The organism is Microscilla marina ATCC 23134 (assembly GCF_000169175.1).
GTDB lineage: Bacteria > Bacteroidota > Bacteroidia > Cytophagales > Microscillaceae > Microscilla > Microscilla marina.
In genome coordinates, this window is sequence record NZ_AAWS01000004.1 from 115344 (window position 1) to 230686 (window position 115343).

Here is a 115343-nt window from a genome sequence, read left to right on the forward strand (position 1 = left end):
AAAAAGCGTGTGAAATGATGCACCCAAAAAGAGGGATGTGGGTGCGGTTTATCAGGGCCTTGCGACTGGCAGAGTATAGCAAACGTGAGGGGTTTGACAACCTACGTACTTTGTTAGATGTGTTTTATAACCAACGCTATGAAGTATGGCAGGCAAAAGTAGACCGTTACCGATTGGCATCGGATGCTGAAAATACTTTAGGCTTACTAAAGCAACGCCCCGGCTTATTTGCCCGTTCGTTGTTTGCCAATATGTTGTGGTTTGGCAAAGACAAGGTAATAGAGGCGTTTGGTGAGGTAGTAGATCAAGTACCTGCCCGATTGGTATTCACTTTGAACATGTATGCCGACAATTACTTTGACAGTAAAATGCAACGTACTGTAAAACCATTGGGAGGTATAAGTAAAGCAGTACCGCCTAACAAATTGTTGAGGTTGTATAAACCTAAGCAAATCAGGGCAATGCAAGACAGCATTCAGGACTTGTGCCTGTTGGCAATGAAAAAACGTTTTGCAGCTATAGAAAACAACCACGAGTCTATGTATATAGATCCTATGTTGTTTAAGATGCCAGTGTCTATTGGCGATCGTAGCGAAAGTGTGCAAGATTTGCCGTCAGCATTGATGGGAACCCGCTTTGCCTTAGAAGGCAATACTGTGCGTTTGTTTATGCAATGGGGAGAGGGTTTACCTGCCCAACACCTCGACATGGACCTGAGCTGCTACGTGAGCTATAGCAATAAAGCCGACATTTGCTCTTATAGTCGTTTGCATACTACGGGTTGCAAGCATAGTGGTGATATTAGAAGCATTCCCGAAAAAGTGGGAACTGCCGAATACATCGACATCAATGTGCCTGAGTTGAAAAAAGCAGGGGCAAAGTATGTAACATTTACTTGCAATGCTTATAGCAATGGTTCTATCACGCCTAACCTGGTGGTTGGTTGGATGGATAGCAAAAAACCAATGAAGATTTCGGCAAAAACCGGAGTAGCTTACGATCCTTCTTGCGTGCAGCACCAAGTACGGGTAACCAGTAGTGTGACTAAAGGGTTGGTGTTTGGGGTATTAGACATAGCCGCCAACGAGATTGTATGGCTTGAAATGCCGTTTGCTGGACAAGTAGTACAGAACATGAACGAAGATGCCGTAAAAGGTATTTTGGCAAAACTAGATGCTAAATTGAGTGTGGGTAATTTGCTAAAAGTAAAAGCCGAGGCTCAAGGTTTGGTAATGGTAGAAACTGCTGAAGCCGACGAAGCATATACCTCAGAGTGGGCAATGGACGTGGCAGCGGTTACTCAGTTGTTGGTAGATTAGTAGTAATTGAGCGGTAAGCTATTAGCTACAAGCAACAAGTTGTCCATGCCTATTTCATATAAAGAGTTCTTCTTGAATAAGGAGGGCTCTTTTTTTATGGGCACAAGAGCAAATTGTATTTGGTGAATTATTCGTCGCTAAAAAATATTACATTTGCTTTTCTGTATGCCAGCATTTTTTGTATCTATACTCATTAATTAGTTTATAAACCTGGAATGGCTAGTGTGTTTAGGGAGCAACCAGTAAATAAAATGCGTATACTATTTGTTGGTTGCTCCCTTAAATCGCAAGTGAAAGCCAACAGCTTGTAGAAGCTATCAACTATGGTCTTCCATCTACCGATTTTATAAGTGTTTAAAAATCAATATATTATAAAATAGATAGTATGCCTGCAAACCAGCCTAAAGCCCTTAGCTTTAGGCTGTAGAAGCTATCGACTATTAACTAAATCATTGTGAAAAATAAATTTGAAGATTTGGGAGGTGAGTTTGTGCTACCTGCCGAAAAAATTGCCGAAAAACTAAATAACATCAAAGCCTTTGTTTTTGACTGGGATGGGGTGTTTAGCTTGGGGGCAAAAGGCGTGGGCGTGTCCAGCTCGTTTACTGAAGCCGACTCTATGGGTACCAACATGCTACGCTATAGCCACTGGCGCAAACATGAGCATACCCCTTTGGCAATGGCGATCATCACGGGCGCCAGCAACCCTACTGCAATACAGTTTGCCCAGCGCGAACATTTTTACGCAGTTTATTCCAGCATTCATGACAAAAGCAAGGCCATTGAGCACTTTTGCCTGCTCAATCACATTGCCCCTGAACAAGTAGCTTGTTGTTTCGACGATGTCAACGATTTCCCGATGGCACGTATTTGTGGGTTGCGTTTTATGGTGCGTCGTGCCGCCAGCCCTTTGTTGCTTGACTTTGCCCGCGAACACCAACTTTGCGACTACATTACAGGCAGCCAGAGCGGTCAGTTTGCTGTACGCGAAATTACCGACTTGGTCATGGGCATGCACAATGTGTACAAAGACGTGATTTCTTCGCGCATTGCCTACGATGAGGACTATCAGGCATATTTTAAAAACCGGCAAACCCGCGAAACAGTGTTTTTTACCAATGACGAACAGCGTGAAATTGTACCTATGACATATCCATAGCACTGATGAGTTGCTTGACCTGATCGAGCAACCAATCCTTCTTTGCCAGTCCGTTGAGCCATCTTTGCGGAATATTTTCATACCCAAAACGGGCGCCCAGCACTGCCCCAGCTATTGCTGCATTGGTGTCAGCATCGCCTCCCTCATGAATAATTTTAGAGATGCCTTTTTCAAAAGAAGAAGAGTACTGAAGCGCCCACCAGGCACAACCCAGTGCTTTGAGAGTGTAGCCAATGCTGGCTTTATCTTCCAGTGCAAGCACGGCAATATCGGGGCGTACATGGGCAGTGAGGTATTCGCGAATACGGGCATCGTAGCGGTCACCTTCCTGTAGCATTTCTTCCATAAAATCATCATTTATTATTTGCCCCTGCAGCAAACGGCTAATCATGAGGCACAACATCACACAAGAGCCCACGCAGCGTGGGTCATAGTGGGTGATCTTGCACACCTTTTCGGCGTTAAGTCTTATTTTTTCGGGATTGTTGTACTCCCATATCCCCAGCACCGAAGTACGCATAAGAGCGCCATTGGCAGCAGCATATTTTTTTGACTTAAGCCAGTATTCTTCAGCGGCTTTGTGGGGATTGTTCATAAACAGGGGTGAACCTATGACAGTATATATGGTGCGTCCAGTGCCTCGCCCGTCGTTGTGTGCCCAATCTACAATAGTAAGCCCAATGTCTTTAATATCAATTCTTTTATTGGCAAGCAAACTGTCTAAAATGCACAACATCTGATGGGTGTCATCTGTCCACTCGCCCAGCTGCCAACGGCTACGGTGCTTATCCTGTACAATTTGCTTGTAATCGGTGAGCCCATTAGGGTAATGATGTTGCACCATTGCCTTAGACATAAACTCAGTACCCAAGCCTATAGCATCGCCTACGGCGTTGCCAAAAATAACTCCTTTGATTTTATCTTCCATAGTTCTAAAATAAGAGATTTTATAGATACTTGGAGCTAAACTGCAAAATATTTGATCCCTTGATCAGTTTTTTCAGCTTTGATTAAATCCTCACTTGCCAGCAAGTCTAAATAGCCCACCAGCATAGGCAAAGCTGGGATGTTAAAATTGGTACCATAGAGTTTTTCTAACAATGCCATAAAATCATGTGTACCTGCCTTGATGTGCTTCAGGCACTCAGTTTTGCGTTGGGTTATTCGGTTCAGTTGTTTGGTAATTACCTCTCGGTGGTTGTCAAAAGGGGTATAGTGCCCAGGGTATACTGTGCTTACTTCCAGTTGGGCAAACTTTTGGTAAGAAGCAATCATTTGGTGCAGGCTCTTTTCTCTTTGGTAAGGAGGTTCAAGGGTAACATCAATCACCGGGGTGGGTGTAACTGCCAGTAGCATGTCTGCTGAGAGCAACTGTTGGGTGTTGGGTTGGTAAAAGCAGGTTTGGTGGTTGCAATGTCCGGGAGCATAGATTACTTGCCATTCATGTTGGCCAAAATGCAGTGTTTCGTCTTTTGTGAATTTTCGTATTTTCTCTGGAGGAATGTCACCCCAGGCAGCAGCCATCAACTTATAAGCACTATTGAACATTTGCTGTAAAGGCGACCCTTCCAGTTGAGGGAAAAGCTTTAGGTATTCCTGAATTACCCCTTGCCTTATTTCGTTCATGCCTTGTGGGTTGGTTGCCCAGTTGTAGGCATACTCCGATACCCATATTTCAGTTTTGTTACTTTCTTTAGCTATTTTGCCTGCCATGCCTATATGGTCTACGTGGGCATGGGTAACAATCACTTTGGCAAGATCGTTTATGTGAAGGTGATGTGCAGCTAAAGCCTTATTGAGTGTTTTCCACGATTGTTCGGTTTGTTCTCCACAGTCAATCAACACAGGTTCGGGTTTCAGAAACAAGTAAGCGTTTACTGTGTTCATTCCAAACAAAGTGGGCAGTTCTATACGTATAGGTGTGTGCATTTTTTATAGTTTTAATTCTTGCGCAAGGCGTGAAATATAGTTTACCCTGAGTTAATAAACAAAAACCTGTAGTGAGGAACCCTAACCTGGGCTTGTTGCTTAAAGCAATGATCTAAGGACTGAATACTTGTCTCTGTAAAGGTTTTCATCTACGGATTTTATAAATTGTTAAAAATCAATGTGTTGTAAAGCCCATAGTTGCTTGTAAACCGAATCTGTAGCTTGCTATGATAAGCTCAATGCAGTTAAATAGGGGTGTACTTGTGGCTTGTCGCTTAAAGCATAGGTATGCATTGGCATCTAAAGACTTGCCTCTATAGAGGCTTTTGACTCCAGACCAATGTTGTTTCCTTAAGGATTGAGCATTAAAAAAACAGACGCGTGAGCCATCTGCGACAGGCTAATAATGAGAGCTTTGCTCCACTCCGCCGCACGGAGAAGCTAAAAGCGTTGTTAAGGAAGCAGTATTGGACTCCAGACTATTAACTTTTAAAGTGTTAGTGTATATGAAAAAAAACTTTTTATTCAGCGTTTTGGCGTTGTTAATGACAGTGCAGGTGTATGCACTCGACTATGGTATATGTGCCCAAAGCGTAGTAGCAGTGCGCAAAACTACCTCCGCTAAAAGCGAGCAGGTAACCCAGTTGGTATTTGGCGATGCTTATAAAGTATTGAAGTGGTCGCCCAATAAAAAATGGGCATATATTGAAAACTCTTACGACAATTACCACGGTTGGATTGAGGTAGCATCGGTGTTTAGGGTATCTAAAGATTACTTTACCGACTATCATAAAAATGCTCACCCAGTAGTAGCCGAAAAACTGGGGGTGGTAAAGTTTAAAGGTGAAAAAATCCCTGTATCTTTGGGTTCTACCTTGCCTTTTTACAAAAAAGGAGAAATAAAGCTAGGCAACGAAATAGCCCGTTATGTGGGCAAAGCCAGCGATATTACCAACAAACAAAGCAAAGAGAAAATAATCAAGACTGCCGAAAAACTCTTGAAGATTCCTTACTTGTGGGGAGGCAAAGGTAAACAAGGCTACGATTGCTCTGGCTTTGCGCAAATGGTGTTTAAAACCAATGGCTATATTTTACCCCGCGACTCGTACCAACAAGCCGAAAAAGGTAAAACAGTATCTTTGGCAGAAGCTCAACCGGGCGATTTGGTGTTTTTTCAGCGCAAGCCCCAATACATAGAAAAAAACGGCCGGGTAGTGCATGTAGGTATTGTCTACGAAAACAAAAACAAACAATTAAAAGTCATTCATTCGGCAGGCATGGTGCGAATCAACAAGCTTGATAAAACAGGTTTGTACCGCGACGACTTGGGCAAGTATTCTCACTACTTTAAGTTTATTAAACGCCTAGAGTAGTTGGAAGCCCCAACAGGGTTTTAGGGACTAGGTGCTCTAGGTACACCTTCTTCCATAAGTAGCTAACAAATTCATAGTGTGCTTATTTTCAGTTGATTATGAGTCTATTAGTTAAAAGAAATGGCAGGGGCAAGCCTTAGGCGACAAGTCCTTAGATACCGATACATATCGGTGCTAAGCCTTGTCTATCAGCAACTAACAAACGTATAAGTTGCTGGTAGTTTTGTCATTGCTTGCATAAAGTTAAAAGCCTTGATTTGTGTTAGGGCTTTTAGTACTTTAGGAGGCACCTTGTTTTGCTGCAATACCTTAAGTACTTCATCATTATGCAGCAAAATTGTGGCAACTCAAAAATAGAAGCCTGTAAATGATTTTTGACTGGTTCTGCAGGCTTTGTAGATGCTCTAATGGAGTTGTTGGCATTGAATATATACGCTGCTAAATGAACTCGTAAGCTCTTGGTAAAAAAGTGAATAAACTCAGGCACATTTGCCTCTTGTGCCTCCAGATTTAATTCTTTAACTTGCATTTAGGTTAAATGGTTAATATGATCTCTCTCTTAAGGGAGTTGTCGAAAACTCAACCTCTTGGGCTGCTTTTCAGCTTGAAAAGCTCAATAAACACAAAGAGCAATAAAACCAAAATCAAGTATTTTGCTTGATAGTCAATAATTTAAACTTGTGCCGTGTCTTATGATTGTCTCCCTTACTCGTCATCACGCTACCCAATCTATTCCTTATGAGTTGTTACTTTTGGCAGATCCCTACCAAAGCAAAATAGACGAGTACCTGTCTTATAGCAAACTATACATTGCCTATACCTCAGCAGGCGATAGGGTAGGAGCCTGTGTAGTAACCGATTTGTCCAAAAATGCTTGGGAGATACTTAACCTTGCGGTAGAAGAAGCCTGCCAGCGCCAAGGGGTTGGCAAGCAAATTATTACACAAATAGTGCATTTGGCACAAACCCAACATATACAAAAGTTATGGGTGGCTACAGGCAACTCCAGCATAGGGCAGTTGGTTTTTTATCAGAAGAGTGGCTTTGAGATGCACACCATTGTTCCCAATTATTTCATTGATCATTACCCCGAAGAAATTGTAGAAAACGGCATTGTATGTAAACATCAAGTAAGGTTGGTGTATTGTTTAAGCAAAAACCAGTGAGCAGGCAGTTTTGAGTACTTACCTTCTTCTCATTTTTACCCATCAAAAAAAGCTGCTTTATAGCATTCCTGTGGGTTGGCTCTATTACTTGGTCATCTTCTCGTTTTACCAATATTAAAAAGTGCCGTTTTGTAAACAATCAGGTAATAAAACTATAGTGCCATTTTGTAAATTGAGGGTTATTTATTTGTTTTACAGGCGTATACAACACTTCAATAAAACACACCAATTATGATGCAATCACTCATAGAAGGTTTTCGTGCCCAATTGCAAAAGGCACAAGAAATAGGCAAAAGCCTTACCTTCACTGCTCCTAACCAACCTATCCAAAATGTAGTAATTGCGGGATTGGGGGGCTCAGGCATTGGCGGCAATTTGGTAGAGTCGTTTATGGCATCAGGGCTCAAAGTGCCAGTTACTGTGTCAAAGACCTACACCGTGCCTAACTTTGTAAGCGCTCATACCTTGTTTATTGCTTGTTCTTTTTCAGGAAATACTGAAGAAACCTTACAGGCTTTAGAGCTGGTAGAGCAGCGTGGAGCCAAAATATTTTGTGTAACTTCGGGAGGGCAATTACTGGAAAAAGCAAAAAGCGCAGGCTATGACTTTGCCCAAATTCCTAACGAAGCACCTTGTCCCAGGGCATTTTTAGGTTATTCGCTTACCCAATTGTTGTATGCCTTCAAAGGCTACAAATTATCTGACACTGAGTTTGAGACAGCTTACACCGAAACTCTGGCTTTGCTTGAGAACGATGCTGCTGACATTCAGGCAAAAGCCCGTGAGCTGGCCGATGCATTTTACAATCACTTGCCAGTAGTATATGCAGACACCCACTTTGGCGGCGTAATTACTCGTTTTCAGCAACAGATCAACGAAAACTCAAAGCAGCTTTGCCATGCCCACGTATTTCCGGAAATGAACCACAACGAATTGGTAGGTTGGGAGTCTGGCGATAGTGTACGTAACAAAACTGCAGTATTGATGATTCGTTCGGGGCTTGACCATGAGCGAGTAAAGATACGTATGGATATTTGCAAGAACATATTTGAAGAAAAAGCGGCTAAAGTAATCGAACTTGAGCCCAAGGGAGCTTCATTGATCACTCAGTCGTTTTACCTCATTCACTTGCTAGACTGGGTATCGTTTTATCTTGCTGAAAAAAATGGAGTAGATCCGTTTCAGGTCAACATTATTATGCACCTCAAGGGTGAGTTAGCCAAGGTGTAAGTTGGGTAAAGCCATCGAAAACAGAATGGCAGTTTTTCCGTTTTTAGAGTATGTTTAAATCTTATCTAGTGGGTAGTTTTTAGACATACTCTTGTTATTTTACTGCATTATACACAGCAGTAAATGTAGACTTAAATAGATGTGATATGAAGAAAGACATTGAGATACCTAAAGTAGAAGGAGTAGAAGTGGCGGTTGCCCGAAAGAAGACCGAAACAGGTGAGTACGATTGGCACGTGTACCTGATTAACCGTAATGACTTTGTGTTAGACAATATCCTGATTACTTCTACTGGTTATGGGCAAAAAAATGGAGAAGCCCAAAAAACATCTACTTTGCGCCAAATGATAGAAAAAATGGATAAAGAGAGTTTTGCCATTATAGAACGTATTGACCCACAGGTGTTTCATCTATCAAACGAGTATTGGGTGAGCTATTATGTAAATGGGAAAATACACGACAAAAAGTTCATCTTTATGCCAGGCAGTATTGTAGAACAAAACCTAAGCAACATAGACGTGCTCAATCTGGAAGGCGTACGCCATATATAAAATTATTGCCCGTACGTGTGGGCACTTGTCACCACCTAATCAAAAACTCACCCAATCACCAACAACCCTAAACGATCAAAACAAGTAAATGTCAGACATACAAGAGACTCACATTCACCCCAGAATAAAACATATACTCTTTGTAGATATCAAGACCGTCTCGCAAAGCGACAGTTACCATACCCTGCCGCAAAATCTGCAAAAGTTTTGGGATAAAAGATTTGCTTACCGCCGCGACGAAGATCTCAACATCGAGGAGCATTATTTTCAGCAGGCAAGCCTGCAGGCCGAGTTTGGGAAAATCGTGACCATTGGGGTAGGGTATTTTTATTTAGACGAACATAAGGAAACGGCTTTGAGGGTAAAAGCTTTTGCTGGGGCAGACGAAAAAGGACTTCTGGAAGACTTTAAGGCGTTGATAGATACCAAGTTTACCGATAATTTGGTAATGTGTGCCCACAACGGAAAAGAGTTTGATTATCCTTATTTATGCCGTCGTATGGTTATTCATGGCGTAGAGTTGCCACTTACGCTCAATTTGCTTCACAAAAAACCCTGGGAAATCCCTCACCTTGATACCTTGGAAATGTGGAAGTTTGGCGATCGCAAACACAAAACATCATTATCTTTGCTTGCCACACTGATGGATATTCCTGAGGTAGAAAATCGGTTAGAAGGGCAAGACATTAACAAGGTTTACCACGAAACCCAGGATATGAAGCAAATTACTCAGGGGTGTATGCGGGATATTGAAATTTTAGCCAAACTTTTCTTGAAGTTAAACCAAATACCCATAAATTTAGAAAATCGTGTCTATAAAATAGATTAAAGGATAGCTATTAACTAATTTAACACTTTATATGGTTTAAGTGCATTGGTAGCTTTTGCACTACACAAACACACCAAAACATCACGTGAGGGAGGCAAGTGGGGCAGGTGAAGAAATCAATAACCAGGCACCTTGTATGTGCTATAGACTAATAGAGGGAATATGTCATCATTTAGCAACGAAGAAGAAAACGAAGTAATTTTAGATGTTCGAAACCTTGAGGTGAGTTTCTCAACTGATAATGGTATTATCAAAGCAGTAGACAACATCTCTTTTCAAATACCTCGTGGCAAAACACTAGGTATTGTGGGCGAGTCGGGATCGGGCAAGTCAGTAACCTCGTTGGCTATTATGCGGCTTATTCAAGAGCCTGTAGGTAAAATTACTTCTGGTGAGATATGGTTTGATTCTCCTACCCTAAAGCGCAAAATTAATTTGGCAAAAGCCACCCCACAAGAAATGCGTGAGATCAGAGGCAAAGACATTGCAATGGTGTTTCAAGAACCTATGTCCTCGCTCAATCCAGTATATACTTGTGGCAACCAGGTGATGGAAGCCATTTTGTTGCATGAAAATGTCACCAAGAAAGAAGCGTATGATAAAACCATTGAGCTTTTTAAGAAAGTACGCTTGCCCCGACCGAAGAAGATGTTCAACTCTTACCCTCATGAAATATCGGGAGGGCAAAAACAAAGGGTAATGATTTCAATGGCACTGTCGTGCAACCCCCGATTGCTCATTGCTGATGAACCCACCACTGCATTGGATGTAACGGTACAGGCTGCTATTTTAGACCTGCTGCAGATTTTGCACGAAGACAAAGACGTATCTATCATTTTTATTACCCACGACTTAGGCGTAATTGCCGAAATCGCCGATGATGTAATGGTGATGTACCACGGGCGAATGATGGAGAAAGACGATGTATGGAATATTTTTGACAATCCTCAACACCCTTACACTAAAGGTTTGTTGGCTTGTCGCCCTCGTTTGGATGTGCAAATGCGGGTATTGCCAGTGATTGATGACTTTATGGAAGTAACAGAGGATGATTCTATCATAGAAAAGGCCAACCATAAGTATGCATCAGTAGGAGAGGCGTTGTTGCTTAACTTTGTTACCGAAGATGAGGTAGAAGAGCGCAACCGTGAACTCGCCCAAAAGCCGCCCATTCTGGAAGTAAAAAAGCTCAAAAAATACTTCCCTGTTCGTAAAGGTCTTTTTCAGAAACGTCCTGCTCCTATCAAGGCAGTAGACGATGTGAGTTTTCAGGTGTACCCTGGTGAAACTATAGGGTTGGTAGGGGAGTCAGGCTCAGGAAAAACTACCTTGGGACGTACCATTATGCGTTTGATAGAGCCTACTGGCGGGTCAATTATTTTCGAAAATGAGCGCATCAATGATTTTAAAGGAAAAAGCATACGCAAACTGCGTCGCGACATGCAAATTATTTTTCAAGACCCTTATTCATCGCTCAATCCACGCATTCCTATAGGAGATGCCATTTTGGAGCCTATGCGTTTGCATGGCATACTGGCCAACAATCGCCAACGTAAAGACCGGGTGATAGAATTGCTGGAAACAGTGAGCCTCAAACCAGAGCATTACAACCGATACCCTCACGAGTTTTCGGGTGGGCAACGCCAACGAGTAGTCATTGCCCGCACGCTAAGCCTTAACCCTAAGTTTATTATTTGCGATGAGTCAGTGTCAGCGTTAGATGTATCGGTACAGGCACAAGTACTTAATTTATTGAACGAACTCAAAGACAAGTTTAACCTTACTTATGTCTTTATTTCGCATGATTTGTCAGTAGTAAAGTTTATGTCTGATCGCCTCATTGTGATGAACCAAGGGAAGATTGTAGAAAGCGACTATGCAGACAATATTTATGACAACCCTAAAGAGGAATATACCAAAAAACTAATTGAAGCGATTCCTAAGGGCACCCTCGAAGACATTAGAAAAGCACAATTAAGAAGACGCCTGGGTAAGGAGAAGAAAAATAACAATTCGGCAACTTAGCAGTTGAATTTATAGTAAGGTTATTGCTATTACTTAGCAGTATGAATAAATATGATGATACCACTGTTTTAACTATAAAAAGTGATAATCAGTCGTGGCTTTTGCAAATAAAAAACAATAATTATCAACTCTTTACCCAACTTTTATAAAAAAAAATACGTTACTTTGAAGCATAAAGCCCCCGCCTTGATAAAAGACAAGTTATATGCTGGTCTTTAGTTAAACTCAATAATCATTTTCCCATCTAACTTAATTATCAATCAACCGATTTTAACACAAACAAGAAGAAAGAATGAAAACGAAAAAAAAGAACCCCAAGAAAAAACCAACAAAAAAACTACTAAGCAAACGAAGATTTAAAAGAAGTAAAAAGAATACCCTCACCATTGAACATTTCCAATCTAAGATTTATACAATACTCAATCAAAAGCCAGAGCGCATGCTGGCCATTGAGGACTTGATTGATATGCTGAATGTTACCACCGAAAAAAACAAAGTAAAGGTCATTGATGCGCTCGAAAAGCTTGCTGACAGCGACCAGATTTTGGTAGACCAGGAAGGCAATGTTCAAGTCTTGCTAAATATAGTAGAAGGCATTGTTGACTTTGTAAACCCACGGTTTGCGTTTATAGTAAGCGACGAAACCGAAGAAGATACCTGGGTAGACGCAGACAACCTACAGTTTGCTTTACACGGCGATCGAGTAAAAGCTCGCCTGTACCCCAATAGCAAGGGCAAACGCACCGAGGGTGAAGTAATGGAAGTGCTGGAGCGCAAAACCAATGAATTTGTAGGTAAGATCGAGATCAAAGAAAAATATGCTTTTGTGATTGCCGACAACCGTCGCATGCACATGGATATTTTTGTACCACTCAAAAATACCAACGGCGCCAATAACGGTGACAAGGTGATAGTAGAAGTGCTGGAATGGCACAACGAAAAAAACAGTCCAGTGGCTAAGGTAAAAGAGGTGTTGGGTGCCCCTGGAGTAAACGAAACCGAAATGCATGCCATTATGGCTGAGTTTGGTCTGGCGCGACACTTTCCGGCGGAGGTGCTCAAAGATGCTGAGAAAATCAGAGGACGAATTACCAAAGTAGAAATAAAGAAACGACGTGACATAAGAGAAACGTTGACCTTTACTATTGACCCTGAAAACGCCAAAGATTTTGATGACGCCCTGTCTATAAAAAAACTGGATAATGGCAATTGGGAAATAGGAATTCATATTGCAGATGTAACCCATTATGTAAAACCTGACTCAAAGGTAGATAAAGAAGGGGCGGAGCGAGCTACTTCGGTATATTTGGTAGACCGTGTGGTACCTATGTTGCCAGAGCGTTTGTCTAACGAATTATGTTCTTTGCGCCCTCACGAAGACAAACTCACTTTTTCGGCAATGTTTGAGCTGGACGAAAATGCCCACGTAATCAAAGAATGGTTTGGTCGTACTGTAATCCACTCCGATCGTCGCTTTAGCTATGAAGAAGCTCAGGAAGTAATGGATTCGGGCAATGGCGATCATGTAGACGAGTTGCGTACATTGAATGCATTGGCTAAGAAATTGACCGCACAACGTTTTGAAAAAGGAGCCATGAGTTTTGAAACCGTAGAGGTGAAATTTAAACTTGATGAAAACGGTACTCCCATAGGTTTGTATACTAAAGAACGCAAAGATGCCCATAAATTGATTGAAGAGTTTATGTTGCTTGCCAACCGTAAGGTGGCTGAGTTTGTGTTTAAACTACCAGTAAAGGGTACCAAAGCCGAAAGCAATACAATGGTGTATCGTACCCACGATGATCCAAATGTAGAAAAATTGAAAAACTTCTCTGGATTTGCCAAAAAGTTGGGGCACGAAGTAAAGTTGAATGGCAAGGCAATGACTCGTTCGTTGAACAAGCTAATGACAGACATAGAAGACACACCACAGCAAAATGTGTTGCAAGGGTTGGCTATTCGTACAATGGCCAAGGCTATTTATACTACCGAAGCTACTGGACACTTTGGGCTGGCTTTTGACCACTATACCCACTTTACCTCACCTATTCGTCGTTATCCTGATATGATGGTGCACCGTTTGTTGCAACATTATTTAGACCATGGCAAATCGGTAGATAAAAAGGTGTATGAGAAACTATGTAAACACTCTACCGATATGGAGAAGCGTGCTGCCGAAGCTGAACGTGCTTCTATCAAATACAAGCAGGTAGAATACATGCAATTACTCAATGACTCTGACAAAGCGTATGATGGTGTAGTAACCGGAGTAACCGATTGGGGCATTTATGTAGAAATAGAAGAAACCAAATGCGAAGGCATGATAAGAATGAGCGACTTGGTAGACGATTTTTATCAACTAGATGAAGAGAATTACCGAGTGGTAGGCAAACGTACCAAAAACGTGATTATGTTTGGTGACACGATCAAAGTAAGGATTAAAGCTACCGACCTCGAAAAACGCACCATGGACTTACTGAAAGTATATGACGATGAAAGCTAAGAGTTGACCTTTAAGGTCAGCTTTTTGTTTTTATACTGTACCTTGTTTTCTTTGTGTAGCATACAAACCAATCCCATGCTATATTATACCCCAATAAGCCTCTTTTTTGCCTCTTATACTGAATCAGAGGGTAAACCCCCTGTTTTAGATGTATCCATTCACCTACCTTTGTTATATAAAATCAAATTATTCACCTAAGAACTTGTTTAAAACTAATCAAAGGCACAACCCTCCAAAATCAAACTTGGAGGGTTTGAAAACTTACCGAAGATCAGGTTCATTATTTAGTAATATTGTGCAATCTTAATAGCCAGTAAGGAATTAAGTGATCAACTGAAATTAAGTTTAACTCACTCATAGTATGATAGTTATATTTGTTGTTGCTTGGTCAAGTCAAGTAGTTCTACTGTGATACTGTATGGAGTTAATACAAGTTTACTGGTATTGAGTTGAGCACAAGCTCTCTAAAGATGGATGTATTAAACAAGTGCTAATAACCAAATTATAACAATGAAAAACCTTAAAAAATTTGAAATGACAAAAGGCGATTTAAAAGCTGTAAAAGGTGGTAGAAGGTCGTATTGATGAGTCTACTTGCGAGTCACTAGATGGATTTATCATGGTCATTGGCGGAGAAGATCACTGCGTATTTCATTAAGCGCCTCAAATTACAAATCCTCAGAAACCATGTTTTTCTGAGGATTTGCTTTTTTATAAAGACCTACCTATTGTCAGGCAGCGTGTGTAACAGTGATCGTAGGGTCAAACATAATCATAAACTCATTTAAATCCTGATCAGAGGCAATTTCCAGCTTTTTGCGTAAACGGTATCTTTGCATTTTTACACTATCAGGTGCAATTCCCATCAAATCTGAAATGTCTTTAGTATTAAGATTGAGTCGTAGCAAAGCACATACTTGTAAATCGTTCTTGGTAAGCGATGGATATTGATACTTTAGTTTTTGGTAAAAGTCAGGGTGCAGTTGGTCAAACACTTGATGAAAACTTTCCCAATCTTTGTCCATATTGAGGCCTTGATCTATCAAATTTACCAGCTTCTGGCACATCTTTTTTGCTTTGCTGAAGTTCTTTTGCTGCCGCATTTCATTAATCAAGGTTCTGAGCTGCTTTAATGTCTGGTTTTTTTGCAGCATGTGCAGTGTATGTGTGGTTACTTGTTGGTTTCTATAATTAATCTCGTTTTGTAAATTTTTTGTTTCGGCATTTGCCCTTGCTTGTGCTTCTTGCAAACGTGCCCTGGTTTGTTTTTTTAGATGTTCATGGGCGGTATTCAGTGCTTGATTGAGCGCATTGAGTTGCTGATTATTCTTCTGTTTGCTTCTGTAAAACCTAATCACCACCAATAATAATAACAACAATAAAACCAATAGGGCATACGTACTGTTTTGCACTGTTCTACGGTGATTTGTAAGCTCTACAAACAAACTTTTCTCTTGAGCATGTGCCCAATGTAGCGAGTCTTGCTTTTTTTCGTAGGCATACTTTGTTTTCAGGTGGGCTATTTTTTGTGCATTGCCAATATTCAATAAACTATCCGTCATTTGCTTAAACAAGTGATAGTCTTGGTATGCACCTTGATAGTTACCCATCGTTTTGTGAATTTTTGCGCGTATTTCGGCTCCTGCCTTTAGCAACTGAGGTTGTTTGGTTTGCCGGGCAAGGGTTACCCCTTTGTTGGCTTGTGCCAATGCTTGGGAGTATTTTTGCTGGTGATGCAACGCTTTGGCTAAATGCAAAAAAACTTCTGCTATCAATGGTTGCTCCCCTAGTTTTTGGTACAACTCCAGGGCTTGCCTGAGGTAATTAAATGCTTGCGTATACTTTTTCTGGGTGATCATCAGGTTACCCAACAAGAGTTTACTGTGGGCTATAGTGCTTTTATCTCCAATTTGAGTGCTCAGTTTCAACGATTTTTGGTAATAAACCAACGCTGTATCATACTGTTGCTGTTTGTCATAAATACCTCCAATGGCGCTATAACTCTGGGCTACCCCACGCCGATCGTTGAGTTGTTGGTCTACTTTGAGCGACCTGTGAAAGTAAGCAATAGCCTCGGTATAGTTGAGTTGGTTTTCATATAAAATGCCTATGTTATGGAGCGTTTTTGCAATACCTGGTAAGTGTTTAAGCTTCTCTTTGATACGCAATGATTTTTGGTAATAAGCTAAAGCTTGGGGGTAGTCACCCAGCGTTTGGAAAGTCAGCGCCAGGTTATTATAGTTAGCTGACATCCCTTTTTGATTGCCGCTTGCCTGAGCAAAATTCAGGGCTTTTTGGTGGTAGTGCAAAGCTTGTTGAATATTACCCAGGCTTTCGTATACATTGCCAATGTTGCCACAGTATACCCCTATTCCTTTGGTATCTTTTATCTGCTGAGCTATTTGCAAGGCTTGCTTGTAAGCTTCTAAAGCTGGGTTGTAATTGCCCTGATGTTCTTCAATTGCTCCTAACAGGTTATAAACATTGCTGTGGTTTTTGAAGTGAGGGTGTTTTTGAACAATCGTTAACATGTGGTGAGCGCGAGCCTTGGCTTTAGCATAATATCCTGTGAAAAGTAATAACCAACCTATTTGGCTATGTGCTTTGAGTGCTGCTTGTGGGTTATTGGTTTGTTTTGCCAAGTTTAACGCAAGGTTGGCGTACAGTAAAGTTTGGGTAGAATCGAGCTGATTGCTGTATTCTCTGGCAAGTGTATTATACACCAGTAGCTTTTCTTTATTGTCAGATACATCGTGAAGCTTACGCTTTAACGAGTCTGTTTTTGTGTGGTTTTGGGCAAAAGTATAGGTCGACAGCAGGAGTAGCCATAAAACCAGCCCAGGCAGTTTATGAAGTAAGTAATACATGAGTAATATAATTAATCGGCGTTGTGGTAGTTAGTAATAGTTTTTGCAAGCAGTTGATTTTTTAGTAAAACAGAAAAAGGTAAAGTGTTCCAAAAGGCGATGTGCTATGGAGCAGACGAATTTTATAGTTTTACTTAGGAACATGTTCAAAATACGTGTCGAGATTGAGGGCGTATACTCGAGGCTGGCTGAGGCACTTTTTGCAGTCGTAGCCATAGCTACGGCGAAAACCGATGGCTGCAGCCCTGCTGCGCCGAGCTCTGCCAAAGGCTAAAAGTAACGAAAATCAGTAAAGAGGATATGTTCTAAACCGGACAGTTATTGCGATCACGTTCCTTAATAATAAGACCAAAGGTAGGTAATTGTACTAATTATTATAAGGCATTGTTTTGCTAAACAAGTGTTGTGTAAGGAATATAGGGGAAATGCTGCTGTTTATTGGCCGAAAAATGCTCAAGTATAGAATAATCTCTTGTATTGATAATGGTAAAACAAACACCTTCTCTGGTAATCCCCTGTATCTGTTCATAGCAAATAGATGATTGACTTTAACCTATTCTCTTGTAAAGTCATCAAGACCTGTTTTACCATCAAGCATTGAACAGTTCAGGTGATGCTGAAGAAGAAACAGATGAACCTTATTTTGAGCAGAGTAAATAGAAGGGTTATGATTGCTTGGATTTGAGTAAGTGGTTTAAAAACAGGTTGTTATAAAATATTGTATACCTTAAATAACCGAGTTTATCTGAGTGAGAATTGCTTGCCCGATTGATAAACGCTAACATTGCATTGTAAGTAATACAAATAGTCTGAAAAATAATTAAGAGTTAAAATTGGTTAGAAAGCTTTGGCAAATAGCTCATAAATATTAACCATAACTTTGGATAGGTAATGTGATAATTATTAGAATATAGGTAAACTGAGCAAAAACTACATGCCTTATTCAAAGTTTATTAAAAAGCGTAGTCTGTTATAACTACGCTTTTTTTTTGTCCAAAAGTATTCCTTTTATGAATTGATACCGTCCATTGGTGAACAAAAACCACCCTTTAGTAAATTCATCAACTTTATTTTACTTGAAACGTTATACCTTTGTAACGTAATAAAAAAACGTATTTTTTACATTTACTAATAAGGATTGTAATATTATGAAAACACTAAAAATTTTTACTCTTATTGCTTGTGTTGCTGCTTTGGCATCGTTTACTATGGCCGATAAAACTCCAGCCAAAGTAGAAAAAAAGGTAGAAACGAATTTTGCTAGCTTTAAGATTGTCAATGATACCGGCATAAAAGTGCGCATTCATACAGGATATGGCGTTGTTTCTTTGAACAAACGCGGAGGATCTACTTCTGTGACTTGTCGCCCAGGCAAGAAAGTATATACTGCTCCTCGTGGTAGTAAAGATAAATTCCTTTTCAAAGTAACTAAAGACATGTGTGGCAAGAGAGTAAAGCTGTCAAAGTATTTATAAGCCAGCAAATCAAAATTTTACACAAAGGAGAATCTTTACGAAGGTTCTCCTTTTTTATTGGGTTTAGCCAAGTTTTTGCTATCTTTTGCCCATTCATTTACTTGTATAAATTAGTGTATGGCTTTATCTGATACTGAAATTGAAAAACGAAAGGCAGTGATTGCAACAACCCAGGATGAAAATCAAAAAGTAACCCGGATAATAGACCTTGCTTTTGATATTTTGTATCAGAATAAAGTACCGCAAGCCAATGCTTTGTTAGAAGAAGCAGCATTATTGGCCACACAAATAAAATTTAAAGATGGGTTGGGCAGGGTAAGACTAGGGAAGGCGGCTATTGCTTATTTTACTGCCAACTACGATGACTCAGCCTTGTACTCTGACCAAGCCATTGAGATATTTCAGCAAACCAACAACAAAGAGTTACTAGCCGAAACTTATACCAACTTGGGGATGTCACACTGGAGCCAGGGTAGCTATAGCAAAGCCTTGGATTATGTTTTTAAAGGCATACATTTATACCAGGAGTCAGGCAAAAGTGGTCGCTTGGCCTATGCGCTGTATATGCTGGGGAGTTTTTACTTAGACTTGAACGACCCTGATAACGCAGAAAAAAACTTTTTAGCCTCGCAAAAAGCCCTTGAAATAGGTGACCCTTATTCTGTGTCAAACGCCCGTAGTTGGATTGGTCTGGCAAACGTAGCTTTTCAGCGCGATCAATACACTCAAGCTTTAGAATGCCTGGACAAAGCCCTTAAATTACAAGAAGAGTCAAACGACCAGTTTGGCATGTCACGTACTTTCAACGATTTTGGTAAAATATATCGCAAACTCAACGATATAGACCAAGCCTACCTTTTTTATGGCAAAAGCCTGAATATTCGCCTACAGGCCACCGACAAACAAGCATTGATTACGACCTACCTCGATTTGGGAGAGTTTAATTTTGAGCAGCAAGAATATGCGCTTGCGGTTAATTACTTGCAAAATGGACTTAAATGGGCGGAAAAACTGCGGGCCAAGGTGAAAATGTACCGAGCGCACCTCTTATTGAGCCAAATTTATGATGTGTTGGAGGAGTATGACAAAGCTTATCACCACCTAAAACAACACAATGAAATCAAGGATAGTGTAATGGGTAAGGATGCCAATCTGAAAATAAGGAACCTGGAAAGCCAGTTTGCCAAGGAACGCTCAGAAAAAGAAGCAGAAATTTATCGCCTGAAAAATGTAGAGCTTAAACAGTTGTATGATGAGATCGAGCATAAAAACCAAGCAATTACTGATAGCATTGAATATGCCCGGCGTATTCAGAATGCGATGTTACCTTTGCACTCCGATTTTTTGACTTACCAGGAATACGCTTTTATTTTCTACAAACCACGCGACATAGTATCAGGCGACTTTTATTGGTTTACCAGCATACCTCACCCTGATAATGCCAGTCTGGAATTGATATTTATTGCGGCGGTAGATTGTACCGGACACGGGGTTCCAGGAGCGTTTATGAGCATGATTGGTCATAACTTGCTCAACAACGTGGTAAAGCAACGTAAAATATATGCTCCTGAAAACATATTGACTAGTTTGCATTTAGGGGTAAAAAAGGCGCTTAAACAAGACCAAAACGATAACCAGGATGGAATGGACCTGGCTTTGGTAGTCATAGATGAGCTGGAAGAGTGTATTCATTTTGCGGGTGCCAACAATCCTTTGGTATATGTGCAAAACGGGGAGTTGCATCGGATTAAAGGCAACAAGCAAGGCATAGGTGGCGGAAAACATAGACCTACCAAAAAGTTTGATCGCCATACAGTTAGTTTTAAAGATACACCAGGCATGTTCTATATTTTTTCAGATGGTTACCAAGACCAGTTTGGCGGAGCAGACAATAAAAAGTTTATGAAACCCCGCTTTCGCCAATTGTTGTTCGATATTCACCATTTACCTCTGATAGAGCAACGCCAACAGTTAGTTGATACTTTAGAAGACTGGATGGGCAACGAGCCACAGATAGACGATATACTCGTAATGGGGCTAAAACTCGGCTATTGAATATGCTGAACCACCAAGTCTAGGTTTGTATTGTGTAGTTGATCTACCATAAATTTGCCTGATACAGTGGCATATATCTACCTTTTACCTACCCATGGAATACTCTTTCCTGTTATTTTTCCTGCATTATATAGTTCAAGACTCCGCAGTGATTTTAGTCAAAGTTGTTTGCTGGTTATCAGTTATTGATGAATTTAAAAACTGTTTAATTGGGTGTTTAGGCGTAAAACCGAAACACTTTTAAAAATAAAGTGTGTACGCAATCTTAATATAAAATACTGGTTTACAGTATTTAACAAGGTGAACATTTACTCGAATCAGCTATGGACTTCCATCTACCGATTTTATAAACCCTTAAAAATCAATGTATTATAAAACAAGTAGCAGGCTTGCAAACCAGCCTAAAGCTAATAGCTAAAGGCTAATAGCTTTAGGCTGTAGAAGCTATGGACTATTGATAGTTGGTAAGAACATCTATTGATTTGAGGAGGTCTATCACCAAGCAAGCATTTCTGTTAAAATACTGTTAAGACCTTAAAATCTCCTGATTCTTCAGAATCTCTACAGATTTGCTGCTTATTTTTGAGTATAAAAAATCATCGCGGCTTCTAAGGAATGGTGAGAAATTAAATTGCTATTCTTGAGGTAGAGGTTTTGTTTTGAGACGAGGCTGTTTTTTGCACCCATAGCAACGCTACGGGCAAAAACCGATGGCTACAGCTACGCTGTGCCGAGCTCTGCCAAAGGCTAAAAATAACGAAGTATCAAGGCGAAAAATCACCTCTCAGAGTGTAAATTTATTTTTGAACAATTCCTAAGATTAAAACCATACTATGATACTAAAAATGACAAAACTCACTTTTATCTTTAATACCTTCTTTCTCATTTTGTTTGCTACTATGTGTCTAAAAGCACAAGTTATCCGAGGAACTTTGACAGATTCCAAAACCAAACAACCTGTAGAGTTTGCAGTATTGGGTTTGTTTCAGGCAGGTGATACCACACAAACTATAGCGGTGGCAACTACTACCTCAGGCATAGGTGGCAAGTTTGCCTTGAACAACCTCAAGTATGGCAAGTATGACCTGGTAATAAGTATGGTAGGGTATGACAAAAAAACATTGACAAACCTGGTCGTTAGCGCGGCAGCCCCCAACTTGAACTTAAAGGAGGTAGACATGTCTTCGTCGGTGCTCAACCTCGACGAAATAGTGGTAAAAGCCAAGCGAGAGTTTATTCAGGCGGATGAAGAAGGCATTACAGTGAAAGCTGATAATAATATTTCACAGCAAGGAGGTTCTGCACTTGATATATTAAGAAATATACCTGGGGTAACTGTAGACAACGATGGTAACATTAGCCTAAGAGGAACCAGCGCCAATATTTTGATCAATGGGCGAAACTCTGCTTTGACAGGAACCTCGCGTGGTGGTGGGTTAGAGTCGCTACCAGCAAGTGCTATCAAAGATATAAACATTAGTACCAACCCCTCTGCCAAATACGATGCAGCAGGAGTAGGCGGGGTAATCAATATCCAACTCAAGAAAGGGGTAAAAACCGGACTAAATGCACTAATTACCCTGGGAGCCAGCAATCGTGATCGTTACAATGGTTCGCTTCGTCTCAATCGTCGCACCAGCAAGTTTAACTGGTTTGTATCGTATGATGCCCGCCGCAATGCTCGCCGGGTATGGTTTGACAATGAAACTGATGACTTTACCCGTTCTGACAGACAGAGTGTGATTATACAAGACCGTGATGGTGATCGGGTAGACATTAATCATTCAATAAAGTTTGGCACTGACTGGTTTATCAATGATAAAACTACCTTGAGCGTAGAAGGATTGCTAGGTACACAAACCCAGGATGAACCAGAGTTTTTAGTCAGTCGGTTTGGTACTGACCGTGCTACGCTCGACAGTACAACCCATACATACAATACCGAAAAAGAAGATAATAAAGTGTTTGAGGGGGCTTTAATCTTTACTAGGAAGTTTGACAAAAAAGGGCAAAAATTAAGTTTCTCGCTGAGCTCAAACTTTGGTACAGAACTGGAAACCCAAGATGTTACTACCAATATATTGCAGCTCAATTCTACCAGTGTAGATTCTACTGCGTTGCAGCGGTCTGCCAATAACAACGCAAATAATATTACCAACATCCAGTTAGACTATATACACCCTATAGGCAAAAAATGAAGATTGAGACTGGCTACAAAGCCATTATTCGTGATATGAACCTTGACTTTGACCAAGAGATATACGACGAAACAATTCAAACGTACGTTTTTTCCGATGAACTGAGTAATGAGTTTAAATACGACGAACAAGTGCATGCGGCGTATGTATTATTTAAAGGAAAACTTAAAAAGAAAATAGGATTTAATTTTGGTTTACGAGCCGAGCAAGTATACCTCACGGCAAAGTCTGACAATACACAAAACATTGAAAACAACTATTTTAACCTGTTTCCAAGTGCACGTATTACTTATAGGGTACGCAAAGGAGAGTTTTTCAAGGTAAGCTATAGCAAGCGTATTCGTCGCCCACGTTTTCGCCTGCTTAACCCATTTCGCGATATCTCAAACCCTACTCGTATTCGGGTGGGTAACCCCGAACTAGGACCAGAATTGACTCACTCTGCCGAAATAGGGTACAATAAGGTGTGGAGTAAAATAAGCTTGATTCCCAGCTTGTTTTATCGACATACAACGAACGTGATACAACGTTTTGCCTCGTTTGATGCCAACTCTGCCTTGGTGTTTCGTCCGGTAAACCTGGGGACTGCCACCGACTATGGTATAGAGTTGATTGTTATTGGTAACTTGGTGAAATGGTGGGATTTTAACGCAAGTTATGCTTTTTTTAATCGGGAGATTGACGCTAGAAACAGTGAAACAGACCTCATTACCAGTAATACAAGCTGGAATGCAAAATTGCAATCAAACTGGAAGTTGAGCAAAAACACTACCCTACAGCTTACTGGAAACTATAGAGCCCCTATTATACGAGCGCAAGGAACACGTCAGGCGTTTCACTCTATTGACTTGGGTTTCCGTCACCGTTTTCTTAAAGGCAGAGCTACTTTCGGCTTAGTTTTGACCGACATTTTCGATACCCGTCAGTTTGGCTTCGCAACCACCACCACTGAATTTACTTCGTCTGGAATATATAAGCGTGAAAGCCAGATTTTGAGGGCAAGTTTGACCTACCAGATAGGGAAGAGATTTAAAACCAGTATTAAAAAGGGGCGTGGCAATCGTCGTCGCCGTAGGTAGCCTGTTTCGCCAGCTGTGATATGTTCTTAAACCCAACATAGGGTAGGTGATCATTTACTAAAATATAAGACGTTGTGACTTCGAGTGGCAACGTTTTTTCTTTTACCATAGGATGAGTGTCCTATATTTTTTATTTTACTACGATCAAACCCTTAACTCAAGCAAAAAATTTCGTAGTAGTTATTTTAGCCCTGTTCTTAATTATAATGGTTCGCTTTTGACTAACCGAGCTCAACAAAGTGATATGCTTTTGATTGGGGATTTATAACTAACATAAAATAAGTGTGTTGTATATCTGTGAATCGAGTCTATTTCTAAATCCGATTCATCGAGGTGGCTTGCTGTGATGAGCTCAGCATAGTTAAACAGGAGGTAGCACCCGGTATTTAAGGACTTGCGCCTGTCGTTGTTCAAGGTATTACCGTTGAGCGTATTACTATCAAACTAATTTTTGTGTATGCAATCCAACTCTTTTTCAGTAGACTCACCTCAAAACTGGCTTGTCCAGATGGCAGAAATTTTTGAAACCAAAGTAGTGGATAATCAAATTAATATTCCTGAGCACCTGGGGCATGGGTCTATACAAATGCATTGTTTTTCGGCAGAGCTAAATTTGTCAGTGCAACAAATCTATTTAGACAAACCTCTCCGTATTTCGCGCAAGGCAGCGCCCAGAAAGGATATTTTACCCATTGTATTTCATTACTCCAAGGCTGGGGTAGACCATATACATCTTGCCGCCGAAGAAAAGAAAACCTTGGGAAGGTTCAGCCCACAAGGGATAATGATTCCTGCCCACGAGCAAGACAGTATTGTAGAATTTCCTTCTAATGAAGAAATTATAACTATTGCTGTGGTAGTGAGCCGTCGTTGGATCATTGAATATATGCAAAACATACCGGGCAAAGAAGCCGAAAATCTGGTAAGCCTGTTTGCTTGTCAAAAACAGTTTTGTATTTATGAAACGCTTAACCAGGCAATGGAGAAAGCTATAGAAGAAATTATTCAATGTGACTATGCCGAACCAGTCACGGGTTTGTTCTTGCAAGCAAAAACAATTGAGCTATTGGCGTTATTTTTTGATAAACTGGCACAACGTGAAACAACTGATGGGTTTTATAACCTGAATCAAACCGATGTCGCGTCCTTGTTTGCAGTAAAGAAAATATTGATGGATAACCTTGAAAACCCGCCAACTATTTTGTGGTTATCGCGAGAGGTAGGTATGAGTGAAAGTAAACTCAAAAAAACTTTTAAGCAAGTGTTTGGTCATAGCATATACCAGTATGCTTTGTATAATAGAATGGAAAAAGCCAAGGAGTTATTAGAGTCACGTCAATATAACGTATCAGAAGTAGGAGGATTGGTGGGGTATTCTAATCTGGCGCACTTTGCCAGGGCATTCAAAAAACAATATTCTGTAGCCCCAAAACAATATTTGCAAAAATTTAGGAGATAAGGAATAATAAAAAATTAAATTTTGTTATAAAAAATATAACCTTCTTAAATTCTTTCTCGTAATATAAATCAAATACAATTTTATTATTGTCAGATGAATAACTTCTCAAACATACCGCTCATTTCTTTCTACACTCGTAGTTCTTGGTGCTGGTTATTAACCTACCAAAACTTGTTTGAGTAATACTCTCCTCTTGTAATCAATTCTTTTTAATAATCTTACTACATACTTTCCTTATACAGGTCTGGTTCATGTATGCCTATACACAATTGTGCATGCCTGAATTTGAACTCACCTGAATAAACTCAATGCTATCTATATACATTTATACTTATTTGTATATATGTAGTCGAGCCTATCAATAAACTTCGATTGATAAGTTTAAATTGAAGCAACACTATAAATGCTGGTTTACCACCTTTATAACGCTTTTGTATTGTATGTTTAAAATCAATTGAACTGTTTTTATTGTTCAATTGATAAATATGTCTGCCTGATTAATATCATAATTTAGATTTTCAGATAAATATTTTTGAGAAAGTGATATGGATACCAAGATAAGTATCAATAATAGTTCGTGAAATATAGTCATTACACGAAACTGAATGCATAATCTATACTCACCCGAAAAATCATAAGAAGTAGGAAATAATTGACTAATTAATAGAAAGTAAACTGTGGTCAAACCAAGGAAAGTAAGTGCCGTGAAAAACCTAACTAAAACCTGAAAATCAAGGAAATAAGTGATCAACTAATAGAAAGCAAAATGTGATCAAACTAAGGAAAATAAGTGACAAACTAATTTAAAGTAAAACGATCAAACTGAGGAAAGTAAGTGATATGAAAAACCTAACTAAAACCTGAAAATCAAGGAAATAAGTGATCAACTAACAGAAAGTAAACCGTGATCAAACCAAGGAAAATAAGTGATGTAGAAAACCTAACTAAAAAACTAAAAATCAAGGAGATAAGTGACAAACTAATAGAAAGTAAACCGTGATCAAACCAAGGAAAATAAGTGACGTGAAAAACCTAACTAAAACCTGAGTATCAAGGAAATAAGTGATCAACTAATAGAAAGCAAAATGTGATCAAACTAAGGAAAATAAGTGACAAACTAATTTAAAGTAAATCGTGATCAAACTGAGGAAAATAAGTGATATGAAAAACCTAAAAATCAAGGAAATAAGTGATCAACTAATAGAAAGCAAAATGTGATCAAACTAAGGAAAATAAGTGACAAACTAATTTAAAGTAAACCGTGATCAAACTGAGGAAAATAAGTGATATGAAAAACCTAACTAAAACCTGAAAATCAAGGAAATAAGTGATCAACTAATAGAAAGCAAAATGTGATCAAACTAAGGAAAATAAGTGACAAACTAATTTAAAGTAAACCGTGATCAAACTGAGGAAAACAAGTGATATGAAAAACCTAACTAAAACCTGAAAACCAAGGAAATAAGTGATCAACTAATAGAAAGTAAAATGTGATCAAACTAAGGAAAATAAGTGACAAACTAATTTAAAGTAAACCGTGATCAAACTGAGGAAAACAAGTGATATGAAAAACCTAACTAAAACCTGAAAACCAAGGACATAAGTGATCAACTAATAGAAAGTAAAATGTGATCAAACTAAGGAAAATAAGTGACATGAAAAACCTAACTAAAACCTGAAAATCAAGGAAATAAGTGTCAAATAAGGAAAATAAGTAACGTGAAAAACCTAACTAAAAACCAAGGAAGTAAGTGTCAAGTAATGAAAATAAGTGACAAACTAATTTAAAGTAAAACGATCAAACTGAGGAAAACAAGTGATATGAAAAACCTAATTAAAAAAATGAACACCAAGGAAGTAAGTGTCAAATAAGGAAAATAGTGATTCAAACACCTAACTAATCAAAATTACCCTAAATAGAATAGTTAACTTTACAACGCAAGATAAACTTTATCATGCGTTGTTTTTTTTGCTTTAGAGGAAAGCTTCAACTATTTAAGGTGCAAAAATCAAGTCAATAAAGATTTACTTCAATTTGCATTGTGTTCTGTTTTTATACTTGTCTGAACATTGTGTACTTGGGGCTTTTTTATATATGCAGATATAAGAAATATATACATTGGCAAAAAAAGTAAATTACTTAAAAATAGACCACACCACCTTACACCTACCCCTTTTGCCCTATGACACTTGTCTTGTTAACAAGGACAAAACTTACATATACAATAAACTACCCTATATCTATTGTGAAGCACTTTGTTTTTTGTAATTTTAGTTAAAAGCAGCAAGCCAGTACGATTCAATGGTTTTATTGTCAGGTAGTTGTGTGCCAAGCAAGGTAAATACATCATCTTGCAAGGCACCTGATACAATGAGACACCTGATGAAATAATGGCTATTTTGCTGTAAAAATCACCTAAACTATTCTCATTATGCATTATACGAAAACTATAAGGCGTTTATTCCTGAGTGCCCTGGTCTTGTTGGCGCTTAGCTATTGGCAGGTGCCTGAAGTACATGCCCAAAAAGCTTATAACAGTCGCTGGGACAAGGTAAACGGATTTTTGAAAAAGAAATTACCCAAATCAGCCCTCAAGGAAGTAGACGGCATTTATACGCAAGCCAAAAAAGACAAAAATTCAGCACAACTTATCAAAGCCATTGTACATAAATTAAAGTATGTGGTAATGGTAGAAGAAAATGATTTGGTAAAAAGCCTGACCGATTTGCAAACTGAGGTAAAAAATGCGGAGTTTCCGGTAAAACCCATGTTACACTCTATGTTGGGGCAGGTCTACTGGCAATATTATCGCCGCAACCGTTGGCGTTACAATAACCGTACTGCCACTTCCAAAGATTTTGCTCAGGCTGATCTGAACACTTGGGACTTACGAAAAATTACTGAAGAAACGATGCATCAATACAAGCTTTCGCTGAAAGATGCTGAGAAGCTTAAAAAAGTGAAAGTAGACATTTACGACGAAATTATTGTAAAAGGTCACACAGAGCAACGCAAACTTCGCCCTACTTTGTATGATTTTCTTGCCCATCGAGCCATTAACTTTTTCAAAAGCTCGGAACCTAACCTCACCAAGCCTGCCTATCAGTTTACCCTGAACAAACCTGAGTACTTGCAGGATGCAGTAGGTTTTGCTAAAATGAAAATAGAGTCACGTGATACTACTTCGTATAAGTATTACGCCTTGACTATTTTGCAAGACTTGATCAAGTTTCACCAAAACGACAAAGACTTGTCATCGCTAGTAGATGCCGACCTTGCCCGCTTAAAGTTTGTGTACAACCACTTAAGTACTACCATCAAAAAAGACTTGTATCGTGAAGCGTTGGAGCGTTTAGAAAAACGCAGCATTAAGTTTCCTATTTCTACGGAAGTGACTTATGCCATTGCCAATATTTATTACCAACAAGGCAGGAGCCACAACCCTTTGCGACTGGACAAAAAGAAATGGAAGCTAAAAACAGCCATTGAAATATGCGATAAAGCAATTGCTCGTTTTCCTAAATCGCGGGGGGCTCAACAATGTAAAAACCTGAAAATAAGAATATTCAGCAAGAGCGTAAGCTTGCAAACTGAGCGAGTAAATGTACCTGAACAACCTTTTAGGGTAAGTATACAATACAAAAACACTGACCAAATGCATTGGCGGGTATATAAGGTAGACTTAGACTGGCTGCAAAAAACTTATCTTGCCTGTAACCCCAAAAGCCACGCTCAAGCTTGTTTTTTAGAAGCCACCTATCAACTAACCCCTTTGCATAGCTGGAGCACCAAGTTGCCAGATGATAAAGATTACCAAATGCATCGTTTAGAAACCAAGGTTCCAGCGTTGCCTTTGGGCAATTATATGTTAGTGGCAAGTGTATCGCCTAATTTTGAAACTAAGGGCAATGCAGTGGCAAGTGATTTAGTGACAGTAAGTAGCTTAAGTTATATCAACCGCAGTCTTCGCTATAAAGGCATTAGTCAGGTATATGTTTTGGATAGAACATCCGGTAAGCCTGTGGCAGGGGTAAAGACTACCTTGAAAGTACGTCGTTATGACAACAAAAAACGAGCGTATTTGATAGAAACCGGAGGTGTTTTTACATCAAATAAAGAAGGGTATGTAGAAATACCCTATGTTGATAATTACTATAAACGTAATTTTTGGCTGGAGTTTGAAAAAGGCAAAGACTGGCTGTCTACCCTTGACCTGAACTCATACAAATACAAATCGCGTTATGGCAACTTGTATCGCTATAAATATACCGATAGTAAACGCACCTACACCAAAACTTTTTTCTTTTTAGATCGAAAGATTTACCGCCCAGGGCAAACAGTTTATTTCAAGGGGTTGGTTTTAAACACAGACGGAGACAAGCATGACATTAAGGCAAACTACAAAACAACAGTAACTTTATATGATGTGAATGGTCAAAAGGCTGGTAAGCTTAACCTAACCACCAATGAGTTTGGAACATTTAACGGTTCATTTATAGCACCTAATAAAGGCTTGAATGGCAATATGCGCATCAAAGATGCACACGGAAGCATTAGTTTTTCGGTAGAAGACTACAAGCGCCCTAAGTTTGAAGTAAGCTTTAAGCCAGTAAAAGGGAGTTTTAAGATAAATGATATGGTAACGGTTACAGGCAAAGCCAAGGCATATTCGGGAGCTAATATTGACGGGGCTGAGGTAACATACCGCGTGGTGCGTAAAGCGAGTTTTCCAAGATGGTACTACTACTATTATGGTTATTCGCCATCTTCGCCTAGTATGCAAATTACCAAAGGAACTGCTACCACCAATGCTCAAGGCGAGTTTGAGGTAAAGTTTAAGGCTATTCCAGACTTAAGTGTAGGCAAAGAAACAGACCCTACTTTTACTTATTGGGTGTATGCCGATGTAACCGACATGAATGGCGAAACCCATAGCAGTAGCACTACTGCATCGGTGGGGTATCGTTCGCTCAAAGTAAGTGTATCTGTGGGATCACAGGTAAACCAAAGCAAAAAAGCTGCTTGGAAAATTAATACCAAAAATCTCAATGGACAGTTTCAGGCAGCCAGTGGTACCATTACTATTCATCAGCTTCGGCAGCCCGAAAGAGTGTTGCGGGTACGTAAATGGGCGCAGCCTAACAAATTTATACATTCACCCACAGAGTGGGAAAAGTGGTTTCCGAACGACTTGTACCGCAATGAAAACAATCAGTACAAGTGGAAGAAAGAAAAAGAGGTATGGAACGCAAAATTTGCCACCAAAGAAAAAGACAAAGCCAGCCGTTTGCTGAATATTACCAACATAGCTAAATGGAAACAAGGGGCTTATGTATTGGAAATAAAAGCTAAAGACGCGCAAGGTAAAGAGGTAAAATCAGTAAGGTATTTTACAGTCTATAATCCTAAGTCTAAAAGTATACCTACCAACCAGGTGCTTTATTTCAAAACTGAAAAGACGAAGGCAGAACCCGGCGAAAAAGCCCAAATATTGTTAGGGTCGGCAACTAAAGGAGTGCAGGTATTGTACGAAATAGAGCACAATAACAAGATTGTGGCAAAGCGGTGGTTAAAACTGAGTAAAAGCCAAAAAATGATAGAGGTACCCGTGAAAGAGGAGTATCGGGGAAACTTTGGTGTACACTTTACTTTTGTAAAAAACAACCGTTGGTACCATCGTGATGAGACAGTGTATGTACCACGCACCAACAAAGAGCTGGACATTAGTTTTGAAACTTTCCGAAACAAACTTAAGCCAGGAGAGAAAGAAGAATGGCGGATAAAGATTGCAGGTAAAAAAGGGGATAAAGTAGCCGCTGAAATGGTTGCTACCTTGTATGATGCCTCCTTAGATGTTTTCCGTGCCAATGCATTTAGTTTTGGCATTTATAACTCTTATTATGCCCGTATGCGCTGGGACAGCCGTGGGGGATTTGTTATCAGTAACTTTAATGTGTATGCACGCGATTGGAATGATCGTACGAAATATGTGAAATCTAAAAATTATGATTACCTCAATTGGTTTGGGTATTCGTATGGTCGTCGCAAGTATTATGACCGTCACCGTTTTAGAAAAGAAAAAAGTAGTGCAGGCAATACATCGACTCCGACAAAAGTAATGGAGGAAGTGAACGATGTAGCTGTGCCTAGCCCTAAAATGGCAGTAGCGACCAGGGCAAGCAAGAGTAAAGTTGTAGTAGCGGACAAGCAACAAAGTGTTCCTGTGGTTAAAAAAGCCGCTGGAGGTAGTGGGGGTAGTCTGGATCAAGTAAAGGCACGGACTAATTTCAACGAAACAGCTTTCTTTTACCCCAGTCTGCGCACCAATGAAAAAGGCGAAATCATTGTGAAGTTTACAGTGCCTGAGGCGCTTACCAAGTGGAAAATGAGAGGGTTTGCCCATACCAAAGACCTGAAGTATGGCTTTGCCAGCAATGAATTGGTGACCCAAAAAGAATTGATGGTGGTACCTAATGCTCCTCGTTTCTTCCGCGAAAGCGATCAAATGACCTTGATGTCTAAAATCTCTAATGTATCGGAAAAAGATTTGACAGGATCGGCGCAACTGTTTTTGTTTGATGCCATTACTAACAAACCGATTGATAAGCTATTGGGCAACACCAATGCAAAGCTTAACTTTCAGGCGAAAGCCGAGCAGAGTACGGTGGTAAAGTGGAAACTAAAAATACCTGTGGGTGTGCAAGCAATTACTTATAGAGTGGTGGCAAAAGCAGGTAAATTCTCAGATGGAGAAGAAATGACTTTGCCCGTATTGACCAATCGTATGTTGGTGACCGAAACAATGCCTTTGCCTATTCGCAGCAATCAAACCAAAACTTTTGAGTTGAAAAAACTGATGGCAAGTGGCAAGTCTAAAACCTTGAAGCACCATAAATACACCCTTGAGTTTACTTCTAACCCGGCTTGGTATGCTATTCAGGCACTGCCTTATTTGATGGAGTTTCCGCACGAATGTGCTGAACAAACCTTTAGTCGTTTTTATGCCAACAGTATTGCGGCACATGTGGCTAATTCAAGCCCGAAAATCAAGAAAGTGTTTGATACCTGGAAAAATATCCAACCAGATGCTTTGTTGAGTAACCTGGAGAAAAACCAAGAGCTTAAGTCATTGATTTTGAGTGAAACCCCGTGGGTAATGAACTCAAAGAGCGAGTCGGAGCGCAAACGTCGTTTGGGGGTACTGTTTGACCTGAACCGAATGGCAAATGAGCTGGAAAAAGCCTTGGCCAAACTTATCAAAAAGCAAAAAAGCGATGGTGCCTGGGCTTGGTTTGATGGAGGTTACCCTGATCGTTATATTACCCAGCACATTGCCACCGGTATGGGGCATTTAGATAATCTGGGAGTAAAAAAGGTGAGAGAAGACAAAAAAGCCTGGAGAATGACTACCAAGGCTATTCAGTTTTTAGATCGAAAAATTTATGATGACCACGAAGAACTGAAGCGTTTGGCACGTAAGGGCTTGTTGAAGCTGAAAGATGATCATTTGGGTTATATGCAAATGCAGTATTTGTATATGCGTAGTTTCTTTAAAGATGTAAAACTGAACAAAGATTATCAAAAAGCTTTTGATTACTACTTTGGTCAAGCCAAAAAGTATTGGACCAAAAAGAGTTTATATATGCAAGGTATGTTGGCGCTTGGGTTGTTTCGTTACGACGAAAAGCCAGTACCAATGGCTATTGTGAAGTCGCTAAAAGAGCGAGCTTTGCACAACGATGAAATGGGCATGTATTGGAAACAAACTGGGGGTTATTACTGGTATCAAGCACCTATTGAGACTCAAGCTTTGATGGTTGAAGTATTTGATGAAGTAGCAAAAGACCAAAAGGCAGTAGACGATTTGCGTACGTTCTTGCTAAAGTCTAAGCAAACTCAAGACTGGAAAACAACTAGAGCCACTACCGAGGCTTGTTATGCTTTATTGTTGCGAGGTAGTAATTGGCTAACCAGCGAAAAGCAGGTAGAAATAACCGTAGGTGGACAAAAGGTAAATCCATTTGATGAAAGTAGTCCTGCTAAGGTAGAAGCAGGTACTGGCTATTTCAAAAAGTCGTGGAACGCAGACAATATTACCGCTGACATGGGTAAAGTAACTGTGGCTAAAAAAGACAAAGGCGTTGCCTGGGGTGCGGTTTACTGGCAGTATTTTGAGCAACTAGACAAGATCACAACAGCTAAAACTCCATTAGCATTGAAAAAGCAATTGTTTTTGCAAAAAATGTCAGATGCCGGACCAGTAATTTCACCGATCAAGGCAAACACTAAGGTAAAAGTAGGTGATTTGATCAAGGTACGCATTGAGCTAAGGGTAGACCGATTGATGGAGTATGTGCACATGAAGGATATGCGAGCGGCTGGATTAGAGCCTGTAAACACCATTTCGCGTTATAAGTGGCAAGATGGTTTGGGGTATTATGAAAGCACACGCGATGCGGCGACTCATTTCTTTTTTGGGGCATTGCCCAAAGGGGTATATGTGTTTGAGTATGCCTTGAGGGTAAGTCACGCAGGAGATTTCTCAAATGGGGTGACTACCATTCAGTGTATGTATGCTCCCGAATTTGCCAGCCACTCAGAAGGAGTACGGGTAAAGTTTGAAGAGAAGTAAATATTGTTGTAAAAGCAACAGAACACATAAATATGAACCACTCAAGGCTTGAGCTTTGAGTGGTTTTTTATGGTCAATATAGGGTTATTCTGTTCAATGTATGATGAATAAACCTTGATTTGGACATATTATATTGCAAAAGAGATGGAAGACTATAGTGAGGCAATTGTTCTGCTATGTGAGGGGGTATTTTCAGAACAATTGACCCAATGAAACTATTTACCCCAAGCAAATTTTATTTCCTTCCCTTTCACAAAAAAGTTCTTGATTTTGCCATTGACAGTCATTTTCATCCTATCAGTAATCTTGAATGTGACCACTTGCCCTTGGATGTGAGTAATGATGCCTTTGCCTATCACCAACCAATAAGACATAGAGGTATTGCCCAATTTTTTTTTGTAAAATCGGCTGATATTTCCAGCTACACCTACTTTTAGGCTTGAGGGTATGTTTGGAGAGTATACGGTCAGTTGGTTGCCTGCAAGTTTTACAATGGTTGCCATTGTTTCTGGTTTACCAACTACAGCAGAAGTTTTTTTAGGTGTATTGGCAATGCTTGATGTAATACGTTTCTTTTCGCTGGCGACCAATGTTTGGTTAATGGTTTTTGGGGCTTTTCTCCAGCCAAACTCAGATACAGGGTATCCTATCACCAACAATTGTTTGTCGGTCACTCGAGCATTGAGTTGCTTCCCTTTTTTCTCAAAGCGGTAACAAGTACTTGAGCCGCTTTTCCAAACATTTATCAATTGCCATTGTGCTTTTGATATGTGTTTGAGAGTTGTTTGAATACGGTCGCTTTCATCTTTGAAGTTGAAAAGTGAAATGCCTTGGCATATATTCTGAGCATTGCATTTAAACTTAAGGTTGGCGCCTTTGGCATCTTCATAATCTATGGGTTTGCCATTGCCCCAACCCCTAATAAGGGTAAGAGTTGCTAGTTTTTGCTTAATAAAGCGTTTATTCTTGCCAATAAATTGATAAATGTTTTCAGGAGCTTGGGCATATAGGCTACCCACAAACAACGACAACAGAGCAATAAGTACAGTTTTTTTTATCTTATTTTGAGCTAAGTTTTGTAACTGTTTTGATTTACAATCTATACGCCTTGTAGTATTTGATTGACTCAAAGTTAAGCGCTTAAGAACGATTCTTAAAATAGCATCTAATAAGGAGGGGCAATAAAAATATTTACATTTCTATCTATTTTTTTATACCATACATTTAATTGTATTTTTTTGATGAAAGACAGTTCTTTTACTGTTTTAGGGTGTTTTCCTAACCTTTTCATATATACAGTAAGTTTTTCGAGTTGCTTCATTTGAGATAAAATCTGTATGTTCTCATCATTTGATAAGTCTAGAGTTATAGTAAGCTCTTTTAATTTAATAAAGGACAGGGGTAATTTAATAGAGCGATTGCCAACGATGTCTAATGAGTATAGGTTAGATAGTTCACAGATGTTTTTAGGAAAATAACGAACTCTACCTAAGCCTAACGATAGGAATTCAAGTTTTTTTAGTTCCTTAATCCTACTGGAAATGTATCTTATTCGATGAAAAGACAGAGTTAAATGCAGCAGATTTTTAAAATTAAACAAATACTCAGGTAAATAGGGGTCAAGTCCCCAAAGGTCAAGAGCCTGAATATGGTAAAAATCTTTTAAACAAGGATAAGATCTTCCTGTGTAAAGACCTAATCCGTTCAAGTTTTTTAAACCACAAAACTCATTATCTTTGACAAGTGCCCTAATACCATAGAGATAGCGTAAATTGGTATATTTGGGTATTTGTGCAATAGTTTCGGGGCTCTTATAAACAAAATATAGTACTTTGTCAGGTGAAGTTTTAGTAGGGTCAGGTAGTTTCCTCAAACTATCTAACTCATTCATTAAACTAAGGTACTCTTGCGATTGAGCGTAACTTGACTGCAAACAACTGAAAACCACAAGGAGGCATAAAATTCTTTTCATAAGCTATAGATCTGATGTTTATGAATCTATACTTAGGAAATGGGGCATAAATGGAGAATATCGGAAGTTGTACAGATCACACTAAATAATAAAAACTGAAAATAAGCCCAGTGCCTACGCTCATGGCAAATCCTGAGATAATTTCGGGCAAGGTATGTTTGTGTAGGTAATAACGCGACCACGCCACCAAAACGGCAAAGCCCAAGGCAAAGTAAGCAATGGTAGGGTAGCCCTGTAATAAAAACGAAAAAGTAAGCCCAATACCCATCATGTGGGCGCTGGTTTTGTGCACCACAAAGTTAACCGCAAAGGCAAGTACACATAACAGCAATAAAAACACAAAAGAGGAGAAGAGTATTCTGGGAGCTTCAATAGCATAAAAAAGTGCACATGCAGCCATTAATGAAAACATACCCACCGTGTATACTTGCTTACGCTGACTGCGTACCTCTACGCTCATGTTAGTAATCTTCTTACGCATAATTTGTACTATTACATAAGAAGATGGAATAAGCACCAGAAAGAAAAAAGCAAATAGCGTCCAGTAGATAGAGTCTTGAAGTGGCAGTGTGAGGCGTAACACCATAAAGGTAGTCACAATGGCCAGGTTATACGGAAACAGTATAACTGAAATGTACTTTGCAGTTTTTTGTTTCATCAGATGAGTTCATTAGTAGATTTGTTGATGGCTTAAATATACCTGTTTCTTGCTGAACTACTGCACCTGTGGGGTGTATTAGCATAAACTTAATGATTTGGTAATTTTTTTAAATAGGGGAGGAGCTATGACTATGAAAAAGTTCTTAGCTTTAAGTTTTTAAGACTATTTGGAGTACATAGCCTCGACAGGGGGCAAGCTTTAAGCGACAAGTCCTTAGATACCGATGAATATCGGTGCCCCGCAAGCGGGATGTCGGCATAGCCTCCACTAGGGAAACCCTGTTTAACTGCGTTGAGCTCATCACAGCAAATTGCTGTAGATTCGGTTCACAGGTAACTACACTTTTGTATCACGTTGATTTTCAGCGGCTTACAAAAAGCGTAGTTAAAAGGTAATGAAAATAGTAAACGCCAGGAGTACTTCTGGCGTTTATTATGATTTAAAGCATTTCTTGAATTGCTTTCAAACTGACTTCTTCTTCAAAATAATTGAGATGGTGACAAGCCACTTGAGTTACTTCTACTTGGGTGTTTTTACCTAGACTTTTCATAGAGGTAAAATCTACAATCATATCGTTTGCCTCGCCTGCATTGACAAAAGTACCTACACTTTTATACATCTGTTCTTTAAACTTAGAGAAGTTGCTACCCTCGGTGGGTTCATAGTTGCGTACATCGCCCGCTAAAACCAAGTAGGGAATACCACTGTCATCGCTATTGTTCAAATCTCGGATAAAAGAGGAGCCCTCTTGCATTTCGGCAAGGGTAGTAGTGAGCTGTTTGCTTTGTTTCATTATGTTTTTAATCGTTTTAAGTAAGCCTCCTGCCCAGGCTGCCAATGGTGATAGTATGTTGAGGGTAAGCCCCAGTGCTATAGTAGCAAATTTACGTGCGGTTTCTATATTGCCCAATACCGAACCTTGGTTGGGAGGCCCCACCAAAATCATTCGGTCTACCAACTCATGCCCTTTGCGTTGTTCTACCATCCAACGAGCTACCAAACACCCCATTCCTTGCGCCAAAACGTGCAACTCTTTGCCATCCTCTTTTTTAAAGCCTACCCGGTCAAGTTGATCTTTCAACGACCACGAAATATCATCACGAATAGACGAATTCAGGTTTTCATAGTCAAAGCTCAGTACCAGGTCATACCCTTTGTCAGCAATCATATCTTTTACACCAATCGCCATTTCTTCGGTATCTCCAATGATGCCATGAATGAGGAGCAATACTTTATTGGCTGACTTTACCTTTTCGGTAATATCATCATTATCTTTATGTCGTTTAATTTGCGTTCGCCCATTCTTAGTGGGGGCATTCAGGTATTCTACCCAGGCAAGTTGGTAAAGCTTATCAGGGTGGCGTTTTAACGCAATTTTAAAAAAGGCAAGCTTGAGTGACTTCCCCAAACTACGATGATCTTCTTCTTGTTCTGGAAGGGCATTGATGGTAATTAAAGTGTGCCCCTCTGCATCAGTGTCAACTTCGCCTACTGTCAGCAACTGTGCTCCGTCATAAGTCAACGGCAATAACAACTCATCTTCGTCAATGCTTTCACGAAGCATTATTTTCAAGGGGTGGTTGGCAAGTGCTTCGTTGCCCTGAATGTTATTAAACTCTAGTATATGATTGCCCCTTGGCGACCCGCCAAAGTCTACGATAGTGCCCGTTTGTTTTTCCAGTATTACAGGCAATACATCCATATAACTGGCACTGCGACTGCCGGGGTTGGGTGTGCTTAATTTCAGGTCAGCCGATAAGTAACTATTCCCCTTGATGATTAGTTTGTCATTATCAACAAGTTTAACCTCGCCTGTTCCTAGTTTGGCGCGTTGGCGTATAGTATGTATGGTAATGGTTTTGGTAAACCAGTTACTTTCCTGCTCAAATAGAGTAAACGTTTGGTCAGTGTTTTTCAAGCTGTTGGCATTGCCTGAGTGTACATACCCTATATCAATTGGCGCTTGTTCTAGCACAGACCCATCTAAACGCTGGGTACTTACCAATAACTTAAAAGTCATTGTACTCTCATTAGAAAAGTATTCATCTAAACCTTCGTGATATGCGATTTTATTTTCTTCTTCATTGTAGCTTTCCAGCCAGGTTTTTTGAGTTTCCAGAATAGTGGCGTGGTGAGTGTTGGCTTCAAAGTATTGACTGGTAAGCAGCGCCACCTCATAGTTTTCGTCGAGGTAAATAAGAGAAAAGTACAAGCCTTGGTCAGTATGATTGCTCACCCTAAGGTCAAACTCAGTGCCTTGCCATTCACCATCTACTTTTCTAAAATGGGTAATAATTTCTTCTCCTTCCAGAATATTTCCTTGGGCATCGTAGTAAGCAAAATCTATTTGATCGGGGGCTAATTGAGTGGGGGTATTTTTTAACCCTCTGACTTGTTCCCATTTACTAATGTTGTCCAGAATTTTCAGCAAACCTTGTACTTGGTTTGAGTCATAGTAAGATTTTATACCTTGAACTACCCGGTTATTTTCGTCTAACAAATACATAGACTGTTGGTCTGCTACCAAATGATACGTCCCTGCTTTGGGAGTAAGTAGATTACCCGCTTTATCTAGCACCGACACTTTCGAGAAATATTGAATGTGAGGATGGGCTATCTGTATAGCATACCCTTCATTTTTATCGCTTCTTACTAATTCGAAATGCGCAGATTGATGGGTTAACATTGCTTTTTGGAGCGCATCATATCCTGCTTGGTTGCCATACACCGATACATTGATAGATACTATTGGAGGTTTAAGGAAATCAGTCATATATTCTTTGTTAAGGAATTGTTCAAAAATAAATTTACACTCTGAGAGGTGATTTATTGCCTTGATGCTTCGTTATTTTTAGCCATCGGTTTTTGCCCGTAGCGCTGCTATGGGCAAAAAAATAGCCTCGTCTCAAAACAAAACCTCTACCTCAAGAATGGTAATTTAATTTCTCACCATTCCTAAGGGTTGAAGTTTAATCTTTAATTTATTTTTCATAAGCTTTTAATTTAGCCCAACCCAAGGGTTTTGTCTTGCAGAATACTCCATACAACATACAAATAGTTTTTTGTTTACCTTGTTGATGAGAGTATGAGTAGTTTGTTTCTTTGATGCGGTTAAACTGTTGCTATGTAATTTAAAAATAATTTCTAAAAACAGGGAACACAAGCTTTAATAATTTGACAGATGTAAAGCAGTGTTTGGCTAATACCTAAAAAAAACGGGTTTTTTCTAACAAAAACACAGGCGATAAGTTTCCATTTTGTCATCAAGCAAACTATTTTCGCCAACACTACACATATACATTATGATTGTTGACCTTATGGATATAAAGACGTTACAAACTGATATTCACACTGCTTTGGCTGGCTTACAATACGGCGAGCACCCCGTAGAACTCTATGAACCAATTCGTTATATTATGAGTTTGGGTGGCAAGCGTATGCGCCCTTTGTTGGTATTGTTAGGGTACTCTTTGTTTGATGACAACCACCAAAAAGCAATGAATGCTGCTTTGTCGGTAGAGGTGTTTCATAACTTTACATTGGTGCACGACGACATCATGGATGAGGCCCCTTTACGCAGAGGCAAGCCTACCATCCACCAAAAGTGGAACACAAACACAGGCATACTATCAGGCGATGTAATGTTGGTGCAGGCGTATGAGCTATTGCTTGACATAGACAGTGCCCATTTAAAACGAGTCATAGGCAAGTTTAACCGATGTGCTGCTGAAGTGTGCGAAGGGCAACAGTTAGACATGAACTTCGAGCATATTGATGCAGTGCCTGAAGCTGATTATTTGAATATGATCAGGCTCAAAACAGCCGTATTGTTAGGCTATAGCCTGGAACTGGGTGGTATTGTAGCCAATGCCAACAAAGTAGCTGCTGATTTGCTCAATGGGTTTGGGGTAAACATTGGAGTGGGGTTTCAGTTAATGGATGACTTGCTGGATGTCTATGCCGATGCAGCTAAGTTTGGCAAACAGGTGGGGGGCGATATTATTGCCAATAAAAAAACTTTTTTGCTAATTAATGCCCTCAAACTCGCTGAAGGCAAAACCAAACAAGCGCTGGAACGCTGGCTAAGTTTGACTGAGTTTGACAAAGCTGAAAAGGTGCAAGCGGTGACCGAAATTTATAACCATTTAGGGATCAAAGCACTGACCGAAGCTAAAATGAACGAGTATTTCGACATGGGTTTACAGCAGTTAGATGCTATTGAGGCAAACGAGACCGCCAAAGCTGCTTTACGTGCTTTTACGGTACAATTGATGAACCGTGATAGGTAACAGGGGTTGTGAAGTTTGCGTACCATGATAAAAACCAATATAACTTATGAATGATTTTGTGAAACCTGATGGTAACATCTACTTATCAGTAATTATAATTGCCATCACGGTAGGAATCAGCCTATATGCTGATAAAAACCGTTTGTTTAAATCTAAGTGGATTTTTAACCCTTATATAATTGAATCACGCAAAGAATATTATCGTTTTTTATCTTCCGGTTTTATTCACGGAGGCAGCACCCACTTGCTGTTCAACATGCTTACCCTATTCTTTTTTGCCCGCCAGGTAGAGCTTATTTATGGGGCGGTTTTTCCAGGGTATGGTAGCATTATGTTTGTGGTCATTTATTTGGCTGGAATCATCATTGCGAGCATCCCTGCTTATGTCAAGCACCGAGGCAACCCGGCTTACAATGCCTTGGGTGCGTCAGGGGGCGTGTCTACCATTGTGTTTGTGTCTATCTTATGCCTGCCCACCAGCAATATAGGTTTTCTCTTGCTGCCATTTGTGTCCTTTCCAGCGTTTTTTCTAGGCATTGCCTACTTGTTATACTCTTATTATATGGCAAAAAACTCAAACGATAACATTGGGCATGAAGCACACTTGTTTGGTGCCTTGTTTGGCATAGCCACTACTATAGCTTTTGTGCCGGGTGTAGTTCCGCGTTTTTTCGAGGCTATAGCCAATTGGAAGGGATTTTTTTAGTGGAAACTTATTGCCAATAGCCATTGTTTTTCCGTTAATAATTGTATATTTTAGGTTTTACGCTAAAATCCATAGAAAAATTGGTTAAAAATTGTAAACCCCAATATTTTTTAACGTATTAGTAAGGGAGTTTGCAATAAATAGTCTCCCAAGTTTTGGTGTATGGTTTTGATCAAAGACCAGGCGCATTTTAAGGGAATAGCAGCGCTATTGCCGCAAGATGCAACGAAGCATTTGGACAAAAAAAACGCCAGAAATGGGTAGCTTATTTTTTGTATGCTCCCTAAACACGGTTGGACTCTAAAAATTACCTGGCTATATGACGATACTTGTATATTTTATTGTTTGTTTATTTTGTTTTTCTCTCATTACCTGGGTAATGGTACGCTCTATTATACGTCGCGATGGTTACCCACCCAACAATGATGATGATGGTGGAATGCCGGGTGGCAATGATTTCCCTATCATAGGTTTGCCCCCAGGTGGTAATATAGAAGACTTATTGGTAGATCGCTGGCACGACGATGTGGTATCGCCTTCAAGCAAACCCAGTTTTTAGCACCCATTTGTCTGTCAGGTGTACAAAATTTAAAAGCCCTATTAGATTCATTAGAACCTGATAAGGCTTTTTTTATGTTCTCTCAAAAAATACTTATTTGCCTGGCTTGAGTACTGTTATTCAGCACACCTACCTGTGTAGCACTGGTACCTAAGACCTAATTTTAAACATAAGCCCTAATTAGCCAATTTTAAAATGTCCTATCTTTACCATTTCCTGAGGTTGAGCAATATTTATAAAATAGTTACCCACTGGAGGTACCCCTTGGGTAAAATGGTGTAGCTCATTAGCAAGAAATACCTTTGGGTGCCATTGCTCTATTTTTTTCAAATCATCGATAGCCCATTTGAGCGGCAGGTTGGGTGTATTATAAGCCACTTTGTTCATGACCTCTGGGTGTATCACCTCCAGCAAAATTTCGCAAGAGCTAAAGTGACGACATATATGTTGTAGCAAGGCTTTGATCTTATGCTCAGGGTAATACATGGCTAGCCCCTCGATAATGAGAAGGGTAGATGCTTGAGAAGGTAAGTGACGAAACAAACCTTTGCTAAATATATTACCTGAAATAAGTTTATACCTTTCATTGGTTCCGAAAAACGTTTGCCGTAGTTCTATCGTATCGGGTACATCTATATCATACCAAGTGATCAGCCCATTGTCTAGGCGAAAAAAACGATTGTCTAGCCCAGCTCCCAGATTAATGATTGTACCTTGAGGGTGAGCTTGAATAAATGTTTTGACAGCTTGGTCTATGGTATCAGGGTTAAGCGTGACTCCTAGTTGAGCTGCCAATGTGTTGTCATAGTGAGGGGTAGTGGCAGGCAAACCATAGCCCTGTAAAGTGGGCTGCCATTTTTGTTGTAATTGTTTATTGTTTTGGAGCATGTGTATCTTTTGTTGTATGGGAAATAACCGTTTATCAGAATAGTGCAAATGTTACCTGAGGATTTTTTGATAATAAGGAGTTTAACTTCTTTATTTGCAAAACTATCTTAAAACTCGTAAAAACTGTTTACGTTAAACGGATTACCAATTACGGTATCAGGATTTTTTACCCCCATAACCAATGATTTACCCCCATGAAACTGAGTTTGCAAATAGATAATGCCGATCAAAGCAGACATGAGCTTGAGCTACCATTGATTCCATTGACCGACTCAAAGGTGTATCGTGATGAAGGTCACATGGATATTGGTTTTGGCAAAGGGCATTTTCAGCAAGTAAACATGGGAGGTATCTATATTTTTTGGGGAGACTTTACCATTGCCCAAAACCTGAGAATTAAAGGAACTACTGATATGACGTCAGTAGGAATGAGTTTTCATTTGAAAGGTGACCTTAAAGGCAAAATGGAAGGCCTGGGAGATGAGATTCTGGTGCGTGCCAACGAACAAATGCTGTGTTATACTCCAGTGAATAGTAGTACTTATGATTTTTTGGGCAAACAAACCTATAGTACTTTCGACGTGAATTTTTCATTGGCTTACTTCGAACAACTAGTCATTCGTTATCCTGATTTACTCACCGACTTTTATGAAAAGGTGATTAAACAGGAGCCTATTGTGTTAGGAGGGGGGAATATGCCCATAACCCCAGAGATGCGCATGATTATTCATGAGCTTATGCACCAACCCAAAGACCGCACCTTGCGCCGAATATTTGTAGAGGCAAAAGTACTTGAGTTGTTGGCTTTACAGGTAGAGTTTTCACAACATAGAAATACCTCCGCCATTAAAACTAAAACCATTATTAACTCCAGCCAGGATTTGCGCAAAATACACGAAGCCAAAGAGATTTTATTGGCAAGAGCCGACAACCCTCCTACTATTTATGAACTGGCAAAAATGGTAGGTACCAATGACTTTAAGTTAAAGAAAGGCTTCAAAGAAGTTTTTAACAATACAGTGTTTGGTTTTCTGCTTGACTTTAAAATGGAGAAAGCCCGCAAACTATTGCGTTATACGAACAAAACCACTACCGAAATAGCACACCTTTTAGGCTACAGCCACCCCGGACACTTCACCAATGCTTTTAAGAAAAAATTTGGCGTAACTCCCAGTGCTTTACGGAGAGCTTGATGAATTAGAGGTTTATTGAAGGCATACATTCTACTTCTACCCTTTATTTTTGTTATTGTTTGCCCTTGTTTTTTAATACCTGTCTAACCCGTCTGTCAGTCATTTTTTAAGTTTTCACCAAAAAAATATCCATGATGATGGCCAATAAGTGTATATAAAAATAAGAGTGATCATCATATACACTCCTATCACTTTATTCGAATAATTTTGAATGGTTATGACTAAACTAAGAGTAGCATTAATGAGTGTCCTGTTGTTGGCAGGAGTAAGCGTTGGGTATACCCAGTCATCAAATTTATCTCATAAAAAGGCGCTGGAAATCCAGAAAAGAACTTTATTGGTACCAGTAGCTGCGAAAAAATCAAAAAATGATGAGATTTTTGAACAGCTGGTAAAAAAATACTGGAAGTTTAATGAAAAAATAGAATTTGTCCCCTATAAAAAGGCGGATGCAATGGTGAAAAAAAATAAGGAAAAATATGCTGTTCTAGGGTACAGTTTATTCGTAGATAGAACCACCACCAGAAAACGAAATCCTGCATATAATGGAATGAATAGTAAGTACAATAAAGGATCTTATATCTCTAATACCATTCAAACTTTGGTGGTATGGCTGACCGATAAAAAAGGAACAATTAAAGTCAACTTGTCGAGAAAATATTCATTAGAGCGTAACACCATTTACGGTTTGCAGCACCTGCAGTACTTGTTAAATTATTTGGTAGCTGACCCTAAGCATAAAAGCCTGATGACTTTTTACAAGCGTCAGATCAAAAAAAACGCACCTGAACTTAAGCAAAAAACATTGTTGATAGATGAAAAATTACTGGCTAAGAAGCTAAAAAGAGCCAAGGTTAAAGATTACTACCCATACCCTCATAAAATAGTAAAAACGGGAGAAGTAGAACAAGCATTGAAAGAACAAAATACAGACTATGCGTTGATCCATATTGCCAGTATCGACTATGGGCAAGGAGCTATGCATATTCACTTTGTTTCAAACGCTGCTACAGGTAAAATTTATTTGTATTTAGCTGCCAAGGTAGGGATGCCATCTATTGCTGGTATCAAGCTTCATAACAATCGCAATATTGGTAAAAAACAACTTAAAAAATACGCTAAACGTGTGAAATAACAACAGATACAAAAGCCTGGTTTGTGTAAAAAGCAAACCAGGTTTTTGTATGATTGATCGTTAAAAATGTTTCCATCCTTGCGCACTGATAGGGATAATCTGCTCTCCTTTAGTTTTAAGTACAACCCCCTTTTCTTTGGGCAGAATATAACCGATTTCTATGATTTCAGCACTTTGTTTTACCTTGTCATAATCACTTTGTTTTACAGTAAACAACAGCTCATAATCTTCGCCTCCATTGAGTATCGACGTAGTAGGGTCAATGTTGAGCTCTACTGAGGTGTCATAAGTTACTTTGGCTATAGGCAAATATTCTTCGTATAAAATTGCCCCTACACCCGACTGAGTACATAAATGCATCAATTCAGAAGCCAACCCATCCGAAATATCAATCATAGAGGTAGGCTTGAGTCCTACATCCTTCATATCATAAACTAAGTCTGTACGTGCTTCAGGTTTTAGTTGACGGCGTACAATGTAATCTTTGCCATCAAGCTCTGGTTGCATGTCAGGATTTACCATAAACACCTGTTTTTCGCGTTCGAGCACTTGCAATCCCATATATGCACCACCCAAGTCACCACTTACACAAATGAGCTCATTTTCCTGGGCACCTTTGCGGTATACCACCTCGTCTTTGGCTACTTCGCCAATGGCTGTGATCGAGATCACCAAACCGGCACGGGTAGAAGTAGTATCGCCTCCTACTAAATCTATATTATAGTTGCGGCAAGCCTGCTTGATGCCTGCATACAACTCATCGATCGCCTCCAAAGGAAAACGATTGCTTAGACCCAGGCTTACTGTAAATTGTTTAGGTCTGCCATTCATGGCAGCTATGTCAGATACGTTTACGGCCACTGCCTTGTAACCCAGGTGTTTAAGAGGTACATAGCTCAAGTCAAAATGAATGCCTTCCACTAGCATATCAGTAGCTACCAAAGTATACATATCAGCCCCCGTATCAATCACAGCGGCATCGTCTCCTATGCCCAATACACTCTCTTTGTGTTGGGGGGCAAATTGTTGTTGGATACGGTGAATCAACCCAAATTCACCCAAATCCTTCAATTCTGTTCTTTGTTGCTCAGTTTTCTTTTGCATGCTGCAAAGTTAGTAATTTTTTAGAGCTTAATTTTTTTACTTGCCTCCTCCTTTGTAAGCTTTTGGAGTGTCTTAGGTATAAAATGCTTTTGGGTGGAAGGAAACATTGGTTAAACGTGTTTTTTGTGTAAAGGCAACGATAGTCTGGTGAAAGTAATAGGTGATATACAGCATTGCAGCAAAACGTGATTAAATAAAATTTTATATGGATAAAAAAGGTCAGTGCAATAAAATAGCATAGCATCGTTTGTCAAATACAATAATATTTATTTTCTTAGTTAATAAACTAACCTGATAGTTTGTAAACTAAAATTTTAGTTTTATATTTACACCTATTCTATCATTTTTTGCGCAAAAAAACAATGAAAACAAAAAACCAAAACTCAATGAAAGAGCTTACAAAAGCTGAAGAACAAGTGATGCAGGTTTTGTGGAAACTTAAAAAAGCTTTTGTAAAGGATATTATTGACCACTTGCCCTTAAAAGACGGGAAACCATTGGCCTATAATACCGTTTCTACAATTATTCGTATTCTGGAGAAAAAAAAGTTTGTAGGTTATAAGGCTTATGGCAAAACCCACGAATACTACCCATTGGTTGACAAGAGCAACTACAGCAATTTTTACCTGAATAGTTTCATAGGAAGGTACTTTGGGGGATCTTTTGAAAAAATGGTGTCCTTCTTTGTAAAACAAAATAATGTAGACCTCAATAACTTTGAAGAGTTGATGAAGTATGCCGAAGAGCACGAAGTAAGCAGCCAAGGAGAAAAAAGTAAGTAATCAAATAATTTCATCAGGTTTTTTAATATACAAATACAGCGCGTTCATCAAGCACAGCCTATCAAAGATTATATCTGTTTGGGTTGTATCATTACAAGACGTGAGCACATTAATTTTACACTAACTTCGTAATCAATGTCCAATTATTTAGCAGAATCGTCGGTTTGTCTTATTCTTTTTTATGCAGTGTATTATTTCTTTTTGAGAAATGACACTTTCTTTCAACGCAATCGATTTTACTTGCTGTTTTCATCAATGATAGCCCTGTTAATTCCTTTGATGGAGTTTAATTTTTCTCAGCAAGCTTCCCCAAATGTAGCCGTTACACTTAAAACTATTTCGGTAAGTGCTACCGCTGTTGAGCACACTATACAGTCTAAGGTTACCTGGAGCATAAGTGCCCTGCTAATGAGTGTATATTTGCTGGTTTGCTTATTAGTGGCTACTCGTTTTGGCTTGAGAATGTATCGTCTTGTTCAGATTATTCGCAGGAGTAAAATACAAGTACGTACAGACCATAAGTGGATCAATACGCAGGGAAAACTGCCTACTTTCTCGTTTATGCGTTATTTATTTTGGGACAACACCAAGGAGCTAACACCAGCTGAGAGAAAAAAAATTATTAACCATGAATTAACCCATATCAGAGATTTACATAGTTGGGATGTGATGTATATGGAGTTGGTAAAAATTATCTTTTGGTTTAACCCCGTAGTGTATTTTTATGACAGGTCACTGAAATACCACCACGAGTTTATAGCCGATGCAGCTGTACTCAAAGAGACCTCTACCAAAGATTATGGTAAGTTGCTTGTGCAGTCTTTGTTCAAACAAATGAACTTGCATTTGGCGCATAACTTTAACCAAATAGAGATCAAACGCAGGCTGGTAATGATGGAAAAGTTGCGTACACCTGGTTATAAGTTTCTGAAAGTGTTTTTGCTATTGCCGTTGTTGGCGTTGGTATTATTTGCATTTTCAAATGGATCACCAGGGGCAAAGTTTACCGCACCAGTAAATGAAAATTATCGTTTTGCTTCAGTGGAGGGTGGTTTAGACTTGTTTTACCAAAAAATGAGTAAAGAAATCAAGTATCCAATAGACGCAAAGCGTAAAGGTATAGAAGGTAGGGTATTTGTTCAATTTAAAATTATGGCCAATGGTCAACTGAGCCAATTCAAAATACTCAAAGGCCTGAGCAAAGCTTGTGACAAAGAGGCAATAAGGGCTATTAAAGCAGTGCCAGCTAACTGGTTGCCCGCAAAAATGGATGGACAACAAATTGGACAGAAAATAACTATTCCAGTGATGTTTTCGCTGGAACAAAACAAATAAGAGCAGGACTCACTTTAAGTCTTTTTTAACGTGAAAGCCCAAGCCGATTTGAAATATACGATAAGCAATCACTCAAATCCTCAAAAAATTATGGAGTTTAAGAAAAACCCTCGTGTAGACATTCATCAAAAACGCACCTTGTTTTTTAATATAGGTTTAGTCATTGCTTTATTTATTGTCAACTCAGCATTTGAGTGGACTACCTATGATAAAGCTTCTCGTATAGACCTTGAAGTGAACAAGGCAGAAATAAATAATTTTGATGCTACTCAGGTGATTATCAGGGAAGTTAAACCCCCTGCTCCTGTAATAAAACCAGTAGCACCTGCCGCCAAGCAAAATACATTGGCAGAAGAAATGGAAGAAATAGAAATTGCAGTAGATTTAACCGTAGATTTAAATCTACCTTAATTAAACATCATAGTAATAATATGCAAGCGGCTTTTGCCGCTTTTTTTATGGAGAAATGTATAGGTTTAGTTAGTAACGTACACTTTGTAAAATATGATTTATACAATTATTTTCCTTTTTAGTATTATTTGTAATAAGAAATTATATTTTTGTATTATACTAACTAATATTTAAAATATATTAATCTTATGAAGTTTTCCGCGCTCCCTTCTCAGCATTGGCTAATGTACCTCACACTGCCTCATTTTAATACCCCATAAATTAATCATCAGTTTTCCTGTTCTTTTTTACGCTGGTTTTGAAAGTACCATTTTCAAAACACAGCCTTGCTATGCCCCTGCCTAAGTAAAACAGGACACTACAATCTGCATATTTTAATACTCATATATATTACACTTATAAAAATGAAAAATGTAAAACTACTGCAATGGGTTCTCATTGCAATGTTGATCTCACAAACTGTGGTGGGTCAATCTACCCCGCCTAGTCGTTTGGATATAATGAAACACTGGGCTCCCCAAATATTTCAAGATACCCGCAACGATAAAGTTGGATTAAAAGTTGGGTTTTGGTGGGTTTGGTCACATCAATACTATCAAGGGCATGACTTTATCATCAAGTATGACTATGACAAAGACTGGAACCTTGACAACAATCGCTCAATGGCGGCTACCAATAGTTATAATCCCAACCTGATTGCCAGTGTTTATGGAAATTATGCCGAAACTGATACCCATATTTTCATAGAGTATGGTTTTTATCACGCTTATGACGATGCCATCATCAAGGCTGATAGACACTTGCACGATTGGGAAGGAGCCACAGTATGTATTCAGAAAGATGGTACACCTTATGGTAAGTTTAGAGCCATGACCACCATTTATCATAGTGAAGGAAAGCGTTATACAGCAAACCAAATCGCTTTTAACGGAAGCCACCCTCAGGTATATGTGTCATCTAATGGCGATGTAATCAATAGTTGTTTTGATACAGGTGCTCATGGGCATGGGGTAGAGGCATACCGTGCTGGGCAACACTGCACAGGCAGCGATGCCATAGTATATAACATAGGTGATGTAGGGCAGGCACCTGTACATACAGGTGGAGGTGCTTTCAAGCATCACTATAATTATAGCCTGGTAGACAAAGAAGAACTGGTGACAAAAGGAGTAAGGGGGGCAAGTCACGATTTTGCTTCAGACTTTGCCAACAAATTTTCTTTCTTGAAAACCGAAGCTGCTTACAGCTACAATTATGTTTATCATCCATACCGTGGAGCCAAGTCATTGTCTGGCTTTCAGACCAAACAGATTGGTTCTTCAACTAAACCCAGTTATGCTTATGCCTACAAAGGCGTGTATACAGTGGTAGGAGCAGGTGATGATATTTGGAATGCCAGTGATCAGTTTCGTTATGTATACCAACCTATCAATGGCGATGTAGAGATAACTATCCGTGTGTACGATTTGCAGGAAAATATAGACAACTGGGCAAAAGCAGGCATTATGATCCGTGAAACCTTGGCGGCTAACTCTAAACATGCTTATGCCTTATTATCATCTGCCAATGGAACGAACTTTCAGAGTCGTACCAGTACTGGTGCAGGAAGCATCCACAACTCAAGAATAGAACAATACCAACAGGTATGGCTAAAGCTCAAAAGGGCTGGCAACTTGTTTACAGCCCATTACTCTACCAATGGTTCAGGGTGGAGTTTTTTAGGACAGCAATACATTGCTATGAACTCACAAGCTTATGTAGGGTTGGCGGTTACCTCACACAATACAGACAGACAATGTGTAGCCGTATTTGACCAATTGCAGATCAGTACAAGTAAAGGGGCGTTATTGCGTAAGAGTCAGCACTTAGAGGGAGAAACATCGCCAAACACATTAAGTATCTACTCGCACCAAAACAAATTATACGTCAGAGCAAACGGCACCGATGTAAGCGGGAGCCAAGTGTTGTTATACACTTTGTTGGGGCAAAAAGTGTGGAGGTCAAGCTTAAGTAAAAATGCTCTTCAGCACTTTGTTTTGCACTTAAAGCCTGGAATATACTTGGCAAAAGTACAATCGTCCAACGGTGTAGTGGTTCAAAAAATAGTGATAGAATAATCAAAATATATGGTTGGATAGTGCAAGACTATCCAACCATATCATTTAATAAAACGTGTTATACTTCAATCACGAGTTTACCCAACTGTTTGCCTTCATGCATTTCATCAAAAGCACTTACTACCTCATTTAATGGACGAGTTGAGCTAATCATAGGTATTATTTTATGATCGCTAACAAACTGTACCATCGCTTCAAACTCTTGGTCATTGCCCATTGTAGAACCTTTGATGTTTGCCTGCGCAAACCAAAAACGGGGCAATTGCAAAGTAACCTTAGTGCCTGCGGTACCCCCATATACCACCAAAGTTCCGGCAAGATTCAGGCTTTTAGCCAAAGCTTCAAACCCTTTGCCTCCTCCACTGTCTATAATTACGTCAAAGTTACCCCCAGCCTGTTTTACCAAACTCTTTTCCCATTTATCTTCCTTATAGTTGGCTGTTCCGTCTGCTCCGGTGGCTTTCATTTTTTCCAGTTTTTCATCACTACCTGAGGTTACAAATACTTTGCACCCCAGTGCTTTGGCAAACTGAAAAGCAAACTGTGAGACGCCTCCACCAATACCAGTTACCAATACCCTGTGTTTGGGTTTGGCTTCCCCCTTGGTAAATACTGCCCGATAAGCTGTAAGAGCGGCTAAAGGCAATGCAGCAGCTTGTGCAGCGCTTAGGTGAGCAGGTTTTTTGTGTAGACGATGGGTAGGTATTACTACATACTCAGCTAGAGTGCCATCGGTAGGCATACCCAAAATAGAATAGTTAAATGACTGAAAGCGAGGATCATCGCCCCAGTTTACATTGGGATTCATAATGACTTCTTTGCCTACCCAGGTTTGATCAGCGTCATCGTGTACTTTTTCTACTACACCACAACCATCAGACCCCAGTATGGAAGGGTACTTTAAGCCTGGATACATTCCAATTCTACTCCATTGATCACGGTGGTTAAGTGCCGCTGCTTTTATTTTTATCAATGCTTCACCTGCTTTGGGTTCGGGTACTGGTACCGATTGCAGTTCTATTTTTTCGTTTTCTACCAGTACCAGTGCTTGCATATTTGCCATATTAATTTTTTGATTAAAACTAATCAACCCTATAGGTTGCCGATTTGTTTTTCTGTGTTTAATTTCAGGCAAGGTATTAAAAAATGCCGAAACACACAGGGGTATATTTTATGCCTTTTTTGTATCAAAGCAAACCAAGATACTGAAAGTTATGAACACAGAAATCCAACGAATCAAACATGCTTTTAAAATGGAATACAATGGATCACCTTGGCATGGTAGCTCATTGCTTGAGTTGCTCAAGGGGGTAGACTACTTGCAGGCAAGGAACCGAATTTTCCCTAATAGCCATTCTATTTGGGAATTAGTACAACATATATATAATTGGCGGGAGTTTGTTGTAAAAAAAATGGAAGGAGACAGTGAATTTGATATTGTATTAAATACAACGCACGATTGGGCAAGTATTCAGGTACCTACAGAAGAGGCATGGCAAAAGCTGCTATCTCAATTGGCAGAGAGCCAGCAAATGATTGTAGAAATGCTGGGTGGTTGGCTCGACGACCAACTCAACGACCAAGTGCCAGGGAAGGATTATACTTATTACACTTTATTGCATGGCATGATCAAACATGATATTTACCATGCTGGGCAAATAGCGATGACTCGTAAAATGTTAACCATAGGAGGATAGCTTAGGCATCAGAGGGTATTTGGGGTGTTGTATTGGCAGAAGCTGCTTTTTTTTGTTCGCAGGCTTCACAAATACCTCTAAAAACCAAGGTATGGTAGGCTATGTCAAATTTATATATATCTTCTACCATTTGTTGGATATTTTGCAAACGCGGGTCACAAAACTCAAAAATCTGCTTGCATTCTATACACACCAAATGGTCGTGTTGACGGTATTGGTATGCTTTCTCATACACCGAAAAATTAGCCCCAAAATGATGACGTTTTACCAATCCACATTCTATCAATAGCTCTAATGTGTTGTATACAGTAGCTCTGCTTACTCTATAGTTTTTCTCTTTCATATTTACATACAGAGAGTAAGCATCAAAGTGTTCAATGTTGTATATTTCTTCTAAAATGGCAAACCTTTCCTGAGTTTTACGCATTTGCTTTTTTTCAAGAAAATCGGTGAAAATTTGTTTGACTTCTTGTTGATTTTGAGCGGAGGAATGAGTCATTGTGTTTATGTTGATTTAGAATGTAAAACTACAAAAATATATTTATTTAGACTAATTCTATATAATATAGGAAAAGTTTCACTTAAACCAAACCCCCATTTGTACAGTTAACATAGTATATTTATTAATGAGCAAAAAATAATGATTACATGCTTGCAGAAGAAGTTATAGGACAACATAAAACTCGAAACCAACTGCATACACTGATACTTTTTGTTAGTATGCTGAGCTTAATAGCATTGCTGGGGTATTTATTGGCAGGGCAATTGGGAGTTATTGCTTCAGTTATTATGGGCATTCTCTTAATGGCGTTGGCTCCTGGTATTTCACCTGCTTTAATTTTACGCATGTACAAAGCCCGTCCAATTGACCCCTACAACGCCCCTAACTTGCATAAAATAGTGCAAGTATTGGCCAAAAGAGCAAAACTAAAGGCCGTGCCTAAGCTATACTATGTACCTAGCACTATGATGAATGCTTTTGCGGTGGGTACCCCCCAAAGTGCCCATATTGCAGTAACTGATGGACTACTAAAAACTTTGAACTTAAGAGAGTTAGCCGGAGTGTTGGCGCATGAAGTAAGCCATATAAGCAATAATGATATGCGTGTAATGAGTGTGGCCGATATGATGAGTCGCCTTACTGGGTTGCTGTCCAATATTGGACAAATCCTACTTATTATCAATTTACCCTTATTATTGGTAGGTGAAGTAGGAGTTTCCTGGTGGGCAATTTTATTGCTTATATTTGCATCTCCTCTGGTAGGTTTGCTTCAGTTAGCTTTGTCGCGTACCAGAGAGTTTAACGCTGATTTGCACGCAGCATTGCTTACCGATGATCCCATGGGTTTGGCACTTGCCCTAAAAAAAGTAGCGTATTACAGTAGTAATCTGCTTCGGCAAATTATTGTACCAGGCTATAAAGTACGAGAGCCCTCTATTTTTAGAAGCCACCCCAATACTGAAGAGCGAATAGCCCGCTTACAGGCAATGGAAGATAAAGGGGAACCCGTCTTTCAGTTATCTGAAGAAGAAGCCTCTCGTGTGCTGTTTGAAAAGTATGCCCACATGCTGGCCTCTCGCCCCCGTTGGCGACCTGGTGGATTTTGGTATTAGCAGACCAGGTTACTTGTTGGCAAATACTTGCTTGAGCTTATTTACATTTTCATTGTCCACAGTCAAGTGTACATCTCGCTGTGGAAACGCTATAGTAATGCTTACTTCACGGAAAAGCTGGTCGATAATAAATCTCAAGTCACTTTTTACAATTTCGATATCCCAAGTGTTGGCTGTCCAAAAGTGCAACTCAAAGTTGAGGCTATTGTCGCCAAAGTCTTTGAAAAGTACATAAGGTTTTTCAAGCTTGGGGTGTAGCTCTGTGTCTATGACTATGTCTTGGTGGGCATAAGCAGACTGGATTAATTTTTCTTTGACTAACTCTACATTAGACCCATAAGCTACTCCTACAGTAATTTGAAAGCGAGTAGCAGCACTATGGTTGCTGCTCCAGTTAATCACATTGTCAGAAATAAACTTAGAGTTAGGTACAATGATTTCTATCGAATCGCGGGTTTCTACAGTAGAGGTGCGAATGCCAATAGAGTTGATGCGACCTACAGTAGAGTGCATTTCTACCATATCGCCTACTTTTACTCTGCCCTCAAACAAAATAATTAGTCCTGAAATAAGGTCGTTGGCGATTTGTTGCAAACCAAACCCAATACCTACAAACAATGCTGTAGACCCAGCAAAAATAGCTGAACCAATGTGCAGTCGATTGAGCATAATAGAAATGGCAATGGTATAAATCACGTATTTGGTGATTTGTAAAATGGCAAATCGTTTCCCACTATCTATAGACTTGACTTTTGCTAAACGACGTTCTAACAGCCTTTTTGTGATAGAGATGAGTAGTCGGGCACTGGCATAAATAATAATTAATACGAATAAGTCTACAAGAATACGGCTGACTGTTAAGTCTTTGTAGCCTGGAATGGGGGTATAGTTGAGAAAATCCTGAAAGTTGGCTAAAATACTCATAGAGGCGGTGTCATTTTGTATAATGGTGATGTGTCTGATATGCACCAAATTTGATAAAAATGGGCATAGTACATTGAAGTTGCTGTTTATAAGGGGTAACCCAAAAAGCAACCTATTGTTTGAGTACATTTGTTGTGCTCAAGTACTCTTCATACAATATTTGCCAGTAGGCAAGGTGTATAATAATTTATTATGGCTATTAACTCTGAGGCATAAAAATAAAAAAGCCTGAAACAAAGTTCAGGCTTTTTAAAAAAAATGTATGAATGATGTAATAAAATCCCTTAAAATAAGGACTTTATGCTATAAGATAGGCTTATTGTGCCACTTTAGCTACTGGGTATTTTTTTACATCATCTTTTTTCAAAACGATTTCTTTTTTGATTTCAGGTTTTACCTGGGCTGTTTTCTTAGCACTGGTAGTTGCCAAGTAAGGAGCAATTACCAAAGCGACCACTGACATTAACTTAAGCAAGATGTTCAATGAAGGTCCAGAAGTATCTTTAAAAGGATCACCTACAGTATCGCCTACTACAGCGGCTTTATGAGGATCAGACCCTTTATAGAACATTTGATCTTTACCTTGTACCTTTATTTTTACCCCTTCTTCAAACATTTTCTTGGCGTTATCCCAGGCACCACCAGCGTTAGACTGGAAGATGGCCATCAATACTCCTGCTACAGTCACACCAGCCAATAGACCTCCTAACATTTGAGGGTCACGTCCGGCAAACTTAGCACCAAAACCAATAAGAATAGGGGCAAAGATGGCTACTATGCCAGGCATTACCATTTGTCTGATAGATGATTGAGTTGAAATAGCCACACACTTGTCAAACTCCGCCACACCATCTGCTTTTTCAAAAGTTTCTCTGTCTTTTTCATCCCAATCTTTCATTTCTTTGCCTTCGTTTTTACGCATTACACTAAGCGCAGCTTTGAGGGCAGGAATATCTTTAAATTGACGACGTACCTCTTCAATCATAGCCATAGCAGCTTTACCCACTGCTTGCATAGCCATAGCCGAGAATAAGAATGGTAACATTCCTCCAATGAATAAGCCCGCCATTACATCAGGGCGAGAAACATCAATGATACCAATACCCGCAGTTACTTTAAATGCACTAAACAAAGCCAAGGCAGTCAAGGCAGCAGAACCAATGGCAAAACCTTTACCAATGGCAGCAGTAGTATTACCTACAGCATCCAGTTTATCTGTTCTTTGGCGAACTTCTTTTGGCAACTCACTCATTTCAGCAATACCACCTGCATTGTCAGAAATAGGTCCGTAAGCATCTACTGCTAACTGAATACCAGTGTTGGCTAACATACCTACCGCAGCAATGGCAATGCCATACAAGTTGGCCAATTCATAAGCACCAATTACAGCAGCTGCAATAATAATGATAGGAATAGCTGTAGAGTACATACCTACGCCCAAACCAGCAATAATATTAGTAGCAGCGCCTGTAGATGATTGTTGTACAATTGACTTTACAGGGCCAGTACCAGTGCCTGTGTAGTGTTCAGTGATCAGGCCAATAAATAAACCAGCCAAAGCACCTATGATTGTAGCAAAAAATACGTTCGTAGAGGTATAAGTGAATTCTGCAGCCCCAAACCCTGTAGTCCACTGGGCAGGCAATACGTTGGTAATAAGGAAATAAGATAAAACAATCAAAATGCCCGTAGAGCCAAACTCACCAATATTAAGCGCACGTTGTGGGTTTCCTCCTTCTTTTACTCTTACCATAAAGGTTCCAATAATAGAAGTAATAATACCCAAGCCAGCCAGCATCAAAGGCAATAACACTGCAGATAAACCCCCAAAACTATCGCCAAAGCCAGCAGGAGAGATAAAAGCAACTCCTAATACCATAGTACCAATAATAGAACCTATATAAGATTCAAATAAGTCGGCACCCATTCCAGCTACATCCCCCACATTATCACCTACATTGTCTGCAATGGTGGCAGGGTTCAAAGGGTGATCCTCAGGAATACCAGCTTCTACTTTACCTACCAAGTCAGCCCCTACATCGGCAGCTTTAGTATAAATACCTCCCGCTACACGAGCAAATAATGCAATAGAAGAGGCACCAAAAGAAAATCCTGTCAATACATTGATTACCACAGTTAATACTTCAGCTTTGTTGGCAGCTGCTCCTACATTCCATACCATAAAATAAACAGCGAACAAAGAGCCTAATCCTAAAAGAGCCAGACCAACTACCCCCAGTCCCATTACAGAACCTCCGGTGAAAGCGATTTTTAAGGCGTGACTTAAACCAGTACGAGCAGCGTTGGTGGTACGAACATTTGCTTTGGTAGCTACACGCATGCCTATAAACCCTGCCAATGCTGAACATACAGCACCTATAACAAAAGACAAAGCAATAAGTGGCGAACTACCTGCTGGAGCAGTTATTCCTAAGACAATGGCTACTCCTATTACAAAAATTGCCAATACTTTATATTCAGCTTTAAGGAAAGCCATAGCTCCAGTAGCAATATTCTTAGCTATACGTTTCATCTTGTCAGTGCCTTCGTCTTGCTTGGATACCCAGGCAGACCTAAGAAATGTGAAGAGCAACGCCACAAGTCCGAGTAAAGGGACGGTAAATATTATGTATTCGGGTTTCATGTAAATTCTTTTATTTTTTCGGTATTACTTATACTAAATATAATATTAATGAAGGCGCAAATATAGAATAGTAATTCAAAAAAATGGTATACTAACATACTAAAAATGAGATTTTTTCGTAGTCTGCCATTACTGAAAATCGTTTTTTACCTAGTTTTTTTTGGGTAAAATCATTGATCTGCAAAATTTTCCATCTTCTAAATACTCAAATCTTAAAATATTATATACTCCTTGTTATTGTTAAGGAATGTATGGGATAAGTACAATTTTGTGTTGTTTAGAGACTTGAGCCATGGCGCCTTCATCAAATAATATTTTGCTACATCTAAAACTGCATTTAGTCGCTTTTATGGCTTATTTAGTCGAATAATAGTGACTGTTGATGTGGTGAAGCCGTTTGGGGAAATGAACAGTGTGACAGAGAGCAGTGGTGATGGAATAATTAAATTTTACAATTCATCACCCAAAAAATGATTGCATTTTATTCATGTTTTCTGTACAACTTATTAAAAGTATTCACTATTTTTAAAATACTCTAAATTTGATTGAATTTATACTCTAAACCTTATCGAACAATGACAAATAAAAAAACACTCATCACATTATTGGTATTACTTACATTTGTAGTAGGTAATGTAATGGCCCAAGGACGCAAAGGAAAAGGTAAATGGAAAAAGAAAAGTGCAGAAGAAAGAGCTACTTTATTGACCAAACGAATGACTGGTCCTTTGAAGCTGACTGCCGACCAGCAAACCAAAGCGAAAGCGATTCACTTAACGGCTGAGAATCAGATGACAACATTGCGTGCTGATAAAAAAGCAGGTAAGTTGACTAAAGAAGATGCCAAAGCTAAAAGAAAGGAAATTAACAAAACGCGTCGTCAAGGCATCAAAGGTTTGCTTGATGACCAGCAAAAAAAGAGATACAAGAAATGGCGTAAAAACAGAAACCGAAAAGGCAGACGTAAAGGTAAAGGAAAGAAGGGCAAAGTAGGCAATGATAATGACAACGATAACGATAGTGACGATGACAACGGAGGAAAATAAACGTTGATAATATTCAAACAAAAACCACTTGAAGCTTGAGCCTCAAGTGGTTTTTGTCTTTATAATGCTTGGTAATGTGATGTAAAATGGAAAAAATCAAGTAATCTAACAAAAGGTGATACTTGCTTGTTGAGTTGTGTAGTTTTAACTATAAACTAGGACAAGGTAAGCCTCCACTGAGTTTTCTTTTAACCCCCCACTTTTCGGATGATATAAAGTTAATACGCAAAGAAATTTCGTGCACCCCAGTAGTAGCAGCGTTAGTAAGCTTAGAAATAGTAAAATCATAGCTGTAGCCCAACGAAAAGTTTCTAAGCCTAAGCCCTGCCATGGCAATTAGTGATTCGTTGTTAGACACCAACTGATCCACCTTTTTGATAGGTAAACCACGATAAAACAAACCTAATGTAAAAGGTGAGTAGGTCCAGTAAACACCAGCATCTAATTGATCAAAGCCTCCCTGATGTTTGTATAATATGGTAGGGCTGATACTCATTTCTCTATAGCCAGAACGGTACTTATCGCGCCAGTTATCCGATTCTCCAATAGGTATTTTTACTCCAGCTTGTAATGTATACCTGATAGGCAGCCTGGATTCTCCTTCGGCATTTGCCAAAAAGCTTTGGTTAGGACGGGTAAGGTTATGGGCAGAAAAGCCTAACCACATGTACTCATCGTACAACAATGCACCAGCTGCTACATTGGCATAATTAACGCCACCTACAGCCGTAGTAGGATCATTACTGGTGGTTGATATTATTCCGTTATTATCAAACTGATCGCCAAAAGTAAGGTTAGACACACTACTTCTTAGCACATAAGATCCTTGCAAACCCATTCGCAGCATTTTTGGCATTTCTATCCCAAACAACCACCATTGTCCCAAGTCCATTTCATAAGCATATTGTAAACCCACATCTTGTGTAGCTGTACCTCCATTACTTATCTCGTCATAGGTGTATATAAGCCCTATACTACTATTGAAGTTTTCAAAATAATGGTCAAAAGACCCAGAGTAAGTAGTAAAAGAGGCATCTAAACCTTGCCATTGACGGCGGTAGTTAAGCACCAAACGAGGTGTGTGATCTGACCCGGCAAATGCAGGGTTGATATACAGCGGTGCAGCATAATACTGAGAAAACTGGGCATCTTGTGCCTGTGCTTTACACAGTATTAGCAACATAAAAATCAAAAATGTACACCTTTTTAACATAAGCACTTTTTATTTTTAATATAGTAATATTTTTGATTGCTTGAATTTGGGTAATTCCTGAGGTATGAGCGTTTGTTTAATGTTTTATAAAATGGGCTAAAAAAGTGATTTTCAGGTGCTGACACCAAGCAGTACTTTTACCTGTCACTTTGGTTAAGAGCAAAGGTATACTTAGTCAGTTCAACAACTTGTACTATTTAACTCCAGAGAAAAACTTAAGCTCCTACTAGAAAATATAGCTAAGGAACAATGTTCAAAATAAGTGTCGAGATTGAGGTCATAAACTCAAGGCTGACTGAGGCACTTTTTGCGGGCAAGGCAACATCCGGGGGATGTTGAGCCAGACCGTGGGACGGTACCACGGACAATAAAAGTAACGAAAGTCAGGAAAGAGGATATGTTCTAAACCGGACAGTTATTGCGATCACGTTCCTAAACTTAGTAAATAAAAGCTATTTCTTTAAAATTATAAGCTTTTACTTCTTGTGTTTCACCCTCTACCAGTAAACGACCATATTCATCAATTCCTACAATTTTTCCTTCAAATAAAACGTCGCTTTTAAAAGTATATTTCTTGTTGCATCTAAATAAACAACCTAAATACTCATTTTTCAAGTCATTCACCTGGTATTGCCTCAGTCTCAGGTACGTTTCTTCTATAGATTTCAACAATTTGGGTATCAATTCTTCTAATGAATAATGTTGTCCAGTTAGAAGTTTTAACGAGGAAGCCTTTGGGGTTTGAAACCCCCCTTGGTTAATGTTGAGTCCTATACCTATAATTGCATGTTCTATGTACTGTCCTTTAATGACGTTTTCAATCAGAATTCCCCCTAACTTATAATGTTTATACAAGATATCATTAGGCCATTTGATTTTTAATTCGTCATCTAGATATTGATTTAAAAAATTGTATATGCCTAGTGAAATGGCTATATTCAAGTGAAATTGTTCACTTATTTTTAGAAAAGTCGGACATAATACAATAGACAATGTCATGTTTTGATAAGGCTCCGATTCCCAACGATTCCCCATTTGTCCCCTCCCCGCAGTTTGCTCCGAAGTAAGGATGACTGTCCCCTCAACAACTCTCTCTTTTGCTGCCAAATTGCGAGCATAAGTGTTAGTTGAGTGACAGGTTGGCAGGTGTATGACAGGTTTACCTACGAATAATGTATTGAGTGTAAGGTTATGCAAATATTTTTTGTAATTTTATGGCAAAATTAACTATAAAGGATGAAAATAACTAAAGTAGAGCTTAGTTCTAAGGAATTAAGCAAAATTGTAGTAGAAGGGATGTTGGAAAAGAAGGCGTTGGACGTGGTGGTGCTAGATCTAAAGAAAATCAATCAATCAATAGCTGACTACTTTGTCATTTGTTCTGGGAACACTGTAAATCAGGTAGATGCAATAAGTGAATCAATTGAAGAAGTAGTGTATAAGCATATTCAGGAGAACCCCTGGCACAAAGAAGGCAAGGATAACAAGGAATGGATTTTGATGGACTACGTGAACGTTGTGGCGCATGTATTTCGTAAAGACAGACGAGACTTTTATGCATTGGAAGATTTGTGGGGGGATGCAATTGTTACGAAGATTGACCCTGATAATGACCCAAACAATATATATAATTATTAAGTTAATTAATATCCAATAATGAGGATGTAAAAAACAATGAGCAAAAACAATAATCAAAAAAAGAAAAAGCTAACTCCCAATAACAATAAGACACCCCAAAGGTCAGGCTATCAGTTTTGGTTGATTACGGTGTTGATTATTCTTATTGCAGGAATTGCCTATTTCAGTAAAAGTAGTTCGGCTATAGAAATTACTAATCTGAAATTTGATAAAATATTAAGACAAGGTGATGTAGCCAAAGTTGTTGTTGTTAATAAAGAAATTGTAGAGGTAACGCTTAAAGCCGATTCTCTTAAAAAATATGATAAGCTTTTAAAAGAACAACGCTCACCCTTAGGGTCAGGTCGTGGACCACACTTCAAGTTTCACATTTTATCTGGCGAATCTTTCGAAAAACGTTTCAGAGAGGTGCAGGATGAAATGATAGCAAGTCAGCAAATTGCTGAAAGCGAACGCATAGGTTATGAGTCAAAGCAAGACTCAGACTTCACTGGTTTTATCCTCAATTGGGGGTTCCTGTTTTTAATGCTGTTTGGTTTGTGGTTTTTAATGCGTCGTATGACTGGCGGTGGTGGTCCAGGTGGACAAATTTTTAACATTGGTAAGTCTAGAGCTGCCTTATTTGACGCCGAAAATCGGGTAAAGATTACCTTTAGCGATGTTGCTGGGTTGGAAGAAGCCAAAGAAGAGGTAAAAGAAATTGTAGATTTCTTGAAGCACCCCACCAAATATACCAGCTTGGGTGGTAAAATACCCAAAGGCGCTTTGTTAGTAGGCCCTCCTGGTACTGGTAAAACCCTGTTAGCAAAAGCAGTGGCAGGCGAGGCTGGTGTGCCATTTTTTAGTTTGTCAGGTTCCGACTTTGTAGAAATGTTTGTAGGAGTAGGAGCTGCACGAGTGCGTGATTTGTTTAAACAAGCTAAAGAAAAAGCACCTTGTATTGTCTTTATAGATGAGATTGACGCTATTGGACGTTCACGTGGGCGTGGACAAATGCCAGGGTCAAACGATGAAAGAGAAAATACCTTGAACTCGTTATTGGTTGAAATGGATGGTTTTTCTACCGATTCAGGGGTGATTATATTGGCGGCTACCAACCGTCCCGATGTTTTAGATTCTGCTCTGATGCGCCCCGGACGATTTGATCGTCAGGTGTCTATTGATAAACCTGATATTATTGGTCGTGAGGCTATTTTCAAAGTACACTTGAATCCTTTGAAACTGTCTGATGATGTGGATTCGAAAAAACTAGCTGCTCAAACTCCTGGTTTTGCTGGTGCAGAGATAGCCAATGTTTGTAACGAAAGTGCTTTAATTGCTGCCCGTAAAGATAAAAAGGCAGTAACTATGCAAGACTTTCAAGATGCCATTGACCGGGTAATTGGTGGTTTGGAAAAGAAAAACAAGCTTATCTCACCTAGTGAGAAAAAAATTGTAGCTTATCACGAAGCTGGACACGCAGTAGCAGGATGGTTTCTAGAGCACGCCGATCCGTTGGTAAAAGTAAGTATTGTGCCTCGAGGAATCGCGGCTTTAGGGTATGCTCAGTACCTGCCTCGTGAACAATTCCTGCATACCAAAGAGCAATTGATGGACGAGATGTGTATGACATTAGGTGGACGTGCTGCTGAAGACCTGGTGTTTGGCAGAGTATCAACGGGTGCTTTAAGCGACCTGGAGCGCATCACTAAGATGGCTTATGGAATTGTGACAGTATATGGTATGAATGATAAAATAGGCAATGTCTCTTTTTATGATTCTAAATCAAATTCTGAATATTCTTTTACCAAGCCTTACTCAGACGATACGGCTAAAACTATTGACGAGGAAGTAAGAAACTTGATTGCTGAATGTTATGACAGAACCAAGGCTTTGCTTACTAATAAAAAGGATAAGTTAGAGATTATAGCTCAGGAGTTATTGTCTAAGGAAATTATTTTTCAAAATGACTTGGAAAGACTGATTGGTAAAAGACCTTTTGAGAACGAAACTTCTTATGAGACCTACACCAAACACACCAATGGGCAGCATGATGATAAAAAAGAAGGTGAGAGTAAGATCGTCAATGAAGTAGTGCAGGAGAAAAAAGTAGACGAAGATGATCAACAATCGGATAATAAAGAATAAATAATATATTTTGAGTGCGCGAGAGAATATTTTAAGCCGTATAAAACAAGCACTAAAAACCCCTACCAAAAATCCAATGCCTAAACCGGATTTTTCGGTAGGGGTTTATACAAAGTCGCAAGAAGAGTATCCAGAAGTGATTTTTGCTGAAAACTTTAAGCAAAATAATGGAGATTTTTATTATTGCGAAAGTACAGAGATGTTTGTTGACACCCTAAAACATGTATTAACTCAACGAGATGAGGAAAATATATATGTATGGGAACGTGATTTGCAAAAAATAGTAGAGGCAGGAGACATTAAGTTTACTTATGATGACACTGATTTTTTGCGTGCAGAAATAGGCATTACTTCTTGTGAGGCATTGATTGCCCGAACCGGTAGTGTGTTGATTTCTTCGCGTCAAACAAGTGGCCGTAGACTCTCTATTTATCCTCCTGTACACATAGTAGTAGCGTATGCATCTCAATTAGTTTATGGAGTTAGAGAGGGATTGGCTTTGATGAGCGATAAGTATAGTCAAGGCGTTTTGCCTTCTATGATTAGCCTCACTACTGGCCCCAGCCGTACCGCTGATATTGAAAAAACCCTGGTATTGGGTGCCCACGGTCCAAAAGAAATCATATTATTTTTTATTGATGACAACTCTGACCACTGATTTCCAAATAGAATCGGGTAAAAAAGTGTTTTTTGCTTCCGATTTTCATTTAGGAACACCTACCTATGAGCAAAGCCGTATACGTGAGTACAAAATTGTAAAATGGTTGCGTTCAATTCAAGCAGAAGCCAGTGCAGTTTTTTTAGTAGGCGATATATTTGACTTTTGGTTTGAGTATAAGCGTGCCATTCCTAAGGGGTTTGCCCGTTTGCAGGGCACCTTAGCCGAATTTACTGATAGTGGTATTCCAGTAGTATTTTTTACTGGTAATCATGACTTGTGGATGTTTGACTACTTTACTCAAGAGCTAGGCGTAGATGTATACCACCAGCCACAGGTATGGACAATTAATCAAAAGAAGTTTTATGTAGGTCATGGAGACGGACTAGGGCCGGGAGATCATACTTATAAACGTTTAAAAAAAGTATTTACCAATAAATTTGCACAATGGTTGTTTGCAAGGCTGCACCCTAATTTCGGGATAGGGCTGGCTGATAGGTGGTCAAAAAAAAGTCGGGCAACCAATATGAAAAAAGACGACCAGTTTTTTGGTGAAGATGAATGGTTGTGGCAATATGCCAAAGAGCTTGAAAAAACGATACACCACGATTATTATATTTTTGGTCACCGTCATTTACCCTTAGACCTCCCAGTAAACGAAAATAGTCGTTACATCAATTTAGGAGAGTGGTTGCATTTTCAAACTTATGCTTGTTTTGATGGTACAAATGTGGTTTTAGAGGCCTTTGAAAAAGATTTACCTGGTGTATACCTATCAGATTTGACTTAAAACAATAGTATATGGTGTTTCACAAGAGAAAAAGAGTATACCTATTGTGCTTTTTATTGGGTCAGTTTGGTGTGTTGGCACCCATACAAGCTCAAACTTACCAGTTAACCAAAAAACTACCACTCAATAATATCATACATGCCACTTTTGACCGTAAAAAAAATATATATGTAGCAGATGCTGATGGAAATGTAATTCAGTTTGACTCTACAGCAAAAAAAGTAAATATCTATTCACCCGAAAAACTAGGGGTCATTACCTCAATGGTCACCTCTCAGACCCTACAACTATTTTTATTTTATCAAGATTTTCAGGAATATGTTATCCTGGATCGTTTCCTGAATGAAATAACCCGCCAGAGTATTGCACTTCCTACCGTGGGTTATGTAAAACAAGCTGCATTGGCCAGTGACAATAATGTCTGGATTTTTGACGAAGGGGATATGAGTATTAAAAAGTACAATCCCAAAATCAATAAAATCATTGCCCACACCTCACTTGACTTATCCTTAGGGGTAAAGCTTAATGAGGTGATACACTTACAAGAACATGAAAACCTGTTGTACCTTTTTGAAAAAACTACAGGCATTTGGGTATTTGACAATTTGGGCAGCTTTAAAAAAAGACTGCCTTATTTAAACCTACAAAGTTTTAGTTTAGCCAGGAGTTATTTGTATTGGTGGAAAAACAAAAAACTTACTAAAATAAATATCTACAATAAGCAAGAACAGCCAGTGAGCATTACGCTTGATAATGTACCTAAAGTGCAGAAAAGCCGTTTATTAACCCCTTTTATTACTTCTTCTTTATTATTCATTGTTACCTCTTCCCAACTATTAATCTACCAAAAAAACAAATAGCATCAAGCGCTTAATGTAAGTTGGCTATTGGTATAGTACAGCTTATATTTACTGTAATAACCATCCTCACTTTGAGTGTTTCTCCCGAGTATACCTACCCCCTTGTATCTTCCGATTCTACGTAAAGTAAAGTGTATTTTATAACTATATTGCTTATTAGCCAAATATAATTTTTCCATGACCCTTTATTTCTTTATTTGTACCTAATAAAATGTTTTTTGGTAATGACTGAATGATTTGTACTGATTCTCCTTGGTTTTTATTATATGTAATATTTGAAAAGTTCAATATTTTTTATGCAGCTAAGAGCTTTTTAACATTATGTTTGGATAATCGCTCAGATATTACCTAGCTTAGAAACGACACTTATTTATTTTTTTATGACTAACCCTCATTTATATGAAAAAACAATTACTATTCACTTTTACCCTTGTTTTACTGGTTGTTTTTGAGTTGACGGCTCAAAGCAGAACTGTTTCTGGTAAAGTAACTGACGTCAACACTGGTGAAGGGCTACCAGGGGTAAATGTGGTTGTGAAAGGCACAACTCAAGGAACTGCCACTAATATTGACGGTTCTTTTACCTTAAGTATCCCTCAAGACGCGATATTGGTGTTTTCGTATGTAGGTATGGAAACCCAGGAAGTAGCCACCAATGGTAAAACCAACTTTGATATTAAGATGTCAGAAACATCTCTTTCTGAAGTGGTAGTGACGGCGTCAGGCATCGAAAAGAAAAAAAAAGCCTTAGGGTATGCGGTATCTACTATTGATGGGAGCAAAATTCAGGAAAAACCTGAAAGTGATATTGGACGCATACTAAGGGGCAAAGTAGCCGGTATGGATGTTACTCAAACCAGTGGTATGTCTGGTGCAGGTACCAACATTGTTATGCGTGGTTATACCTCTATTAGTGGCTCAAATCAACCCTTATTTGTTGTAGATGGGGTACCGTTTGATAGCCAAACCAATACACAAGGCAACTTTCAGGATGGGCAAACGCAATCGAGTCGCTTCTTAGACCTTGACCCCAATAACATTGAGAGTGTAAACGTACTCAAAGGATTGAGCGCCACTGTATTGTATGGCGATCGTGGTCGTAATGGGGTTATTCTGATTACTACCAACACCGGAAGCAGCAGAAAAGCGGCCAGAAAAGCAGAAATCACTTTAACTCAATCTGTCTTTGCTACCCAAATTGCATCACTGCCCGACTATCAGGATAACTATGGAGGTGGTTTTTACCAAAACTTTGGATTTTTCTTTAGTAACTGGGGACCAGAGTTTAGCGAAATTAATACAGTAGCTCACCCATATTCAAAGTTTAGCGATGCGAGCTTAAGGGCGGCTTTTCCTGAATTTCAGGGAAAACAATATGAGTACAAAGCTTATAACAGCGTACCCCGCTTTTTCCGTACTGGTGTCACAGCTTCTACATCTTTAAGTATCAGAGGCGGTGGCCCTAAAACTAGCTACAGTGTAAGTTATGGTTATTATGATGACAAAGGTTTTACACCAGGTAACAACCTGATTCGCAATAACTTTAGCTTTGGAGGAAGAACTACTCTAGCCAATAATATTACAGTTGGGGCAACTTTGAATTACACTACTACAAAGTATGAAACGCCCCCTACTGCATCTAGCCAGGGAAGTAACCCAGTGAGTCCTTCGATCTTTGGTAACATTTTTTATACGCCCATAAGTGTAGACCTGATGGGGCTGCCATATCAAAATCCTATTACAGGTGGAAGTGTATATTACCGTAGCGGTAATGACATTCAAAACCCTCGTTGGACCTTGGAAAATGCATTTGCTTCTCAAGTAGTAGATCGTTTTTTTGGGCAAATCAATGCTACCTATAAGTTTAATGACCACCTAAACCTCATGTATCGCATAGGCATTGACCAGTATACCGAGCAAAATGCGGGTGGACAGCACAAAGGTGGAGTAGTCACGGGTTTTCAGAATGGCTTCTATAATACTTATTCTATAGTAAACCGCATCATTAACCACGACTTGATCCTTTCTTACAATAAGAGCCTGACAGAAGACATTGAGTTAGATGCTATTTTGGGGTTCAACGCTCGTAGAGATGCGTTAGATCGTCAGGGTGTATTCAGTGTCAACCAATCGGTGTTTGGCATTTTCCGTCACTTTAATTTTGACACCCAAACATCTAATCAGTTTACCAGAGACGAAAACCGCTTGGGAGCCTATTTGCAGGCTAATTTTAGTTACAAAAACTATTTATTCTTGAATTTGGTAGGCAGAAACGACTGGGCAAATACTTTAGAAACAAAAAATCAAAGTATATTCTATCCAGGGGTTAGTTTGGCGGTTGATTTAACCTCTGCCATCAGTGCGTTACAAGAAAGTACCATTTTGAGCTATTTAAAATTACGTGTAGGGTACGGTTCTTCTGCCAATTTCCCCACTGCTTATTCTACCAGAAATACCCTTGGACTTTCTACCAGAGCTTTTCAGCAAAACGATGGTACTTTGATACAAAGCAATTCGGTAGCCAATCGCTTGGCCAACCCTGACCTTAAGCCCGAAAGACTAAGCGAGCTTGAAGTGGGCGTTGAGACTCAGTTGTTCAAAAATAAAGTGGGTCTTGAAGTTTCTTTGTTTCAAAAGCGAACCACTAACTTATTGAACCAAACCCAACTGTTAGACCCCGCAGGCGGTTATACGGTACAAGCCACCAATGCAGGTGAAATAAAAGTAGAAGGAATCGAGTTGGAGGCAAGTATTAAAGTTTTATCTGTTGGGGGCTTCCGTTGGGATGTTTCGGGGGTACTTACAGCAATGAAAAACACGGTAGTGTCGCTTGCTCCTGGACAAGACCAGGTAATTATTGCTGGTTTTACTAACCGTGGTAACCTGGCCCGTCCAGGTCAACCATTTGGGGCATTGTTTGGCACCAAAGTGCAAAGAACAAATGGGCAATATACTGTAGCAAGTGATGGTACTTATGTAATTGACCCTACAGCTGGTGTAATTGGCAATCCACAACCAGACTTTACAAGTTCTTTGACAAATACTTTGTCCTGGAATGGGATTACCCTAAGCTTTGAATGGCAATACCAGGGGGGAGGCAATATTCTCTCTTTAACTGCCGCTACTTTGTTAGCCCGTGGCATGACCGAAGGTACCAACTTTGACCGCCGTCAGACATTTATATTGCCTGGGGTGTTAGCCTCAGATGCTGCCAAACAAAACAATATACAAATAGCAGCTACTGATATGTATTTCAATGTATTGGGTTTGGGGGCAGATGAATTTAAAGTGTTCGATGCCACTCATTTACGCTTGAATGAAGTATCTCTTTCTTATACCCTGCCCAAGGCTTTGATTGAAAAGACGCCTTTTGGAATGGTTCAATTTACGCTTTCTGGTTACAATTTGTGGTACAATGCTTTCAACTTTCCGAAAGGTACCAATGTAGACCCTAACTCTTTGGGTACTGGGGTAGGCAATGGACGTGGAATTGAGTTCCTGGCTTCACCATCTGCCAAACGGTTTGGAGGAAGCTTAAAACTCACTTTTTAATCAATGCTATTTAAGAAAGAAAAATTTATAGAAAATGAATCTAAAACTAACCTCTTTTATATATACTTTGGTGATGCTGCTGGTGTGCTCTTGTGAGACATTAGACATTAACCCAAAAAATAACCCAAATGCATTGGCACCCAATGCCATAGAACCAGACTTACTACTCAACAGTGTACAGTTGGGCATGGCTAATGTATTCAATGAATTGAGCAACGAGGGGTCAGAGCTCACACGTATGACTCATATGTTTGGACCATTATATAACAACGCCTACACGCCCGAAAACCTTGACGGAGAGTGGACTTCTTTTTATGCAGGTCTGTTGGCTGATGTCGAAGCGTTGATTCCAGCAGCAACTGAGAAAGAATTATTTACTCACGTTGCTATTGCTAAAATTGCCAAGGCGTATGCTTATACAACATTGGTAGACTTTTTTGGAGATGTCCCTTTTGCCGAAGCAATCAAGGGCAATGAAGGAAATACCAACCCAAAAAGAGATGCTTCAGCTGATATTTACAAGGCTTGCGAGGTATTGTTAGACGAAGCACTGGCTGATTTTGATAAAACATCTATACTGCCTGGCAACGACCTGTTTTTTGGTGGCAACACTACAGATAATGTCGCTAAGTGGAGAAAGCTCATCAATACATTAAAATTTAGAATGTACGTACAAGTAAGTGCTTCAAGCACCGACCCTTTTGGGGGAGCGGTAGCCAAAGCACAAGCACTGGCCAATGATGCTTCCTTGATCAGTAGCGAGGCAGATGATTTTGCTTTTACTTATGGTACCAACCTGGCAAATCCTGATAGTCGCCACCCATCATACAGAGGCGATTACGACAACGGAGCCAGTGTGTATCAATCTATTGGATATATGCACAGGTTTACTGCTGCTTTTGCCGGGGCTAATTTAGACGATCCTCGCCTTCGTTATTACTTTTATCGGCAGGAAACCACCAACACTACCGATGTAAATGAAAAACGTTGTGTAACTCAAGATAAGCCCAGTCATTTTGCTGCCAGCGACGTGTTTTGTCAACTTACTGGACCTGGTGTCGGCTATTGGGGGCGTGACCACGGCGATGCAGCGGGTATTCCACCCGATGGTTTGCTAAGAACCATATATGGAGTATACCCAGTAGGTGGCAAGTTTGATTACAGTCAAGACACAAGGGGGCGACAAGGCTCTGGGGCAGGTGGTTATGGCATTGCACCTATTATGTTGTCGTCTTTTGTTGACTTCTTAAGAGCAGAAGCAGCGATTACAATGGGAACCGGTGAAGATGCAAGGGCATTATTTGAAAAAGGGATGAGAGCTTCTATTGCCAAAACAATCTCTTTTGGAACACGAGATGTTGATTATAATAAAGTGTTGTTGAACGAGATAGATGACCCAAATACCAAAGAAGATGATGGCCCTGATACCTCTCCAAAACAAAAGTATGAACCAAGTACTACTGCTATTAACAACTATGTAAATGCTTTATTGGCTGGCTATGACAACCCGGCAAGTTTGGGCTACACCAACCCACTTGATGTGGTGGTTTCAGAATTTTATAAAGCCGCCTATGGCAACGGAATAGACATTTACAATGCGTTTCGTCGTACTGGTTTTCCCTCACGCTTGCAACCAACTTTGATTGAAGGCTCAGGCGAAAACGGTGCCTTGATGTTTTACCCAGCTGTGTACATCAATACTAACTCCAACGCTGTACAAAGAGTTTTTGGCGAAAAAGTTTTTTGGCAAACCCTGAGTGGTCTAAAGTAAAATTGACAAACAGACCCCACCTTGGGTATATGCCCAAAGTTCAATGCCTCAGGGTGGGTTCATAGCAAAAAAGACATGAAAAAAATTATATATAGCTTTTTATCCCTTGTTGCATTAGCAACTTTGATGAGTTCGTGTAGAAAAAATGTCAGCCCTCTTCCTGAGGCCAGGGCGGGGGCAATGGTATTGCTAGAGGCTGTAAACTCTTCTTTGTTTGACGTACAAGACCTGCCCAACGCGAGGTATACAGGTACCTTGAGAGACCCACGCGGGAATGTAGCATCCATGGAGGTTTATGCGAAAATTACTCGATCCACCACGGCGTTTTCAGAACTGAAGTTTGTCAAAAGCATTACCAATGTAAACGGTGATTTTGAGATTACGGCTTCAGAGGTGGCAATAGCCGTGGGTACTATAGTTGATACGTTAAAGGCAGGAGCTACCGATGATCAAACGATCAACTTAACCAGTGCTACTGATTTACAGGCAGGCGATAAAATTGACTTTATAAATCGGGTAAAAGACAAAGAGGGTGTAGAACATCAAATATCAGACATTAGCCAAAACCTCAATGGCAATGTGGGGCAAAGGTCTGCCTATGATTTTACTACCTTTGTTTCTTGTCCTTTTGTAGCAGCCAATGTAGTGGGTACCTACAGCGTAGTAGACGATCCGTTTGGTGCGGGTTTAAACAATGCCACCAGAAAGATTACCATTGAGCCTGGTTCAGGAGCAGATAAATTTATTATCAAGGATATTTTTGGACATTTTGCCGCAGGCGGAGCAAAAGAAGATAATAATTATGACGTGGTAGTGGGTGTAAACGCCGCCACAGGAGAAGTTACTGTTGAAAAGCAACATGCCTGGGACCCAGCCTTGATTAATTTGACCACTACTGATGGCACAGTCGAAGGAGCAGGTTTTGTGCTTACTTGTACAGGAGCTATTCGGCTCACACTTACACATCGGGTAAGTACCAGTACCTACCCTAATACTTATGTGTATAATTTGCAAAAAGACTAACCAAGCAATTACTTGAACATACAAATAAAAAACCACCTGAATCTTTACTTTAGGTGGTTTTTTATGTCTTACCCTTTATTGTCCTTCTTTCGGTTTTTCCAACGCTCCCTTCTCCGTTTTTGCCTTTCGGCTTCCATTTTTTTAAACTTCTTCCACTGCTTTTTATCCAGCACTTTTTTCACGCCCTTTTGGTACCTAATGCGTAAATCCATCATTTCTTCCCGCATCATCTGGCGGTCATCTGAGTACTGCTTGCGTGCAGCCATCATTTTTGTTCGCATTTTTATATTCAATGCCTTTATTTTGCCTGTCTGGTCATCGCTTAAGCTAAGCGAATCCTTCATGCGTGCCATCATTTTGTCAAGGCGTGCTGCACGTTGTTCTGCGGTAAGTTTAGGTCGTTTTCGACGTTCGTTTTGTGCCATTAAGCCATTAGAAAGCAATAAGCCCAAGGCAAATAACAGGGCAATTATAAGGCGATTTCGGTTCATCATCATGCTATTTTTGAACGGTTCATAAACATATTAGACCATTTCACCACAAGTTTGATTCCCAGGTATAGTCAGTTTTCCCAAAATAAATATTGCCCTTCTACTACTTGACAGTGAGGGGCAACCCTGACACCATAAAAATGGCCTGATCAGCTTTCCGGGCTATATATTGGTTCATCCAACCCTGCAAGTCAGTAAACTTTCGTCCTGCTTCTGTGTCAGCGTGCAACCCCATGCCTATTTCATTACTAATGATAATACCAGTAAACTCTTGTTGAATGAATAAGTCAAACTCTTGTTGTGCCTCTTTAAGCGACTGATCTACATTATATTGAGTGTCACTAAAAAAATTAGTAAGCCAAAGCGTTACACAGTCCATCACCACCACTTGGTCTTGCCAGTTATGCTTGCTTATATATTTTTCTTCTTCTACATTTACCCACTGCTCGTTGCGGTCTGCCTGGTGTCGCTCTATACGGCGCTGGTGGTCTTTGTCCCAAACCCTCGAAGTAGCTAAATATACTGGTTGTGCACTTAGCTGTAGGGCAAGGCGTTGGGCATAGCTACTTTTACCCGAACGTTGTCCGCCAGAAACATAATAAATATAAGCCATTGATCAAGACTTCTTTTTCTTAAAACCATAAGGACAATGTCTACAACCATTTTTGCAGCAATAGCCTCGTACCAGGTGATATTTGGCCGTGAAAACATAAAAACCATTTTCAATGTAATAATCCTCGTTTTCTTTGAGTGGTTTTTTCATCTGTCAAAATTTTGAGTTTATTCAGCTATAAAAAGCAACTTTGCATCAATGCTATAACCAAGCACAGGAAAATGATAAAACAACTAGTACTCTAGCTTCTAAGTAGGTAAAGTAGGAATTTTGATGAGTTTTGTTCTTTGGCGATCTTCAAAAATAGAGCATAGCCATAGCTACGTGATATTTTTTAAGAGAAGCCAAAGGGCAAAGGGTGCAAAATACCGCTTTACATATTTAGTGTCTGGAGTACTAACCCGCTGCTCAAAAATACTTTATTTTTTACGTAAATCACGGGCTTTAATTTCATACTTCCACATTTCTTTACCTTTACTGTCCAATACCTTCATAGTAAGCACCCGATTACGGCGAGGACCTTTTACTTCCATTACGGCAAAGTTTCTTACACCTACATAAGTGTTAGGCACCCTTAACGAGTTTTTTTCACCTTCACCTCTTTTGCCCGAAGCGCCCGCTGTAAAAGGAGAAATAGTGACATCATATAAGGGGTAATGAGTGTTTTGTTCCAACTTACTCAACTCGGTATGGTGGCGGTCACCGGTAAGAAAAACAACCCCTCGTACATTGGCTTCTTTGATAGCATTGATCAATTTTTGCTGCTCTACCTTGTATTTGGAATAGTTTTCTGCCCAATATGCTTTACTAAAGTCAGTGTTGTTTAATACCTGACTACCCACCACTACAAACTTAAAACTTGCCCTGCTATACTTGAGTGCTTCAATTAGCCATTGTAGCTGACGATCACCCAGCATTTGAGGTTTTTGCAATTGTGGATTACTGGAAGTACGAAAATAGCGGTTATCCATCAAAAAAAACTGTACATCATTCCAGGTAAAAGTACCACTGATACCCCCGGCAACCCCATAGTTAGGATTCCCCCAAAACAATTTAAAAGCTTCAGTAGTCAGTTCTTTGTTCCAAAACGACCCATCAGAGTTATCAGGGCCAAAGTCGTGATCATCCCAAGTAGCAAAGTGATGCACACTGCCCCACAATGGCTGTAGTTCGGGCAACGACCGGGTATGCGTGTAGCGTTGCATAATACCCATGCGTGAGTTCCAGTCTACTTCACGTAAATATACATTGTCGCCCCCCCAAACCATAAAATCAGGCTTTTGATCTAAAATAGTTTTAAAAATATGAAAATCGCCTCCATAAGACTTACCCGGACGGTCAACCTCAGGCTCATTGACATAAGCACAACTACCAAACACAAACTTAAAGGGAGGTGGGTCAGTACGGTATTGCCACAGCGTTTGGCTTTGAAACTTAAGCGGATAAGGACGGGGTATCAATCGGTTGTTAATATACAGTTCATACACATATTTTTTGCCTTGCGACACTTCAGCCACTACTTTGGCTACAAAACCAGTCCTGGCGTTGGTGAGCACCACAGCAGTACTCATTTTGCTTTGAGGTTTACCCTCCTTCCAATACTTAAAGTGAACTTTTGCCGCCTTCTTGGTTTGTACCCACAGCAATACCTCTTTCATAGTAGAATAACCCACCATAGGACCCGATTGTAGCAACTTGCTTTGTGCTACAAGCGTAGATGTAGACAACACAAAAAGACAAAGCCAACAAAATTGTTTGATAACAGTCATAATGCAACGTTTTTGAAATGTAAACTATACAATGGTCAAAAATAGTAATTTACTGAGAGTACCTACCGTAAACATTTAACAAAATCATGCAGCTCAAAGATTATCAGATAAAAGAGGGAGGAGGGAATAAAAAAGAGGTACCCACATGGTGTAGTACCTCTAACGGATCATGTTAAAGCAAACACCTTTAGCTAACATGTATCATTTAGTATAAATTATGTAATGGTTATATGGCTTGCATTGTGTTTTTGGGACAAATTTTGAGATTTACTAATTTGCGTCTGGTTTTATCAGGTTTCAAGGTTTTACTTGCAAATTGACGTATTAGAAAGTATGTACTCAAATTTTTGCTACTGAATTGTTACAAAACAGGGGTTTTATGTGTAAAAATTTCAAATACAATAAAATCTAAGTTATCAAAGTAGCGTTTTTATTATGGGTCACACTTGATTTTACTCTAAAATTTTAGTAATTTCATATCAATTGTTATAATTGTATGAAAATATTGACTCAAAAGTAATATTTTATTTTTATATATGCAAATTTGATAGTAATTAATTATGTTATTAGGTGAAAAAATTAAAGCAGCTATAAAAACCAGAGGGGCAGACGCCGCAGAAGTAGCAGACTATGCAGGCATCAGTGTGGCAAGTTTGTATCGTATTTACAACAAAAACAGTTGTGAAGTAAAATACCTTACCAAAATTGCAGAGCACCTAAGGTATCCTATTATGTATTTTTTAGATGATGAGCCGGAAAATATGGTAAATGAAGATCAGGAACCCTATTTGCTCACCAGCAAAAAAGAAGGAAGTGGGGTAGGTATGGGAGAATTGATGGAGTTGGTGAAAGTATCGGCAGAAGAGCGCAAAATGTATTTAGACATCATCAAAGATTTGTCATCAAAAATAAAAGAATAACCATCAAAAATCAGATGAAACACCTTTTATTTAACTCTCAATTTTGCAACTAGTCAATGGCCGCAGACGTATTATCCACCCAAAAATGTCCACACTGCCATAGCAAAACATTGGTCTTAGACAAGAAATGTACTGAGTGCGGCTTTCCCATAGAAGGAAGCCAAAGCCAGCAGGACACATTCTTGTCTAAAATCAAAAAAGCCCGGAAACGAGTACAAGAAGTACAATCATTCGTAAAATGGGCCATCAGCCTATTGTATTTCATAGGCATGTTATACATTTTTATTTTTTTGAGACTACAAGTACCCTGGGGTGCCAAATGGGCAGGAGTGATGCTGGGTATGCCTTACATTACCTTAGGCATTATTGCCTCACGCTACAAACCAAGCATTATCTTTATGGTTGCTCTGGCTTTTTACCTGTTTACCGAAATTGTGCTACTCCAATACCTCCATTTACCCGTATCATTATTCAATCAACTATGGGCAAAAATAACCGTAGCCAGCATACTAATCGTAGGAAGCATAGCGGCTTACTATAGTGATAAACTAAAACAAAAAACAAAAATTAGTTAGGCGATGAGTCAAACAACGACTTAAGCTCTGTAGCATCATTGGGCTTCATTTTACCCGCCAAAATCAGCCTCAATTGTCGGCGGCGCAACGCCCCGTCAAACAAAGCAACTTCCTTCTCTGTTTCAGGCACCAACTCAGGCACCATAATAGTATTGCCAGACTGATCTACCGCCACAAAAGTAAGGAAGGCCTTATTAGTTTCACGCATAGTACCCTGTGGTATATTACCTGCAGTTACCTCCAGATACACCTCCATCGATGAATTGAACGCACGAGATACATGCGCCTTAATTGTTACTACATCACCTAAAGCAATAGGCTCTTTAAACGAAATGTTATCAACCGAAGCAGTCACTACTATTCGGTTAGAGTGTTTTTGAGCCGCAATAGCCCCACAAATATCCATCAAATACATCAAATGTCCCCCCATGAGGTTATTCAAAGTATTCGTGTCATTAGGCAATACCAGCTCAGTCATGGTGGTGAGCGATTCTGACGCCTTTTTCTTATTGAGTGCCATATTTTATAAAAGTTTGAATAAAAATTTTACAAAGCTAAGATAAAAGCCCAAAGTTTGATCTTTATTAAAAAAGAGGGGTGAAATATTACTTACTTAAAAGTCCCGACAGGGGGCAAGCCCCTAGTACAATGGGGACTAAGTTCCTGATGAATTAAATTGTGACTCTACTGCCGTATCTTGTTCGTAAAATTTACGGTCTTTTGTGAATCCCTTGAATTTCCATTTCAAGGTTTTTGCAAAAAACTTGTTATAATACTGTATGTAATTCTCTATTCTTTGACACAGAACTTCTTTGGACTCGAAACTTTCCCGGCTTATGGCTTGCCTTTGTAATTTAGAAAACCAGTTTTTAATGGGATTCAGCCAGGAACAGTGTTTTGGGGTGTAAACAAACCTAACCCGGTGCGATTGATTTTCCAGAAACTTCTTACGGCTTTCCATTGACTTTAATATGCCTTTGTAGCCTTTTGTACCCAAATCACCCTCAAATTTAATCTTTTTCGTTACCCACTTCACAAGCGAAGCTGACATGTGAGTATTTAAGTTATCAGCCACTATAACCACCTCATCCTTCTCTTGATATTTATCTGTGAGTGCTTGAGAAAGTCATTTTCATCACGTGTGTCATATATCACCTGTTCCTACGTCAACAGCAGCCATCAGGCAAGTAGTCCCATTTTGTTTGTATTCATATTCGGTTCTTTGATTCCCATTTTTCCGGATGATTTTTCGCTCCACAGCTTGAACCCCTGTTTTTTCGTCTACACTGGCTAAATTAATTTCCCCCTGAATTGCCTTAAAAATCAAGTCGCAAACCAGCCTCACACGTGTTTTGAAAGCTTCCCAATCATCTATTACAGGAAACATCCAATATTGATTTTTATGAGGACGTATGTCCCGTTTTTTTTAAAATCCGGCTTACATAGCTAGGGGAAATCTTCTTAACAATGCCATTTTCCATAGCAAAGGATGCCAGTAAATCCCGATTCCAGTGTGTAAAAGGTATATTAAAGTCTTTGGGCTTTTTACAAGCCAAGGTTACTAAGTTTTCCTTTTCTGATAAACTAATGCGCATAGGAGCACCAGAACGGGAGTCATCAGAAAGCATCCCTAGCATTTTTGATAATAGCTTAGGAGTGCTACGTGTTTTTGCCTGCTCGTAAGCACATAACTCTTCATAACCAGTTAACCAGCGAGTACGCCATTTACGAACAGTATTTTGGGTAGTCGACAAAACTTCTGCTATCTTCATATTGCTCACGCCTTGATGAGCCAGCAAGATTATATTAATTCGCTGGAGATGGTGTTTGGAAGCTGTACGCTTATGCAAGTAGGATCTTAAAATAGATTCCTGAACAGTATTCAACTCTAATTTTTCTAAAGCTTTACCGCGACTCATTGTTAGTATAAATTTGTACCCCACAAATGTAGTAATTTATTCTTTACTTATTTAGTCCCCGTTGTACTAGTGTTACTTCAACTTTGGTTATTAGGGTATAGTTTTTATATTAGCATCCAAAAGGATATGTCACAAAAGAAATATCACGTAGATTTAACCTCGGAAGAACGCTCTATACTGACTCGTTTAATTCAAAACCGCAAGAGTACAAGCAGCCTAGTAAAACGCGCCTATATTCTTTTAGCAGCCGATCGCCAAGGGAGCAAGGTCTGGAAAGATCAACAGATTTCGGAGGCATATGGTGTTCGTCGAAAAACAGTAGAGAATATTCGTCAGCGTTTCATAGAACGCGGTTTTGAGCTTACCTTATATGGTAAAAAACAGGAAAACTACCGAGAAAAGATATTCACCGGCGATGTAGAAGCCCATTTAATAGCCCTTCGTTGTAGTGATCCTCCTGAGGGCTATCAACGTTGGACTTACCGCTTATTAGCTGATAAAATGGTAGAACTTGACTATGTAGCCCATATGAGTATTGAAGGAGCACGTAAAATTTTAAAAAAACGAAATCAAGCCTTGGCGGGTAAAAAGCTGGCTCATTCCTGAAGCAGGAGCTGAGTTTGTTTGTCAAATGGAATCAGTTCTTGATGTTTATCAGCGTCCTTATAACCCAGCAAATCCAGTAGTTAACCTGGATGAATCGCCTAAGCAATTAATTGCTCAAACTACTCAGGGTTTTACCGATGATCAGGGGATCGTTCATCAAGATTATGAATATGAACGAAACCGATATGTATATGCTCACTGAACCTAAGGCTGGGTGGAGGGAAGTATTGGTCAAAGACAATCACAAAGCCGTTACCTATGCAGAAGTCATTCAACATTTAGCCGAAGAAGTGTATGCAGATGCCCACAAAATTACCTTAATTGAGGATAATCACGCAGCTCACAAACTCTCTGCACTCTATGAAATACTTCCACCAAAAAGAGCCAGGGCTATTATAGAACGCATAGAAGTAGTCAGAACACCCAAACACGGCTCTTGGCTAAACATTGCTGAAATTGAACTCAGTATTCTAACCAGACAAGGACTAGCCAAGAGAGTCGAGTCCAAGGAGGCGCTAAAAGAGCAAGCAACTCAATGGTATCAACAAAGAAATAAACAAGCCTCCAAAGTAGAGTGGCAATTTACTACTAAAGAGGCGAGGATTAAATTAAAGAGGCTTTACCCTAAAATGCAACATTGACATAACACTAGTGCTTTGGAAACTAAGTAGTTTATACACTATCTCGAGTTTATTTTGGTGGCTGTCAAACCTCCAAAAAACGAGCCTAGCTTAAGCTACGTGAGTTTTTTTAGGTGAAGTCAGCAGGCAAAAGCTTACAATCCTCCGAAAACAAGCTCGGAGCTGTGAGCCGAACGATGTGAAAGGAATTTAGTACCCAGTGCGCTAGATGCCGATGAATATTGGGGCTTTAAGCGACAAGTCGCAAGTCCTTAGATACCGATGCATATCGGTGCTCCGTAGGTAAATAATAATTTATAATATGCCTATTTTCAGTAAAATATGAATTTATTGGTTAAAAGCTATAAGTAGATTTAAGTTTTTTAGACAAGCCTTGTGAGAATAAGTGGGCTCCTTGTTGTGACAAGTGTGCCTTATCTTGCCAAAGATCAGGAGCACTTTTTTTCCCAAAGTAATCACCATAATCCCAAAAATTAACCTGTAGATCTTTTAGTATTCTTGCCATCAATATATTATCATTTTTACAAAGATCATGATAATAAGGGGTGTTAACAACCAATAACTTTTTATTGTTTTGTTTACAGAAAGATACAATCTCTTTCAAATGATACATTGCTAAAGGATTTATTTTAAGTAATGTGTCACAGTTTGAAGTAGCATAAGTTAGCTTCTTTGCTCTTGTTTGTGTTTGTTTTTTACTTAATACAATTGGTTCATATCCAGTAAATTTTTTGTGATTATATTCAGGCAAGAAGTAATGCTTGATTATACTGAGAGATTTGTTATTATAATCCAGAGACCAGTAAAAATTGCGTAAAGGATTTCTCGATTCTGATTGATCTATACTTTTAGCAATGATAGCAATATGATGATATTTATGGGCTAGATGCATAATGTCACTACCATCATAACTTTTATCAAAAAGTTGTTGTGGATCTATATTTACTATTATAAGTTGTTGTTTTTTAACAGGTAGTAATTTTACTAGGGTAGACGTGAAAGCTAAACCTTTGCCATCAACCCCCATATTAAAAGCTTGTTCAGATATGAGCGTTGTATTGATATGGCGATTTGCACGTGAGTTGCCAAAAATTAGTATTTTCATGGAATCTTTCACTGCTAAGTAGTGATTGAGTTTGCCAACTTTTTGACCTGAAAAAACTTGATTACTCAAGCTACTAAGTGATATAAAAACTAACTTATCTAGTAAGTAACTAAATATGGCAACTAATACAACAAGTTTAACTATCCGTAGAATGTTTGATTTAGTCATTTATAGAGTTAAAATTGAAAGTAGATGAAGTTTTCTGAGGTGGAATAAAATAGCGTTAACATTAAAATAAGTAGCGTAATCCAGCCAGTGAGTTTCATAAAACTAAAGTTTTTGCCAATATCTTCTAATGGGATATTTTTTTTGAATAAAAATAAGTCAAAGCTTAACCCTAAAGTGAGAAAAAAAGATAACTTTATAATCAGGTTTAAGTAATTGTTGAACTCTAGAGTAAAATTCATCTCAAGTAATTTATTCAGGATGAATAAAGCTGATTTTAAGTCTTGAGCCCTGAAAAATATCCACGATATTAGGACAATTAAGAAGGTATAGCAGCAACCAATCCATCCAAGTTTTTTATCTTTAGTATTAAATAAAACTCTCTCGCAAATCAAGGCTATACCGTGTATCCCTCCCCAAATAACGAAATTCCAAGAACTACCATGCCATAACCCTCCTAGAAGCATTGTAAGCATTAAGTTGCGATAAGTGATCCTTATGCCCTTTCTGTTACCTCCAAGCGAAATATATAAATAGTCACGAAGCCAAAAAGAAAGTGAAATATGCCACCTTCTCCAAAACTCAGCAATGCTTTGAGAAAAATAAGGAAGATTAAAGTTTTGATTGAAGTGAAACCCTAATAGCTTGGCGCTACCAATCGCTATATCGGAATAACCTGCAAAGTCAAAATATATTTGAAACGCATAAAAAATAGTTGCAATTAATATAGTTGTTGAGTTTTGCGATTCAGGGTACCCATACACACTATCAACATATACCCCTAAACTATCAGCAATCACCATTTTTCTAAATAAACCAATGAATATCTGGAAAAGCCCTGCTTTAAATAATTCGTATTTGAAAATACGGGGTGTATCAATTTGTGGTAATAAATTTGTGCCCCTTTCTATTGGCCCTGCAACTAACTGTGGAAAAAAGCTGACATAAAGAAAAAAGCTGATTATGCTTTTAGATGGTTGTAATTTTCCTCTGTAAATATCAATTGTGTAGCTTAAGGTTTGGAAGGTATAAAAGCTTATCCCAATAGGTAAGATTAAGTTCAAGGTGATAGTGTCAACTTGCCAGCCCAAAAGTGATAATATATCCTGCAAAGAGGATGAGAAGAAGTTAAAGTATTTGAATAGAGATAGTACTCCAAGGTTAGCAACCAAGCTTGCGACTAGCCATTTTTGCCGCTTACCTTGTTGCTGAGTATGAAATATTTTTAATCCAATTAAATAATCTATGGAAGAGCTAAAAATAATTAGAAACAAGAAACGCCAATCCCACCAACTATAAAAAATATAACTGGCTACAAGTAGTAGCATGTTTTGATGCTTTATTTTGGCAAATAAGAGCCAATATAAAATAAATACCAGAGGTAAAAAGATGATGTATTCTAATGAATTAAATAACATGTGATGTTTTGATGCTCAATAGTATTTTAGAGGGATACTTATTTGATAAGATACTGCACTAGTGATTGCAGGAAAACTAAAATTATAAACATTACCACCTTAAAGTGGTCAGTCAGTTTTTTTCAAAACCTACCAACAGGTGCTCTTTGCCGCGATTTACTCTTTATATGATACTGTAATCATGAAAAGGAACGGAGCAATACTTTGAAAGTATTGCTCCGTTCCTTTTTTTTAAACTATTGAACTACCCATACATCCTCGCGGTGGTTGCCATCTTTGGCAAAAAGAACAATTCGCGCTGGATTAGGAATTAATACTAATCGGGCAATATCATAAAAATCTGAATCTACCACTACACCTTCCTGATAATTAGCCACATCATAGTCAAACGAACCATTATCCTTTTGTCCGGTTTTTAGGTATTTGTTGGCAAGGTAAGCAGTGGGTAACAACACATCACTATCTGGGCAGTGCTTGTCATGTACCCCTTCAAATATAGATTCCAGATAGTCACCATATTTGTCAACAAAAGCATCTTCCAGGTCATGCAATTCCTCCTCTACTTCATCATAAGAAGTGTCAGCATAACTCAAACGACCTAATTCCATTTTTTTTTCTACCAGAGTAATCAACGCCTGGTCTAATTCTACGATATCCATTACTGCAAAATATTTGAAATGACAATATTGAAAGTTCAGAGGGTATCCTCCCCAAACTTTATATAATTTTATATGAAGTGTCGACCATTGGGCAAACCCCAATATGTATGTGTAGCGCCACATCATATTGCAAAAATAGACATTTTAATGCTAAACAATAAAATCACCTGTAAAGGTTTAGTTCAGGTAAAGTTAAAACCAGTTAAGTATTTGAAAATACTAACAGCCGCCATCTAAATAGTAGGCGCAGGCAAAGTGCTCACCCAGTATGTTTAGTAATTGTATTATTTTAAGTGGTGTTTTTTAAAGGAGAGACAACGAAGGGAAATTGTTTGGAAAGCATATTTTCCTTCAACGATTTGGAAACAAGCATCATAAACCAAAATAGTACTTATTAATTATTTGGTAAAAACTCAGTTTTGAATCTTATATGCATAGAATGTATTGGATTAAATGAATTTTTTGTATTCTTGGTTAAGATACTACTGAAAATAGGACAAAAATCTTATTTTTGCTTCAAGTTATTAAGATTAATGTGGATTCAAAATATAAAAGTTCATGGAACAAGCACACGATTTTTTGCCAATCATTGGTACCGATCACTTAGAGTTTTATGTAGGCAACGCCAAACAGTCAGCCTATTTCTATCAAAGTGCATTTGGCTACCAGTTAGTGGGGTATGCTGGTCCCGAAACCGGAGTACGTGACCGTGCATCTTATGTATTGAAACAAGGCAAAGTCCGCTTGGTATTGACTACAGCCATGCATCCCAGTTCGGAAGTGAGTGAACACGTAAAAAAACACGGAGATGGAGTAAAAGTGTTGGCTATTCAAGTAGAAAATGCCTACCAAGCGTATGAAGAAACCGTCAAAAGGGGCGCTAAGTCTGCCATTGAGCCGCATACTTTGACCGACGAATACGGCGAAATTAAAATAGCTGCCATTCATACTTACGGCGAAACTATTCATAAATTTGTGGAAAGAACCAACTATAATGGCGTTTTTATGCCTGGTTATGAACCACGCGAAGGGATCAAAGCCAATCCGGTAGGGTTAAAACACGTTGATCATTGTGTGGGCAACGTGGAGTTAGGCGAGATGGATAAGTGGGTGAAGTTTTACGAAGACGTAATGGGCTTTAAATTACTACTTACCTTTGACGACAAAGACATCTCTACTGAGTACACTGCCCTTATGTCTAAAGTAGTGTCTAATGGCAATGGATACATTAAATTTCCTATCAACGAGCCTGCTGAAGGACGTAAAAAATCTCAGATTGAAGAATACCTCGATTTTTATCAGGGAGCAGGTGTGCAACACATTGCGGTAGCCACCGATGATATTTTGCATACCGTAGGCGAGTTACGCAATCGTGGGGTAGACTTTTTGCACGTGCCCGACAACTATTATGAAGACCTGGAACAACGGGTAGGTAAAGTAGATGAGGATATGGATGATTTGCGTAAGCTCAATATTTTAGTAGACCGCGATGATGAGGGATACTTACTACAAATCTTTACCAAACCAGTAGAAGATCGTCCTACTGTATTCTATGAAATTATTCAGCGCAAAGGAGCCAAATCATTTGGTAAAGGAAACTTCAAAGCATTGTTTGAAGCCATCGAACGTGAGCAAGCAGTAAGAGGTAATTTGTGAAAAAACACTTTTGGTAATAAAAAATGAAGAGAGAGGAGCACTGGCTTCTCTCTTTTTTGTTATTTTGTTTTCACAAATAAATTTTTCAGTTACCCCAGTCTTGAACCTATGACCTTCATCATCTCCAAAAAAAAGCCATTTTTTCCGATCAGTGAAAACCTGCGCACTTACCTCAGTGGCTATGGTCGTCATTCTGAGTTTTCGCTCAATTATAACGACCTCCTCCGCTATACCGATACCTTTCCGCTCGAAGACCGTTATGGCAAAGACACCCTCTGGGAAACTGTGATATACCCTCAATATGCGGTACAAGAGCTACACAGTGCTTTAAGCTTTATTTACGCCATACTAAAAATGGATGGTGACAAAACCTTGTCCAAGCATCTTTACATCGATCGCATAGATTATTGTCGTTTTGCCAACTCTAAACCTTTCAGAATAAGAGTGGTCAATCAATTCAACGATAACTACGACTATTTTTATGTCAAACAAGCCGATGCCTCACGGGTATATGGCTTAGAGCTAGAGCACATTCTTTCACCCAACCGAATCAACTATTTAGTTTATAAAGATACCCTCATCGAAGAGCACATTGCGGGCATTCCGGGCGACACTTTTATAGAAACCTACCTTACCCGCAAAGATGTAAACAAGGTGCGGATAGCCAAAGAGTTTGTCAAATTCAATGAGCGCTGTTTTGTAAAACTTTTGGGCGATATGCGCTCATATAATTATGTAATAGACATCACGCCTGATTTTGAAGACGAACAATACCGGGTGCGAGCAATTGATTTTGACCAGCAAAGTTATGAGGGTAGACATAAAATGTACCTGGCGCAATTTTTCAAAGAAAACAATGTTGTTGTAGAGTTGGTACAAAACCTGATCAACCCTGAAACCCTCGCACAATACCAGCTAGAAGAGCGTACCCTGATGTCGAGGCGGGTAAGACAGGCACACCAACGTATGCATCACCTGATGAGCAGCATGCGAAAAGACACCCTCTCGAAACCTGAAAAGGTGACCCGGTTAAAACAAGAAATGAAAGATTACCATAACGAAGAGCGTTTTTTACAGTGCAAAACTATGGGCGACATTGTTTATTTGAATATGCAACTGTTATTGGTAGAAAACCTCAAAGTAGACTAAACCCTGATACCTATCCACAAAATATCGTCGCGTTGCTCAGTGTTGAGCATGTGGCGTTGAATAAGCGCAAAAAGGCTGGTTTCCTGCTCTTCTATGGGCAAGGTGTGCAACTCAGTTAAAATATTGCGTAAACGCAAAGAACCCAACTTTTTGCGTTGATAGTCGTGCTGGTCAGCCAGACCGTCGGTACCCATATAAAGCATACTGCCTGTGGGCAAAGCCAGTTGATGATTGACAAATGATTTGTTTTTTGCCTGGGTACCACCTATCGACTTTCGTACCCCTTTTAACACCTGTATTTCTTCGTGGTTGTTTGGGCGTAGGTAATACAACGGGCGTTTGGCACCTGCATACACCAGCTGTTTCTGCCCTTCTGTAGTTTTTCCCAATACCAATATTCCTATATCCATCCCATCTATCGAGCGGGCATCTTGTTGGTGCAAAGCAGTCAGTACTTGTTCGTTTAGCTGGGTAAGAATGCTTGCAGGATCGGTATTCCTTTGTTGTAGAATAAGTTTATCCAATAAGTTGTGACCTATCAGGCTCATAAAAGCACCTTGCACACCATGACCAGTACAATCAGCAAAAATTACTATAATTTTACCCTCTATTTCATTGATCCAGTAAAAATCCCCTGATACAATATCTTTGGGTTGATAAATAATAAAATGTTCAGGTAATAGCTGGCGAACCAATGCCACCGGAGGCAACATGGCTTGTTGGATAGTAAAAGCAGCCCGTATATTATTCTTGATTTGCTTGTTGCGGGTTTGCAGTTGATCATAGGCCTTAGTAATGACCGATTCGCCCGATTTTAGGCGATGGTTTAAAAACTTTAGTTCTTGATTATTGCTTTCTATCTCGGTTTGTTTTTGTTGCAAGTGCTTATTGACAGCTTTCAGCTCTTGTTGTTGTTCCTTGAGTTCTTGATTAAGGGTATTTTGCTTCCGACTACTTTTAAGCAAAAAAAAAGAAAACAAAGAAACAGTCAGCAAGCCAAAGCTAATGATGTACAGGTAAATACTTTGTTGGTTGATTTGCCGGTGGTTGTCAGATTTAATCTTTGCTTCTTTTTTACTATACATATACTCCAGCTCATGCTGAATAAGCTTATTATTGGCTTTGATTGTAAGCAAGCTATCCTTGTAAGCAGCATATTTTTTTTGGTACTCCAAAGCCTGAGCAAGTTTACCCTGTTGCTCGTATATGCTGCTCAATACTTTATAAATGCCCTTCGTTTCCTTTTTAGTGCCTATTCTCAGCGACTTAGTTAACGCAATTTTGCCATACTTTTTAGCTTTTTCCAACTGCTTGTATTGAAGGTAATGCCGACTCATTTGTAGCAACAAAGCTACATATTCAGGAGCTTGATCCTGGGTGCTCATGAGTTGATGACTCTTCTCAAAGTTGGCAGTTGCATTGAGTGTATCCTGGGCAAAAGATTGTAACATTGCCAAAAACTTCAGTGCCACTCCCTCTATAAGAGGCACTTTGGCTTTGCGGGCATTTTGAATGCTCCACCTGGCATACTTTTTTGCCTGGGCATATTTTTTTTGGTGATAATACACCTGCGCTATATTTACCTGGGTTAACCCAATGCTTTCAATCGCTTTCCGTTTTTGGTCAATTTTCAATGCTTTTTCAAAATATTCCAGTGCCTTATCATATTGCTCTATAGTTTCATAAATAGCCGCAATATTGCTTAAACTTGCACTAATCATTTGGGCATTTTTTGATTTTTCGGCAATACGCAAGGCGTTAAAGTGGCAGTCAATAGCCTTCGTATACTTTCCCTGGTCTTGGTACATCTCCCCCAGTGTATTGTATACATTACCTACCCCCTTTGTATAGGCAATACTTTGAAAAACAGCCCGTGCTTTTTGGGCATACTCAATGGCTTTAGGGTACAAGGTTTTTAAGCGGTAGTAGTGGCAGGCGTTATGGAAGGTTTGTCCCAGTTGCATACTTTGTTGGGTGGTGTCGGCTACTCGAAGGGCAGCCAGCGTATAGGTTTTTAGTTGATGGGTATCTTTTTTAGCCCAATATAACCTAGAGAGTGTATTATAAAGACGTAGCTTGACAGTATCGCTCGATGTTGCCTTTAACTGATTGAATACATCAGCTTCTGACGATTGAGTCCACCCATCAAGAGGTAAACTAATCCACCAGAAAATAATGCAATAGATATAACGAAAAAGACCGCCTCCCATTCAAAATCAATTGTTATAAGTTTGTATAAGCAATTTATAAATTTTCAACCAAATAAGAATGTTTTTGTTATATATTGAACCTAGCACTTTAGCAATTGTGAGTGTACCAAGTATTTTTGTATGCTACAATCACTTTCGCAGTTTGTGTTGGCACATCAAAAACCGTACTTTTCGCAAAAATTTTGGGGTACGCAAAAATACTGCGCAATAGGTGCCGAACATTGTACTATGATACAAACAAATCTTAGCATAATGAACACAATCAATCAACACGATATCCTCATCAACCATTGCCTTATTCAAGTACCTACAGTTACCCAAAACACTTTACACCAGACCAATATCCAGCAAACAATGGGTACATTGTCATCCAATTTTTTGTATTATGGTTATATACCTTCCCAACAAGTTTATGAGGCGATGACACAACTGGCGAAAACCTCTCCGAAAACGCTTCATCAATGGTGGCAAACTTTAGAGAAAAGCCTTAAAAAATCTAAAGGAGTTGACAAAGACATTGGGAAATACATTGTGTATCAGAACTTTCCTCAAGAAGTATTAGACATGTCACAGTCGGAATATTGGATCAGGCAACTTTGTATTTATTGGGAAGCAGACCTTACCAGCGTACGACAAGCGCCCATCCCACGCGCGCCTATGTTTGAGCAAATAGATTTTAAAGTACTACACCTGGCACGTTCTTCTGCTCTTGACAACCTATACGAAAGTTTGCTACTGAAACCAGCCGCATGGATAGCCACCGAACAGCAAGAAGTGCAATGGTTTGTGCAACAGGGGTATACAATGAACGCAGAAATAAAATTTAAAGAAAACCTCGTTTTTGCTGCCATTACTTGTATGCAATACGAGCAAACATTGCCATTATCTACCACTACCGATGTGCTCAGGCTTGCCACAGGATTTTCTGAAGGGGATATTTCGCTCAAAACCAATAGCAAATTTAAACTCTCCCGTCGCCAGCGAAAGTATGTATTGGAAGTGTTGGCAGGAGTAAAAGACCTGGAAGAAGGAGTCATGCGCTACAAAAACAAATGGATACATTTGTTTCATCAGTTGCACGTTGGCGAGTACGCCAAAAAACACCCAAAAATCTACCAAGTAGCTCATACCTTACGCAACGGAGGCAAATACCCTACTTTTAACTCTAATATAGAAAACTACCTGACAACATCAAACACCGAAGCATTGGCATTGCTTGCCCAGCGTCCGGGAGAATTTGCCCGCCGTATTGTGCATGTATTGGAGGTGTTTGGCGACACTGCTTTGTCTTGTTTTTTGCCTGTATTACACAAGCTCGAAACCATTAAATTGTTGAAACTAAAGCGGTTTTTACGTACCGCCAATGACCGTGATTATCGAATATTCACCCCTAAGGGGAGCTGGAAGAAAGCCCAGTTTGAATTGAACGAAACCCAAATCAAACCACACCATATTCAGCAAATAGTCATGGCTATAGACCAACTGGTGAGGCAACGGGTAAGCAACAAGTTTGGTACATCATTTTTTTATACGCCAGACATTGCCCACATAAAATTGCCTGTAAACAATGCAGAGGCAGTTTCTCGTTACCCAAAAGGAACTGTTTTTCATATTCCTGACAATATTCGTTTTATTCGTTCGGTCACCTATTGGCAAGAGCGTTCGCAAACCTGTTGGATGGACAATGGCTGGAATTTTTTTGATGCCAACTGGCAGGCAAAAGGGACTTGCTGCTGGGACACTACCTGGGAGATGGGCAAAGCCGCAGTGTTTTCGGGCGACCCGGTAAACTCATACAACAAAGCGGGTAAAGCCGGACAATTGATTGACTTATACCTTGATCAGTTGGTGGAGGTGGGGGTACGTTACGCAGTTTGGAATATTTTGTCATACAACCGTATTCCGTTTGATGCCCTGGAAGATGTGCAAGGTTTACTGTTATGGGGCGAAAAGCCTCAAACTGGTAAGTTGATAGAACCCTCAAGGGTCAATTTTTCTTTTCCTGTAACAGGTAAGTCTTTGACCAAATACATCTGTTACATCGATTTATTCACTCGCCGCTTGGTATTGATGGACAGTAGCCTTTCGGCAAGTGTAGGATCAGCTCGAAACAATGCCACACGTTTGCAAAACAGCATGCCAGCCATAGTAGAGTACCTTGACGCCTTACCTTCGTTGATGGATATGTTTGAGGGGTTTGCTGTAGCTCCTGCCACTGATGCCATGAAAGTAGTGTATACCGATAAGCAGTTGCCGATAGACAATGAGTCTGCTTTTGTATTTTTGCCTAAAAACAAAGACAATAACTACGATCCGGTTTCACTCGAAACCTTGATCAGCGTATAAAATAAAACAGCCTTTTTTGAACACTCAAAAAAGGCTGTTTTGTGTTAGACTCCTATAGAACAAGGTAAACTTAAAGCGTTATTTTTATTTTTAACTATGGTTTATAAATCGCTAAAAATCAATGTGATATAAAAAATGTAATTCATCATGGGCTAGGGTTTACCTAGAACCTTGTCAAGAACTAGCCTCCCTGAAAAAGAATGAATTAGAATTTGATAAGTTTATCTACCTGTTCACGTAGCAATTGATTGTATAAGTCGTTGGTAATTTTACCATCTTTTAGGTTGGCTTCTACACGAGGTAGCTTTACCCGCATGCCCAGTAGGTTGGCACCCAAATAACTTAAAATATCGGTAAGGTGGCTCAAAGCCAGCGCACTGCCTTGCATACCCGAAGACAATCCCACCATTGCCACTTTTTTGTTGTTAAACTTGCTTGGGTACTCCAGCCCATCTATAAAAGCCTTTAGTACTCCTGGAAAAGACCCGTTGTATTCGGGTACTACAAATACAAACTTATCTCCTTGAGCTATTTGCTGACTGTATATATTAAAATCGTTGTTTTTACCTGCATTGCCATACAGTGCTGAAAAAACAAAGTCTTTGGGTAAACCCTGCAAGTCAATAATGTTACTTTCTGTATTTTGTTCGGCAAGTAAACTTTGATAATATGCCGAGACCACCCGCGAAATCGATTGATTTCGATTGGTGCAAGAAATGATTGTAATCAAGTGATCAGTTTTTAATGTTTGTGTATATAGGTGAGATTTCCCTACAGCTTAATTTTAAGTGGAGATATTGTATAGCCTTTTTCTCGTAACAAATGTAATACGCCTGATTTCCCTGGCAAGTGTCCGGCACCTACTGCAATGAAAGCACTTTTACCCGACTTGAGCAACTCCTCGATCTTAGGAATCCATTTTTTGTTACGCTCTACCAACAATGTTTTGAGTTCGTCTTCACTGGCTGTTTTTTGCATTAACTTATGCAGCCCATCCAAGTCTTGTTGTTTATACATTCTATTCAGCTTAACAATTTCTTGTGAAGCAAGGCTGTCCTTATCATACACCATCTCCAGCAACAGATCTACTTGCTTGTCTAATGGCTTGCCATCATAAAGCACTTTTATTTGATCTTCAACTGTTTCAAGGGCAATTAATTTTTTATTGAGGTTACGAGCCGATCTTTGAAAATACTCATCCATAGAACTATTGCCCGTCTTTTCAAGGTTCATGTTCAACGTTTTTGCGTACTTTTTCAGCATAATCATCTGATAAATAGCAATAGGCTTAAAACTACTAAACAACTGTACACCTGTGCCCATGTACTTTCTTAGACACTCATCAGTGGCTTTATAATCTTTTTCGCTCATCAATTGATTGAGGCGTTTATTAGGCATTACACTTGCCATGGCCACCTTCATCATATTAGAGGCTTCTATCAAAATCTCTCCTGCTACAATATCCGCTTTTTTTAATTTATCTAATATGATTTTATTCTGATTGATAAAGCCATAGTCATGCAGGTGATGAGTACCAAATAAATAAGTTGGTTTTTTAACGCCGGGACCTTTTACTTCCCAAAAGATAGATTTAGCTTTTGGAAGTGTGTCTTGTGCCAAGGTAGGCAAAGACAACAAAACGCTGAGGATGCTGAAAATAAATAATTTAGTATGCTTCATTCTGTATAAAAATTACACCTGTACAATGATCAAAAAAAACAGCAAAAGTAGTACATCAACCATTACACTCACTGCCTCATTGCAAAGGTGAAGTAGTTTCGTTGTGACATAGTATATACCATTTAGTCTAGTGCCTTAAACATTAAGTAAATGCGCTATTATTTGGGATGAGTTTTGTTTTCTGACGCACTTCAAAACCGGTGGCTACAGCTTTGCTGTGCCGAGCTCTGCCAAAGGCTAAATCGCGCATAGCCTTAGTTACGCAAGTTTTTTTAAGTAAAGTCAGTGGGCAAAAATCGCCGAAATAACCGAGGCTACAGTTCTACTGTGCCGAGCTCTGCTTTAGCTAATAGGTTAGGTATTTAGTATTTAAGGTGCTAATGAAAGTGACCCTGCTACATAATGAAATACACCGTTCATTAAACCACAATGCTTACTTGTGCTTTCGAGGAAAAAATGTGCGAAATATGACCATAAACACCGCTGATAGTATAAAAATAGTCACCCACTTAAAAAAGCCTGGGATTAGGCGGTAACTAATGACCATGGCACAAAATAAAAACATGAGCATAGAAATGCGATTAATGCCATGCATTACTCGAATATTAAAGTTGTTAGGGCGATCAGGATCATGCTTTCGAAAGAAATATCCAAATACAGCCCCCATTTTAAAGAAATCAGTGAACTTACTCATAATCTATCTTTATTTTTATAGATACAATCCATTGAGCAGGGTAAAAGTTTTCTGTTTCCCTGACTTTATACGCAAATATCAGTAAATCTTATCACTAATAGCAGCATTTTATCAATTTTAACCATTGTGTTGAGTCTGAATTTGACCCAAAAAGCGACTCTGTTAAAAAATAAACAAACGAAACTTTTAAGGTGTATATTATCGTATATAAGCTTAAATATAAAATTATAAATAATTGATTATTTATAACACCAAATAATGCAACTGTTTGTTGTGTTATTGTGAAACCATTGATCAAACTTAAAAATCACCTCTATGAACCCACAAGAAAAACAACTCTGGGATAAAATCAATCATTACTCATTTGATGCGGTAGACGCATCTTTTCCTTTTTCGGCACGCCTCATGCGTGAAAATGGCTGGACAGAAGCCTATACTATTGAAGCGATTCAGGAGTACAAAAAATTTATGTTTTTGGTTGCCGTATCAGGGCATTCTGTATCACCCTCCGACCCAGTAGACCAAGTGTGGCATTTGCACATGATTTATACTCAATCGTATTGGGAAGAGTTTTGTCATGGAATTTTAGGCAAAGCAATACACCACAACCCCACCAAAGGAGGCAAAGACGAGCGTAAGAAACATGTGAATATGTATGACCAAACTGTGGAGAGTTACTTCCAATACTTTGGTGAACCCCAACCCGCTCATATCTGGATAAGTACCCAGGACCTTTTCAAAGAAATACACTACCGTAGGGTAAACATGCATCGCAACTGGGTGACCGCCAAGCCTCAGTTTGTGCGCAAACGTTGGCACTTAGCCCCGTTACTTGCCTTGCTTGCATTATTTTTTATGGCAAATAGTGGAGGAGATATTGCTGGAATTATATTTTTTGTAGTGTTTATTGTTTTAATATCTATAGCTGCAACCAGTACAGACAAAGGAGGAGGGAGTGCCAGTGGTGGATGTTCTTCTTGCTCTTCCTGTTCAGGCTGTGGTGGCTGTGGTTGAGCGTTAAATGATTCACATCCTCTTTTTCTTTTGCCTGGGTAAAGGAAAAGGGGGGTGTTGTTTAATCTAATTTCCAAAGGCTACGTAAGTTAAAATCTAAACCTAATAAATAAGTAGAATACAATGGTGGCAGAACATCAACCCATTTGGGAAAAAATTCAGGCATACAAACTAGACGCCGTAGATGCATCTTTTCCTTTCTCGGCACGCCTCATGCGTGAAAATGGCTGGACTGAGGCCTATACTATTGAAGTGATTCAGGAATACAAAAAGTTTATGTTTTTGGTTGCCGTATCAGGGCATTCTGTATCACCCTCCGATCCTGTAGACCAAGTGTGGCACTTGCACATGATTTATACCCAATCGTACTGGGAAGAGTTTTGTCACGGAATTTTAGGCAAAGCAGTACACCACAACCCTACCAAAGGAGGCAAAGACGAACGAAAAAAGCACGTCAACATGTATGACCAAACTGTAGAGAGCTATTTAAAATACTTTGGTGAACCCCAACCTGCCCATATTTGGATAAGTACTCAAGACCTTTTCAAAGAAATACATTACCGTAGGGTAAACATGCATCGCAACTGGGTGATCGCCAAGCCTCAGTTTGTGCGCAAACGCTGGCATTTAGTGCCTTTGTTGGCATTGGTAGCCACTTTGGTAATGGCAAGTGATGGCGGTGCGGTATTTGTCATTCTTTTGGTGGTAGTAGTGTTCATTGCCCTAATTGCCTCTATTGGTGGTAATAACAACGGTAAAGGAGGCAACAACAGTGCTGGTGGTGGCGGGTGGTTTGTTGGTTGTGGAAGCAGCGATTCCGGCAGTGATTCTGGAAGTAGTGGCTGTTCCTCTTGCTCTAGCTGTGGTGGTTGTGGAGGCTGTGGGTAACATTAAAAAGGGTATAAGGCTATTTAATAAACCTTATACCCTTTCTGACGTGTTATTTAAATTTTCTGGTTCTTAAAATTTCTCCTTCAAAAATCTCGCAGTGTGGTTGTTTTCTAAACCAATCAAATCCTCAGGGATTCCCTGAAAACAAATCTGTCCTCCTTTGGCACCACCTTCCGGACCTAAATCTATGATCCAATCGGCACTTTTAATCACCTCCAGGTTGTGTTCAATCACCAGTACCGAGTGCCCTTGCTCTACCAATGCGTTCAGTGCTTTGAGCAACTTCTTTATATCATTGAAGTGCAAACCAGTGGTAGGTTCATCAAAAATAAACAAAGTATTGCCTTTGCGTGCATTGCGTTTGTCCAGAAAAGACGCCAGTTTCAGGCGTTGAGCTTCTCCACCACTCAATGTGTTCGACGATTGCCCCAAGCCTACATATCCCAGGCCTACTTCATACAAAGGACTCAATGCCTGTACAATTTTAGGTTCATTTTTAAAAAAATCCAGGCTTTCTTCTACTGTCAGATCAAGTATTTCGGCGATGTCTTTGTCATTGTATTTAATATCCAGAATTTCTTTCTTAAAACGCTTCCCTTTGCAGCTTTCGCAAGTAAGGTATACATCTGCCATAAACTGCATTTCAATTTTTACCTTGCCTTCGCCTTCGCATACTTCACAACGCCCTTTGTCTACGTTAAAAGAGAAGTGGGCAGGTTTATACCCTCGTTTTTTGGCAAGTGCTGTGTTAGCAAACAAGTTACGGATAGTGTCATACGACTTGGTATAAGTTACTGGGTTTGAGCGCGAAGATTTACCAATAGGATTTTGATCGATAAACTCTATCCCTTTTAAGGCCTGAGTGTCACCCTCCAGACTTTGGTATTTACCCTTGGTGCTGCTATAGTCTCCATACATTTTGGCAAGTGCCGGGTACAAAATATCTTTGATAAGTGTAGACTTGCCCGATCCACTTACGCCTGTTACTACTGTCATTACCCCCAGAGGAAAACGCGCCTCTACATTTTTTAAATTATTTTCTTCAGCGCCTACCAAGGTAATAAAAGCATTTGCTTTGCGTCGGACTTTAGGCATTGCAATAGAGTCTGTGCCATTTAAAAAATTCAAGGTATGCGAGTTTTTGCCGTTTTGGATGGGGGCATCCAGAGTACCTTGAAATATCAACTCACCTCCACCAGTACCTGCATCGGGGCCAATGTCTATAATTTGGTCAGCGTGACGCATAATATCTTCTTCGTGCTCTACCACAATCACTGTATTGCCCAATGCCTTCAGGTCTTTCAATACCCCAATCAATCGGTGGGTATCACGGGGGTGTAGCCCAATACTTGGTTCATCTAATATATACATAGAGCCTACCAACGCACTGCCTAAAGCGGTGGCAAGTTTAATGCGTTGATACTCTCCCCCCGAAAGGGTAGATGTCAAGCGGTTGAGGGTTAAATACCCAAGCCCTACCTCGTTAAGGTACTTGATACGGTTGTTTATTTCGGTAAGCACCCTTCTGGCTATTTGCTGTTCGTTAGGCTTAAGTGACAGGTTTAAAAACAATTCTCGTAAATCTTCCAGTGGCATCAATACCATATCATTGATATTGTACTCAGCTATTTTTACATAACTGGCGTCTTTACGCAAACGGGTACCTTGACAATCGGGGCAAGTGATTTTGCCACGGTAACGCGACAGCATCACCCGGTATTGTATTTTGTGACTTTGGCTGGCAATATGCTCAAAAAAAGCATTTAAGCCTTGAAAGTGTTCATTACCTTCCCACAAAAGTTGTTTTTGTTCCTTGCTTAGTTCCCGATAAGAACGATGGATAGGAAAGTCGAACTGTATGCTGTTTTGAATCAATGGTTGGAACCATTCTTTCCGCATCTTTTCAGTAGACCAAGGCACAATGGCATTGTCGTATACTGATAGATTTTTGTTAGGAATAACCAAGTCTTCATCAATGTCAAGTACACTACCAAATCCACCACAACGTTTGCAGGCTCCATAAGGGTTGTTAAAACTAAAGAACTGTACTGTAGGTTCTTCAAACTTGATTCCGTCAAGTTCAAACCGATCAGAAAACTCTTTTACCTCTTTTTTCAACACATGAATCATACAAGAGCCTTGCCCTTCATAAAAGGCCGTTTGCACCGAATCAGCAATGCGAAACTGATTGTCTTCATCGTCTTTTTTCACCACATTGCGGTCTACTAATATAAACACCTCCTGACCTTTGAGCGCCTTTATTGCTGCTACATCCTCTAGTAGTTCTTCAATAAACAAGGTGTCCCCATCTACCAATAAACGGGTAAACCCTTTTTGAAAAACAAGTTTCAATTCATCTTCCAGGCTACGTTCTGATGCTACATTTACCGGAGCTGTGATCAGTAGTTTTTGCCCTTCGCTATGCGACTGTATATAATTAACTACATCGGTTACGCTGTCTTTTTTTACCTTATTGCCTGATACCGGAGAATAGGTGACACCAATGCGGGCAAACAATAGTTTGAGGTAATCATATATTTCGGTAGAGGTACCCACCGTGGCACGTGGGTTTTTGGTATTACTTTTTTGTTCTACTGCAATTGCTGGTGACACCCCCTTGATGTATTCTACTGCGGGCTTTTCCATTCTACCCAAAAACTGCCGTGCATAAGAACTTAAACTTTCTACATACATGCGTTGCCCTTCGGCAAATAAGGTGTCAAACGCGAGCGAAGATTTGCCCGAACCCGAAAGTCCAGTAATGACTACAAATTGATTACGTGGAATGGCAACATCTACGCCTTTGAGGTTGTTTGCTCGTGCTCCTTTGATAATGATATGATGTCGGGGGTCAAGTTGGTCTACATTTACCTGCATTGTCTTTCCTTTTTATAATAGCCTCGCTTGCGAATTTTATAAACAAACCAAGAAAAATTGGTCAGATGGGTGTTGAAATAGTAATATTGCTAAATAGCTGTTAGCAAAAAGCAAATATACATTGTTTTTGGCTAAAACTCATTTAATTATTTGGCTTTCGCCAATGAATTTACTTACTTAACTGCTCGAAAAATAACCAAGTCTTCTTGGCTTAATACTTACCTCCGCCTTGGCTATACGGGCGCACTATTCAACTACATAAATATATTTACTGACCTTTCTGTCAGTATTGATACCTTATTTCAAAATCTTAGAACAAACCCTGAGGGTTCACAGGCTCCATATCGATACTTGGTTGTGTTTATGGTTTTAAGCAACTTCTATTGCTTAAGCAGAAACACCCTGCTTTGTGACGTTTTCTGGGTTTAGATAAGCCAGGTTGACTTTTATACCCAATTATTAAATTACACAACAGATAACCAACGTATGCGAGGGAAAACGCAGTTGATGAAACCCTTGGTGCAAAACCAGTTTCAGTCAACTATAGGACAAAGACAGGCAACACAAGGAGTTGCTAATGTATCGCCTCACCGTTTAGCCAAAGAAATTTATGAAGCTTTTGACGGCATAGGCACCAACGAGCAGGCAGTTTACCGAGTTTTAAACTTGCCTAGTAGCCAGTTACAAAGCGTAGTAAAAGTGTATAATGCTACCTACAAAGATGATTTTGTTACAAGGTTGCGCGCCGAGATGAGCGACAATGGGTGGAGCACACAAGATTGGCAGTTTGCAGCTTATCAAATGAAACGTGCCAGGCTTGGCCTGATGCTCCCTAAAGAAAGTATTACCCGTTTGTCAATTCGTCGTAGAGGAATCAAAAGCAGCCATGTTCGCAAAGCCATCTATCCCGACGATCGGGTATCTTATGAGTTAGAAGAAAATTATGACAGCTACCAATGGTATGCAGTCAACGATCATCATTCTACTACAACATTTGGCAAGGAAAGCAAAGCCCGGGTAACCGGAGCCAATGCCCGCAAAAGTTCGTTCCAGGCTGGTTTTCCGGGCAATCACCGCATTGTTTGCCGGGCTTCTAAAAAAGGACAAGCCCCGGTTTTTTATGAGCACGAGCAAGTAGTTAGTAGCTACGCCAAAGACATAGGTACCGAAGGGGTTTCTTTTGAATACCTGGCGCATTACCTGGCTTACCGCGATCAAAGTTTCTTTGCTGAAGGTAAAAAAGCCCGACCGAATGACGCCTGGAAAAAAGCTCAAAATATTTTACTTGGCATGGGGTATGACCTGAGAACTGCTCAGTTGTACTCAGGCAAAGGTGGTTTTGATGCAGTAAGAATACAAGCCCTTGAGGGCTTATCTACTAAAAACCCTGTCATTGCTTTTAGAGGTAGCCAACCTACTGAGATTGCCGATATATTGACTGACCTAAACCCTACCGGAGTAGGCTTTGACCAATTGTATAGAAACCTCTCCCTTATTTTACAAATTATAAAAGATGCTGGAGGGTATGCCGATTTTACCGGGCATAGTCTAGGAGGCGCTTTGGCGCAATATGTAGCTACTTATTATCCGGGAGTAGCCAGTCGGGTAGTTACTTTTCAGGCACCAGCCATAGACAAAAAGTCAGCAGCGCGGTTTGCCCAGCAAAAAAATAAACCGCAAGTTACTCATCATTTTTCTGACAATGACATAGTAGATCTTGCTGGAGGCAATCATCTAACCGGAGAGTTTTATCGCCATGCCTTAGACTCTTTTTTTACCCATACTGATTATATGTTTTTATCGCCCCAGTTCAAAGACATTCGACGGATTTTAGGCATTAGCGATGACTACATTGCTACTCACATGGGCACCGAAGTTTTTCAGAAAGTAGGAGTTATTCGTAAATACAGTGAATACCCACACCCTATCAAGAGTGCCATTACCGAAGGTTTGCGGCAACTCACTTCTTCGGGTGTACGCAAAGTATACGAGTTGTTGCGTAAGTCTAAGTTTAAAGATGACATTGTCCGGATTCAACAACAGCTTAAGCAGTTTCAAGACACCCAAGCTTCTCGCTAAACAAGAGTTAGTTATACCTGCCTGGTTTCAAAACCAGGCAGGTATAAAGTTTCTTGAAAAACGTTTTTGTTGAGCAAAATCTGGCAATGAACTTATCTCAGCCTCTTTTAAATTGCCCCATGCTATTCAATGTTAAACTCTTGATAATAAGTTTCAACCACTTTAGTTGTAGGATCTTGGTAGCGTAACTGCAAACGATAAGTACCTTTAGAGGCCTTCAACGTTTTGGTTTTCATTGCGCCCTCACACCACCTTTCTTCCTTATTCCAAACAAAAGTTTTGACATCACCTTTTGTTATTTCCAGTTGATGGGGAGGAGGAGGACAAGAGGCTCCACAAGGGCAGTACAACCAACGCATACGTTTCCACTCTTTGCCCTCGGTTTTGGTTTTTAGCTTCTGTTCTACTACCACAATCAACGGATCAAATACGACTACTTCTTGTTCAGTAATGTTTTTAAATCTAATGACTACTTTCTCGTCAGCCGTATAAGTAGATTTGGCGTCTACCTCCCAGGTAGATTTTATTACTACTGGCTTATCAGTAGTACGGTTGGCTTTTTTGCAGGCTACTACAGTAGCCAAAAATGCAACAATTACAAATAGTGATAACAAGCGATGACATAGTTTCATACTCTTCAGTTTTTTATGTGTTAATTAACAAAATAAGTATTTATGGCAGGTAGCCCTTCATTGGTTTATTTGGCTTTTTTGGCCACTACCAAATAGCGTGTAGAAGTGCAAGTATCTGCATCGGCAGGAATAGGAGTCAGGCTTACAGCATCATACATATCTACCCCACCGTCAAATGCCTGTTTAAAGTACTCCCTTACCTTACTCAAAGGGGGTAAAAAGAGTGTATGTTGCCCTTCGTTAGTAATACGTAACTTGCCCGATTTTTTGCTTACATTGACAATGCTGCTGCGTTGATACATATAGTGGTCTTTTTCTATCAGTTCGGGGCTACGCAATGACACAATATCACCGCATTCAGAGTATATTACATGAGGGTATCCTCTAATATGATCAGGCGTGATAAAGTCACCAAAGAAATGACCACCCGGACTGGTAATTCGGGCGGCTTGCTCTATCACTTGTTGTAAAAAGGTATGATCAACATACTGAAACACATTTAAACCACAAAAGGTCAAATCCCACATTTTTATTGCTGGATCAAGTTCTAGTGCATCGCCTACTTCGGCGTGAATACGGGTTTGAGCAACTTTGATCATAGCTTCCGAAATATCAATGCCATAGAGGTGCTCCTGAGGCATCCCTAGTTCATTGATCATAAACTGCTCTGTTAAACCTGTGCCGCAACCAATAGAAATGAGTTTTTGGTGGGCAAAGTCGATATCGTATTGCTTGATAAAAAAGCGCAGGTAAGTCGCCATAAATTCATCCAGACAGGGTTTCCCCAGTACTTCATCATATAACTCAGCATAGGTCTGAAAATAGTCTTCTTTATTTTCAAAGGCACTTACACTATTTTGTAGGGCAGCTGCTTCTTTCAGTTCCCAATTGAGTAGTTTCCAAAACGCTGAATGATTGTTTTGCCCAGCGTCGTCCAAGTGTTCCTCCAAGTCATTGACAAAGCTATTCCAATGCCTTACATCAAACAGGTCTTTTGTAAGTGCTTCAAGCGATTTGCCGCTTTCATTTTGCCCTATGTTTTCGGCGCGTTGTACTCGGCGCATAAGTTCTACCTGGTGGCGTAAACGAGTTAAAAAATCAGGTGTAGGGCAAGTCTCTCTGGATTTGATTTGCTTGAGTGGCAAGGCAAAAAACGCCCCTCCGTCTGCCCGGTGAATATCTTGGTCATCCAGGTCAAAAATTCGGGCATCTGCCGTTACATTTTCTTCACGGGTATAATTACCATAAATATGTAGGCTCAAGTAATTGTGAGTTCCACTGTTGCCCATTTGGTGCACCAATTGGTGTCCTACACCTATTACTTGCCCAGCCTTCATTATTTGACGCGACAAAGTGCGTATTTCTGAATCTTGTACCCAAAATACCGCGTGTTCGGCAGCCCCAAAAGTTTGTACAGCTCCCCATTGGGCATACCCATGGTCATGCAAAGCTGAGAAATCTCCTGGCACCCAAGACATGACCATTATATCAAAAAAACCACCATCATATACCATTTTACGACCATAGCAGTCTTGCTGAGGGTGGTCAAAGTCAGCCCAAGGCAAGAGCTCTTTTTCTTGTACCTGTGCTTGTTTTACAATATTCTTTACTTTGCCTGGCGACAAATCAGGTGCTTTGTATATAGCTCGAATAATGGCTTGTATAGAAGAAGGCAAGGTAGATATTTTGTTCTGGTCGATGGTATTCCTGAAAAAGCTCATTTTTTTGATATTTCTTTTACCTAAATATAATTTAAATAATGACCAATACAGCGTCTTAGAAAGCACTGGAAAGTCATTGAACGTATGTTTAAGACCTGTTGGGTAAAAACGGCAAGGCATCACTACAAGTCTAAAATCAGGCTTTTTGTGGGTTTTAAAAATTACTCAGGGTATTTTCCCTGGGCTATCTCTTACTATGCCATTGCATAAAAATCGTTTGATAGCCTAATAAGTGTTTATTCAATACAACCGAAGAGTAAGCACTATTTCATTTTTTTAATAAAACAATCACCCACTTTGATTAGGGCTTGAACTTTTTGGTTGCCAGCAAAAATAACGAATTTTATTTCTTGTTAGTTGAGTTCAAAGTACGAGTACTCTAGCTTCTAATGAGGTAAAGTAGAGGTTATGCAAAAAATAATCAAATGCATTTATATTACAGTCACAGTTCATGCATTAAAAGTCGAGTTTCTTGCATGAGTTTTTGTTAGGTTTGTCGCCAGAATGCGCCTCGCTAATGACAGTACTATGCTATCAAAGCCCTACATTAGCTAAGGAATGAACTGAGAGTCAAAACCACACGCAATACACCACGGATAAACTTGAAACAAGCGCTAATAACAAAAGTATGAAGCAAATGCCTATAAATACAACTTATCACTAATAGTTGTTGCATTGAGTCAATCAGTATACAGTATCAGAGAAAAGATCAGGTGACTTGTAAGGAATTAGCAAAGACTAATACCAAGCATTATTTGGAAGCGTTGTTTGTTAATAAAAAGGTGGAATAATCTTACTTTCAGCTTTTTTATTGCTTGACTTTCGTTATATTTAATTAAACAAGTTCAATATAGTTTTAAATTGTTTTAAGTTCGGCTGCAAAATTTAATGATTATTTGTACTTATTAGTATGAAAGTTATTTACTTACCATTTCATGCAACATTACCCAGTGAGGTTGAGTATAATCGTTTTTAAACTTTAGCAAAACATGATTCACCTGTATTTCGTAAGACACGCAGAAAGTTTGAGCAATATCAATCACCACTTGATAGGAGGGAGGTCTAATCATATTCCTTTGACTGACAAAGGGCGGCGACAAGCAAAAAAACTGGGAGAGCGACTAAAAAAAACTACAATTAACCTGGATTTTATTGCTACCTCTTCGGCAGTAAGGGCTTATGATACCACCAAAATTGTGTGTGAACATGCCAACATAGATTTTGAGAAGGTGATAGTATCTGACGATATTCAGGAGTTGTCGCAAGGCGAGTGGGAAGGCAAGGTGCGGAAAGAAATATATACCCCCGAAATGCTCAATTCTATCAACCAAAATAACTGGTTGCACAAAGCCCCCAATGGCGAGTCTCAAAAAGAAGTAGAAGATCGAATGTTTGGATGGTTGGAGCAACACGTATTCCCTTTGCAAAAACCGAATAAAAAATTACATTGTTTGATTGTAACCCACGGAAACGCTATTCGGTGCCTGTTCCGAAAAATTATGCAATCAGCTTCATCCATGACGCATAAAATAAAACTAGATAATACTTCTATTACTAAGTTTCGTTACAATGCTCCTAATGAATGGTTTTTTGACTACCTGAATGACACCGAACACTTAGACAAAGACACTACTCCATTGCACGTAGACAACCTTAATAAAAAGCATCTTCAAAATAAGTGATTTGTGGCGACTGGTGAGATTTTAGCTCTATAGCCACAATGTCAAACCGAATGTCGCTTTCCCAATCAATCTCTTCTATATATTGTTCTGCCGTTTGTATAATGAGGTTTTGCTGGTTTTCGCTCACAGACTCTTCGGGCAACCCAAAGTTGTCAGATGATCTCAGCTTTACCTCTACAAACACCAAAACATCGCCCGTTTGAGCTATAATGTCTATCTCTCCTCTTTTGTATCTGTAATTGCGTTCTAGCAGTGTATACCCCTTATTTTGCATAAATGCCGCAGCAAGGTTTTCGCCATATTTGCCTTTTTTTTGTTGAGGAGTTTTCATTTCGTAGGGTTTGACTTATAAGATACAATATAGAAATAGCAAAATACAAATATTGTGTTGATTTTAAAGTCTTTAAACAAATGAAGTTTGGTATAAAAAAGGCAGACAAAGAAGAGCTTGTCTACCTGAATTGAGCAAAAAATGTATGAATTATTTTAAAATCCCAGACCTACACGAAACGAAATGATTCTGGTAGGAGCCTGACGATCAAGTAAAAATCCAGCGTTTCTATTATAGCGCACACTAAGCTCTACCCTTGATGTTTTGCCTATCTTGGTTAAAAAACCTGTTTCTATAATTATACCCGAAGAAGTGCCTCTGAAACTCTCTGTAGAGGCTCCTATGCTGGCTGTATGGGCATTGATCTGGTATGATTCCGAGAGGGTTTCTCTCATACTCAAACGAAAATCAAAATTGATACCTGCTCCTACAAAAAGCTGCTCTTTAGGATTACTGGTAGCATACCTTAAAACGATAGGTATTTGTGCTACACCCAAGTCCCATTGTGAAGAATGGCTGAGAGCATCTTTGTGTGAGATCGCATACTTTTGTGCACTATAGTTTAACTCTACCTGCCCAAATAACCTGTTATTGCGATCAAGGCTAAACAAGTAATAGATTCCAAAAGCTACGCCTTGAGAGGTCGAAGAGTTTAACCGATCACTGATAGAACCACTAAACTTTATGGTAGAACTAGCATATTGTATAGCCAGCCCAAATTGGCTTGTAAGATCGGCGCTTTTACCCTCTATGATTTGCTCGCCTCCTGTGCATTGATTGTAGCTGGAGATAAACTGCATCAGTGAATATTTTCGTAGTTGAACCCGCTCGTTGTTGATGAGCGACTTTACTGCAGGACAGTCTGAGAAAAGCGCATTAAGGGTTCCAAGATATGTTTTTATTCTTTTTACTCTTTTCAATCCACCACTATACACATAAGCGCCCTTTACTTTGAGTTCTTGCAAGTCTCCATTGTCTTTTTGTACATAGAAGTGGTGATTGCTTTGCCAGGGTTTTAGCTTTGATGTAGGGCGATTATCTTTGAAATGGTAAAGACTTCCTTTTCCTTTGACGAGTACTTCTACAAACAGTGTATCTACAGTTTGCTGTTGGGTCACCACATCAAGAAAGCGTACTGTGTGAGACTCATAAATGGTGGCTTTGTCATACCCATAGCCTTTAAGTTCGTGGGGCGCGTAGGTTTTGGGGTTGCCTTCTTCACTTGTTTTAAAAGTACAAGATATACTTCCACCTATGACGGTAGATTGTTTTATAAGCCCAGTTACCTTTTTTCCTTGTTGGGTAACTACAAATCCTGGTTTGAATTTTTGGGCATAAGCTTGACCAGTAAAAAGCATTCCTGCCAGGCAGATAATAGCTAAATATTTCATTTTTTAGATAAATAAGTTTGACTAAATAATGCCACAAAACTATTGCATCCATTGTATAGTAAGCCATCCATGTAATAAAAGTTAATGAAAGTAATGTTAGAAAGAGGAAAGGTGCTATAACTTTTGGCAGAAAAGGGAAACGTCAAGAATGGGGTGGGAAGCATAGGCATAAAAAAACCTGTTTGAAGCAAATCAAACAGGTTTGGTAGCCCGTAGGGGAATCGAACCCCTGTTTCCAGGATGAAAACCTGGCGTCCTAACCCCTAGACGAACGGGCCATAGTGTGTTAAAACTATGGAGTAGATTTTTGAAAAAAAATGGTAGCCCGTAGGGGAATCGAACCCCTGTTTCCAGGATGAAAACCTGGCGTCCTAACCCCTAGACGAACGGGCCAGAACTACGCTTTCTCAAAAATCGTGGTGCAAATGTACATGGGGTAAATGAATATACCAAACAAAACACCAAAAAAAATTTAAAAAAATAAAAACAGGAAGAAGACCAAAGGACTCCTCCCTGCTTCAAAAGAATCAATTCTGTGGGTTAAAACCTTGTTTATAGTATGCCTTTGCAATACCATCCTGGTCGGTTTCCTAGCCGACAAAGCCTAAACAATACAGTTTTACTCCACAAATTGCAAGTGAGTTAAGCTGCCATTTCGTTATGCATCCACTCTTTCTTAGCTGCTAGTTCTTCCTCTGTTTCTACATAATCAGGATCAGGAACACAGCAGTCTACCGGACATACCGCAGCACATTGAGGCTCTTCGTGAAACCCTGTGCACTCAGTACACTTGTCAGGTACAATGTAATAAAATTCGTCAGATACTGGTTCTTGTACCGCATCTCCAGGAATAACAGTGCCGTCTTCAAGCTCTACTTGCTTAAGCTCGGTACCACCACCCCAAGTCCATTCTACGCCACCCTCATAGATAGCAGTATTTGGGCATTCGGGCTCACAAGCTCCACAGTTAATGCACTCATCAGTGATTATAATTGCCATAATGACCTTTATTTATTGGTTTAGTTAAAATAATAGAACAAATAAGTAGGCTTCTTGTTACAACACCGTTTGCCTTTTGTCCAGTTGGTTTTCTGTGAATTGATACCCTAAAGAGTGGGGGTAATAAAAATAGAATAGCTACTTTTGCAGCCGTATACGTCCAGTAACCCCTACCAAATTAGCAATAAGCCTTGGGTAAGCAACAACAGATAAGCAGTGGTAGGTTGGTGTATAACATTTTTAGAGTATTAAACGAAGCGTTCTTACTTGATAACAAAAATAAGCATTGATTGCATAGATCAAAACCTCATGTAAGTAATTGTATAATTTTAAGAAAGAATTATGAATATCGCACAAAAAATTAATGTTTTTGTACAATTAGGAGATTCGATAAACAAGTTTTCGGAGGAGCAAAAGGGAGCATTGGGGCAAATGATCAAGCTCAAGAACGAGTGGTTTACCCGTGAAAACCTCGACTTGACACTACAGGGCTTGCAGCAATACCTCAACCGCGAAAACCTTGAAAAATGGCTGGGCAAATACCCTTCATTGTTTGCCAAAGAAGCAGTCACTCCAAAAAAAGTGGGCATTGTCATGGCAGGCAATATTCCAGCGGTAGGTTTCCACGACTTGCTCAGTGTGGTAATGAGCGGGCATATATTACACGCCAAGTTAAGCTCACAAGACCAGGTGTTGATGCAAGAACTTATTCGTATGCTTATAGAGATAGCCCCTGAGCTGAAAGAACAAATTGTAATTACAGAAAAATTAAAAGATATAGAAGCACTCATTGCTACAGGTAGCGATAATTCTGCACGTTACTTTGAGGCTTATTTTGGGCATTTGCCCCATATTATCCGCAAAAACCGTAGTTCGGTGGCGGTGCTTGACGGCAAAGAAACTAAGGAAGAACTCAGCCTGTTGAGCAATGATATATTTCAATACTTTGGCTTAGGGTGCCGTAACGTGTCTAAGTTGTTTGTACCTCAAGAGTATAAATTTGACACTTTCTTTGAAAATATTTTTCCCTGGGGCGAAACTTTGTTGATGCACTCGAAGTACTGTAACAACTATGAGTATTACCGTGCCTTGTTTTTGATGAAAAAAATGTTTGTGCTGGATAATAACTTTTTGATTCTTGCCGAATACGACAGTATGGATTCTCCTGTAGGTGTAATGTTTTTTGAGCGTTATACAGACGAAGCCGATTTAAAACAAAAACTTGCTCAACACCAAGACAAAATACAAGTAGTAGTAAGCAAGCCTGGCCTTGTGAATGATAGTGTGGGTTTTGGCAATGCCCAAACTCCTCACTTGTGGGACTATGCCGATGGGGTAGATACCATGGCATTTCTCACTCGTTTATAGCCAGCATACAGGTTGCCTATGGTGTTTTACCTCTTTCTTTGGACTTAACCCTCAAAGAAAGAGGTTTTTTAATAGTCAATGTACCGGGTTTCTATCCGGCAGTTACTGGGCAGTAAATGACGTAATTGGGTAAGTTCAGTGTTGTTGAGTAAGTGTTTTTTGCCCAGTTCCAGTTCCTCAAGTTTGGTAAGCTGCGCTACTTCAGGTGGAAAATGAGTAAAAGGGTTCCCGTCTACTTGCAAATACCTCAATTGACTGAGTTGCCCTATTTCAGCGGGCAAGGTTTTCAGTTGATTGTTTGACAATACCAACGAATCAAGAGCTTTGAGTTGCCCTATTTCGGGAGGCAACATAGTAAGTTTATTTTTTGCAAGGTCTAGTCGGGAGAGTTGAGCAAGGTGACCAATAGTTGGGGGCAATTGACTAAACTGGTTATTGTGCATAGTCAGGTAATGCACCTTGGTAAGCTTACCTAGCCAATGGGGTACTACAGTCGCTTGTATATTGGCAAAGTGTAGTTGCTCTACCTGATGTAAGTATTGAATACAATCTGGCAGTTTTTTGAGGGGGTTATGCCCTAATGAAAGGTAACGAAGTTGGGTGAAATCACCCACAAAGTCTGGAATTTTGTTCAGTAAATTGCCGTCCAGTGATAGATAAATAAGTGCTGTAAGCTGGGCAACTTCGGGGGGCAAATGCTGAAGTTTACTATACTCTACAGATAGTTTTTTGAGTTGTTTAAGTTGGGTGATTTGAGGAGGGATTTGGCTTATCTGTGTATTGTATAAAGTGAGGCTTTCCAAGTGAGGTATTTGAAACAGTACTTTGGGTATTTGGGCAAGTGCTGAAGGTGTATTGTATATTCTTCTGAGAATCTCTATAGATTGCACTTTTTTGATATGCTTCCAGGTAAGCAAATCGTCAGCAATGCCTTGAACAGGACTGTCAATAGAGATTGATTTATCACCAAAGGTATCATATTTTTTATTGAGTGCTTGTGCAAAAAAATTTCCGCCAAACTCTATAGCAAGGGCTGTATAAGCCCCCGAAAAATGTTGTACAAAGTCAATAAATGCCTGTTTCGGAACAGGTAGCTTTTCCAGAATTACCCTTACTGATTGTCTGCCCCAGAGTTGGGCATAATACACTGTTGATTGCCAACGAGCCGGGAAGTGTTGTTGTAATATTTTTTTGGCAAGTTTTTTTACTTTTTTGTTTTTATGTACCAAATAAGCCGCAATGATCCAGTGGTAAGCCTCTTGTTGTAATATACAGTTGCCCGAAATCAGGTTGAGTGCCAGCAAATGGTGGTCACTGTCTTGACTCATCAATAACTCTTCTATTTTTGTAATATTCTCTGATGAAAATGTGGGAAGACCTACAGCATTATTTTCCCATTGTGTCCATTGCTCGTCGGTGATGATACATAAAGAGGCATTGTGCCATATTTCATCAGGTACAGGTGCGGCTTTTTCGGCAACAATGAGGCAGTCAATAGGTTGTTGAAGGTTGTTTTCCCAAATCAAGCCTTTGTCTCTGATTACTTTTTTTAGGGCACTCAATGTAAATCGTTTACTCTTGCCCACTAAGGCTATTTTACTGCCTGGAGCTAAAGCAGACAATACCTGATCAGGCGAGCATTGGCCCATCAAGTTCAATACATATTGGTGAATATGAGGAAGGTCTATATTCAAAAAAGGCCATAATTCTTTTATGGTTGCTTCGCCAGGCGACAAAGCCTGACTAAATATTTGATGAGCAGTATCAGGATGGGTTTGCGTAAGTGAAGAGTTGTGTACCACTTTGTGAAAGTTTGACAACCCTTCAGCCCCTGTATAATAAGTATAGTCCAGTTGTAAAACATCCAGTTGAGTGAGCATTTGGGTAAGTAGTGTAGGGGGAGTATAAAACTCGTTTTCACTAATGTCGAGGTGGCGAAGATTAGAAAACTGTAGTAATTTTTCTGGCAACTTACCCAACACATTGTTGCGCAACTTTAGTTCTTCAAGGTGCCTAAGTTGCAATACCCATGCAGGTATTTCGCGCAGGCGGTTATAAGATAAGTCCAGTTGTTTGAGTTGAGTAAAAACGCTCCAGTCAATATGTTGGTTTTCTTCTACTTGAGCAGTTGTAAACCCCTCAATATGAGAGAGTTTTTCAAGCTTTTTGGGTATTCGAGCGTGCCTGTTTCCCAGGTTCAAGTATGTACACTGTGGCATTTGCAATAACAAATCAATCAAATGATCCAGGTCTATGTCACCATTGTCTGATACATCCAGTCTTTCAAGTTTTTGTAGCTTTACAAAGCTGTCGGGTAGCTGATGAAAATGGAGGCGTCTGATGTGTAATCCAAACCGTTGGGTCGCCTTTGCCATTACCTTGCATACATTGAAAAGCGACAAGTCAAAGTTTTCGCTCAAGTCAATCGTATGAAGACAGGGTAGTTTTGCCATACTTTCGGGCAAAGTGTTCAACTGGTTGGCATACACAATCAGAGTTTTTAGTTGGGTAATGTGGTGAATAGTTTCGGGCAAGGTTTTCAAACGATTACGCCTGATATTCAAAAACTCTAACTGGGGCATTTGCATTAGTACCGCCGGAACCTGATGTAAATTATTGCTGCCTAGCTTGAGGTGCTTGAGTTTGTGAAGTTGGGCAAACGAGGCCGGCAAATCTTTGAGGTTGTTGTAGGTGAGGTTTATTTTTTCTACATTTTTCAACGTGCCTATGTTATCTGGCAACGAACGAATACTTTTTTTAGGTAAGCTTAGTGCTATTACATCCTCAGGGTTTTCTAAGGCTTGTTGTAGGTTGTGGTAGGTTTTCATGGTGTTGGTATAATTAATATACTACTTATCAGTAGCTTGGCTGTCATTTGTGTTGTTTTTAGTAATTTTTGCAGGGGTGATTTCTCCATTTTTTTTGCCCTTTGCCAGTAATAGTTATTACAAGTCAATAACAACTCCTTTTACCCAACAATTTAACACTATAAACAATGTTATGAAAAATCATTTGTCTTTATTCTCAAAAGCATTTAACTGATAAATAAGCAAGTGTATATACCTGAGCTAATTATCAGTATTTTAAAGTTATCGTAAGTGAAGTATATCGTAAAATGTAAACTGTCAAACACCTTGTCGAGAAATGTCGGCAAGGTGTTTTTTTATTTTTTTTAAAAGCCCACGCAACCTTTGTTGTTTAGCCTGCATCATTCATGTAAACGCTGTTGATCCATTTTAGGAATCGCTACAATATCAATGGCTAAACCCATATAATTTAAAAAGATATGATGCATTTGTTCAAAAAAGTATGTGCTTTACTGGTACTACAGTTATTGTGGTTACCTGCCGCCCAAGCACAAGACCAAGGCTTTATTTATGGAAAACTCACCACTGTAGACGGTAAAACCTATACCGGGCAAATTCGCTGGGGCAAAGAAGAAGCCTACTGGAGCGATATGTTCAACTCTTCTAAAACGCATAATGATAACCTTGACCACTTGTCGCGAAGTGAAATGAAAGCTCTTAAGAGACAATCACGTCGTCGAGACTATGGTTTCATCAAAGTAGGTAATTATTATAGCTTTGAGCATACATTTGCTTGTCGCTTTGGCGATATTCAAACCATTAAAATAGCTGGTCGTAATAGGGTAGAGCTATTACTGAAAAACAAGATGCGTATCAAGCTTAAGGGAGGTTCTAACGACATAGGGGCTACGGTAAGAGTGATGGATAAAGAGCTGGGGGAGCTTGCCATTAAGTGGAGCCGAATAGACAAGGTAGATTTTATGCCTACACCAGCCAAACTAGGTGCCAAAATGGGCAACGCTTTGTATGGTACAGTAGAAACCCGCAAAGGTAAATTTACTGGAATTGTTCAGTGGGACCACGACGAACGTTTAAGCACTGACATACTCAATGGTAAGAGCGAAGATGGGCGAATGAAAATCCCTTTTAAAAACATAAAAGCAATCAAAAAACACCGTTGGGGTAGTTTGGTTGTGCTTCGTTCAGGGCGTGAAGTGTACCTTACCGGAACCAATGACGTAGAAGATGGCAATCGAGGCATTATTGTATCGCATCACTTGTTTGGCAGGGTAGATATTGACTGGGATGATTTTAAAAAGGTAACTTTTGATTCTAAGGCGCTCTCTGGCAAAGGTTATAACGACTATAAGACGCCCGTAATGTTGAAAGGTACCATCACTACCACCGACAAACGTACCCTGAAAGGAAACATTATTTATGACTTAGACGAGAAACTGTCTATTGAAATACTGGACGGCAAAATAGATAACTTAAAGCATCAAATCCCTTTTGGCATCATCAAGAGCATTACACCCAAAAATCGTATTTCTTCGGAAGTAGAACTAAAATCGGGGCAAAAAATGATCTTAGGCGAAAGCCAGGATGTATCTGACCGTCATACGGGAGTAATTATATTGATGGACAAAGAAAATAAAGAGTATATTCCTTGGGACAAGGTAGCAAAGATTAGTTTTGAGTAAGAGCTTGTTCAAATAAATATTCATGGAAAAAGCCTTCTAAACACAATGAACTTGTGTTTAGAGGGCTTTTTTTATGTTAGTCTGCCACCAGCACCTAAAACAGTTGATACTTTACCCCCAGCATTATTCCAGTAGTTTTGAGGCTTACTTTACCTGCTCCTACTTTACCTAAAGGTACTTTTAAGAACGGTTCTGCCTGAATGCTCCATTTTTTGCTCAGGTTTTTTTGCCAACCTACCGATAAGTTCAAAATGCTTAGCATGTGCTTATTTTCATTATTCGTCTTCCAACCATAGTTATACGTTTTATCTTCATAGCTAAAATCATAGCGCTCACTAAGCATCCAGTACGATGATAGTCCACTACTGATAAATAAGCGGTGTTTGGGTTGGTTATGAAAATAGTAACGCAAATTGACGGGGATTTCCAGTACTCTACAGGTTGCCTCAATGTTTTCTGGTATTTTGCCCCATTTCCATTGCCCATCTTTAGGCGTGTAAGCCTGAGCGCTTGCCTGGTAAGCCTTTGCTGAGTAATTTACCCCAGTATTTAGGCTTAGGTTTTTGAGCAGTTCATATTCTACCAATACCCCAGCGTTCCAACGGGTATCAGTCATGGCCATTTTATCTACTATGCTCAAGTCAGGTGCTATTTGCGCAATGAGACTAAGCCTCGACTTAAACCTTTTTTTTGTGATTTTTTTAGCTTCCACTCTGGTTTTTTCTGTTGACATAGAAACAGGTAAAACAGCTGTAAGTGGCAGCGTTGATTTATGCGCCATCAATTGGACTTTGTGAGGTTTACGGTGGTTCTTTTGCTCGTTACTAAGGCTTATCAAGTGATTACTTTGTTTAGGAGCAGGTGTATTGATGGTAGTTTTTGTAGTGGTTGGTTTTTTGGGTGGATGGTTTTTACCCAAAGGGGTAAATACTTTGCCATAAGTATACCCTTGTTGGGGTAAGTTAGACGTGGTATTAGATGACACTTTGGGTGACTTCTTGTGCGAGTGTATAGGCTTAGTCTGGCTTGTTGCACCAGTTTTTACCTCATCACTTTGTTTAGAGGTAGGTTTTGTGTTTTTTTTAGGCAGTTTTTGAGTGTCGTCTGTTTCCAATTGTTGAGGAGTAATGATAGCCCCTTGGTTTACGCCATTTCTTTGAGCAATGTTATGGTCTGTTTTGGCAGGAGCAACTGCCTCTTGTTTGACAGGCTGCAATACATAATAGTTTACAAAAATAATTGCCAATAACACCAACAACAATCCACCAAGCCAATACATACCCCTACGCTTGGCATTGCTTCGCTTCATTTGCTTACGCATGCTTTGCCAGGCTTCTTGCTTAAATTCATACTGTACATTATCGACAGCCGTTTTAAACAATTCGTCCAAATCATTATCGGGCATATCTTGTATATTCATCCTTGTAATTTTCTCTGAGCAACTTTCTTAAGTTGGCTCTGGCTTTTGATAAATTTGACTTGGACGTACCCACCGAAATTTTGAGCATTTCAGCTATTTCTTCATGAGTATATCCATCAATTACATATAAGTTAAACACTGCGCGGTAACCAGGTGAAAGGAGTTGAATCAATGCAACCAGCTCTTTGTATTGCAATTGACTATAAGTATCGTCTACTGCATGTTTGTCTGATGCTTGTTCTATCTCCTGACCTTGTTTATGTTTCAGGTATTTCTTCTGGTTGTTGAGCGCAATATTGATCATAATGCGACGTAGCCACGATTTGAATGGATAAGCAGAATTGTATAGTTTTATTTTTTTAAAAATTCTCATAAAACCATCATTCAGCACCTCCATGGCTTCGTCATAGTTGGCAGTATAGCGCATACAAACGCTTAAGGCATAGGCATAAAAGTGCTTGTACAGTTGTTCCTGTGATTGCACATTTTTTTTCCTACACCCATCGACCAATTCCTGAATATGTTTTTCTGGTGGGTTCAAATTTTCTCAAGTTTCAAAACCAATACACTAAAGGAGGTTAAAATGGTTGGCTGAGGGGTAAAATTTTTTTAAAAAAAAGACTGAGTTGCATAACACCAACCTCAATCACAAGCAAAAATCGTGATAGTTTTGGGTTTGGGACTAAAAAAACACTTCACAACCAGGCAATGCTTTACGCAATTGTTCAATTGTATCTAAGGGCAGGGGGTTACGACTGAGGTAAAGCTGGTGGAGGTGTGGAAGATGACCAATAGACGAAGGGAGGCGAGTAAGTTGGTTTCCTTCCAAACTTAGTTCTTTGAGTTGGTGCAGTTGTCCTACTTCTTCGGGCAGGGTCTGAAGTTGATTGGCACTTAAGTCTAACTCTTGTAATGCCTGGAGTTTACCAATGCTTTTAGGAAGTTGAACAAGCTGGTTATGATGCAACCAAAGTATTTGTAGTTGGGCTAAGTCACTAATTTCGGAGGGTATTTGTTGCAAAGCATTAAAGTTTAACTTCAACTCATTCAATTGTGTCAGTTGCCCAATTTCGGATGGTAATGCCTGTATATCAGTATTATACAAAGTAAGTGATTGTAATTTTTGCAAGCGTACGATCTCGGGTGGCAACACCACTTGATGCCCAAACCTACGCAATGCTGGTTGATTAAAAATTACCAAATGGGCGGCTGTAAGTGGAACAGGCCTAACACCTAAGAAACACTCATATAAAGTA

At 39.4% G+C, this 115343-nt stretch carries 86 protein-coding genes, 2 tRNA genes and 2 pseudogenes (2 of these 90 cut by a window edge); 48 read left to right on the top strand and 42 right to left on the bottom strand.

Annotated features, from left to right (window positions below; translation table 11 throughout):
• Positions 1-1319: the 3' portion of a hypothetical protein gene (locus M23134_RS04430; protein ID WP_002694197.1), read on the top strand. It extends 913 nt beyond the left edge of the window; the window shows 1319 of its 2232 coding nt (coding positions 914-2232); its start codon lies off the left edge, out of view; it ends in the stop codon at positions 1317-1319.
• Between the two features lie 454 nt (positions 1320-1773).
• Positions 1774-2478: a hypothetical protein gene (locus M23134_RS04435; RefSeq protein ID WP_002694198.1), complete on the top strand. Its 705-nt coding sequence runs from the start codon at positions 1774-1776 to the stop codon at positions 2476-2478.
• Here the strand turns inward: M23134_RS04435 and M23134_RS04440 are convergent.
• Together M23134_RS04440 and M23134_RS04445 are read right to left on the bottom strand one after the other, a co-directional pair.
• Positions 2462-3406, bottom strand: coding sequence for an ADP-ribosylglycohydrolase family protein (locus M23134_RS04440; protein WP_002694199.1), 945 nt, complete (start codon positions 3404-3406; stop codon positions 2462-2464). The two genes, M23134_RS04435 and M23134_RS04440, sit on opposite strands and share 17 nt — an antisense overlap.
• 35 nt (positions 3407-3441) lie before the next feature.
• Positions 3442-4407, bottom strand: coding sequence for an MBL fold metallo-hydrolase (locus M23134_RS04445; protein WP_002694200.1), 966 nt, complete (start codon positions 4405-4407; stop codon positions 3442-3444).
• A 506-nt stretch (positions 4408-4913) separates the two neighbouring features.
• Here M23134_RS04445 and M23134_RS04450 point away from each other — a divergent pair.
• The 7 genes from M23134_RS04450 to rnr all read left to right on the top strand — a co-directional run bounded on the left by M23134_RS04450 (position 4914) and on the right by rnr (position 14084).
• Positions 4914-5780: a C40 family peptidase gene (locus M23134_RS04450; protein WP_002694201.1), complete on the top strand. Its 867-nt coding sequence runs from the start codon at positions 4914-4916 to the stop codon at positions 5778-5780.
• A gap of 692 nt (positions 5781-6472) precedes the next feature.
• Entirely contained in the window at positions 6473-6946 is a 474-nt protein-coding gene (locus tag M23134_RS04455) for a GNAT family N-acetyltransferase (RefSeq protein ID WP_002694204.1), read from the top strand.
• A 231-nt stretch (positions 6947-7177) separates the two neighbouring features.
• Positions 7178-8176 carry a bifunctional phosphoglucose/phosphomannose isomerase gene (locus M23134_RS04460; protein ID WP_002694205.1) on the top strand — a complete coding sequence of 333 codons (999 nt, stop codon included), beginning with the start codon at positions 7178-7180 and terminating at the stop codon, positions 8174-8176.
• A gap of 146 nt (positions 8177-8322) precedes the next feature.
• On the top strand, positions 8323-8727 hold the full coding sequence (locus tag M23134_RS04465; protein WP_002694206.1) for a hypothetical protein: 405 nt from the start codon (positions 8323-8325) through the stop codon (positions 8725-8727).
• Positions 8728-8815: 88 nt separating this feature from the next.
• The gene (locus M23134_RS04470; protein WP_002694207.1) at positions 8816-9556 is read left to right on the top strand and encodes a 3'-5' exonuclease; all 741 of its coding nucleotides are present in this window, start codon (positions 8816-8818) and stop codon (positions 9554-9556) included.
• A 162-nt stretch (positions 9557-9718) separates the two neighbouring features.
• Positions 9719-11581, top strand: coding sequence for an ABC transporter ATP-binding protein (locus tag M23134_RS04475; RefSeq protein ID WP_002694208.1), 1863 nt, complete (start codon positions 9719-9721; stop codon positions 11579-11581).
• Between the two features lie 292 nt (positions 11582-11873).
• On the top strand, positions 11874-14084 hold the full coding sequence (rnr, locus tag M23134_RS04480) for a ribonuclease R (protein WP_002694210.1): 2211 nt from the start codon (positions 11874-11876) through the stop codon (positions 14082-14084).
• A gap of 731 nt (positions 14085-14815) precedes the next feature.
• Here rnr and M23134_RS04485 read toward each other — a convergent pair.
• The gene (locus M23134_RS04485; RefSeq protein ID WP_002694211.1) at positions 14816-16951 is read right to left on the bottom strand and encodes a tetratricopeptide repeat protein; all 2136 of its coding nucleotides are present in this window, start codon (positions 16949-16951) and stop codon (positions 14816-14818) included.
• A 1148-nt stretch (positions 16952-18099) separates the two neighbouring features.
• Here M23134_RS04485 and M23134_RS04490 point away from each other — a divergent pair.
• The 5 genes and pseudogenes from M23134_RS04490 (at position 18100) to M23134_RS04515 (ending at position 33850) form a co-directional block, all read left to right on the top strand.
• Positions 18100-18426: a hypothetical protein gene (locus M23134_RS04490; RefSeq protein WP_002694212.1), complete on the top strand. Its 327-nt coding sequence runs from the start codon at positions 18100-18102 to the stop codon at positions 18424-18426.
• 117 nt (positions 18427-18543) lie between these two features.
• Positions 18544-20481 (top strand): tetratricopeptide repeat protein, encoded by a 1938-nt coding sequence (locus M23134_RS04495; RefSeq protein ID WP_002694213.1) that lies wholly within the window; start codon positions 18544-18546, stop codon positions 20479-20481.
• A gap of 899 nt (positions 20482-21380) precedes the next feature.
• A pseudogene (locus M23134_RS42030) lies at positions 21381-23758 on the top strand (TonB-dependent receptor domain-containing protein).
• A gap of 508 nt (positions 23759-24266) precedes the next feature.
• Complete coding sequence (locus tag M23134_RS37510) at positions 24267-25217, top strand: helix-turn-helix transcriptional regulator (RefSeq protein ID WP_157558337.1); 951 nt, start codon at positions 24267-24269, stop codon at positions 25215-25217.
• 2432 nt (positions 25218-27649) lie between these two features.
• Positions 27650-33850: an alpha-2-macroglobulin family protein gene (locus tag M23134_RS04515; protein ID WP_045112993.1), complete on the top strand. Its 6201-nt coding sequence runs from the start codon at positions 27650-27652 to the stop codon at positions 33848-33850.
• A 215-nt stretch (positions 33851-34065) separates the two neighbouring features.
• Here M23134_RS04515 and M23134_RS04520 read toward each other — a convergent pair whose 3' ends face one another.
• The 4 genes from M23134_RS04520 to M23134_RS04535 all read right to left on the bottom strand — a co-directional run bounded on the left by M23134_RS04520 (position 34066) and on the right by M23134_RS04535 (position 39256).
• Positions 34066-34980, bottom strand: coding sequence for a hypothetical protein (locus M23134_RS04520; protein ID WP_002694220.1), 915 nt, complete (start codon positions 34978-34980; stop codon positions 34066-34068).
• Positions 34981-35015: 35 nt separating this feature from the next.
• Positions 35016-35741: a leucine-rich repeat domain-containing protein gene (locus tag M23134_RS04525; RefSeq protein WP_157558338.1), complete on the bottom strand. Its 726-nt coding sequence runs from the start codon at positions 35739-35741 to the stop codon at positions 35016-35018.
• Positions 35742-35898: 157 nt separating this feature from the next.
• Positions 35899-36480, bottom strand: a complete 582-nt coding sequence (locus M23134_RS04530; RefSeq protein ID WP_002694222.1) for a hypothetical protein — start codon at positions 36478-36480, stop codon at positions 35899-35901.
• A 442-nt stretch (positions 36481-36922) separates the two neighbouring features.
• A complete protein-coding gene (locus M23134_RS04535; protein WP_002694223.1) occupies positions 36923-39256 on the bottom strand; it encodes an esterase/lipase family protein in 2334 nt (777 codons plus the stop codon).
• A 544-nt stretch (positions 39257-39800) separates the two neighbouring features.
• Here M23134_RS04535 and M23134_RS04540 point away from each other — a divergent pair.
• The 3 genes from M23134_RS04540 (at position 39801) to M23134_RS04550 (ending at position 42037) form a co-directional block, all read left to right on the top strand.
• Positions 39801-40772 (top strand): polyprenyl synthetase family protein, encoded by a 972-nt coding sequence (locus M23134_RS04540; protein WP_002694224.1) that lies wholly within the window; start codon positions 39801-39803, stop codon positions 40770-40772.
• Positions 40773-40818: 46 nt separating this feature from the next.
• Complete coding sequence (locus M23134_RS04545) at positions 40819-41478, top strand: rhomboid family intramembrane serine protease (protein WP_002694225.1); 660 nt, start codon at positions 40819-40821, stop codon at positions 41476-41478.
• 319 nt (positions 41479-41797) lie between these two features.
• On the top strand, positions 41798-42037 hold the full coding sequence (locus M23134_RS04550; protein WP_045112995.1) for a hypothetical protein: 240 nt from the start codon (positions 41798-41800) through the stop codon (positions 42035-42037).
• Positions 42038-42217: 180 nt separating this feature from the next.
• Here the strand turns inward: M23134_RS04550 and M23134_RS04555 are convergent, their stop codons facing one another.
• Entirely contained in the window at positions 42218-42925 is a 708-nt protein-coding gene (locus M23134_RS04555; RefSeq protein WP_002694227.1) for a class I SAM-dependent methyltransferase, read from the bottom strand.
• 194 nt (positions 42926-43119) lie between these two features.
• Between M23134_RS04555 and M23134_RS37515 the strand changes: the two genes are divergently transcribed.
• Both M23134_RS37515 and M23134_RS04565 read left to right on the top strand, forming a co-directional pair.
• A complete protein-coding gene (locus tag M23134_RS37515) occupies positions 43120-44118 on the top strand; it encodes a helix-turn-helix transcriptional regulator (RefSeq protein WP_002694228.1) in 999 nt (332 codons plus the stop codon).
• A gap of 217 nt (positions 44119-44335) precedes the next feature.
• Positions 44336-45253: a hypothetical protein gene (locus M23134_RS04565; protein WP_002694230.1), complete on the top strand. Its 918-nt coding sequence runs from the start codon at positions 44336-44338 to the stop codon at positions 45251-45253.
• 60 nt (positions 45254-45313) lie between these two features.
• Here the strand turns inward: M23134_RS04565 and thiL are convergent, their stop codons facing one another.
• Complete coding sequence (gene thiL, locus M23134_RS04570; RefSeq protein ID WP_002694231.1) at positions 45314-46357, bottom strand: thiamine-phosphate kinase; 1044 nt, start codon at positions 46355-46357, stop codon at positions 45314-45316.
• Positions 46358-46743: 386 nt separating this feature from the next.
• Between thiL and M23134_RS04575 the strand changes: the two genes are divergently transcribed.
• The 4 genes from M23134_RS04575 to M23134_RS04590 all read left to right on the top strand — a co-directional run bounded on the left by M23134_RS04575 (position 46744) and on the right by M23134_RS04590 (position 51002).
• A complete protein-coding gene (locus tag M23134_RS04575) occupies positions 46744-47139 on the top strand; it encodes a BlaI/MecI/CopY family transcriptional regulator (RefSeq protein ID WP_045113039.1) in 396 nt (131 codons plus the stop codon).
• A gap of 135 nt (positions 47140-47274) precedes the next feature.
• Positions 47275-48474 (top strand): M56 family metallopeptidase, encoded by a 1200-nt coding sequence (locus tag M23134_RS04580; RefSeq protein ID WP_082226518.1) that lies wholly within the window; start codon positions 47275-47277, stop codon positions 48472-48474.
• A 90-nt stretch (positions 48475-48564) separates the two neighbouring features.
• On the top strand, positions 48565-48885 hold the full coding sequence (locus tag M23134_RS04585) for a hypothetical protein (RefSeq protein ID WP_053337239.1): 321 nt from the start codon (positions 48565-48567) through the stop codon (positions 48883-48885).
• Between the two features lie 404 nt (positions 48886-49289).
• Positions 49290-51002 carry a T9SS type A sorting domain-containing protein gene (locus tag M23134_RS04590; RefSeq protein WP_002694235.1) on the top strand — a complete coding sequence of 571 codons (1713 nt, stop codon included), beginning with the start codon at positions 49290-49292 and terminating at the stop codon, positions 51000-51002.
• Positions 51003-51060: 58 nt separating this feature from the next.
• Here the strand turns inward: M23134_RS04590 and M23134_RS04595 are convergent, their stop codons facing one another.
• Positions 51061-52065 carry a zinc-binding dehydrogenase gene (locus M23134_RS04595; RefSeq protein ID WP_232296773.1) on the bottom strand — a complete coding sequence of 335 codons (1005 nt, stop codon included), beginning with the start codon at positions 52063-52065 and terminating at the stop codon, positions 51061-51063.
• A 151-nt stretch (positions 52066-52216) separates the two neighbouring features.
• Here M23134_RS04595 and M23134_RS04600 point away from each other — a divergent pair, with 151 nt between their 5' ends.
• Positions 52217-52699 carry a DinB family protein gene (locus tag M23134_RS04600; protein WP_045112998.1) on the top strand — a complete coding sequence of 161 codons (483 nt, stop codon included), beginning with the start codon at positions 52217-52219 and terminating at the stop codon, positions 52697-52699.
• A 1-nt stretch (position 52700) separates the two neighbouring features.
• On the opposite strand, the gene M23134_RS04605 is transcribed toward M23134_RS04600, so the two are convergent.
• Complete coding sequence (locus M23134_RS04605; protein WP_002694238.1) at positions 52701-53198, bottom strand: Fur family transcriptional regulator; 498 nt, start codon at positions 53196-53198, stop codon at positions 52701-52703.
• A gap of 149 nt (positions 53199-53347) precedes the next feature.
• On the opposite strand from M23134_RS04605, the gene M23134_RS04610 reads away from it, so the two are divergent.
• Positions 53348-54313: a zinc metalloprotease HtpX gene (locus M23134_RS04610; RefSeq protein ID WP_002694239.1), complete on the top strand. Its 966-nt coding sequence runs from the start codon at positions 53348-53350 to the stop codon at positions 54311-54313.
• A gap of 9 nt (positions 54314-54322) precedes the next feature.
• On the opposite strand, the gene M23134_RS04615 is transcribed toward M23134_RS04610, so the two are convergent.
• The gene (locus M23134_RS04615) at positions 54323-55237 is read right to left on the bottom strand and encodes a mechanosensitive ion channel family protein (protein ID WP_045113043.1); all 915 of its coding nucleotides are present in this window, start codon (positions 55235-55237) and stop codon (positions 54323-54325) included.
• Positions 55238-55553: 316 nt separating this feature from the next.
• Complete coding sequence (locus M23134_RS04620) at positions 55554-57881, bottom strand: sodium-translocating pyrophosphatase (RefSeq protein ID WP_002694242.1); 2328 nt, start codon at positions 57879-57881, stop codon at positions 55554-55556.
• Positions 57882-58456: 575 nt separating this feature from the next.
• On the opposite strand from M23134_RS04620, the gene M23134_RS04625 reads away from it, so the two are divergent.
• Complete coding sequence (locus M23134_RS04625) at positions 58457-58927, top strand: hypothetical protein (protein WP_002694243.1); 471 nt, start codon at positions 58457-58459, stop codon at positions 58925-58927.
• 148 nt (positions 58928-59075) lie between these two features.
• Here M23134_RS04625 and M23134_RS04630 read toward each other — a convergent pair whose 3' ends face one another.
• Together M23134_RS04630 and M23134_RS04635 are read right to left on the bottom strand one after the other, a co-directional pair.
• Positions 59076-60140: a PorP/SprF family type IX secretion system membrane protein gene (locus M23134_RS04630; RefSeq protein WP_045112999.1), complete on the bottom strand. Its 1065-nt coding sequence runs from the start codon at positions 60138-60140 to the stop codon at positions 59076-59078.
• Positions 60141-60578: 438 nt separating this feature from the next.
• Positions 60579-61337: a biotin--[acetyl-CoA-carboxylase] ligase gene (locus M23134_RS04635; RefSeq protein ID WP_002694245.1), complete on the bottom strand. Its 759-nt coding sequence runs from the start codon at positions 61335-61337 to the stop codon at positions 60579-60581.
• A 39-nt stretch (positions 61338-61376) separates the two neighbouring features.
• Here M23134_RS04635 and rsfS point away from each other — a divergent pair, with 39 nt between their 5' ends.
• The 8 genes from rsfS (at position 61377) to M23134_RS04675 (ending at position 72559) form a co-directional block, all read left to right on the top strand.
• Entirely contained in the window at positions 61377-61778 is a 402-nt protein-coding gene (rsfS, locus tag M23134_RS04640) for a ribosome silencing factor (protein WP_002694246.1), read from the top strand.
• A gap of 36 nt (positions 61779-61814) precedes the next feature.
• A complete protein-coding gene (gene ftsH, locus M23134_RS04645) occupies positions 61815-63905 on the top strand; it encodes an ATP-dependent zinc metalloprotease FtsH (protein WP_002694247.1) in 2091 nt (696 codons plus the stop codon).
• Positions 63906-63981: 76 nt separating this feature from the next.
• Positions 63982-64563, top strand: coding sequence for a LutC/YkgG family protein (locus M23134_RS04650; RefSeq protein ID WP_002694248.1), 582 nt, complete (start codon positions 63982-63984; stop codon positions 64561-64563).
• On the top strand, positions 64544-65353 hold the full coding sequence (locus M23134_RS04655) for a UDP-2,3-diacylglucosamine diphosphatase (protein WP_045113001.1): 810 nt from the start codon (positions 64544-64546) through the stop codon (positions 65351-65353). Before M23134_RS04650 ends, M23134_RS04655 begins: the two co-directional genes overlap by 20 nt.
• 11 nt (positions 65354-65364) lie before the next feature.
• Positions 65365-66213: a hypothetical protein gene (locus M23134_RS04660; protein ID WP_002694250.1), complete on the top strand. Its 849-nt coding sequence runs from the start codon at positions 65365-65367 to the stop codon at positions 66211-66213.
• A 399-nt stretch (positions 66214-66612) separates the two neighbouring features.
• Positions 66613-69765 (top strand): SusC/RagA family TonB-linked outer membrane protein, encoded by a 3153-nt coding sequence (locus tag M23134_RS04665; protein WP_002694252.1) that lies wholly within the window; start codon positions 66613-66615, stop codon positions 69763-69765.
• 34 nt (positions 69766-69799) lie between these two features.
• Entirely contained in the window at positions 69800-71536 is a 1737-nt protein-coding gene (locus M23134_RS04670; RefSeq protein ID WP_002694253.1) for a SusD/RagB family nutrient-binding outer membrane lipoprotein, read from the top strand.
• A 75-nt stretch (positions 71537-71611) separates the two neighbouring features.
• On the top strand, positions 71612-72559 hold the full coding sequence (locus M23134_RS04675) for a hypothetical protein (protein ID WP_045113002.1): 948 nt from the start codon (positions 71612-71614) through the stop codon (positions 72557-72559).
• Positions 72560-72627: 68 nt separating this feature from the next.
• Here the strand turns inward: M23134_RS04675 and M23134_RS04680 are convergent, their stop codons facing one another.
• The 4 genes from M23134_RS04680 to M23134_RS04690 form a co-directional block, all read right to left on the bottom strand.
• Positions 72628-73056, bottom strand: coding sequence for a hypothetical protein (locus M23134_RS04680; protein WP_002694255.1), 429 nt, complete (start codon positions 73054-73056; stop codon positions 72628-72630).
• Between the two features lie 97 nt (positions 73057-73153).
• A complete protein-coding gene (locus M23134_RS04685) occupies positions 73154-73663 on the bottom strand; it encodes a bifunctional adenosylcobinamide kinase/adenosylcobinamide-phosphate guanylyltransferase (protein ID WP_002694256.1) in 510 nt (169 codons plus the stop codon).
• Positions 73664-73666: 3 nt separating this feature from the next.
• On the bottom strand, positions 73667-73813 hold the full coding sequence (locus tag M23134_RS41735; protein WP_002694257.1) for a DUF5522 domain-containing protein: 147 nt from the start codon (positions 73811-73813) through the stop codon (positions 73667-73669).
• A 269-nt stretch (positions 73814-74082) separates the two neighbouring features.
• Positions 74083-75432, bottom strand: coding sequence for an alkaline phosphatase D family protein (locus M23134_RS04690; RefSeq protein ID WP_002694258.1), 1350 nt, complete (start codon positions 75430-75432; stop codon positions 74083-74085).
• Positions 75433-75992: 560 nt separating this feature from the next.
• Between M23134_RS04690 and M23134_RS04695 the strand changes: the two genes are divergently transcribed.
• Both M23134_RS04695 and M23134_RS04700 read left to right on the top strand, forming a co-directional pair.
• Positions 75993-76352, top strand: coding sequence for a helix-turn-helix domain-containing protein (locus M23134_RS04695; RefSeq protein WP_002694260.1), 360 nt, complete (start codon positions 75993-75995; stop codon positions 76350-76352).
• Between the two features lie 56 nt (positions 76353-76408).
• The gene (locus M23134_RS04700; RefSeq protein ID WP_045113004.1) at positions 76409-76927 is read left to right on the top strand and encodes a hypothetical protein; all 519 of its coding nucleotides are present in this window, start codon (positions 76409-76411) and stop codon (positions 76925-76927) included.
• Here M23134_RS04700 and M23134_RS04705 read toward each other — a convergent pair.
• The 4 genes and pseudogenes from M23134_RS04705 to M23134_RS04715 form a co-directional block, all read right to left on the bottom strand.
• A complete protein-coding gene (locus M23134_RS04705; protein WP_002694263.1) occupies positions 76920-77447 on the bottom strand; it encodes an acyl-CoA thioesterase in 528 nt (175 codons plus the stop codon). The genes M23134_RS04700 and M23134_RS04705 overlap by 8 nt on opposite strands.
• A 135-nt stretch (positions 77448-77582) precedes the next feature.
• A pseudogene (locus M23134_RS39660) lies at positions 77583-78032 on the bottom strand (transposase); the annotation flags it as partial.
• Between the two features lie 39 nt (positions 78033-78071).
• Positions 78072-78314, bottom strand: a complete 243-nt coding sequence (locus M23134_RS40420) for a hypothetical protein (RefSeq protein WP_002694265.1) — start codon at positions 78312-78314, stop codon at positions 78072-78074.
• Positions 78315-78327: 13 nt separating this feature from the next.
• A complete protein-coding gene (locus M23134_RS04715) occupies positions 78328-78846 on the bottom strand; it encodes a helix-turn-helix domain-containing protein (RefSeq protein ID WP_045113005.1) in 519 nt (172 codons plus the stop codon).
• A gap of 126 nt (positions 78847-78972) precedes the next feature.
• Here M23134_RS04715 and M23134_RS04720 point away from each other — a divergent pair, with 126 nt between their 5' ends.
• The 3 genes from M23134_RS04720 to M23134_RS04725 are packed head-to-tail and all read left to right on the top strand — an operon-like array spanning position 78973 to position 80093.
• The gene (locus M23134_RS04720; protein WP_002694267.1) at positions 78973-79452 is read left to right on the top strand and encodes a helix-turn-helix domain-containing protein; all 480 of its coding nucleotides are present in this window, start codon (positions 78973-78975) and stop codon (positions 79450-79452) included.
• Positions 79453-79477: 25 nt separating this feature from the next.
• Positions 79478-79654 carry a hypothetical protein gene (locus M23134_RS40945; RefSeq protein WP_157558340.1) on the top strand — a complete coding sequence of 59 codons (177 nt, stop codon included), beginning with the start codon at positions 79478-79480 and terminating at the stop codon, positions 79652-79654.
• Complete coding sequence (locus M23134_RS04725) at positions 79623-80093, top strand: transposase (RefSeq protein ID WP_002694268.1); 471 nt, start codon at positions 79623-79625, stop codon at positions 80091-80093. Before M23134_RS40945 ends, M23134_RS04725 begins: the two co-directional genes overlap by 32 nt.
• A gap of 334 nt (positions 80094-80427) precedes the next feature.
• On the opposite strand, the gene M23134_RS04730 is transcribed toward M23134_RS04725, so the two are convergent.
• The 3 genes from M23134_RS04730 to M23134_RS04740 all read right to left on the bottom strand — a co-directional run bounded on the left by M23134_RS04730 (position 80428) and on the right by M23134_RS04740 (position 83440).
• On the bottom strand, positions 80428-81366 hold the full coding sequence (locus tag M23134_RS04730; RefSeq protein WP_002694272.1) for a hypothetical protein: 939 nt from the start codon (positions 81364-81366) through the stop codon (positions 80428-80430).
• A gap of 8 nt (positions 81367-81374) precedes the next feature.
• Positions 81375-82781 (bottom strand): MBOAT family O-acyltransferase, encoded by a 1407-nt coding sequence (locus M23134_RS04735; protein ID WP_002694273.1) that lies wholly within the window; start codon positions 82779-82781, stop codon positions 81375-81377.
• A 236-nt stretch (positions 82782-83017) separates the two neighbouring features.
• Complete coding sequence (locus tag M23134_RS04740; RefSeq protein ID WP_002694274.1) at positions 83018-83440, bottom strand: hypothetical protein; 423 nt, start codon at positions 83438-83440, stop codon at positions 83018-83020.
• Between the two features lie 558 nt (positions 83441-83998).
• Here M23134_RS04740 and hppD point away from each other — a divergent pair.
• Together hppD and M23134_RS04750 are read left to right on the top strand one after the other, a co-directional pair.
• Positions 83999-85096, top strand: coding sequence for a 4-hydroxyphenylpyruvate dioxygenase (hppD, locus tag M23134_RS04745; protein WP_002694277.1), 1098 nt, complete (start codon positions 83999-84001; stop codon positions 85094-85096).
• A gap of 108 nt (positions 85097-85204) precedes the next feature.
• Positions 85205-86245: a hypothetical protein gene (locus M23134_RS04750; RefSeq protein ID WP_002694278.1), complete on the top strand. Its 1041-nt coding sequence runs from the start codon at positions 85205-85207 to the stop codon at positions 86243-86245.
• Here the strand turns inward: M23134_RS04750 and M23134_RS04755 are convergent.
• Positions 86242-88455, bottom strand: a complete 2214-nt coding sequence (locus tag M23134_RS04755) for a tetratricopeptide repeat protein (RefSeq protein ID WP_002694279.1) — start codon at positions 88453-88455, stop codon at positions 86242-86244. The two genes, M23134_RS04750 and M23134_RS04755, sit on opposite strands and share 4 nt — an antisense overlap.
• 252 nt (positions 88456-88707) lie before the next feature.
• Here M23134_RS04755 and M23134_RS04760 point away from each other — a divergent pair, with 252 nt between their 5' ends.
• Positions 88708-90801 (top strand): hypothetical protein, encoded by a 2094-nt coding sequence (locus M23134_RS04760; protein ID WP_002694281.1) that lies wholly within the window; start codon positions 88708-88710, stop codon positions 90799-90801.
• A 205-nt stretch (positions 90802-91006) separates the two neighbouring features.
• Here the strand turns inward: M23134_RS04760 and M23134_RS04765 are convergent, their stop codons facing one another.
• The 3 genes from M23134_RS04765 to M23134_RS04775 all read right to left on the bottom strand — a co-directional run bounded on the left by M23134_RS04765 (position 91007) and on the right by M23134_RS04775 (position 93175).
• A complete protein-coding gene (locus M23134_RS04765) occupies positions 91007-91531 on the bottom strand; it encodes an NADPH-dependent FMN reductase (RefSeq protein WP_045113006.1) in 525 nt (174 codons plus the stop codon).
• A 41-nt stretch (positions 91532-91572) separates the two neighbouring features.
• Entirely contained in the window at positions 91573-92481 is a 909-nt protein-coding gene (locus tag M23134_RS04770) for a TraB/GumN family protein (RefSeq protein ID WP_045113007.1), read from the bottom strand.
• A 433-nt stretch (positions 92482-92914) separates the two neighbouring features.
• On the bottom strand, positions 92915-93175 hold the full coding sequence (locus M23134_RS04775) for a DUF6728 family protein (RefSeq protein WP_045113008.1): 261 nt from the start codon (positions 93173-93175) through the stop codon (positions 92915-92917).
• A 315-nt stretch (positions 93176-93490) separates the two neighbouring features.
• On the opposite strand from M23134_RS04775, the gene M23134_RS04780 reads away from it, so the two are divergent.
• Together M23134_RS04780 and M23134_RS04785 are read left to right on the top strand one after the other, a co-directional pair.
• On the top strand, positions 93491-94189 hold the full coding sequence (locus tag M23134_RS04780) for a glycine-rich domain-containing protein (RefSeq protein WP_002694284.1): 699 nt from the start codon (positions 93491-93493) through the stop codon (positions 94187-94189).
• Positions 94190-94312: 123 nt separating this feature from the next.
• Positions 94313-95077 (top strand): glycine-rich domain-containing protein, encoded by a 765-nt coding sequence (locus M23134_RS04785; RefSeq protein ID WP_002694285.1) that lies wholly within the window; start codon positions 94313-94315, stop codon positions 95075-95077.
• Positions 95078-95149: 72 nt separating this feature from the next.
• Here the strand turns inward: M23134_RS04785 and uvrA are convergent, their stop codons facing one another.
• Positions 95150-97957, bottom strand: coding sequence for an excinuclease ABC subunit UvrA (gene uvrA, locus M23134_RS04790; RefSeq protein WP_002694286.1), 2808 nt, complete (start codon positions 97955-97957; stop codon positions 95150-95152).
• Positions 97958-98443: 486 nt separating this feature from the next.
• Between uvrA and M23134_RS04795 the strand changes: the two genes are divergently transcribed.
• Positions 98444-100036: a lipase family protein gene (locus M23134_RS04795; protein ID WP_002694287.1), complete on the top strand. Its 1593-nt coding sequence runs from the start codon at positions 98444-98446 to the stop codon at positions 100034-100036.
• 122 nt (positions 100037-100158) lie between these two features.
• Here the strand turns inward: M23134_RS04795 and M23134_RS04800 are convergent, their stop codons facing one another.
• On the bottom strand, positions 100159-100668 hold the full coding sequence (locus M23134_RS04800; protein WP_002694288.1) for a hypothetical protein: 510 nt from the start codon (positions 100666-100668) through the stop codon (positions 100159-100161).
• Between the two features lie 65 nt (positions 100669-100733).
• Complete coding sequence (locus M23134_RS37530) at positions 100734-102389, bottom strand: methyltransferase domain-containing protein (RefSeq protein WP_053337242.1); 1656 nt, start codon at positions 102387-102389, stop codon at positions 100734-100736.
• A gap of 989 nt (positions 102390-103378) precedes the next feature.
• Between M23134_RS37530 and M23134_RS04810 the strand changes: the two genes are divergently transcribed.
• A complete protein-coding gene (locus M23134_RS04810; RefSeq protein ID WP_002694291.1) occupies positions 103379-104071 on the top strand; it encodes a histidine phosphatase family protein in 693 nt (230 codons plus the stop codon).
• On the opposite strand, the gene M23134_RS04815 is transcribed toward M23134_RS04810, so the two are convergent.
• The 5 genes from M23134_RS04815 to M23134_RS04840 all read right to left on the bottom strand — a co-directional run bounded on the left by M23134_RS04815 (position 104043) and on the right by M23134_RS04840 (position 106792).
• A complete protein-coding gene (locus tag M23134_RS04815; RefSeq protein WP_002694292.1) occupies positions 104043-104402 on the bottom strand; it encodes a YraN family protein in 360 nt (119 codons plus the stop codon). The genes M23134_RS04810 and M23134_RS04815 overlap by 29 nt on opposite strands.
• A gap of 155 nt (positions 104403-104557) precedes the next feature.
• Complete coding sequence (locus tag M23134_RS04820) at positions 104558-105793, bottom strand: outer membrane beta-barrel protein (protein WP_045113010.1); 1236 nt, start codon at positions 105791-105793, stop codon at positions 104558-104560.
• A 203-nt stretch (positions 105794-105996) separates the two neighbouring features.
• Positions 105997-106071, bottom strand: a tRNA-Glu gene (locus M23134_RS04830).
• 40 nt (positions 106072-106111) lie between these two features.
• A tRNA-Glu gene (locus tag M23134_RS04835) sits at positions 106112-106186 on the bottom strand.
• Between the two features lie 249 nt (positions 106187-106435).
• Positions 106436-106792: a 4Fe-4S dicluster domain-containing protein gene (locus M23134_RS04840; protein WP_002694295.1), complete on the bottom strand. Its 357-nt coding sequence runs from the start codon at positions 106790-106792 to the stop codon at positions 106436-106438.
• A 342-nt stretch (positions 106793-107134) separates the two neighbouring features.
• On the opposite strand from M23134_RS04840, the gene M23134_RS04845 reads away from it, so the two are divergent.
• Positions 107135-108160 carry an acyl-CoA reductase gene (locus tag M23134_RS04845; protein ID WP_002694296.1) on the top strand — a complete coding sequence of 342 codons (1026 nt, stop codon included), beginning with the start codon at positions 107135-107137 and terminating at the stop codon, positions 108158-108160.
• 68 nt (positions 108161-108228) lie between these two features.
• Here M23134_RS04845 and M23134_RS04850 read toward each other — a convergent pair whose 3' ends face one another.
• Complete coding sequence (locus M23134_RS04850) at positions 108229-110988, bottom strand: leucine-rich repeat domain-containing protein (RefSeq protein ID WP_002694297.1); 2760 nt, start codon at positions 110986-110988, stop codon at positions 108229-108231.
• 458 nt (positions 110989-111446) lie between these two features.
• On the opposite strand from M23134_RS04850, the gene M23134_RS04855 reads away from it, so the two are divergent.
• Positions 111447-112667: a hypothetical protein gene (locus tag M23134_RS04855; protein ID WP_157558341.1), complete on the top strand. Its 1221-nt coding sequence runs from the start codon at positions 111447-111449 to the stop codon at positions 112665-112667.
• Between the two features lie 94 nt (positions 112668-112761).
• Here the strand turns inward: M23134_RS04855 and M23134_RS37535 are convergent, their stop codons facing one another.
• From M23134_RS37535 to M23134_RS04870, 3 genes are all read right to left on the bottom strand, one after another.
• On the bottom strand, positions 112762-114087 hold the full coding sequence (locus M23134_RS37535) for an outer membrane beta-barrel protein (RefSeq protein ID WP_053337243.1): 1326 nt from the start codon (positions 114085-114087) through the stop codon (positions 112762-112764).
• Entirely contained in the window at positions 114062-114628 is a 567-nt protein-coding gene (locus M23134_RS04865; protein ID WP_002694301.1) for an RNA polymerase sigma factor, read from the bottom strand. The genes M23134_RS37535 and M23134_RS04865 overlap by 26 nt, the downstream gene beginning before the upstream one ends.
• 141 nt (positions 114629-114769) lie before the next feature.
• A protein-coding gene (locus M23134_RS04870) for a leucine-rich repeat domain-containing protein (RefSeq protein WP_002694302.1) crosses the window boundary here: on the bottom strand, positions 114770-115343 show its 3' portion. It continues 119 nt past the right edge of the window; the window shows 574 of its 693 coding nt (coding positions 120-693); its start codon lies off the right edge, out of view — the gene reads right to left on this strand; its stop codon occupies positions 114770-114772.

Excerpts from the sequence above, each read along its gene's own strand:
- M23134_RS04440 (WP_002694199.1), bottom strand. The coding sequence starts at position 3,406 with ATGGAAGATAAAATCAAAGGAGTTATTTTTGGCAACGCCGTAGGCGAT.
- M23134_RS04445 (WP_002694200.1), bottom strand. The coding sequence starts at position 4,407 with ATGCACACACCTATACGTATAGAACTGCCCACTTTGTTTGGAATGAAC.
- M23134_RS04450 (WP_002694201.1), top strand. The coding sequence starts at position 4,914 with ATGAAAAAAAACTTTTTATTCAGCGTTTTGGCGTTGTTAATGACAGTG.
- M23134_RS04455 (WP_002694204.1), top strand. The coding sequence starts at position 6,473 with ATGATTGTCTCCCTTACTCGTCATCACGCTACCCAATCTATTCCTTAT.
- M23134_RS04460 (WP_002694205.1), top strand. The coding sequence starts at position 7,178 with ATGATGCAATCACTCATAGAAGGTTTTCGTGCCCAATTGCAAAAGGCA.
- M23134_RS04465 (WP_002694206.1), top strand. The coding sequence starts at position 8,323 with ATGAAGAAAGACATTGAGATACCTAAAGTAGAAGGAGTAGAAGTGGCG.
- M23134_RS04470 (WP_002694207.1), top strand. The coding sequence starts at position 8,816 with ATGTCAGACATACAAGAGACTCACATTCACCCCAGAATAAAACATATA.
- M23134_RS04475 (WP_002694208.1), top strand. The coding sequence starts at position 9,719 with ATGTCATCATTTAGCAACGAAGAAGAAAACGAAGTAATTTTAGATGTT.
- rnr (WP_002694210.1), top strand. The coding sequence starts at position 11,874 with ATGAAAACGAAAAAAAAGAACCCCAAGAAAAAACCAACAAAAAAACTA.
- M23134_RS04485 (WP_002694211.1), bottom strand. The coding sequence starts at position 16,951 with ATGTATTACTTACTTCATAAACTGCCTGGGCTGGTTTTATGGCTACTC.
- M23134_RS04490 (WP_002694212.1), top strand. The coding sequence starts at position 18,100 with ATGAAAACACTAAAAATTTTTACTCTTATTGCTTGTGTTGCTGCTTTG.
- M23134_RS04495 (WP_002694213.1), top strand. The coding sequence starts at position 18,544 with ATGGCTTTATCTGATACTGAAATTGAAAAACGAAAGGCAGTGATTGCA.
- M23134_RS37510 (WP_157558337.1), top strand. The coding sequence starts at position 24,267 with ATGGCAGAAATTTTTGAAACCAAAGTAGTGGATAATCAAATTAATATT.
- M23134_RS04515 (WP_045112993.1), top strand. The coding sequence starts at position 27,650 with ATGCATTATACGAAAACTATAAGGCGTTTATTCCTGAGTGCCCTGGTC.
- M23134_RS04525 (WP_157558338.1), bottom strand. The coding sequence starts at position 35,741 with ATGAATGAGTTAGATAGTTTGAGGAAACTACCTGACCCTACTAAAACT.
- M23134_RS04530 (WP_002694222.1), bottom strand. The coding sequence starts at position 36,480 with ATGAAACAAAAAACTGCAAAGTACATTTCAGTTATACTGTTTCCGTAT.
- M23134_RS04535 (WP_002694223.1), bottom strand. The coding sequence starts at position 39,256 with ATGACTGATTTCCTTAAACCTCCAATAGTATCTATCAATGTATCGGTG.
- M23134_RS04540 (WP_002694224.1), top strand. The coding sequence starts at position 39,801 with ATGGATATAAAGACGTTACAAACTGATATTCACACTGCTTTGGCTGGC.
- M23134_RS04545 (WP_002694225.1), top strand. The coding sequence starts at position 40,819 with ATGAATGATTTTGTGAAACCTGATGGTAACATCTACTTATCAGTAATT.
- M23134_RS04550 (WP_045112995.1), top strand. The coding sequence starts at position 41,798 with ATGACGATACTTGTATATTTTATTGTTTGTTTATTTTGTTTTTCTCTC.
- M23134_RS04555 (WP_002694227.1), bottom strand. The coding sequence starts at position 42,925 with ATGCTCCAAAACAATAAACAATTACAACAAAAATGGCAGCCCACTTTA.
- M23134_RS37515 (WP_002694228.1), top strand. The coding sequence starts at position 43,120 with ATGAAACTGAGTTTGCAAATAGATAATGCCGATCAAAGCAGACATGAG.
- M23134_RS04565 (WP_002694230.1), top strand. The coding sequence starts at position 44,336 with ATGACTAAACTAAGAGTAGCATTAATGAGTGTCCTGTTGTTGGCAGGA.
- thiL (WP_002694231.1), bottom strand. The coding sequence starts at position 46,357 with ATGCAAAAGAAAACTGAGCAACAAAGAACAGAATTGAAGGATTTGGGT.
- M23134_RS04575 (WP_045113039.1), top strand. The coding sequence starts at position 46,744 with ATGAAAGAGCTTACAAAAGCTGAAGAACAAGTGATGCAGGTTTTGTGG.
- M23134_RS04580 (WP_082226518.1), top strand. The coding sequence starts at position 47,275 with ATGTCCAATTATTTAGCAGAATCGTCGGTTTGTCTTATTCTTTTTTAT.
- M23134_RS04585 (WP_053337239.1), top strand. The coding sequence starts at position 48,565 with ATGGAGTTTAAGAAAAACCCTCGTGTAGACATTCATCAAAAACGCACC.
- M23134_RS04590 (WP_002694235.1), top strand. The coding sequence starts at position 49,290 with ATGAAAAATGTAAAACTACTGCAATGGGTTCTCATTGCAATGTTGATC.
- M23134_RS04595 (WP_232296773.1), bottom strand. The coding sequence starts at position 52,065 with ATGGCAAATATGCAAGCACTGGTACTGGTAGAAAACGAAAAAATAGAA.
- M23134_RS04600 (WP_045112998.1), top strand. The coding sequence starts at position 52,217 with ATGAACACAGAAATCCAACGAATCAAACATGCTTTTAAAATGGAATAC.
- M23134_RS04605 (WP_002694238.1), bottom strand. The coding sequence starts at position 53,198 with ATGACTCATTCCTCCGCTCAAAATCAACAAGAAGTCAAACAAATTTTC.
- M23134_RS04610 (WP_002694239.1), top strand. The coding sequence starts at position 53,348 with ATGCTTGCAGAAGAAGTTATAGGACAACATAAAACTCGAAACCAACTG.
- M23134_RS04615 (WP_045113043.1), bottom strand. The coding sequence starts at position 55,237 with ATGAGTATTTTAGCCAACTTTCAGGATTTTCTCAACTATACCCCCATT.
- M23134_RS04620 (WP_002694242.1), bottom strand. The coding sequence starts at position 57,881 with ATGAAACCCGAATACATAATATTTACCGTCCCTTTACTCGGACTTGTG.
- M23134_RS04625 (WP_002694243.1), top strand. The coding sequence starts at position 58,457 with ATGACAAATAAAAAAACACTCATCACATTATTGGTATTACTTACATTT.
- M23134_RS04630 (WP_045112999.1), bottom strand. The coding sequence starts at position 60,140 with ATGTTAAAAAGGTGTACATTTTTGATTTTTATGTTGCTAATACTGTGT.
- rsfS (WP_002694246.1), top strand. The coding sequence starts at position 61,377 with ATGAAAATAACTAAAGTAGAGCTTAGTTCTAAGGAATTAAGCAAAATT.
- ftsH (WP_002694247.1), top strand. The coding sequence starts at position 61,815 with ATGAGCAAAAACAATAATCAAAAAAAGAAAAAGCTAACTCCCAATAAC.
- M23134_RS04650 (WP_002694248.1), top strand. The coding sequence starts at position 63,982 with ATGCCTAAACCGGATTTTTCGGTAGGGGTTTATACAAAGTCGCAAGAA.
- M23134_RS04655 (WP_045113001.1), top strand. The coding sequence starts at position 64,544 with ATGACAACTCTGACCACTGATTTCCAAATAGAATCGGGTAAAAAAGTG.
- M23134_RS04660 (WP_002694250.1), top strand. The coding sequence starts at position 65,365 with ATGGTGTTTCACAAGAGAAAAAGAGTATACCTATTGTGCTTTTTATTG.
- M23134_RS04665 (WP_002694252.1), top strand. The coding sequence starts at position 66,613 with ATGAAAAAACAATTACTATTCACTTTTACCCTTGTTTTACTGGTTGTT.
- M23134_RS04670 (WP_002694253.1), top strand. The coding sequence starts at position 69,800 with ATGAATCTAAAACTAACCTCTTTTATATATACTTTGGTGATGCTGCTG.
- M23134_RS04675 (WP_045113002.1), top strand. The coding sequence starts at position 71,612 with ATGAAAAAAATTATATATAGCTTTTTATCCCTTGTTGCATTAGCAACT.
- M23134_RS04680 (WP_002694255.1), bottom strand. The coding sequence starts at position 73,056 with ATGATGATGAACCGAAATCGCCTTATAATTGCCCTGTTATTTGCCTTG.
- M23134_RS04685 (WP_002694256.1), bottom strand. The coding sequence starts at position 73,663 with ATGGCTTATATTTATTATGTTTCTGGCGGACAACGTTCGGGTAAAAGT.
- M23134_RS41735 (WP_002694257.1), bottom strand. The coding sequence starts at position 73,813 with ATGAAAAAACCACTCAAAGAAAACGAGGATTATTACATTGAAAATGGT.
- M23134_RS04690 (WP_002694258.1), bottom strand. The coding sequence starts at position 75,432 with ATGACTGTTATCAAACAATTTTGTTGGCTTTGTCTTTTTGTGTTGTCT.
- M23134_RS04695 (WP_002694260.1), top strand. The coding sequence starts at position 75,993 with ATGTTATTAGGTGAAAAAATTAAAGCAGCTATAAAAACCAGAGGGGCA.
- M23134_RS04700 (WP_045113004.1), top strand. The coding sequence starts at position 76,409 with ATGGCCGCAGACGTATTATCCACCCAAAAATGTCCACACTGCCATAGC.
- M23134_RS04705 (WP_002694263.1), bottom strand. The coding sequence starts at position 77,447 with ATGGCACTCAATAAGAAAAAGGCGTCAGAATCGCTCACCACCATGACT.
- M23134_RS40420 (WP_002694265.1), bottom strand. The coding sequence starts at position 78,314 with ATGTTTCCTGTAATAGATGATTGGGAAGCTTTCAAAACACGTGTGAGG.
- M23134_RS04715 (WP_045113005.1), bottom strand. The coding sequence starts at position 78,846 with ATGAGTCGCGGTAAAGCTTTAGAAAAATTAGAGTTGAATACTGTTCAG.
- M23134_RS04720 (WP_002694267.1), top strand. The coding sequence starts at position 78,973 with ATGTCACAAAAGAAATATCACGTAGATTTAACCTCGGAAGAACGCTCT.
- M23134_RS40945 (WP_157558340.1), top strand. The coding sequence starts at position 79,478 with ATGGAATCAGTTCTTGATGTTTATCAGCGTCCTTATAACCCAGCAAAT.
- M23134_RS04725 (WP_002694268.1), top strand. The coding sequence starts at position 79,623 with ATGAACGAAACCGATATGTATATGCTCACTGAACCTAAGGCTGGGTGG.
- M23134_RS04730 (WP_002694272.1), bottom strand. The coding sequence starts at position 81,366 with ATGACTAAATCAAACATTCTACGGATAGTTAAACTTGTTGTATTAGTT.
- M23134_RS04735 (WP_002694273.1), bottom strand. The coding sequence starts at position 82,781 with ATGTTATTTAATTCATTAGAATACATCATCTTTTTACCTCTGGTATTT.
- M23134_RS04740 (WP_002694274.1), bottom strand. The coding sequence starts at position 83,440 with ATGGATATCGTAGAATTAGACCAGGCGTTGATTACTCTGGTAGAAAAA.
- hppD (WP_002694277.1), top strand. The coding sequence starts at position 83,999 with ATGGAACAAGCACACGATTTTTTGCCAATCATTGGTACCGATCACTTA.
- M23134_RS04750 (WP_002694278.1), top strand. The coding sequence starts at position 85,205 with ATGACCTTCATCATCTCCAAAAAAAAGCCATTTTTTCCGATCAGTGAA.
- M23134_RS04755 (WP_002694279.1), bottom strand. The coding sequence starts at position 88,455 with ATGGGAGGCGGTCTTTTTCGTTATATCTATTGCATTATTTTCTGGTGG.
- M23134_RS04760 (WP_002694281.1), top strand. The coding sequence starts at position 88,708 with ATGAACACAATCAATCAACACGATATCCTCATCAACCATTGCCTTATT.
- M23134_RS04770 (WP_045113007.1), bottom strand. The coding sequence starts at position 92,481 with ATGAAGCATACTAAATTATTTATTTTCAGCATCCTCAGCGTTTTGTTG.
- M23134_RS04775 (WP_045113008.1), bottom strand. The coding sequence starts at position 93,175 with ATGAGTAAGTTCACTGATTTCTTTAAAATGGGGGCTGTATTTGGATAT.
- M23134_RS04780 (WP_002694284.1), top strand. The coding sequence starts at position 93,491 with ATGAACCCACAAGAAAAACAACTCTGGGATAAAATCAATCATTACTCA.
- M23134_RS04785 (WP_002694285.1), top strand. The coding sequence starts at position 94,313 with ATGGTGGCAGAACATCAACCCATTTGGGAAAAAATTCAGGCATACAAA.
- uvrA (WP_002694286.1), bottom strand. The coding sequence starts at position 97,957 with ATGCAGGTAAATGTAGACCAACTTGACCCCCGACATCATATCATTATC.
- M23134_RS04795 (WP_002694287.1), top strand. The coding sequence starts at position 98,444 with ATGCGAGGGAAAACGCAGTTGATGAAACCCTTGGTGCAAAACCAGTTT.
- M23134_RS04800 (WP_002694288.1), bottom strand. The coding sequence starts at position 100,668 with ATGAAACTATGTCATCGCTTGTTATCACTATTTGTAATTGTTGCATTT.
- M23134_RS37530 (WP_053337242.1), bottom strand. The coding sequence starts at position 102,389 with ATGAGCTTTTTCAGGAATACCATCGACCAGAACAAAATATCTACCTTG.
- M23134_RS04810 (WP_002694291.1), top strand. The coding sequence starts at position 103,379 with ATGATTCACCTGTATTTCGTAAGACACGCAGAAAGTTTGAGCAATATC.
- M23134_RS04815 (WP_002694292.1), bottom strand. The coding sequence starts at position 104,402 with ATGAAAACTCCTCAACAAAAAAAAGGCAAATATGGCGAAAACCTTGCT.
- M23134_RS04820 (WP_045113010.1), bottom strand. The coding sequence starts at position 105,793 with ATGAAATATTTAGCTATTATCTGCCTGGCAGGAATGCTTTTTACTGGT.
- M23134_RS04840 (WP_002694295.1), bottom strand. The coding sequence starts at position 106,792 with ATGGCAATTATAATCACTGATGAGTGCATTAACTGTGGAGCTTGTGAG.
- M23134_RS04845 (WP_002694296.1), top strand. The coding sequence starts at position 107,135 with ATGAATATCGCACAAAAAATTAATGTTTTTGTACAATTAGGAGATTCG.
- M23134_RS04850 (WP_002694297.1), bottom strand. The coding sequence starts at position 110,988 with ATGAAAACCTACCACAACCTACAACAAGCCTTAGAAAACCCTGAGGAT.
- M23134_RS04855 (WP_157558341.1), top strand. The coding sequence starts at position 111,447 with ATGATGCATTTGTTCAAAAAAGTATGTGCTTTACTGGTACTACAGTTA.
- M23134_RS37535 (WP_053337243.1), bottom strand. The coding sequence starts at position 114,087 with ATGAATATACAAGATATGCCCGATAATGATTTGGACGAATTGTTTAAA.